Below are 115,343 nucleotides of genomic sequence, written 5' to 3'. Positions count from 1 at the left end.
GGATTTTTCTACTCGTCTGGCGGCAGACCAGTGACCTGCGTATAGGTGGTATTGCTACGCTAAACAGTTCCCGAACTGACCTCACAATTGAGGCGCGGCTCGCCTAGTAGCGTTGGCAAACATTCACCCGGGCGTGCGGCCTTCAAATGAATCGCCTTCGTTGTGTAAGGTGAAGCCTTATCCTCTTATCCGGAGCATTACATGCGCACCATCGGCCTTATCGGCGGCATGAGCTGGGAGTCCAGCGCCGAGTATTACCGCCTTATCAACCAGCGCGTGCGCGACCAGCTCGGCCCGCTGCGGTCGGCGCAAGTGTTGATGTACAGCGTGGATTTCGGCCCGGTGGAACAGGCTCAACATGCCGGGCGTTGGGACGATGCCGCGCTGATCCTGGAAGATGCCGCGCGACGCTTGCAGGCCGGGGGTGCTGATTGTGTGGTGCTGTGTACCAACACCATGCATTTAGTGGCTCCGCGCATTGAGGCGGCGGTGTCGATTCCCTTCCTGCATATTGCTGATGCCACGGCGACGGCGGCTCTGGCAGCTGGGACCTTGACGGTAGGATTGCTGGGTACCGCGTTTACCATGGAGCAGGATTTCCTCAAGTCCCGCCTTGCCGCCCAGGGGCTCAACGTGCTGGTGCCAGACGCGGATCAACGCAGGGCGGTGCACCGAATCATCTATGAAGAGTTGTGCGTGGGCGTCATCAGTGACGCTTCGCGCCAGGTGTATCAGCGGGTGATCCAGACACTCGCGGCACGCGGCGCCCAGGCGATCATCCTCGGCTGCACGGAAATTTGCTTGCTGATCCAACCGGAGCACAGCGCCCTGCCACTGCTGGACACCACCGCGCTGCATGCGCAGGCCGCGGTGGGGTTTGCCTTACAGGGCACAGGGATCTGTGCCAAGCGCTGATTTTGTGGGCAATGCATAACCCGTGTGGGAGCTGGCTTGCCTGCGAAGGCGGTGGTTCAGTCAAAGATTCAGTGGCTGACACACCGCTATCGCGGGCAAGCCCGCTCCCACAGGGGATCTGTGCCAAGCACTGATTTTGTGGGCAATGCATAACCCGTGTGGGAGCTGGCTTGCCTGCGAAAGCGGTGGTTCAGTCAAGGGGTCAGTGGCTGACACACCGCTTTCATCGAAGTTGTGTAGATCCCTTTGCTTACAGGATCAAGCCGATGTGCGCAGGCGCGCCATGCTGAAGGTGTCGACAAACACACCATCACGCAGGGCATAGTCGCGCAACCGCCCTTCCACTTCGAAGCCGAACTTGCGGTACAGGTTGTGCGCGGCTTCGTTGTCGGCGTAGACCGTCAGTTCCACACGGCGCAGGTTCATCCAGTTGTCGGCCACCTCCAGCGCGGCCGCCAACAGCCGCGAACCGACGCCCTTGCCCTGCCAGGCGGGCGCCACGCCCATACCCAATGAGCCAACGTGGCTCTGGCGTACGCGCAGGTACTGCTCAAGCCCCAGTTGGCCAATCACCTCAGCGCCCTGCACCGCCACCAGTTGCAGGCGCCGCTCGTTATCCATTACCAGGCGCTTGCGCCACATCTCAACCGACTGAAAAGGCATTTGCAGCACCTGACGGCAAACAGCCGGTTCATTGTAGAGCGCGGCGACGCCCTCCAGGTGGGCCTCGGTAAAACGCTGGATCACGATAGACGGTTCAGGCACGTGCATTGCTTTTCATCCTATGAAAGACAGGTGGCTGACCAGTGTAGAAGTTAAGTCGCCCATCTGACGAGCCGGAGTTTTCCCACCGGCCAACCAACACCATCCTGCATCTGAACGATGGCGATCCCTGCGCGCAGCGCCGATACTCAGCCCAGGCCCTGCCCCGTCAACCCGACGCTTTGGCCTTCACCCTGTGACGAGAACAACAAAAAAAGTCCCACAGAGGAACACCCATGAACCGTCTCGATCCCGCGAGCCTGTTACAGGCTTTCAGCACCCTGACCCTGGACCTGCAACGCCTGGCCCAACACCAGGACATCGAACACTTTCAACACCATGCCCTGGCGCGCCTCAACCAATTGCTGGCCTTCGACAGCGCCTGGTGGGGGCGCTCGGCGGTCATCAACGGGGTGCCGCACGAGCACAACAGCTTCCTCTACCAGTTGCCCCCCGACTATCTGGCGGACTGGCAGTCGATCCGCCATCTGGACGTGACCGTCGCACGGGTGCATGCCTCGCCCGGCGAGGCAGTGATCATCGATATGCGCGACCCCGCCAGCGGCAGCGCCTTGAACTGGTTGGGGCAACGCCACGGCTTGGGTGAATTGCTCTGTGTGATCCATATCGACGCGCAAACCCACCTCAGCCACCACCTGACGCTCTACCGCCAGCCCTCCGCGCCCACGTTCAACGCGCAGGATTGCCAGTTGCTCAATAACCTGATGCTGCATCTGGTGGCGGCGGTCTCGGCGAACCAGATCCGTACCTTGGTGGCCATGCGTGAAACCCTGACCAGCCCGCGCAATCTCGCCCTGGCGGTGTGCGACCCACGGGGAGTATTGCAATGCGCCGAGCGCGGGTTTGTCGACCTGCTGCTCAGCGAATGGCCGCAATGGTGTGGCCCCACCCTGCCGGTGCCGCTGGACGAGCGCGGGCATGACGGTAAGCACATCCATATCCAGGTGTCCCCCGTGGGCGACCAATTGCTGCTGGCCGCGCGCGTCAACCGCGCCCTGCCCCAGCTCAGCCCACGGGAAAACGATGTGGCCCAAGGCTTTGGCGAGGGCAAAACCTACAAGGAAGTGGCCCGCGACCTTGGCCTCTCACCCAATACCGTGCGCCACCATATTCGCGCCATCTACATCAAGCTCGGCGTCAAGGACAAAGCACGCATAGCGCACCTGGTGCACGCCCCGCCCGACTGACCCTGCCCGTTTCTCCCACGGTTTACCACGGTCGTTTTTTAACGGTCACGGGCTGCTGTTGCCCTTTTTCGGCCTTCTCACACGAGACGCTTCTTCATGACTTCCACATGCTTACGTAACTTGACAGTGCTGTGCGCCACCCTGCTCAGCCTCGACAGCCAGGCGGCCGACCTCAACGCCCGCGACTTTTTCGCAGCCCCACCGGGTACCAGCCTGGGTGTGTTGTACCTGCCCGCCACACGTGCCGGGGATTTCCATGGCCCCGCCGACAGCACCGGCAAGGCCGACCTGCGGGTCAACGCCGTGGCTTACCGCCAGGTGTATTTCACCGACGCCTGCGGCACGCTGTGCACGCCGCAATTCATCCTGCCCTTTGCCGACATCAACGCACGCCTGCCCGGCGCCAACCAGCGCAGCCGCGAGCGCGGCCTGGGCGACCCACAGGTGGGTGGCACGCTGTTTTTCGTCAATGACCCCGCCTCGCGTACCTACAGCGGCCTGTTGAGCCTGATCACCGTGCCGGTGGGTGAGTACCACAGCCAAAACCCGGACGTGTCCCCCGGTGCCAATCGCTGGGGCGCCACCTTTGTCTACAACTACACCCACGGCATCGGCGACAAATGGGTACTGGAAGCCAACCTGGAAGCCCAGCTCTATGGCCGCAATGACGATTACTTCGGCAGCGAACTCAAGCAAGCGCCGCTGTATCGCTTACAGGCCTTCGCCTCGTATGACTTCAGCGCCGCCACTTACGGCGCATTGCGCCTGATCCAGGCCGATGGTGGCGCACTGCGCCTGAACAACCGCAGCCTTGACGACACCCACAAGCGCTATACCCAAGTCGGCTTCGAATTCGGGCATTGGCTCGACCGGCAGAACCAACTGATGGTCAGCCTTTCGCAAAACGTTGCGGCTTCCAATGGCTACGCCGGCACCGAGGCGTTGTTACGCCTTGTGCACGTGTTCTGACCCCTTTCCTGGAGCTTGAAAATGCCCATTTCCACCCCTGCAATAACGGCACGCTTGGCGGCGATCGTACTGTTTGCCGCCATCACCCCGACCATCCTGATGACCGCTCCCGCCGTGGCCGCGCAGTTGGCCAGCCAGTGGCAACTGAGCCCTGCGCGCATTGGCGACTTGTTTTCCGTGGAGCTGGGCGCCATGAGCCTGGCGACCTTGCCCGCCTGGTGGTGGCTCAAGCGGGTTGACTGGCGCACCGCCGCCCGGGTCGCCGCGCTGTTGTTCATTGCCGCTAACCTGCTGTCGATGCTCGCCGACACCTACGCCGTGCTGCTGGTGTTGCGCGGTGCCAGCGCCCTGGCCGGCGGCTCGTTGATGATCCTCTGCCTGGCCAGTGCCGCCACCACCGCCAACCCCAGCCGGGTGTATGGCTTGTGGGTGATGGGGCAGTTGGTCGTCGGTGCCCTCGGCCTGGTGGCGCTGCCTGGCTTGTTCGAACGGTTTGGCTTGAATGCCTGCTACCTGATCCTGGCAGGGTTGATGACCCTGCTGCTGCCATTGGCGCGGGCTTTTCCCGCTGGTAGCCCAGCGTTGCCGGCCAACCGCGAGCCGGTATTGCCCGGCTCACGCTGGAAAGCCGCCCTGGGGGTTGGCGCGGTCCTGGCCTTTTACATCAGCCTCGGGGGCGTATGGACCTTTATCGGTGCCTTGGGCGCCAGTGCCGGGATTTCGGCGCAGCACAGCGGCGAAATCCTCGCCATTGCCACCGTGATGGGCATTGCCGGGGCCGCGAGCGCCTCACTGATCGGCGCTCGCCTGCCACGTGGTGCGCTGTTGTTGCTGGGCTACACGTCAATGGCAACAGCGGTGCTCCTGTTGCTCGGCCAGCCTGCATTACTGCGGTTCGCCCTGGCCGCGCTGCTGTTCAAATTCACCTGGACCTTCATCCTGCCGCTGATCCTGGCCTGCCTGGCCGACCTCGATCACAGCGGCAAGCTGATGAACGCCTCCAACCTGGTCATCGGCGGAGGCCTGGCCATCGGCCCGGCGCTCGCCGGCCGCCTGATCGAAGCCAGCGGCGGGTTCAGCCTGTTGCTGCTCGGTGCTGCCGCTATCACCTTGCTGTCCCTGGTGATGATCGTCGCCAGCCGTCCCCACTCCACCACTGAACTGGAACCGGTATGAACCTGACCACCGCATTTTTTTTCGACGAAATGAGCCTCTGGCACAGCGCCGGCGCCCATGCGCTGACCCTACCCGTGGGCGGCTGGGTGCAGCCGCCAGCCGGCAGCGGGCATGCCGAGTCACCGGAGACCAAGCGGCGTTTGAAAAGCCTGTTGGATGTCTCCGGACTCAGCCGCCACCTGCACCAGCATAGCGCGCCGCCCGCCAGTGAAGAGGACCTGCTGCGCGTCCACAGCCGTGCTTACCTGCAACGTTTCAAAGCCTTGAGCGATGCCGGCGGCGGTGAGCTTGGCCCCCAGGCACCGATAGGGCCTGGCAGCTATGAGATCGCGCAACTGTCCGCCGGCCTGACCCTGGCCGCCGTGGAAGCGGTGCTCAAGGGCCAGGCGCACAACGCCTACTCGCTGTCGCGGCCACCCGGGCATCACTGCCTGGCAGACAGCGCCATGGGCTTTTGCTTTCTCGCCAACATCGCCATTGCCATCGAGGCCGCCAAGGCCCGCAACGGGCTGGGCAAAGTCGCCGTGATCGACTGGGATGTGCACCACGGCAACGGCACGCAGTCGATCTTCGAAGAACGCGCCGATGTATTGACGATCTCCCTGCACCAGGACGGCTGCTACCCGCCCGGTTACAGCGGCGAGCAGGATCGCGGCCGGGGTGCAGGCCTGGGCGCCAACATCAATATCCCGTTGCCGCCAGGCAGTGGTCACGCCACCTACCTACAGGCCATGGAGCGTATCGTAGTGCCCGCCCTGGAGCGCTTCGAACCGGAGTTGATCATCGTTGCTTGCGGTTATGACGCCAACGCCGTCGACCCGCTAGCGCGCATGCTGTTGCACAGCGAATCGTTCCGGTTAATGACCCGCGCCCTGCGTCTGGCAGCCGATCGCTTATGTCAGGGCCGCCTGGTGCTGGTACACGAAGGCGGCTACAGCGAAGCCTATGTGCCGTTCTGCGGTTTGGCGACCCTGGAGGAATTGAGCGGCGTGCGCACGGCGGTGCAAGACCCGATGCTTGAGTTTGTGCAATTGCAGCAACCCGGTGCGGCGCTGCAGGGGTTTCAAGAGCAGTGGGTGGAGCGTTTGGCGCGCGGGGTCAGCGAGTAGCTGCCAGGCGCCATACCCGCGCTATGTCCGAGGCCCGCTCGCGCAACAGGCGCGGGGCCTCGTGGCAGGCCTGCTCAAGTGACATCGGCCCCGACGGCAAGGCGAACGCTGCGTCCACACCATGAGCGTACATCTGCTCGTAGCCGTCGCCCAAGGTGCCCGCGATCACGATCACCGGCACGCCCTGTCGCTGGGCAATGCGCGCCACGCCAAACGGGGTTTTGCCACGCAGGGTCTGGGCGTCGAAGCGGCCTTCGCCGGTGATGACCAGATCGGCGCCACGCACCGCTTCATCGAGGCCAACCAGTTCAGCCACCACCTCGACCCCCGGACGAAACTGTGCACCGAGGAACGCCTTGGCGGCAAAGCCTAGGCCACCGGCGGCGCCGCTGCCGGGTTCGTCGCGCACATCCTGGCGCAGCACCTGGGCGCAATGGTCGGCGAAGTGGCCAAGGGCAGCGTCCAGTTGTGCCACTTGCTCGGGACTCGCGCCTTTTTGCGGGCCAAAAATCGAAGACGCTCCGTGAGGGCCGCACAGGGGGTTGTTGACGTCGGCGGCGATTTCAAAACGCACCTGTGCCAGGCGCGGGTCGAGTTGTTCAAGGCTGATATGGGCCAGGCGTGCCAACGCCAACCCACCCGCCGGCAGTGGCTGGCGTTCACTATCCAATAGCTGCACGCCAAGGGCCTGCATCGCCCCCGCCCCGCCATCGTTGGTGGCACTGCCGCCAATCGCCAGGATAATGCGCTGCGCCCCGGCATCCAGCGCGGCGCGGATCAACTCACCGGTGCCGTAGGTCGTACTTGAACACGCGTCGCGCTGCCCCGGCGCGACAAGTTGCAAGCCGCTGGCCTCGGCCATCTCGATCATCGCCGTATGGCTGTCGGCCAGCCAGCCCCAACGCGCTTCGACGGCCCCGCCCAGCGGGCCTCGGACCGTTTGCCTGCGCAGTTCACCCTTACACGCGGCGAGTACCGCATCCACCGTGCCTTCACCGCCATCGGCCATCGGGCATTGAAGCACGTGCGCATCCGGCCAGACCTGGGCCCACCCCTCGGCAATCGCCTGGGCGACGCCTGCGGCACTCAGGCTGTCTTTGAACGAGTCGGGGGCGATCACGATTTTCATGGGCTTTCTCCGGTTTTTATAACGCCCATGCTGCCAGTTGGTTGGGGCAATGACGCGGGGCCGATGCACAAGTGTGGGGCGGGTTTGTTGTTCATTCCGACAATGCCCGTTGTAGGAGCGAGCTTGCTCGCGAAAAACCGGAGCGCGCCGCGGTGAATCAGCTGCCCCGCATTATCGTTAACGACCTTCGCGAGCAAGCTCGCTCCTACAGGGGGTGGGGCAGCAGTTGGACGCCCAGGTACAAGGCAAGCATCCCGTCGAGGGTCAGCGGGTCTACGCCGCTGAGTTCAGCGATGCGCTCCATGCGGTAGCGCAGGCTGTTGCGGTGAATGCCCAAGGCGTCGGCACAGGCCTGGCTTTGCCCATCGTGTTCGCACCAACTGCGCAACGTGGCGAGCAGTTGCCCGTTGCTGTCCTTGGCCAACACCTTGCGCAACGGGTTGAGCAGCTCATCCAGGGCGTCGTCGTTGCGATGACGCCACAGCATCACCGGCAGGCGGTAACGGTTGAGGGTCAACAGGCGTGATTGGGGCAGGATATCGCGGCCATAGGCAAGCAGATCCCCTACCCTTCGGTAACAGCGTCGCAGCCCCGCCAAGCCTTCCGCTTGCCCGCCGATGGCCACGCGCAGGATGTTCCAGCCCTGGCCGTCGAGCTTTTCCAGCAAGCGGGGATTATCGACCTGCGCCGCGGCGGGTCGGCACCACAGCAAGGAAAACTGCGCAGAACTGACGCACCAACTGTCCGGGTAACGGCTGGCGAGCCAGGCGCTCAAAGCCTCCGCCGTTTGGCCCGGGCCCAGTTCAAACAGGTACGGCGTGCGCGCCAGTTGTGGCTTGAGCCCCAGTTGCTGGGCTTCGTCCACCAGGCGCGGGGAGTCGCCGCTGTCGGCCAACAGCAGGGCCAGCAGATCATCGCAACGCTGGCGCCGCCATTGTTGCTCGGCTTGCTGGTGGCGTTGGCTGACCAGCATTTCAGCGGTCATGCGCACCAGTTCGGCATAGGTGCGCAGCCCATCCGGCTCGCCGGTGATACCCAGCACGCCGATCAGGCGTTGATCGTGCAGCAGCGGCAGGTTGATGCCCGGCTGTACGCCCTTGAGATGCTTGGCGGTCTGCCCGTCGATTTCCACCACGCGCCCATTGGCCAACACCAGTTGCGCACCTTCATGGCGAGTGTTGATACGCTCCGGCTCGCCGCTGCCCAGGATCAAGCCCTGGCTGTCCATGACATTGACGTTATGGGGCAGGATCGCCATGGTGCGATCGACAATCTCCTGCGCCAGGGCATGATCCAGCTCGAACATGGGGCTATTTTCCTGAAAAAGGTTGTTCACCGGCACAGCGCAAAGATGGCTTGACTGTGCGCCAGCACAAAGACAGTTGCCCGTCACGTCACCGAGACTGTCAGGGCGGTCAACGTTACCCTCGCACCGCGAAAAATCATAATAAAGAGAGAATCCCATGTCACAGAGCGCCACTGCCGCACTGGCCAGCGATGACGATAAAAACGCCATCTACAAGCGCGTTACCCTGCGCCTGATCCCCTTCATCTTTATCTGCTACCTGTTCAATTACCTCGACCGGGTAAACGTTGGCTTTGCCAAGTTGCAGATGCTCGATGCGTTGAAATTCAGTGAAACCGTGTACGGCCTGGGGGCCGGGATTTTCTTTATCGGCTACGTGCTGTGCGGCGTGCCGAGCAACCTGGCGCTGACCCGCTTCGGCCCACGGCGCTGGATCGCATTGATGATGATCGTGTGGGGCACGCTCTCCACATGCCTGCTGTTTGTGACCACGCCCACGCATTTCTACACCTTGCGCCTGCTTACGGGTGCCGCTGAAGCCGGCTTCTTTCCAGGGGTGGTGTTGTACCTTTCGCAATGGTTTCCGACCTTTCGCCGCGGTCGGATCATGGCGCTGTTCATGTCCGCCATTCCGGTGTCCGGCTTGCTCGGCAGCCCGTTTTCCGGCTGGATTCTCAATCACTTCGCCGCAGGCCAAGGTGGCTTGGCGGGCTGGCAGTGGATGTTCCTACTGCAAGGCATCCCGACTGTAATCCTCGGCGCCCTCGCCTATTTCTTGCTCAGTGACAGCTTCGCCAACGCCAAGTGGCTCAAGCCCCATGAGCGTGCAGTGCTGGAAGCCGACCAAGCCACGGACCTGGCGAACAAACCCAAAACCACCAGCGACTCCCTGGCCGAAGTGTTCAAGAACCCGGCGATCTGGGCGTTCGGCCTGATCTACTTCTGCATCCAGAGTGGCGTGTATGCGATCAACTTCTGGCTGCCGTCGATCATCAAGAACATGGGCTTCAGCGACAACTTGGTGATTGGCTGGCTCAGCGCGATTCCGTATCTGCTGGCGGCGGTGTTCATGCTGCTGGTGGGCCGCTCCGCCGACTTGCGCAAGGAGCGCCGCTGGCATTTGGTGGTACCGATGTTGATGGGCGCCCTCGGCCTGGTCATTGCAGTGAACTTCGCCACCACGCCGGCCATTGCCATTCTCGGCCTGACCATCGCCACCATGGGCGCACTGACCGGCCTGCCGATGTTCTGGCCAGTGCCCACCGCGATGCTCAGCGCGGGTGCGGCGGCGGGTGGCTTGGCGTTGATCAACTCCATGGGGCAGATGGCGGGATTTCTCAGCCCGTATATCGTGGGTTTTGTGAAGGATGCCACCGGGTCCACGGATATGGCGTTGTACCTGCTGGCGGCGGTGATAGTGGGTGGGAGTGTGTTGGCGTTGCGGATGACGCGTACGCTCAAGGCCTGACGCCTTCAAAGTGGGAGGGAGCTTCTCCCTCCCACTTTGGTCATGTATTTACAACAGCCCGCCACCGTCGATATCAACCACTGCCCCGGTCATAAAGCCATTTTCCATGGCCAGCACATACCCCGCCGCCACTTCTTGCGCCTGCCCCACCCGCCCAACCGGCAACCCTTGGCCCGCCTTGGCAAACATCGCCAAACGCTGCTCTTCGCCAAGCCCTGCGTAGGCCGGTGTGTCTATCACCCCCGGGCTGATCACATTGACTCGACGCGGCGCCAGTTCTTTCGCCAGTTGCTTGCCCAAGGCCTCGGTCGCGGCGTTAATGCCCGTCTTGATGAACTGCCCTGCCGCCAACTTTCGCCCCAGTTGGCCCGAGGTCAGGGTGATGCTGCCCTGTTCATGCATAAAGGGCAGCGCGTGTTGAATGGCGCGTAGTGCGCCCCAGAGCTTCACATTGAAGTTGTCCTGGGCTTCATCCAGGTCGGTTTCAATCAAAGCCTTGGCCCGTACTGAAGGCCCCGAGGTGTAGACCAGATGGTCAAACCGCCCCACGGTTTCGAACAGTTGCTTTAAAGAGGCGCTGTCGGTGACGTCCACCGGCTCGCTGTGCAGGCCGTTGTCGGAACTTGACGCCAAGCGGCGCCCAGCCACGACCACCTTCGCGCCGCGCGCCAAGGCTGCCTGGGCCACTGCCGCGCCGATACCGCTGCTGCCGCCGATAACGATGATGGTTTTGCCGCTCAGAGAAGAGGTCATGAGAAAACTACCCGGGTCAGAAAGTGAGCGTTCATCTTCCCAGCTTGGTAATCGATGAAAAATCCGGGTAAAACGACAAGATCTTTAAAGGATTTTTATCAATGAGCTCGATTCTGGACCTTGAAGTCTTCGTGCGCAGTGCCGACACCGGCAGCCTGACGGCCGCCGCCCGTGGCCTGGGCCTCACGCCAGCAGCGGCGAGTATTGCGCTCAAGCGCCTTGAGACCCGCCTCGGCATCCGCCTGCTCGCTCGCTCCACGCGCAGCATGCGCCTGACTGAAGAAGGCCGGCGTTACCTGGACAGCGTGCGGGTGGCGCTGGAGGCGTTGTCGGAAGGCGAGCACGCCATCAAGCAACAAGGCCAGAGCCTCAGCGGTTTATTGCAGTTGGCCGCGCCCTCGGACTTTGGCCGCAATGTGCTGCTGGGTTGGCTGGACGAGTTCAAGCTGGAGCACCCTGATATCCGCTTGCAACTGTTGCTCAACGACAGCAATGCCGACTTGTTTCGCGACACCGTCGACATTGCCTTGCGCTTCGGCGTGCCGAGGGACTCCAGCCTCGTGGCCCTGCCGGTGGTACCCGATCACCATCGCATTGCCTGCGCCAGCCCCGACTACCTGGCGCGCCACGGCACACCGCTTGAGCCCGAAGACTTGGCCCACCACAGTACGCTGCGCTATATGCGCCGGGGCCAGGCCAATAGCACCTGGTATTTCCGCCAGGGGGCATTGCTTCACGAAGTCGAGGTGAGCGGTGACTACCTCAGCGATGACGGCGAGATTGTCCGCCGCTGGGCGTTGGCGGGGCATGGCATTGCCTATAAGGCCAACCTGGATGTGGCCCGTGATATCCAGGCTGGGCGGTTGGTACCCCTGCTACCCGACTGGCAAGGCGAACCCGCTCCGTTCAACCTGATGTGCCCGCACCGCCTGCAAGTGTCGGAACGCGTGAAGGTGCTGCATCGATTTTTACAGGCCCGCTGCGTGACTTTGCTACGCACATGAAGAAATGCGCCCAGGGCTTGTTCCAGAGCGCTCGGGTCTGGTATTGCATCACTTACATTTTGCCTGCCATGAGGAGCTTTGCATGATTTACCGCACATTGGGCCACTCCGGGTTGAAGGTCAGCGCTCTGACCCTCGGCACCATGATGTTTGGCGAACAGACCAGCACCGAAGATTCGCTGCGCATCATCGACAAGGCCTGGGACCAGGGCATCAATTTCATGGACACCGCTGATGTGTACACAGGCGGGCGCTCCGAGGAAATCGTCGGTGAGGCGATTGCACGCAACCGCCACGATTGGGTGGTGGCCTCCAAGGTCGGCTTCGGCCCTGCCGATGGCGTGCCCAACCGCAGCGGTTTGAGCCGCAAGCGTATGTTCACAGCCCTGGACGCCAGCCTGGCACGCCTGGACACCGACTACCTGGACATCTACTACCTGCACCGCGAAGACCACGACACGCCGTTGGAGGTGACCGTATCAGCCATCGGTGACCTGATCCGCCAGGGCAAGGTTCGCTACTGGGGCCTGTCCAATTACCGGGGTTGGCGCATCGCAGAAGTGATCCGCGTGGCTGAACGCCTGGGCGTCGATAAACCTATCATCAGCCAACCGTTGTACAACATCGTCAATCGCCAGGCCGAGGTGGAACAGATCACCGCTGCAGCGGCTTATGGGCTGGGCGTGGTGCCTTACAGCCCGCTGGCCCGAGGGGTGCTCAGCGGCAAGTACGCACCGGACGTCACACCTGAACCCGGCAGCCGTGCCGCGCGCCAGGACAAGCGCATCCTGGAAACCGAGTGGCGGGTTGAATCACTGCGCATTGCCCAGCAGATCCAGCAATACACCCAAGGGCGTGGCGTAGGGATTGTCGAGTTCGCAATCGCCTGGGTGCTGAACAATGCGGCGGTGAGCTCAGCGATCGTCGGGCCACGGACCGAGGCGCAGTGGGACGCCTACACCGGCGCGCTGGCGGTGAAGATCAGCGCCGAAGACGAGGCGTTCATTGATTCGTTGGTTACGCCGGGGCATTCGTCGTCGCCGGGGTTCAACGATGTCGGGCATTTTGTATCCGGTCGGTTGGCGCGCCTGTAGACTGCCGACGGAATAATCGGCTTTCGTGAGGACAGCGTGTCTAAAGGTGTGGTGTTATCGGTCTTGGCCTCGGTGTTGTTTGCGGTGATGTATTACTTCACATCGCTGCTTACTCCCCTGAGTGGCCTGGAAATTTTCGGCTGGCGCATGTTGCTGACCGTGCCCTGCATGACGGTGTTCATGATTGTCAGCGGTGAGTGGCGCAGGGTGTGGGAACTGCTGCGCAGGCTGGCGGCAAAGCCACGGCTGATTGGCGGCGTGCTGGTGTCTTCTGCCCTGCTCGGCGTGCAGTTGTGGCTGTTCATGTGGGCGCCGCTCAATGGGCGCAGCCTGGACGTGTCGGTGGGGTATTTCCTGCTGCCGTTGACCATGGTGCTCACCGGGCGCCTGGTCTACGGCGAGCGTCTGTCACGGCTGCAACAGATCGCCGTGGTGTTTGCCGCGCTGGGCGTGTTGAACGAGTTGTACCAGGCCGGTGGTTTTTCCTGGGCCACACTGGTGGTGATCATCGGCTACCCGGTGTACTTCGTGGTGCGTAAGTACCTGAGCACCGACCATCTGGGTGGGCTGTGGCTGGATATGGCGTTGATGCTGCCGGTGGCCTGGTGGTTTGTACAAAGCGGCGAACAAGGCTTTGCCGTGCTGGATGGGCACCCAAAGCTCTATGCATTGATTCCCATGCTGGGCCTTATCAGCGCCTCGGCGCTGGTGAGCTATATCATTGCCAGTCGCTTGCTGGCGTTCAGCCTGTTCGGGCTGCTGAGCTACGTGGAGCCGGTGCTGTTGCTGGCGGTGGCGTTGCTATTGGGTGAAGGCATCCAGGGTGGGCAATGGCTGACCTATATCCCGATCTGGCTGGCGGTGATGGTGCTGGTGTATGAAGGGTTCAAGCACTTGGTGCGTCAGCGCCGGGCTTGATGGGCGGCTTAGCGTGAATGTCGATTGCGGGGTTTCCCTACCCCTTTGTCGATTGAGTCAGACCCTGACTTCGGTCGTCGGCACTTCAGGTGTGCCGACGACTCGTTCAATGACGTTGGCTGTATTTTCCAACCTGTCTCGCCACGTACCGTAATAGGGAATGTTGCTTTGGATTTGGCTGCCTGCGCTTTCCAGCTGGGCATCCATCTCGGCCTGATCGACTCCAAACAGCTTGCCGATACGATTGTCGCGGTTCAACTCAAGCAACGTTCCTTTAACCGGGTCTTTCACGATGGTTTCGATGGAGTGGGCCACATCGTCAGGAACACCCAGCGCTTTCAGCGCGGTGGCAAGGCCATGCCCAGGGCTTCTGAGTTGCTTCAGGAATTCGTCGTAAAGACCGTTTAAATTGTTGGCACCCACATTGTCCAGGGCGGCACTGGCTATTTTTTTGCGGAACTCATTGAAGGTCATGGGTTCAAGCGGTTTATTTTCGTTCAACCCGTTTTGAACGAAATAATGTCTGCGCGCCTTGGCGTCCTTTTTTTGGCCTGCGCCTTGCAAATTTCCATAAGCGTCGTAGCTATAGACGATGGCCTCCCCATCTGGCCGGTACCCGACATAAAACGCCTTGCCATCTGGTGCAAGTTTATAGAGCTGCGTTCGCACCAGACCGTCGACCGGAGCGGGTGGCACCGAAGCATCTTTGTTCAACCGTTCGAAAATATCACCCTTCTCATCGCCAAAACTGCCCACGACTGCATTGATGTCGCCATCAGCGAACTCGCCAAACTTCTTGTTAACCCGGTCCTCCTGCTTCGGCGCTTTATCACTGGCAAAATGCTGGGTAAATCGCTTGCGCTCGGTCGGGTCGTTGGCCACACCCTTGAGCCAGGCAGTCATCTCCTCTGCATTTTTGAACTCATGAAACGATGTCACGTCATCTTCGGGCATATACAGGACGAGATTAGGCCCCTCTTCTGTACGCGACACGCGCTTGATCACCATCATGTCGTTGGACTGAACGCCATCAACGGCAAATGTCGAAACCTGCACCTTTGGACTTCCCGGTTTGTTGGGTGACACAGCTGCCTTCGTCAGTTGATACCCTTCGGCGCTGAGTGTGCCGCCCAAGTACTCGGCTTCACCGTCATCGAGAAACTGTTTACGCGCCTGATCGACCGGGTCTGCATGACCGGTTGAAGGAACATTGCGCACAGGCCCAGCCTGCTCCGTTGATATAGATGGGCCGATCGGGTGTTGAGGGGTAGGAGCATTCACATTCATAAGAGGGCCTCTTCATAGTGGAAACGCAGGTTTTTCTGCGTCCTGCCCTCTGAGTGATCTCTCAAGAAACATCTGTTCCCAATAAACCGCAGGCTATTTGCAACACGATGGATCAGGCACAAAAAAACCCGGTAAAAACCGTAATGCTTGTAGGAGCGAGCTTGCTCGCGAAAAACGTCAACGATAACGCGGGCATCCTGAATGAACGCGGCGCCTGTGAGTTTTTCGCGAGCAAGCTCGCTCCTACAAAAACGGTAAAAACCGGGCTTTTTTGCTTTAGCCAGTCATCAATCGGCGGTCAGTACACCACGACGCACCTGGTCGCGCTCGATCGACTCGAACAACGCCTTGAAGTTGCCCTCGCCAAACCCATCGTCGCCTTTGCGCTGGATGAATTCGAAGAACACTGGGCCCATCAGGGTTTCCGAGAAGATCTGCAGCAGTAGACGCTTGTCACCGGCAACCGACGAGCCATCCAGCAGGATGCCACGCGATTGCAACTGGTCCACCGGCTCACCGTGGTTCGGCAGGCGGCCTTCAAGCATTTCGTAGTAAGTGTCGGGCGGCGCGGTCATGAAGCGCATGCCGATCTTCTTCAGCGCGTCCCAGGTCTGGACCAAGTCGTCGGTGAGGAACGCGACGTGCTGGATGCCCTCGCCGTTGAACTGCATCAGGAACTCTTCGATCTGCCCGGCGCCCTTGGACGATTCTTCGTTCAACGGGATACGGATCTTGCCGTCCGGCGCACTCATGGCCTTGGAGGTCAGGCCGGTGTACTCGCCTTTGATGTCGAAATAACGCGCTTCGCGGAAGTTGAACAGCTTCTCGTAGAAGTTGGCCCAATAGATCATGCGCCCGCGATAGACGTTGTGGGTCAGGTGGTCGATGACCTTCAGGCCAGCGCCTACCGGGTTGCGATCAACGCCTTCGAGGTACACGAAGTCGATGTCGTAGATCGAGTTGCCTTCGCCGAAACGGTCGATCAGGTACAACGGCGAACCGCCAATGCCTTTGATTGCCGGCAGGTTCAATTCCATCGGGCCGGTGTCGATGTGGATCGGCTGGGCACCCAGCTCCAGGGCACGCTTGTAGGCCTGTTGCGAGTCCTTGACGCGGAACGCCATGCCGCACACCGACGGGCCGTGCTCGGCCGCGAAGTAGGAAGCGAGGCTGTCGGGTTCGTTGTTGAGGATCAGGTTGATCTCGCCCTGGCGATACAGGTGCACGTTCTTGGAGCGGTGGGTGGCCACTTTGGTGAAGCCCATGATCTCGAAGATCGGCTCCAGGGTGCCTGGGGTGGGCGAGGCGAATTCGATGAATTCAAAGCCCATCAGGCCCATTGGGTTTGCGAGTTGGTCGGTCATGTTCGGTGCCTCATCATTCTTGTAGGTAGCAATTGATTAGTTGCGAGCAAGGATGAGGCTGGAGGGTGGCGCACAAGAGAGGCCCCGCACGCTGCGGGCGAGGAAGTCACCAAAGATGAGGGGGGAGCCAAGTAGCTTCATGGTGTCATCAGTCTCTGACGGCCGAGGCTTGCGTGAGCGCAAGTCCATATTCTTGTATGCGTAAACTGATTCTACACAGCGTAACCAGGTTTGTCCGTACTCTTATCAAATCCCCATTGCCCTGCCCCGCGCAAGGGGTTTGTTGCACAGGTAGATGCCCAGCAGGATGATTGCACCGCCCAGTAACATCAGCATCGTCAATGGTTCGTCCAGCAGCACTGCGCCGCAAATGACCGCCGTCAATGGGTTGAGGGCGATGAACACCCCGGAGCGTGTGGCACCTATGCGCCGTATGCCATCGTAATAGCCGATATCCACGATGCGAAGCGAGTCGCTCTTGATCTGCTTTTGATCTCAGGCGCCCCGTTAAACCACGCTGGCCGGAATTCGACAGGGATTTGGGGGGTAAACCGGCAGGGATGCCGGTTTAGCCGCCCCGCGCCATGGATGGCGCGTGGCGGCGGCCCCCCAAATCACTGGCGGATTACGGGCACACCGAGCCTAGGCGAGGTGCCGAGTGGTGGGGCAAGAGCGTTTTGCTTACTTTTGCGCTGTTCAAAAGTGAGCCGCCGTCAGGGCGGAACCCTAAGTGGCCGTTACCGCAGCAATGGATATGCACACAATCCGTTGACTGTGAGGCCGTCTTCGCAGGCAAGCCAGCTCCCACATTTGGACTGCGGTGCGTCAGGTAGATAAGCATCGGCTATCAGGCCGTCGCGGGAGCAAGCTCCCTCTCCACAGGTTCAGCGTCATACCAAAGTTGTGTAGATACTTATGCGCCGATGAGGCCATGACCTTGCAAGCACTCTGCGATGAACCCTTTATCCTGACTGAAGCCGGCTCGTCGGAGTTGGTGTTGCTCAGCACGTTGGAAGCGGTCAGCCGGGGCGATGGTTTGAGTGTGGTTGCGCAGGCTTCACTGCCGGAGCATGCCGATTCGCGTTATGTGGCGTTGCCATTGGCGCCGCGGGTACCGCGTCGGATCGGGCTGGCGGTGCTGGATCGGCGTCAGTCTTCCCCGGCTGCCCTGGCATTCATCGCGCTGGCACAAGGGCTGTACCCCTCGCCTACTTAGTTACCGGCCTATGCTCTGCGTCCTCTCATGCGTCGCGCCATAGTCATCCAATGTGGTGAAGCGCAGCGTCGGCGTACCTCGCCACGGTACAACCCAACCCGGCATGATCAACTCGGCCGTTGAGCGCGGAGCCAGCATCGGTGGGTTTTCATGGCGGTATGCGACGCCCTCATGGTTGAGTGCCACGCTGGACAAGGTCACATGAAAGGCACTCCGGTTGCGCACCCGCAGCACCGGGCGGTCGTCTGCCAGTTGCCATTGCAGCGCCGCCACGGCATCTTCCGCCCCGCCTGGCAACGCGTTGGGGCGCAGGAACAGTTTGATGCGGGTGCGAAACGCCAATTGCAGTTGATGGCTCGCCGCGTCAGTGGGCCGGATCCCCAGCACATTCAGCCAATACGCCACTTCCTGGGGATCGGCCGTGGCAGTCCGCGGAACCGGATGATAGATCACTCGCAATACGTGCGATTTGCCCGCCTCCATCCTCAGGATCGGTGGCGTGACGGTAAACGGCACGTCACTGCGTTCCGGCGTAGTCTGGGGGTCGCCTTCATCGATCCAGACTTGCACCAGCCTCGGGCTGTCCGCCTCGTTACGCAGGTTGAGGGTTACCCCCCGTGCCGCGGCCGGGTAAATGAGCCGGGTGCGATCAATGACGATTTCGGCCTGCGCTATCGCCATAGATGCCGCCAATGCCAGACCGGACACGCAGTTCAATAAGACTCGGATCATCACGCCGACTACCGATAGGCCAAAGTGAAGGTCGCCAACCCGTTGGCCGTGCCCGGGCGGACGGCGGCGCCGGTTTGTATGTAGCGCGCGGTCAAGGGAATCTGGAAGGTGCCGTTGCCGGTGCTACCTGCCAACCATTGATTCGGCGTGCCAATAGCGGCGGCGTCGGGGCCGTAGCTGATCAGGCGATTGCCAAACAGCAGTTGCAGCGCCACGCCCTTGGCGGTGGAACTGGCGGTCAATGTCAGTTGGTCACTGCGATTGGCCGGTTGGGTCTGGTCGGTCAAGGTCAACAGCACATCGCTGTCAGCGCCCCCGCCACCAGCGCATTGCAAGGTGATGGTGCGGGTGGCATTGCCGGCCACGCTGCCAATGCCCTTGAACGCCCTGCTCTCCACCGCCCCCAGCGGGATTGCCACGGAGGGCGTGGAGACCGTGCAGGTGGGCTTGCTCGGCGGGCCTACTTCGATGCTGCCGAAGTTGAACGCGTGGTGTGTCTCGCTGGTGTACAGGTACAAGCCCGCGAAGGTCTGCGGCGCAATGGTGCCGCCCTGGATCGGGCCGGTTACTACCAAGAACAAGCGTCCGCGCAAGCCCCACGTAGGCAAACCGGGATGGATCGGGCCACGCAACACTGTGACCCCGGTAGTCACGGTTTGCATCGGCCCGACGTCACGGTCCTGCGCCATAAACGCAAACCCGACACCTTGCACGCCGGTCAGATGAACCGGCATGACGACCCCTGAGTGGAAGAAGTTACGTCCCGTCCAGGGAATCTCCCGAGCAATCCGCGTGGACGACCAATAGCGAACAATCAGGTTGGGCGGATAGGTGCACCTCAATCCGTGCGCTACCTCGACGGGGTAGCCATCCGGGTTGCCCAGGGCTTGGCCGACCACAGGGTTGGCGGGCACCGTAATGCGCGGCACCGACAGCACCGTCGGCGGCGCGGGCGTACACGTCGCCTTGGCCTGGACATGGGGCGCGCTGGCGAGGGCGATGCAGGTCACCATGACAAGCCCTGCCAGACGTTGCGTACAGATGCTGATCATCGGCTGCTGACCTCTTCGTTGGCGGTGTTGGGGTGGCAGCGGCTGACCAGTTGGTCGGCATTTTCCTGGCGGTGCCCCGGTGGCCGCGGTGGCAGACGGTATGGGATATAGCAGCGGTCACTTGCCGCCTCGGTCCAACGCACGGTCAGCGTGCCCTGATCGGCCACGCCGCGCACAAACGCCTTGCCGGCTTGCCCAATCACCCCGACTTCCCTGCCCTGCTCGTCGAACACCTGAGCGGCAAAAGGCAGCGGCTGACCGTTGCGATGGGTCGCCTTGATCACCACCGCACGGCCACTGACGGTCTCGAACTTGACCAGCGACACTGCGCCCCCTGTCGGTACCACCGAGCGATTCGATTCCTTGAGCTCCACATCCATGGCCATGCCTTCGGGGTCGATATCCACGTCATTGGGATGGTAGGCCCGCAAGCTCGGCAACACGCCATAGCCGTGTGAGTCGATGCGTACCCCCCCACCGATCTGCGCGCCCTGGGCATCCGGTGCATACACCAGTGCCGACGCTTCACCGAGGCTTTGCGAGAGGGTCACGCCACCGCCATGGGCAATCAGCCCGCCGTCGGCGCTCATGGACACTTGTGCGTTGTTGCCACTCTGGCCGTAACCGGCGCGCAGGTTGGCCGTGCTGCTGCGATATCCGGCGTAGGCATTGAAGCTGGAACCGGCCTGGCTCCCCGTGCCCTGGCTGCCGGCCAGGCCGTAGTGCCCCTCTGACGCCTCGCCGAGCAAGCCATTGATACCCACTTGCTGTTGACTGCCCTTTGACTCGCCGGTGTCGCGCGACAACGCGCTGCTCAGGGTCGGCGCCGATGTGCCCTGGCCCAGCGGCATCGACAGGGTCAGCGCCAGACGATTATCGACGCGACCGGGTTGCAACGCGCGGCCGAAAAAGATCGCGTCACTGTGGTCACGATGGCTGGGTGGGTCGGCGTCGCTGACCCTTGAGCGCTGCGCCGAAATGTTCCAGTTGAGCCGCTTCCAGCGTGATCCATAGCTGAGGGTGAAGGATGTCTGGCGACCTTGCCGGCTCGCCCAGTAGTCAACCGAACTGCCGTACAGGCTCAAGGTGCCTTCGCCCAGTTGCTGGCTGATCGTCAGATCGAGACGGCTTTTCTGTCGGGCATAGCCCTCGATGTTCCCCTGCTGACGCGCCAGTTCCTGCACATTCAAAGCATCCGGCAGGCTCAGGTAGCCGGCCGTGGAGAAGCGGTAGGCGCCCAGCGCAAAATGGGTTCCGGAAAACGGCAGGTTCTTGTTGTAGGCCAGGCCCCAACTGTGTCCGCCAACCACCCCGTTGCCCTCGATGCGGGTGCGCGAATGCGTGGTGTCCAGGGCAAATGCGCCGATGGGCGTACTCATCGCCAACCCGGCCTTGCCCTGAAAGTAACCTTTGGAAAGCGTGCTGCCGCCATAAAGGCTCAGGCCATCGGTAAGGCCATGCTGCAAGGTGCCCTGAAATAACAGGGGGCTGTCACCGCTGACTCCGCGTTGCTGCACCTGGCCCAAGGTCGTGCTGTAGTGGGTGGCGCCCTGACGCAATAACTGTGGGGCCACCGAATACGGCACGACAAAGGTGGTGCGGCGCCCGTCCACCTCGGTGACGCTGACATTCAGGTCGCCGCCGTAGCCCGTGGGGTAAAGATCGTCGATGACAAAGGGCCCTGGGGCAACCTGGGTTTCGTAGATCGTGTAGCCGTTCTGGCGCACCGTTACCGAGGCGTTGCTGTCGGCGATGCCGCGTATCTGCGGTGCATAGCCTTGTTGCGACGGCGCCAGCATGCGGTCATCGGTCGACAGGGTGACGCCCCGCACCCGCACGCCGTCGAGGACCTGGCCGTTACTGAAGCTGTCGCCAAGGGTCAGTTGCGAACGCCAGGCCGACAAGGGCCGTTGCAGGTACGTGGCGGTGTGTTGATAAGGCAACAGACCGCCTCGGGAGGTCCAGGCCTGGCCGCCTTGGTGGCGCAGGCGCCAGTCGCCGAGGTTGACGCCGCCGTTGAGGCCCAGGTAACCCCGACCTTCCCCCGCCCCCGCAGTCACCGCTGCGGCGCTGAAGGTGTAATTGAGCAGCGCAACGTCAAGCCCCTTGTCCCAGCGGGCCGGGTCAACGTAACCGCGCGCGGCACGGCTGAGGTGAGCTTGGGGAAGACTGACGTCGAGTGTAAGGGTCTCGATGTCGAGTTGGCTGCTGGCCAGGGGGATCCATTGGGTAAATTCACGGCACTGCGTGTCGGCGCTACGTTTGTCAGGTGGCAGCACGACTCCGAGTTGGGCAAGTTCCAGCGCGCTCACGCAAGGCTGGACATCATCCTGCCCCTTCCGGGAGACAAAGCTGATTTCACGGCGCCCCACGGATTGGCCATTGAGCATCACATCCACACGGTAGACGCCAGGCGCCAGTGCATTGCCCGTATTGAAACGCGAAATATCCACGACAGCGGCAAGGCCACTGGTGAACGCCTCGATATCAAACAACAGTGGCGCGGCCTCGGCCGGCAAGCATAAGGTCGTGAACACACCCAGCGACACCATCAGCCGCGAGTTGCACAACAGCCAGGCAAACACGGGATGCCCCGTAAATGGCAGGTAAACAGACATAATCAAAACTTCAGGGGGGCTCGCTGCGGCGCGGAGAATGCGCCGTAATCATTGATGTATTTGAAATGCACCTGGGCGTCGGCGGGGATCGTCGGCAGGGTGCCGCGGACAGGCAGTTCAAGGCTGGCACCTGGCGGCACCATGCCCTCTTGTACTGGTATCAGGTGGGCGTCAGGCCGAGGGCCCAGCGCCAGTGCCACCTCGTTGAAGGTCACGTGAAAGGCCGTAGGGTTGTGTACGCGCAGTACGGCTGCGCGCTCGGTGCGCCTCAGACTCCAGCGCAGTTGCGCGGGGGCCTGGTCTGCACTGCCAGGCAAATGAGGGGGGCGAAAAAACACTTTGGTGCGGATACGAAAAGCAAACTGCAGGTGGTTTCCCTCAGGTGTTTGCTCGTCGAGTTCGGCCGCGTTGACTTTAGGGGGGATTTCCAAGGCATTGAGCCAGAACAATGATTCTCGATCTGACGGCAGCGGCTCCTGGGTGTAGACCAGTCGCACCCCCTGGCTTCTACCCGGATCCAGGCGAAACACCGGGGGCGAGAGGCTGAACGGCACGTCGCTATGGGCGGGATCTGGAGTGGCATCGCCTTGATCCAGCCACACCTGGACCAGGCGCGGTGCCCGTTTATCGTCGTTGGTCAGGCGCAGGGTGATTTCACGGCGCTGCTGGGGGTAGATATGCCGTGTGCCATCGATCACCACACCCGCGTGGGCCGTGGACGGTAAGCCGGCGAGGAGCGCAAAGGTGAGGCTCGCCAGCAATGTGCGAGAAAGCATGAGTCCATCCTTCAAGGCAGGGCCTGGCGCATTGCCAGGCACCATGGCCTTGATCAGGGGAATGTCACGGAATACAGCACTTGCGTGCTGATCGGGCCGGCGGTCGCTGCCCCCGTGGCGAAGTACTGAGCCGCAAATGGCAGCGTCACCGCGCCGCCGTCTGGCACCGTCGCGGTACTCGAACTCAGGCCCAGCCGCAGGTCCAGGGGCTGGTTGGTGACGCCATCCACAATCTGTACTTCCACGAACTTTGCCGGTTCCGGCGTTGCCGGTGCCTGATTGACCAGGTTGCCGGTCGCCGGGTTGATCGCCGGGCTGCTGCTCTCGAATAACACCGCGACCACCGTGTCCTTCGGGCAACTGCCGACTTGGATAAAAAATGGCTTTACCCCTGCCGTCTGCCCGGCTGCCTTGAGTGCGCTGGCCTGGACCTTGTGCAGCGCAATGGCAAAGTCCGGCCCGGCGCCAGGTGCAGCGCCTGCCCCGCCACTGATGCTGCAGGTGGTGCCAGTGATCTCGCCGGTCAGGGTGATAGTGCCGTCCGCCGCGAACGCCGGTAGAGCGACAACGCTGTTAGCCATCAACCAGGCAACGGCCAGTGCGATTTTTTTCATTGCTGCAAATTCCTGTGGAGTCGTTAAAAGGCTGCAAGGCGGCTTCCGACATTCGAAAGGCACGCGCCGACCGTCCCGCCAAAATTGGGCTAGCACGGCACTGAGAGAGGCTGGAGGGATACGGTCCTGAGTCTCTTACTTCTTGCAACGATGTTTATGTTGCCTAGATGAAATCCCCGCCACAACTGACCGAACGGCTAGGTCAACCCGCTCAAAACAACTGAGCAGGCCTGCGTATTGCCATCTATCATCGGCATATCTCACTCTTTTTCTCGCGACTGACCGCCCCTATGCCCCTGACCGTCAAAGGCCCACGAAGCCGAGCCGCACGCTATTTCATCAGTGCAACCAGCGGCGTGTTGCCCATCTTGCTGGGGGTTGTGATTCTGTATTGGCAAGCCGAGCGCACCCTTGAACAAAGCACGGCGCAAACCGCTCAAGAAGCGGTGCGCCAGTTCGACTTGATGCTCGACAACACCGCCATCGCTGCCCAGGCGTTGCTGCCACTGGCCGGTAAGCCGTGTGACAGCGCCACCAAGTTGGCGCTACGTGAACAAGTCACGCGTCGGCCGTTTGTGCGGGCCACCACGCTGTCCTGGCAGAAAAACATCTATTGCAGCTCGTTGTTTGGCGGTCGCTACCAATCGCCCGTCAACCCCGACGACTACGTGGATGGGCGCCTGTGGTTGATGAAAGGCAACCCCGTCACACCCGATACCGCCCTGCTGGTGTACCGCCTGGTCCAAGGCGATCAAGGTGCGTTTGCCTCGGTTGACGGTTACCACCTCACCAACGCCTTGCGCTTGATCAGCCGTTACGCGTATTTGGTATTGCACGTCGGCCCGAACTGGCTGGGTGCCGACGGCAAAGTGCATCAAGGCGCGTTGCCGACATTTGCCGTGGCGCCACAGCGCCTGGCTTCCGAGCGCTATCAATACAGTGTCGAGGCCGGGATGCCCGAGGGTGAAGTCTGGCGCTATATGCAGGCGCGGTATCCGGCCCTGTTCAGCCTGGTGGTGTTTTTCGGGATATTGGCGGGGCTGCTCGCTCACTGGCTGCAAAAACGTTCGTCAGCGCCAACCCACGAGTTACAACGCGCCTTGGGGGCCAATGAGTTCATCCCCTATTTCCAACCGGTGGTACGCGGTGACACCCGCCAATGGGCCGGGTGTGAGGTGCTGATGCGTTGGAAGCATCCCAAAGAAGGCCTGGTGCGCCCGGACCTGTTTATTCCCCTGGCCGAAGACTCCGGCCTGATCGTGCCAATGACCCGTGCCCTGCTGCGCCAGACCGCCGCGCAACTGGCGCCGCATGCCGCGCGCTTCAGCCCAGGCTTTCATATCGGCGTGAATATCACTGCGCGCCATTGCCAGGACATGGCGCTGGTGCAGGACTGCCGGGAATTCCTCGCCGCGTTCCCACCCGGCCAGGTCACCCTGGTGCTGGAGTTGACCGAGCGGGAGTTGATCGAACCCACTGAGACCACCCGCCGCCTGTTCGAGGCGCTGCATCAAATGGGGGTCATGATCGCCATTGATGATTTTGGCACCGGCCACTCCAGCTTGGGCTATTTGCGCAATTTCAATGTCGACTACTTGAAGATCGATCAAAGCTTTGTCGCCATGATCGGTGCGGATGCGCTGTCTCGGCATATTCTGGACAGCATCATAGAGTTGTCGGTCAAGCTGGATCTAGGCATTGTTGCCGAAGGCGTAGAAACAGCCCAACAGTGTGAATACCTCGTGGCTCAAGGCGTGGATTTCCTACAGGGTTACCTGTTTGGCCGACCATTACCCTGCGATGAATTCATTAAATCGTTGGGCATCGTGGAATAGCCTTGCGCGACCGATGATGAAAGATTGGTCTTTCTTTAAAAGACATGATTTACTCGGGCTGAATTAACTACTACAATTTTTTCTGCCTGTGCAGAACTCGCAGAAGGGTCTTTTTCGTTGACGTGGCTTAACGTTCTTGGCTTATAGCTTTGTCTGCAGTTGATATCAGCAACTACATTATTGGAGTACAGATTTTGTCCAGACTCGCCGAATTTCGCGCAGCAGAAAAAGCCCTTCAAGAGCAGCTTGCACAGCTGGAATCCTTGAAGAACGACGCTGGCCTGAAGAAAGAAATCGAATTCGAAGAAAAGCTCAAGACGCTGATGGGCAAATACGACAAAAGCCTGCGTGATGTGATCGCTATCCTCGATCCAGCGCCACGCAAAGGCGGCGCACCGGCCGCTGCCGCGCCTAAACAGCGCCGCGCACGGGTGGTCAAGGTTTACCACAACCCGCACACCGGCGAGCTGATCGAGACCAAAGGTGGCAACCACCGCGGCCTCAAAGCCTGGAAAGAAGAGTACGGCGCTGCCACTGTAGACTCCTGGCTTCGCGGCTGAAACATGTACTAAAAAATAGCCCCGCCTACGCGGGGCTTTTTTTGCTCTAACGGTTCGGAATCGAACTTAACTCAGCGTTCATGTTGTTCAAATTCGCTCAATTTGAGCGCGTCAAAGTTTCAGACTGTTACGCACCAAACTGACTTCCTCCTTGCTCGCCTCGTACGCTTGCGCCTGGCCGGCGTATGAAAAAACATAGGCTTTGTCGACATCCAGCGCACCGACTAATGTTTGCGACAACAGGTGTCGACCATTCTCGGTAATCACGCAGGTAGTTTCCAACGCGTCAAGCCGACTCAATGTCGTGGAGTGCATTTTGCTGCACACGCTTTGATAACCGCCGCGGGCAAAGTCTTTCTGGATCGACTTGCGCATCTCCAGCAACACGCCAGCAAGATTAACTTTATGACCGGCCTCAATTGGCGTTCCGGTCAACTCCATGACCATCAACGTCGCACCATTTTCATCATTCTTGATCGCTCGCTGCCGGGACACTGCTTGGGGTTTGGCAGGGGGCTCGCCGTCAGGCACGACTTCTTCGACCTGCCAACCGCTGGGCCAATGGACCTCCGGTTCGGCGGCCAGCACAAACGGGCTGCCCAACAACACGCACACAGCACTCAACAGCGGCCTACGAAACTCGATCATTGCGAAAAACACCCAAGGTTCCAGCGGCAAAGTGTGCGGCCCGGCGCGCGCTGACCGCAAGGGTTGAGCGCGCTTTTTCATTTGGCGCAGCCGGTGCGCCTTGCGTATCATGGCCCGCCTGCATGGAGGCAGGCCGCAAGCCAATGGACCGCTCATCTCACATTTTTTCTGGAGGGCCCATGAGCCTGCACGAATTGAACACCTTCCCGGGCGTCACTGCCCAACCCGACAACGCCACGGCGAACTTCGTGTTCAACCACACCATGTTGCGGGTCAAGGACATCACCAAGTCGCTGGACTTCTACACGCGTATCCTGGGTTTCTCCCTGGTCGAAAAACGTGACTTCCCGGAAGCCGAATTCAGCCTGTACTTCCTGGCCCTGGTGGACAAGGCCCAGATCCCGGCCGACGCCGCCGAGCGTACCCAGTGGATGAAGTCGATTCCGGGCATCCTCGAACTGACCCATAACCACGGCACCGAAAACGATGCCGACTTTGCCTACCACAACGGCAACACCGACCCGCGTGGCTTTGGCCATATCTGCATCTCGGTGCCGGACATTGTCGCGGCGTGCGAACGCTTCGAAGCCTTGGGCTGTGACTTCCAGAAGCGCCTGACGGATGGCCGCATGAAGAGCCTGGCGTTCATCAAGGACCCGGATGCTTATTGGGTCGAGATCATCCAGCCGGCGCCGATGTAATAAGCACTGCGTGACGCGGAGCGTCACCGGATGCATTCCCACGCGGAGCGTGGGAACGAGAAAAACCCCATGATCGCTCATGGGGTTTTTCATTTTCAGCTCAGCATTTATGCCGGAGCAGAGGTACGGATCAGGTGATCGAACGCGCTCAACGAAGCCTTGGCGCCCTCGCCTACTGCAATCACGATCTGCTTGTACGGCACGGTGGTTACGTCACCGGCGGCGAACACGCCAGGCAGTGAAGTCTCGCCACGGGCATCGACAATGATCTCGCCACGCGGCGACAGCTCTACGGTGCCTTTGAGCCAATCCGTGTTGGGCAGCAAGCCAATCTGCACAAAGATGCCTTCCAGCTCGATGGTCTTGAACTCACCGCTGTCACGGTCCTTGTAGGCAAGGCCGGTGACTTTCTGGCCATCGCCTTTGACTTCACTGGTCAATGCGCTGGTGATCACATCCACGTTCGGCAGGCTGTAGAGCTTGCGTTGCAACACAGCATCGGCGCGCAGCTTGCTGTCGAATTCAAGCAAAGTGACATGGCTGACGATACCGGCCAGGTCAATGGCCGCTTCCACGCCGGAGTTACCGCCGCCGATCACCGCCACACGCTTGCCCTTGAACAGCGGGCCATCGCAATGCGGGCAGAAGCACACGCCCTTGGCCTTGTATTCCTGCTCACCGGGCACGCCCATCTCTCTCCAGCGGGCGCCTGTGGCCAGGATCACGGTCTTGGACTTGAGGGTGGCACCGCTTTCGAAGCGAATTTCGTGCAGCTCACCGGCATTTTTTGCCGGTACCAGGCTGCTGGCGCGCTGCAGGTTCATGATGTCCACGTCGTACTGACGCACATGGGCTTCCAGTGCGCTGGCCAGTTTCGGCCCTTCGGTTTCCTGTACCGAGATAAAGTTCTCGATGGACATGGTGTCCAGCACCTGGCCACCAAAGCGTTCAGCCGCCACGCCAGTACGAATACCTTTACGTGCCGCGTAGATGGCAGCCGAAGACCCTGCGGGGCCACCGCCAACTACCAGGACGTCGAAGGCGTCCTTGGCGCTGATTTTCTCCGCGGCTTTCTCGATACCGCTGGTGTCGAGCTTGGCGAGGATCTCTTCGAGGCCCATACGGCCCTGGCCAAAGTTGACCCCGTTCAAGTACACGCTCGGCACCGCCATGATCTGGCGCTCATCGACTTCGGCCTGGAACAGTGCACCATCAATCGCAACATGGCGGATGTTGGGGTTCAGCACCGCCATCAGGTTCAGCGCCTGGACCACGTCCGGGCAGTTCTGGCACGACAGCGAGAAGTAAGTCTCGAAGCTGAACTCGCCTTTGAGGGCGCGGATCTGTTCAATCACCTCGACACTGGCTTTCGACGGGTGGCCACCGACTTGCAGCAGGGCCAGCACCAGCGAAGTGAATTCATGGCCCATGGGGATGCCGGCGAAACGCAGGCTGATATCGGCACCCGGGCGGTTGATGGAGAACGATGGCTTGCGCGCATCATTGCCATCGGTGTTCAGGGTAATCAGCGTGGAGAGGCTGGTTACGTCCTGCAAAAGAGCAAGCATTTCCTGGGATTTCGCACCGTCGTCGAGGGAGGCGACGATCTCGATCGGCTGGGTGACCCGTTCCAGGTATGACTTCAACTGAGCTTTAAGATTGGCATCCAACATACGGGCGATTTCCTGTTCATTCGGTTTATTGCAGACAAAAAAACGCCCGAGCGAATCTCGCCCGGGCGTTTTGAGGGCGGATGCAGCTTACTTAAGTGCGGATACCCGCCCTTGATACGCGTTCACAGACTTAGATCTTGCCGACCAGGTCCAGAGACGGCGCCAGAGTGGCCTCGCCTTCTTTCCACTTGGCTGGGCAGACTTCACCTGGGTGGGCAGCAACGTATTGAGCGGCCTTGATCTTGCGCAGCAGCTCGGAAGCGTCACGACCTACACCACCGTCGTTCAGCTCAACGATCTTGATCTGACCTTCTGGGTTGATCACGAAGGTGCCGCGGTCTGCCAGGCCAGCTTCTTCGATCAGCACGTCGAAGTTGCGGGAGATGGTCAGGGTTGGGTCGCCGATCATGGTGTACTGGATTTTGCCAATGGCTGGCGAAGTGTTGTGCCAAGCAGCGTGGGCAAAGTGGGTGTCGGTGGAAACGCTGTAGATTTCGACGCCCAGCTTCTGGAATTCGGCGTAGTTGTCAGCCAGGTCTTCCAGTTCGGTTGGGCAAACGAAGGTGAAGTCGGCTGGGTAGAAGAATACAACCGACCACTTGCCTTTCAGGTCAGCGTCGGTCACATCGACGAAGCTGCCGTTTTTGAAAGCGGTGGCTTTAAACGGTTTTACTTGGCTGTTGATGATAGGCATCGTTGACTCTCCGTCAGGGGTTAAGAAGTTGATGAGATGAATCCTACCGGCTCTTTCGGTCGATGGCTCATTGGCAAACCTGATGCTGACGATTGGCTTTCTCTATCAGGTGACGGTATTAATAGAAGAAATCTCAAATCAGCGGTTGGGTTGCCAGGGTCATGCCCAGAAACGGCGTCGCTTCAACATAGCGCATCGCGGATTTCATGTCGTTCCAGCCGACGTAACTCATCAGCGACTTCAAATCCCAACCGCTGCGATGTGCCCAAGTGGCGAAGCCCCGACGCAGGGAGTGGCTGGTGTATTGCTCGGCAGGGATGCCTGCGCGCTCAAGGGCCTGGCGCAATAACGGGATCACGCTGTTGGGGTGCAAGCCCTCCTCGCCCAGGTTGCCCCAGCGGTCAATGCCGCGAAATACCGGCCCGCGCACCAAGGCCGAGGCACTGAGCCACTCGCTATAAGCCTGCACCGGGCACAGACGCAGCAACGCCGGGGTCTGGTAAGTCTTGCCGAGGTTGTCGCGATCACTTTTGCTGCGCGGCAAGTACAGGCTGATGCCTGCGCCCGGTACGGCTTGCACATGCTCAATGCTTAATCGGCACAGCTCATCACTGCGAAACCCGCGCCAGAAGCCCAGCAGAATCAGCGCAGCATCGCGCTTGGCCCGTAGCAAGCGCGGTTGGTCGTGATGCTCGCTGGCCTGTTTGGCTTCAATGTCCAGGGCAGCGATTACTTGCTCCAAGTGCGTGAGCTGCAAAGGCTCGGCCTGCCGCTCACGCACCGGGTGCACGGCGCGGATGCCCTTGAGCACCTTGCGTACCACCGGCGCCTTCGTCGGGTCGGCAAACCCTTGGCTGGTATGCCACTGCGCCAAGGCCGAGAGCCGCAGCTTCAAGGTATTGACTGCCAACACTCCCGCATGCGCCACCAAGTAACGCGCCACGCTGTCGCTGGTGGCCGGCAGGAACCCTCCCCAACTGACTTCGAAATGCTCGATGGCCGCACGGTAGCTGCGGCGCGTGTTGTCACGGGTGGCGGCGTTGAGATATCGGTCGAGGTCGATCATAGGCGTCTTTTCGTACTGCTGACAGGTGAATGGCTGATGAAAACAGGGGTCACACGGGATAATACGCCAATATCCCATCTGTTAAATCATGAATTTCAACGAGTTTTTAACCATGTTATAGTATGTATATACATACCATGTACCACAGTACTAAATCGACGGAGACTCCATGGCTCGCGGCGGCATAAACAAAGCAGTAGTGCAGACGGCACGCCTGGCGATCCTCGCTCGTGGCGAAAACCCAAGCATCGATGCGGTGCGTATCGAAATGGGCAATACCGGCTCGAAAACCACCATTCATCGCTACTTGAAAGAGCTGGACGAAAGCGAGACGCGCCAGACCATCACCCAAGCGCCAATTGACGATGAGCTGGGCGAACTGGTCGCACGCCTGGCCCAACGCCTGAAAGAGAAGGCCCAGGAGCCGATCGACCTGGCCCTGGCGCAATTCGAGCAACACAAAGCCGCCCTGCTCGCCCAGGTAGAAACCCTGGAAGAAGCGCATACCCAGCTCAAACAGCAATTTGATATCCAGGCGGCAGCCCTGGCCGAAGAAAGCGCGGCGCTGCAAACCGCCAGCACCAGCCTGCAGACCGAGCAAACCCGTAATGCCGGGCTGAGCCAGGCGTGCAGCGACTACGAGCTAAGGCTCAACGACAAAGACGAGCAGATTCGCTCACTGGAAGAAAAACACCTGCACGCCCGTGATGCGCTTGAGCATTACCGCAATGCCATCAAGGAACAGCGCGAGCAGGAACAGCGTCGCCATGAAGGCCAGTTGCAGCAGGTTCAGGCCGAATTGCGCCAGGCACAGCAAAGCGCGCTGGTGCGCCAGGATGAAATCACCCAGTTGCATCGCGATAACGAGCGTCTACTGAGTGAGCAGCGAGTGACCGCCAAGGAATTGAATGCGCTGCAGGAGCAAACTCGCCAGGACCAGGCGCTACAGCTGAAACTCAAGGAGCAGCTGAGTCAGATCGACAGCGAGCGCACCCTGCTCCAGGAACGCCTGCGCGTGGCCGTGCAAGACAGCCAATCACGCCAGGCCGCACTGCTGGAACACCAGCAGCACAACAAGGCGCTTGAGCTGGACCTGGTCAAGGCCCAGGCAAGCATCGAAGCCCTGCGCCTGGCGGCCGTCGTTGCAACGGCGCCAGAGGCAGCAGATCCAACCTGATCAATTCGCCACAGGCGTGCGCATGGTGACGAATTCTTCCGCCGCCGTAGGATGCACGCCGATGGTTTCGTCGAAATGCTGTTTGGTCGCGCCCGCCTTGAGCGCGATCGCCAGCCCTTGCACGATTTCACCCGCATCTGGGCCGACCATGTGGCAACCCAGCACTTTGTCGGTGTCGGCGTCGACCACCAGCTTCATCAGGGTCTTTTCCTGGCAATCGGTGAGGGTCAGCTTCATCGGCCGGAAACGGCTTTCAAAGACCTGCACGTTGTGGCCGTTCTTGCGTGCATCCTCTTCCGTCAGACCGACTGTGCCAATGTTTGGCAGGCTGAACACCGCCGTCGCGATATTGGCGTAATCCACCGCGCGGTATTGCTCGGGCTTGAACAACCGCCGCGCCACGGCCATGCCTTCAGCCAGCGCCACCGGCGTCAGCTGCACACGACCAATCACATCGCCAATCGCCAGGATCGACGGCTCGGCGGTCTGGTAGAGATCATCCACCGCGACAAAACCGCGCTCGTCCAGTTTGACCCCGGTATTTTCCAGGCCCAGGTTATCCAGCATCGGACGGCGGCCGGTGGCGTAGAACACGCAATCGGCTTCCAGCACGCGACCATCCTTCAAGGTGGCTTTGAGGCTGCCGTCGGCTTGCTTGTCGATACGTTCGATGTCGGCATTGAACTGCAAGTCCAGGCCGCGCTTGGTCAGCTCTTCTTGCAGATGTTTGCGCACCGAACCATCAAAGCCGCGCAAGAACAGGTCACCGCGATACAGCAAGGAAGTGTGTGCACCCAGGCCGTGGAAGATGCCGGCGAACTCAACGGCGATATAACCGCCGCCCACCACCAGCACGCGCTTGGGTAGCTCTTTAAGGAAGAATGCCTCATTGGAACCAATGGCGTGCTCGCGCCCTGGAATCTCAGGGATCTGCGGCCAGCCACCGGTGGCGATCAGGATGTGCTTGGCAGTGAAGCGCTCACCGTTAATCTCCACCTGATGGGCATCAACCAGGCGTGCGTGCCCTTCGTGCAATGTCACGCCGCTGTTGACCAACAGGTTGCGATAGATGCCGTTGAGGCGGTTGATCTCGCGATCCTTGTTGGCGATCAAGGTCGCCCAATCAAAGTTCGCCTCGCCCAGGGACCAGCCAAAGCCGCTGGCCTGTTCAAAATCTTCGGCAAAATGCGCGCCGTACACCAACAGCTTCTTTGGCACACAGCCGACGTTCACACAGGTGCCACCCAGGTAGCGGCTCTCCGCCACAGCCACCTTGGCGCCAAAGCCAGCGGCAAAGCGCGCCGCGCGAACACCGCCGGAACCGGCGCCAATTACATACAGGTCAAAATCGTAGGCCATTTCACTCTCCTCGGCAGGACACCAGCATACCGACTTACATGGGGCTGAAAAACGAAAAAGCCACCCGAAGGTGGCTTTCGCTTAAAACGTACCGGCAAGCGTGAATCAGTAAGCCTTGCCCGTCTTGTAGAAATGCTCGTAGCAGAAGTTGGTCGCTTCGATGTAGCCCTCAGCACCGCCGCAGTCGAAACGCTGGCCCTTGAACTTGTAGGCAATCACGCAACCGTCTTTGGCTTGCTTGAGCAGAGCGTCGGTGATCTGGATCTCGCCGCCCTTGCCTGGCTCGGTCTCTTCGATCAGCTTGAAGATGTCCGGGGTAAGGATGTAACGACCGATGATCGCCAGGTTCGACGGTGCATCTTCCGGTGCTGGCTTCTCGACCATGTCACGTACACGGATCAGGCCATCGCCAATATCGTCACCGGCGATAACACCGTACTTATTGGTTTCGGTAGGGTTGACTTCCATCACCGCAACGATGGTGCAACGGTATTTCTGGTAGAGCTTGACCATCTGGGTCAGCACACCGTCGCCTTCAAGGTTGACGCACAAGTCATCCGCCAGGACCACGGCGAACGGTTCGTCACCGATCAGCGGGCGGCCGGTAAGGATGGCGTGGCCGAGGCCTTTCATTTGAGTCTGACGGGTGTAGGAGAACGAGCACTCGTCGAGCAATTTACGGATACCGACCAGGTATTTTTCCTTGTCAGTGCCTTTGATCTGGTTTTCCAGCTCATAGCTGATGTCGAAGTGGTCTTCCAGCGCGCGCTTACCACGACCCGTGACGATGGAGATCTCGTTCAAACCGGCATCCAGAGCCTCTTCCACACCGTACTGAATCAGTGGCTTGTTCACCACTGGCAGCATTTCTTTGGGCATGGCTTTGGTCGCTGGCAAGAAGCGAGTGCCGTAACCGGCTGCTGGGAACAAGCATTTCTTGATCATATGAGTCCTTACAAAGGGCTGTGCGTACGGAATTCGGCGCAGTCTAATCAGGCCGCAGTCACCTTACAATGGGTCCTGCTGGCGTTGCGATGTCATCATAGAGAAAAAATGTCGGCGTAAGTTCCGCTGATCCTGCAAAGCGCATCACCAACGGTCGATCAGAACCCGACTTGGCCCCTTGTTTAAAGGGCTGCAATGGTTTTAGCACGCTTTTGCCCCCCTGGCACTGACCTGCAACAACTTGCGCCCTGCCCCGGCAATTGGCGTTATCATGAGCGCCTTGAACCAAGACCACGAGATTGCCAACAGATGTCAGAACCCAAAGGTGTAAACGGCTACCTGATCACGAAGCGAGCAGACGGCTGGCACTTGATCAATTTTCACGGCGACAGCGTTGCCGGCGTATTCGAGACCGAAAGCATGGCGATTGCCGTAGCCGAGGTGTTTGTGGATGAGGCAGGCCATGCATCGAGCAAGCGGCCGAAAACCAAGTAAGCCTCGTTGCTCTGCGAAAGCCCCGTTAAGCGGGGCTTTTTTGTGGCTGTTGACCCGCCAGCCTCACGGCCTCTGCGCTCGTAACCCGGTTAGTTGTTTCGCGCCATTAATGTCTATTGATTTTCGCTGTATGTCATCCCATTCTTACAGCTATAACCCCAACTAAATTATTCTCATTTAGCAGCGTGTAGTTCATTTCTTACAGCCAAAATCAAAGTTTTGGCAAAGTGCCATATTCTTCCTATAAGTCGCGATACTGCCTGCCCACATCAATAAGCGAATGTGACGACTTACTTTTTCAAGCCGCCATCACACAATTGCTTCCGCCTCAACCGTGCGCCCAAATGGCAATACAACTAATTGGAAAGTTTTAACTTCTGATTGGTACTCGATTGGCGATCAGCCGAGTTTGCTGCCGGCCACTCTTGAGGTGAAACGTCAGCCCCACGCCAACGGGTGGCGGGGCTCTTCCATGACATTTTTATGTGGGCATCTGCAAATGAAAACTACGTTCAAAACTGCACTGTTAACCATCGGCCTGTTCGCGGGCTCCATGTCCGGCGCTCAGGCGGCAGATGGAACGGTTACCTTTCTGGGATCGGTCCACTCGGGTGCCTGCTCCATCAAGCCTGAATCGGTAGATCAGACCATTCACCTGGGCGCCATCGCCAAGCATCAATTGCAGGCAGGCGGTAAGTCCGAAGCTCGCCGTGTGCTGATTGAACTGGAAGGTTGCGACCTGACGAATCTGACTGATAACACCGTGACCACGACGTTCACGGCTGCGCCATCAACTGACGTACCTGGCGCAATCGGCACCGTCGGTACCGCAGGCCGCGTCGGCATCATGATGACCCACGGCGGCAGCCCTATCCAACTGGGTGTGGCAACCACGCCCCAGGCCATTTCCACCGGTGACAACACGCTGGAATTCGGCGCCTTTGTTCAAGGCGCGGCGACCGGCGACATCGTGCCGGGTGACTTCAGCGCGGTCACCAATTTCACCTTGGCTTATCAGTAAGTAGCCCCCCCGCCACTTCAGGGTGGCGGGGGGAACGGGTGGGAGAAAACGGTGAAAAAACTCATAAGTCTGGCGATGAGCTCGTCACTGGCGGTGGTCATCAGCCCTTGGGTGTTCGCGCAGGAGACTGCGCAAGGTGAAGGGGTCATCACGCTCGGTGGCAGGGTCGTTGACTCCGCGTGCGGGTTGGAACTGACCAGTGCCGATCAAACCATCGAGATGCCCGCCGAGCCCATTGGGCGGCTGTTGCGAAACGCGTTGGGCGAGCCACACCCCTTTGATTTGCGCCTGGTCAACTGCTCATTGACGCGCCCGGACCCTTTACGGCCGGGTGCAACGCTACCTGACTGGGAGCATTTGCGGGTCACGTTCGACGGCCCGCGCGACCGCGACGGTCGCTCTTTTGCTGCCTTCGGCGATTCACAGGGTGTTGCCTTTCACATCTGGGATTCGGCCGGCCAGGAGAGCGTGCCGGGCGAGCCGATGGCGCCGCATCCCTTAGCCGAAGGCGACATGACACTTCACTACACGTTGCGGCTGGTGGGCAACGGGTTGCCCTTGGCGCCGGGCGCTCACCGCGTCGCCGTGCGGTTCAAGTTGGAATACTTTTGAACATTGATGGGTTGCTTTCATGCTGAATGCGTCGAAGATCAAACATACGCTGCGCCCCACGTTGGTTGGCGGGCTGATGTCACTGGCAGGCACAGCCTTGGGTGCCGGGGATATCGAATTCAATACCGACGTTCTTGACCTGAATGATCGCACCAATATCGATTTGTCGCGGTTTTCGCGCAGCGGTTTCATTCTGCCCGGCACCTACACGATGCTTGTGCAGATCAACGGCCAGGCGCTTTCCGAGCAGTCGGTGGCTTTTTATCCCCCTGATGATGACCCGAAGGGTAGCCAGGCCTGCTTGTCCGCAGAGCTCGTGGCGCAACTGGGCCTGAAGGCGATCGAAGCAGCCAGGCTCACTGGGTGGAAAGGCGACGAGTGCCTGGACCTTCAAGGCTTGCCAGGTGCCGAGGTCAGTGCAGACCTGGCCACCTCCACATTGAGCATCAACCTGCCCCACGCCTACCTTGAGTACAGCGCCCTCAACTGGGATCCGCCTGCACGCTGGGATGAAGGCGTACCGGGACTGTTGATCGACTACAACCTGACGGCGCAGTCCAACGCCCAGAAAAACGAGCGCACCCGCAACCACCTCAGTGGCAACGGAACGCTGGGGGCCAATGCCGGGGCCTGGCGCCTGAGGGCCGACTGGCAGGGCCGTGTCGACAGCGCAAGGGACCGTTCCGCCGGGGAACAGAAGCTGGAGTGGAGCCGCTACTACGCTTACCGCGCCATTCCTGCCTTGAGGGCGCGGCTGGTGGTTGGCGAAAACTACCTGTATTCGGACTTGTTCGACAGCTTCCGCTTTACCGGTGCCGCGTTGACGTCAGACGAAAGTCAGCTGCCCCCCAACCTGCGCGGTTACGCACCTGAAGTGGTGGGGTTGGCCAAGACCAACGCCAGGGTGGTCGTCAGCCAGCAAGGGCGCGTGCTGTATGAAACCCTGGTGGCCGCCGGCCCCTTTCGTATCCAGGACCTCAATGATGCCGTCACCGGTACGCTGGATGTGCGGGTAGAGGAGCAAGACGGTTCGGTACAGACCTTCAAGCTCAACACCGCAGGCGTTCCTTACCTGACGCGCCCTGGGCAAGTTCGATACAAGCTGGCGAGCGGGCGGCCTTCGGATCTCCAATATGGCGCTGACGGCAACTTTTTTGGCACGGGGGAGTTCTCCTGGGGCGTGAGCAACGGCTGGTCGTTGTTCGGCGGCGCCATCACCGACAACAACTACCGGGCCGCCACTATCGGCGCTGGCCGCGACCTGTTGGCATTGGGCGCGTTATCCCTGGATGTCACCCAGTCCCGGGCTGAGGTGTGGAATCAAACGCTCTCGGGTAAATCCTACCGCCTGCAATATTCGAAGAACTTTGAACAATACGACAGCCAGATCACCTTCGCCGGTTATCGGTTCTCCGATAAGAACTTCTTGAGCATGAGTGAATATTTAGACGCTCGTCATTACGGCAGGAACGGGGAACTGGCGGGCCGCGGGCAATACGACGAATTCGGTCAATATGCCGGTGAATTCAAACCTATTGGTGGCAGCAAAGCGCTGTATACAGCGACCGTTAACAAACAATTTCGCGACTTGGGCGCCACGGTCTACGCCAGTTATAACAAACAAACTTACTGGTCGCGGCCGGCTACCCAGCGCTGGAACTTGTCGGTGTCCCGCTACTTCAATGTGGGCACCGTCAAAAACATGAGTTTGTCGCTCAACGTTTATCGCACGTTGGATTACAACTACAAGGATAACGGCATGGCGCTGACGGTCAGCCTGCCATTGGGACGCAGCGGCACGCTGTCGCTGGACGCCAGCCGGGCCGCAGGCAAGAACGGCTTTTCCACGCGTTACAGCGACCGCCTCGATGAGCGCAACAGCTACCAATTGACCGCCAGCGATAATTCGGCAAGTGGCTATCTGAGCCACATGGGTGATCAAGCGGACCTGACACTTGCCGCCAGCCGGCAACAAGACAGTCGCACCAGCCTCAGCCTGTCAGCCCGCGGCGGTGGCACGCTCACGTCTCACGGCGCAGCCCTGCATCGCACCAACAGCATGGGCGGCACCCGTTTGATGGTGGATACCAGCGGCGTGCCTGACGTGCCGGTGCGGGGTTACGGCTCGCCGACCCGCAGCAACGCCTTCGGTAAAGCGGTGATCGCCGACCTGAGCAGCTACCAGCGTACGGCAGCCAGCGTCGATCTGGAGAGCCTGCCGAGCAATGTCGAAGCCACTCAATCTGTCACCCAACTGACCCTCACCGAAGGCGCCATCGGTTATCGCGCCCTGGACGTGATTGCCGGTGAAAAAGCCATGGCGGTGCTGCGCCTGCCCGATGGCAGCTCGCCGCCCTTCGGTGCGACGGTCCAGAACGCCAAGCAGCAGGACACCGGCATCGTGAATGACGGCGGCAATGTCTACCTCAGCGGCATTCAAGCCGGTGAACAGATGGTCGTCAGTTGGGGCGGGAATGAGCGCTGCACCCTCACCCTTCCCGACGTCTTGCCCGCTGACGGCCTGAGCAACGCCCTGCAACTGGACTGCCGAGTCGCAGCCACCGATCAACCCTTGTCCGCGCCGGCAGAACTGACCGGCAAGCACCCCGTCACGGAGACCACATCCTCATGACCCTGTACAAACGCTTCACCGTCTCGACCCTCACCCTGCTGACGCTCGCCATGAGCCACAGCAGCCACGCTGCAATTGGCCTGGACCGTACCCGCGTGATTTTCGACGGCAGCAAGGACGCCACCAGCGTGAACATCACCAATAACAACACCCAATTGCCGTACCTGGCCCAAGGCTGGATCGAGAATGAAGAGGGCCAGAAACTCACCACACCCTTGATCGTGCTGCCCCCGGTGCAGCGCCTGGAACCGGGCAAGCAGAGCCAGGTAAAGGTCCAGGCGCTGCCGGCGGCCAAGTCGTTGCCCCAGGATCGAGAGACGGTCTACTACTTCAACCTGCGGGAAATTCCGCCACGCACCGATAAGGCCAACACCCTGCAAATCGCGCTGCAGACCCGGATCAAACTGTTCTACCGGCCTCAAGCCATTACGCCCAGCCAGCAAGACCTGTCCAACCCCTGGCAGGAAAAGCTGACCCTGACCCGGCAAGGCGAGCATTACCGGGTGAATAACCCGACGCCCTACTACGTGACCCTGGTGGATGCGCGCAGCACCAAAGAGGGCAAGACCGTGGCCGGTTTCGAGCCGGTGATGGTGCCGCCCAAAGGCACGCTGATCCTCGGCCCCACCGCCAAGGCCCTGGGCCCTACCCCTCACTTGGCCTACGTCAATGATTACGGCGGCCGTCCGCTGCTGGCCTTCACCTGCAGCGGCGAGACTTGCAAGGTCAACCTGCAAGCAGCACTGCCCAAACAGTAAGCCTGTTGCTGGAGTCAGCCATGAAGTCTCATTACATAACGGCATTGGGCGGCCTGTTACTGGCCCTTGGAGGGAGCGCGCAGGCCGAGGATATCGAGGGCATGAATGGCGTGCTGAATATTTCCGGCTCCATGCACGAAACCCCGTGCAGCCTGGAAATGACCTCGCTGCATCAGACCATTGAACTGGGCGACGTCTCCACCAGCCAGTTACGTCGGCCTGGTGATCAGGCCAACCAGGTGGCCTTCCAGTTGCGCTTTACCGAGTGCAACCGCACCGCCGGCAGTATCCGCAGTGAACGCACCGGCAACCTGACCTGGAGCGCCTTTCAACCGGTGCTGTCGGTGGCCTTTATCGCGCCTGCCGATGACGACGATTCGCGCCTGGTCAAAGTGCAAGGCATCACCGGCCTGGGGCTGCAACTGACCGACGCCCTGGGGCGGGACGTACAACTGGGCCAACGCGGCGAACCGCTGTTCTTGCCCCTGGGCGGTAACACCAAGACCTGGAACGTTCGGCCTACGCGCACCGCTGCGCCATTGACCAGCGGGGCATTCCGGGCCGTGGTGGATTTCAGGCTCAATTATGAGTAAGGGCAGAACAATGGCTAAGTCATACGGCCCCTGGGCCGTGTTAATGGGCAGCGGTTTGCTCTGGGCGCTCAGCCTGGGTGCGCAGGCCGAGACCAACCTGACCATCCGCGCGGTGATCATTGCGCCGCCGCCGTGTGTCATCAACAGCGGCAGTACGCTCGACGTGCCTTTTGGCAATGACCTGCTGACCTCGCGAGTCGACGGGGTCAATTATCGCCGTGGCGTGCCGTACACCGTCACCTGCAGCTCCCCTTTCAGCAACGCGCTGACCCTGCAACTTCGGGGCACGGGTGCCGCATTCGACAGCCGCGTGCTGGTCACCCGCAAGCAGGACCTTGGGGTAAAGCTGTTCGTCAACGGCGCCGATTGGCCGCTGAACACGGTGGTGAACTTCACCTATCCCAACGTGCCGGTGGTGCAGGCGGTACCCGTCAAACGCCCGGGCAGCAAGCTGACCGGAGGCGCATTCGATGCGGCCGCCACTCTCGTGGTCGATTATCAATGAAGAGGAATGACCAATGATCTGTTGGCCGCAGCGAGCGTTGCTCGCCTTGTGCTCCCTGGGCCTGTGCAGCGTTGCATCGGCCAACCTGACGTTTAGCGGCACGCTCAACGAACCTCCCCCGTGCACGATCGATGCGGGCAACACCATCGAGGTGGATTTTGGCGATGTCGGGATCAAGCGCGTCGACGGTGTGCAGTACCGAAAAGGCGTGGGCTACACCATCAACTGCGGCACCGACACGCTGCCATGGGCGTTGAAATTGAGTGTCAACGGCACGCCAACCACCTTTGACGGGGCGGCGGTACAGACAAGCGTACCGGCGCTGGGTATTCGGGTTTTCCAGAACAACCTGCCTTTTTCACTCAATACGCCACTGGATATCAGCCTGTCATCACCGCCCGTATTGGAAGTGGTGCCGGTCAAACAGCCCGGCGCAACCCTGGCGCCCGCAAGGTTTAGCGCGGTGGCCACGCTGTTGGCCGAATACCAGTAGGAGTCGAATCAATGGGACATTTACACCGTGCAGCGCTGGTATTGGCCTTGAGCCTGGCCGCCGACGCCCAAGCAGCGGACAACCTGAGTTTCAAGGGCAACCTGGTCCAAGAGGCCTGCACCCTGCGGCCGGGCGACGAGGCCGTCACCCTGGAACTCTGGGACGTTACCAGCAAGCACCTGTATATCAACACCCGTTCACAGGGCAAGGACTTCAGGCTGCACCTGGAGAACTGCGACACCACCATTGGCGCCACGGTCAGCATCACCTTTGGCGGCAGGGAAAACACCGCGTTGCCCGGCATGCTAGCGCTGGATGGCGGCAGTGGCGCCTCAGGCATCGGGGTGGGCATAGAGACGCCGAGCAACAAGCCACTGCCGCTGAATTCGCCCAGCGATGCGCAGGTACTGATAGATGGCAGCAATGTGATCGCGCTTAAAGCCTTTGTGCAGGGCGAGCCGCAAGCCATCAGCGACCAGACCATCGGCCAAGGCGCGTACAGGGTGACCTCGACTTTTACGTTGGACTATCCGTAGCCGTTGCTGGCCTGAAAACGGCCTGGGCAAACCTTAACTCTCTGCCGGATGGTCACTCGCAGTGACGTTCGCACAGAGGCGCAATGAGAGATCAAAATGAAACGACTCTATGGAGCAATAGTGCTTCTCGTCCTGCTGGGTGTGACTACGTCCGCGCGAGCAGCGGATTGCCGCGTGAATGGCGGCAATTGGCAATATGTTGGCGACGGCGGGATCCTGAACCTGGAGGTCCCCGTCAACGTGAGTGTCGGTTCGGACAACACTCGTATCCTTCTCGAAGGCGCGTGGCTGGAATGCCGATTTACGCCCTCACCCGCCCACCCTACGCGTATAGATTTTTGGGGGACATCGGCGCAAGCTGGCGCCCCCTGGGTGCCCGGGCCGAAATTCAACAATCAAGGCACCGGTCTACGCATAAACGGCGCGTTTTATAACACCCCGGTGCCGTTTAACATCCGGATCGCGACCATGCCCAACAACTTTGTGGCGTATCCCATCTATGTAACCCCCTATATCCTGCTGCGCAACGACCCCAGCAACCCGATCAGCGTGGTAATAGGTGACATTCTGGGCGCGCTGAATCTGCACCAGACGAATAATTACAGCTTTGGAAGCACGCGGCTCGTCCTCACGTACAAAGCCGCCAACAACTTCGGCATCTCACCGTCAACCTGCACCATCAACAATAACAACCCCATCGAGATCAACTTCGGCAATGTGCAACAGCGGGCGATCGGCACCGATCCCCTTACCACCTCGGTTCGCGCCAACCGCAGGCTCACCTATTCATGCCCCAATGGTGGGATCAACACCGACATCACCATCACCTACAAAGGCATTTCGACGTCGTTCGACGACAGGCTATTGGTGATGAGCAACCCGAACGTGGGCACCGCCCTCGTGCGTGCGGGCTCAGCGGTGAGGGTCAACGGTTCATTCCGGACCCGCATCACCAACAGCATGGGAGGCGATGATGTGACCTTTTCGCTCGTACGACGAGCGGGCGTCTTCCCTGCTGCCGGGGCGATCAGCGGAAGTGGCGTGCTGGTAATGGGCGTGCCATGACTGTTACAGACTGACTTACAGGGTGTGCAAACGCAGTACGGGTAACCTGCGACTGCACACCCGATGGCAGTTCGCTATAATCGCCGCCAACGCCCCACGACAGTGTCAGCGCCCTCTATTCCCTCTCGACGAAGATCCCTTATGAACAAAATCCTGGCACTGACCGCGGTACTGGCACTCGCCGGCTGCACCACCGCTTCCGACACCCTGCTGAAAAATGGCGAGCAAGGCCTGACCATCGACTGCTCGGGCGAGGCCAATTCATGGGCCAGTTGCTACGAGAAAGCGGACGCATCCTGCGCGGGCACCGGTTACCGCATCGTCGGCACCAATGGCACGCCGGCGCTCAAGGAAAGCGACAAGACCCTGGGCCAGGACGTGGGCAACTTCAAAGGCCGCAGCGTGGTGGTGGTCTGCAAGTAATGCTGCTACAGGTGCACTTCGGCGAACTTGATCCCCAGGCCACGCAGGAGTTCGATCAGGTCATCCAGGCGCGCGAATGACTCGACCTCATCCTGCTCGTCCACCAGGAAGTAGCTGCGCCCGCCGCTCTTCTTGAAAAATACGATCCACTCGCCCAAGTCGGCGGGGTTCTGGATGACATGGGTGGCCGAAATCTGCCCTTCGGCATGGCGGGCTTTGACGTGTTCTCGTTTCATAACGGGCTTTCCAGAAAAACAAATGCCGCTCAAACCCAGGGTTTGAGCGGCATCTTTGTAGTGAATGCCCGACAGTTTAACGGATGCAGGCCGTCCCTGCAGGGTGATGGCTTTTTTTATCGGGTTTGCGGGGTGGGCCTGCGGCTCAACCGGAAATGCACTCTTCCCCTGCCTTCTTCACGTCGCCCGGGCGGATGGGCACATTGGACATGCTTTCATAAAGCTTGATGCTGCTACCGCTGGAACGGTCTTCGATTTCAAAGATTGCCGAAGGGTCTGCCGAGAATTTCTGCGGCACGATCACCTGAATGCCGTCTTTATGGGGCTCGATCTGTGGCGGCCGACGGGTCGCCTCCAATTTGCGCACCACACACGCCGCATATTCCTGCGGCTTCTTCCCTGAGATGACCACCAATGTTGGCGGGGTCTGCTTGATATCTGCAACCGAAGCACACCCACCTATTGCCAAGGCCAGCACCAACACACTCCACTTCATACAAAAACCTCCGATAAAGACCCTACGACAGCGGGGATGGTAATTTTCTCCCACCAACGTAGGATTTATCTGTGATAACTCGGTAAATAACTGTTTTAAATTGTCGAAGTCGTCGACGACGGCCCGATAATAAACGCGCTGGGGCTGATAAACTCCATCTTAACCTACGTATCGTTCTGATTTTTCAGAAAAAGCCCTTCTGGAGACACCCCATGAAATTCATCCACCAGCGTGAGCACCTCAACGAGGGAGACATTGTCGTCATCGAATGCTCGCAGACCTGCAATATTCGCCTGATGAGTGATGCGAACTTTCGCAGCTTCAAAAACGGCGGCCGCCATACCTACCACGGCGGCGCATTTGATAAATTCCCGGCCAAGATCACCGCGCCCAGCACCGGCTTCTGGAACATCACCCTGGATGTGGTGACCCGTCGCGCCATCAGCGTGACCCGCAAGCCTGCGTTGTCCCACAAGATCCGTATCGTTCGTCGTACCAGCAGCAAGCTGAGCTGACCCGAACACCTGACAGGAAAAAAGCTGTGACCACCACAACCAAATACGTCATCAAGTACAAGCTCAACGGCGAACGCCGCTTTGAATTTGCCCAGCTGCACAGCAACAGCGTCGAAGAAGCCAAGCAAGCCTTGGCGAAAATTCATGATGCCAGCGACGAAATCACCGACATCAACGTGAGCAAGGCGCTGTAAGCCATGCCGGGCCCTACCGCCGATTTGTTTGCCGATGATGCCCTGCAACAGCCTGCCGGGCGCGAGCAAATTGGCGAAGAGTCCTACGTACTGAGGGGCTATGCCCTGCCCTGGATCGAGCGGTTATTGCCTGAACTGCGGCGTGTCCTGGCTCAATCACCGTTTCGGCAGATGGTCACCCCCGGCGGTTTTACCATGTCGGCGGAGCTAAGCAGTTGCGGCGAGTTGGGCTGGACCACCGACGCCCGTGGCTATCGCTATAGCCCACTCGACCCGCGCAACCAACAACCCTGGCCGGCCATGCCCGACACGCTGCGCCAACTGGCGGTGGCGGCGGCCACTGAAGCGGGCTTCGACGGTTTTTTGCCCGATGCCTGCCTGATCAACCGTTACGTACCGGGGGCGAAAATGTCACTGCACCAGGACAAGAACGAGCGTAACTACAGCGCGCCCGTGGTCTCGGTGTCCCTGGGGCTGCCAGCGATTTTCCTGTTCGGTGGCCATGCGCGCAGTGATAAAACCCAAAAGGTCTCGTTGTTCCATGGTGATGTGGTGGTGTGGGGCGGCGTTGATCGCCTGCGCTTTCATGGCGTGATGCCGATCAAGGACGGCGTGCATCCGATCATGGGCCCGCAGCGCATCAACCTGACCTTTCGCACCGCTGGGTAATTTGACCGCAAGCTTCGGAGTGTCGGGCGCGAGCGGCAGGCTTAATCTGCTCCTGAACCATCAAGAGTGCAGGCCATGAACAACGAACACGATCCGCGCTGGGCTGCCATTATTGCCCGTGATGCCAAGGCTGACGCGCTATTTGTCTACGGCGTGAAAACCACTGGTGTTTATTGCCGCCCCAGCAGCGCCTCGCGCTTACCGCGCCCAGAAAATGTCGAGTTCTTCGACACGCCGGCGCAGGCCGAGGCCGCTGGTTATCGCCCGAGTAAACGCGCTGCTGGCGACCAGACCCAATTGTCCGCACACCATGGACAGTTAGTGGCCGAGGCCTGCCGGCAAATCGAACAGGCCCAAACCCCGCCTAGCCTGGACGCGCTCGCCCGATGCGCCGGGTTGAGTCCGTTTCACTTCCACCGCGTATTCAAAGCCAATACCGGGTTGACCCCCAAGGGTTACGCCAGCGCCCTGCGTTCGCGCAGAGTGCGCGACGGCCTCAAGGGCCAGCATTCGGTGACAGACACCCTGTACGACGCGGGCTTTAATTCCAATAGCCGCTTTTATGAAGCCGCCGACCAAGTGCTCGGCATGAAACCGCGAGACTATAAAGGCGGCGGCGCCAATAACACCATCCGCTTTGCCGTTGGCCAATGCTCGCTGGGGGCGATTCTGGTGGCGCAAAGCCAACGTGGCGTGTGTGCGATTTTATTGGGCGATGATCCGGGCAAACTGGTGCGCGACCTGCAAGACCAGTTTCCCAAGGCTGAGTTGATCGGCGCGGATCAGGGTTTCGAACAACTGGTCGCCCACGTCGTCGGCTTTGTCGAGGCCCCTGCTCTGGGCCTGGATTTGCCCCTGGACCTGCGCGGCACGGCCTTTCAGGAACGGGTGTGGCAGGCGTTGCGGGAAATCCCTGCGGGCAGCACTGCCAGCTATGCGCAGATTGCCGAGCGTATCGGCGCGCCCACCTCCTTTCGCGCCGTGGCCCAGGCCTGTGGTGCCAACCACCTGGCGGTGGCGATTCCCTGTCATCGCGTGGTGCGCAGTAATGGCGAGCTGTCGGGCTATCGCTGGGGCGTAGAGCGCAAGCGCCAGTTACTGGAGCGCGAAACCCAGCCCCACAAAATGCCGCTGTCGTCCAGTGAATAAAACAGACTGGCCGGGTGCCGACTGCCCTGCTAAAACAGCGAAAAGCCCGACTAACGCTGGAGACGCACCCCATGAGCACCTGGCCAGACACCCGCATTCTTGACCTGTTGGGCATTGAGGTGCCGATCATCCAGGCGCCGATGGCTGGCGCCACCACCACCGCCATGGTCATCGCCGCCCAGCAAGCCGGCGCCCTGGGCTCCATGCCCGCCGCAGCCTTGAGCCTGGAGCAACTGCGCGACGCCTTGGCTCTCATTCGCCAGGCCAGCAACGCGCCGCTCAACGTCAACTTCTTCTGCCATCAACCGCCCGATGCCGATGAAGCGCGGGACCAGGCTTGGAAGGCCTTGCTGCAACCCTACTACCATGAGCTGGGCGCCGACTTCGACGCGCCAACGCCGGTGTCCAATCGCGCGCCGTTCAATGACGCAGCCTGCCAGGTGGTGGAAGAATTTCGGCCAGAAGTGGTGAGTTTTCACTTTGGCTTGCCAGAGAAGTCCTTACTGGATCGAGTAAAAGCCACCGGTGCCAAGGTGCTGTCATCGGCCACCACCGTCGAGGAAGCCGTGTGGTTGGAACAGCACGGCTGTGACGCGATTATCGCCATGGGCCTTGAAGCCGGTGGGCATCGTGGTCTGTTTCTCAGCGATGACCTCAACAGCCAGATCGGCTTGATGGCACTGTTGCCACAGATGGTCGACGCGGTCAGCGTGCCGGTGATTGCCGCCGGCGGAATCGGCGATGCGCGTGGCATCGTCGCCGCCTTTGCCCTCGGCGCTTCGGCCGTGCAGATCGGCACAGCCTACCTGTTCACGCCCGAAGCCACTGTAAGCGCTTCCCATCATCACGCGCTGCGCCATGCCCAGGCCAGCGAAACCGCGCTGACCAACCTGTTTACCGGCCGCCCTGCGCGGGGCATCGTCAACCGGGTGATGCGTGAACTCGGCGCCATCAACCCGGTGGCGCCGGCGTTTCCTAAAGCCGGTGGCGCGTTAATGCCGCTCAAGGCCAAGGATGAAGCCGGTTTCAGCAACCTGTGGGCAGGCCAGGCCCTGAGGCTGGGCAAAGATCTGTCCACCTATGACCTGACACGCCAATTAGCCGAGCACAGCTTGAGCAAACTCACCCGCATCTGATCTGAGCAGCAACTTGGCACTGTACCGGCAATGGCCAACCGCTATATATTCCCATACATAGCGGTAAGCCTGCCGTACACCTTCAAGGAGTTGCCTCATGATCACCCGCGTTTCACGCCTGGCCCCCCTGCTTGCCGCCTTTGCCTTGGGTACGGCCCATGCCGATGAAGTGCAGGTGGCCGTGGCCGCCAACTTCACAGCCCCGATCCAGGCGATTGCCGCCGACTTCGAGAAAGACACCGGCCATAAACTGGTCGCGGCTTACGGTGCCACCGGGCAGTTCTACACCCAGATCAAAAATGGCGCGCCGTTTGAAGTGTTCCTCAGCGCCGATGACACCACCCCGCAAAAACTCGAAAGCGAAGGCGCTACCGTCAAGGGCTCACGCTTTACCTACGCGGTCGGCACCCTGGCGCTGTGGTCGGCCAAAGACGGGTATGTGGATGCCAAGGGCGAGGTGCTGAAGAAAAATGAGTTCAAGCATTTATCCATCGCCAATCCCAAGGCTGCACCCTACGGCTTAGCCGCCACCCAGGTGCTGGCCAGAGAAGGCTTGACTGACAAGGTCAGGGACAAGCTCGTCGAGGGCCAGAATATCACCCAGGCTTATCAGTTTGTTTCCACCGGCAACGCCGAGCTGGGTTTTGTCGCCTTGTCGCAGATCTACAAGGACGGCAAAGTCACCAGCGGTTCGGCGTGGATTGTCCCGGCCGCCATGCATGACCCGATCAAACAGGACGCCGTGATCCTCAACAAGGGCAAGGACAGCGCCGCCGCCAAGGCCCTGGTGGACTACCTCAAAGGCCCGAAAGCGGCTGCCGTTATCAAATCCTACGGTTACGAGCTGTAAATGCCCCTGTCGAGTGCTGATTTTTCTGCAATCTGGTTGACCATCAAGCTGGCCGCACTGACCACCCTGATCCTGTTGATCATCGGCACACCGATTGCCCTGTGGTTGTCGCGCACCCGTTCCAAGTGGCGCGGCCCCATCGGCGCAGTGGTGGCGCTGCCGTTGGTGTTGCCGCCAACGGTCATCGGCTTTTACTTGTTGTTGGCCATGGGGCCCAACGGCTACGTCGGCCAGTTCACCCAGTGGCTGGGCCTGGGCACCCTCACCTTCAGTTTCGCCGGGCTGGTGATTGGCTCGGTGATCTACTCCATGCCCTTTGTGGTGCAGCCGCTGCAGAACGCGTTTTCGGCCATCGGCACGCGCCCGCTGGAAGTGGCCGCGACCTTGCGCGCCAACCCGTGGGACACGTTTTTTACGGTGATCCTGCCGCTGGCACGCCCGGGGTTTATCACCGCCTCGATCCTGGGCTTTGCCCATACCGTCGGTGAGTTCGGCGTGGTGCTGATGATCGGCGGCAATATCCCGGACAAGACCCGTGTCGTCTCGGTGCAGATCTACGACCACGTCGAAGCCATGGAATATGCCCAGGCCCATTGGCTGGCCGGGGCCATGGTGGTGTTCGCCTTTCTCGTGTTGCTGGCGCTCTATTCCAGCCGCAAAACCAAGATGGGCTGGAGCTGATCGCCATGATGGATATACGCCTGCAGCTGAAGTACTCCGCCTTCACGCTGGATGTGGACCTGCAATTGCCCGGCCGTGGCGTGAGCGCGCTGTACGGGCATTCCGGCTCTGGCAAGACCACCTGCCTGCGCTGCATCGCAGGTTTAGAACGCGCCGAACACGGTTTTGTGCAAATCAACGACGAGGTGTGGCAAGACAGCCGCAAAGGGCTGTTTGTGCCGCCGCATAAACGCGCCCTGGGCTATGTGTTCCAGGAGGCGAGTTTGTTTCCTCACCTGTCGGTGCGCGCCAATCTGGAGTTCGGCCTCAAACGTATCCCACGCCCGCAACGGCGCGTGGACATGGCTCAGGCCACCGAACTGTTGGGCATCGGGCACTTGCTTGAGCGTCACCCGCAACACTTGTCTGGCGGCGAGCGCCAGCGCATCGGCATCGCCCGCGCCTTGCTCACCAGCCCCAAGTTGTTGTTGATGGATGAACCGCTGGCGGCCCTGGACAGCCAACGCAAAAGCGAGATATTGCCTTACCTGGAACGCCTGCACGACGAGCAGGACATCCCGGTGCTCTACGTCAGCCACGCCCAGGACGAAGTGGCGCGGCTGGCCGATCATATCGTCTTGCTCAGCGACGGCAAGGCCTTGGCCAGCGGCCCTATCGGCGAAACCCTGGCGCGCCTCGACCTGCCCCTGGCGCTGGGCGACGATGCCGGCGTGGTGATCGCCGGCAGCGTCGTTGCCTACGACGCGCATTATCAGTTGCTCACCCTGCAGTTGCCCGATTGCCCGTTGCAGATGCGCGTGGCCCACGCCCCGCTGGCGGTGGGCAAACCGCTGCGGGTCAAGGTCCAGGCGCGGGATGTGAGCCTGAGCCTGCAGGCCGAAGAACACAGCAGCATCCTCAACCGCTTGCCGGTGACCGTCACTCAAACCATCGGCGCGGATAACAGTGCCCATGTACTGGTGCGTCTGGACGCTGGCGGCACGCCGTTACTGGCGCGCATCACGCGCTTCTCCCGCGACCAGTTGCAACTGCATCCGGGCCAGACGCTGTGGGCGCAAATCAAGGCAGTGGCGGTACTGGCTTAAGCATTTGGCACGACCGCAGGGCGCTGCGGTCAATCAGACATACCGGCCTGATTTGTTGCCAAGGAACCCGCCCCATGCCTGACTCTTCGTTACCCGCCGACCTGCCCCGCGACCTGCATTATGTGGATGACACCCAGCCCGGCATCCGCCGTAAAAAAGTGCGAGGCAAGTTCCAGTATCTGAACGCCAAGGGCGAGCGCATTACCGATGCCGATGAAATCAAACGCCTGAACGCCTTGGCGGTGCCACCCGCCTACACCGATGTGTGGATCTGCGCCGACCCTCGCGGCCACCTGCAAGCCACCGGCCGCGACGCCCGTGGCCGCAAGCAGTACCGTTACCACCCACGCTGGCGCGAAGTGCGCGACAGCGACAAGTATTCGCGCTTGCAGGCCTTTGGCGCCGCCTTGCCCAAATTGCGCAAACAGCTCGAAGCACAAATCGCCGAGCCGGGGTTTACCCGCGAAAAGGTGTTGGCCACGGTGGTGATGTTGCTGGACGCCACGCTGATCCGCGTCGGTAATACCCAATATGCCCGCGAAAACAAATCCTACGGCCTGACCACCCTGCGCAACCGCCATGTGGACATCAAAGGCAGCGAGATCCAGTTTCAGTTTCGTGGCAAGAGTGGCGTGGAGCACCAAGTCAGCGTCAAGGATCGACGCCTGGCCCGGGTGGTCAAGCGCTGCATGGAATTGCCGGGGCAGAACCTGTTCCAGTACCTGGATGAAGACGGTGAGCGGCATACCGTCAGCTCCCAGGACGTCAACGACTACCTGCACCATCTTACCGGCGAAGATTTTACCGCCAAGGACTACCGCACCTGGGCCGGCACGGCGATGGCGCTGGCGGTGTTGCGCGAGTTAGCGTGGCAGCCCGAATCCGACGCCAAGCGGCATGTGGTGGCGATGGTCAAGGATGTCGCCCGGCAGTTGGGCAACACGCCAGCGGTGTGTCGCAAGTGCTATATCCACCCGGCGGTGCTTGAGCATTTCAGCCTCGGCCAATTGTCGAAGCTGCCCAAGCCGCGAGTGCGCAAAGGCCTGAAAGCCGAAGAAGTCGCGCTGGCGATGTTCCTGGAAAAACTCGCCGAGGACTTGCCGCGAAAAGTTAAGGTGGGTTAGGCTCTGCCTCCCTTCTGACTGACAGGATGACCGCCGACGTGAACATCTAAGCCTTCCAAAATGTATCTGCAACGAGCCGCCTGGCGCGCTTGTTGGCCTGTTCGACATTTTTTTGGAGGTGCTGATGACTGACGTCAAACGGCTGCCCGCGCTTGTTTCCCTGCAACACCTGTCTTTCCAGTTCGCCAATGGCGAGACCTTGCTGGCCGACGTGAACCTGTCCATTGATCAAACGCCTACCGGTATCGTCGGGCGCAATGGACGGGGCAAAAGTATCCTGGCGAAGTTGATGGCCGGCGTGCTGCTGCCCTCCTCCGGCACCCTGAAAAAAACCGCCAATGTTGCCTATGTGCCCCAGGCTGTCGCCGTTCAACCAGGGCAAACCATCGCCGATATCACCGCAACTGCCGCGGCCCTGGCTGCCCTTGAGCGCATGGCCCAGGGCGATGCACGTCTCGGTGACCTGGAGCTGATCGACGACCGCTGGGACCTCGCCGAACGCCTGCGCCAGGCGCTGGATGCAGCGGGTTTGCCGACCCTCAGCGCCAGTACCCCGGCCGATCAACTCAGCGGCGGCCAACTCGCCAGGGTCGCGCTGATCGGGGCGTTGTTGGCGGCGCCGCAGTTACTGATTCTGGATGAACCCAGCAACCACCTTGACGCTGCCGGGCGCGATTGGCTGTTGCGCGTACTGGGCGCTTGGCGCGGTGGCCTGGTGGTGGTCAGCCATGATCGGCAGTTGCTCAACGCCATGGGCCGCATCATTGAACTGTCGCCCCTGGGCATTCAGGTCTACGGCGGCAACTACGATGCCTATCGCCAGCAACGCGATACTCACCAGCAGGCCGCGATTGCCGCGTGGGAGCAGGCGCGTCTGGCCCGCAGCCGCGAACGTCGGCGCCTGCAAAAAGATCACGACGACCTGCAGCGCCACGCCGCACGCGCACGTAAACAGGCCGAGACCGCCAACGTCGACCGTTTTACCAAGGCCCGCTGGAAAAGCGCAGCCAAGGAGATTGTCAGCACGGTACGCAGTGCCCATCACGATCACAAAAACCAACTCGACGCCCAAGTGCGCCAAGCTTACGAGCGCGTGGTGGATGAGACGCCCACACTGCTCGCATTACCAGGCTCAACCGTCCCGAATGGCCGCCAATTGCTGGTGCTGGAACAGGCGCAATTACCCTGGCTTGATCCCCTGGCACCCGCCAGTTACCTGACGCTCAACCTGACAGGCCCGGTTCGCGTTGCCGTGCGTGGGCCGAACGGTTGCGGCAAATCGACCTTGCTCAAACTGCTCGCCGGCCACTGGCGGGCGGTCAGTGGCGAGTGCAACGTCGCGGTGCCCAGCGCCTATATCGATCAGCACCTGGCGCTGCTGGACGACCGACGCAGCCTTGTCGAGCAACTTAACTTGCTCGATACGCCATTGGCCGAAGCCGAGCTGCGCACACGTCTGGCGTTGTTGCAGCTGGACGCGCTGCGGGTCACGCAGCCGGCAGGGCAACTCAGCGGCGGCGAGCGTTTGAAAGCCGCGATGGCGGTAGCCTTGTGGCGTGAAGCACCGGCGCAGTTGCTCCTGTTGGATGAACCCACCAATCACCTGGATCTGGAATCGGTACTGGCGTTCGAGCAGGCCTTGAAGGGCTTTACCGGCGCGCTGCTGGCCGTGTCCCACGACGAGGCATTCTTGCAGGCGATCGAGCCGACTCACCATTTGACGTGGCGCGCCACCGGCTGGCAACTGGAGCGTGTCTGAGGTCATTGCGCGGACAAGCAAAGCGCCCTACGGTAGTGGCCGGATAATCTCACCGAGGAAACCAGCCCCATGCTGCCTTCGTCCCGCAAGCCTTACACCAATGCCACGCTCGCCCTTCGACAGCGCTGGCGCGGGCGGGTGGGCTTGATGCTGGTGGCCTGCCTGTCGGTGCTGGCGGGCATGACCGATGCCATCGGTTTTATGGCCAGCGGCGATTTCGTCTCGTTCATGAGCGGTAACACCACGCGCCTGGCGGTGGCCATCAGCGCGGGCGACCTGGGGCTCACCGGGCGGCTGGTGTTGTTGGTCGCTACCTTCGTGGTCGGCAATGCCTTGGGCGTATTGGTCAGCCGTTTCAGCAAGCGCCACGCGTTGCCCTTATTGCTGTGCATCGGCGCCTTGCTCTGCGCTGCGGCGTTGTGGCCTGCCACCGACACCTTGCCTGCGTTGCTCGCGGCCATTATTGCCATGGGCATGCTCAACGCGGCCGTCGAGGAGGTGAACGGATTACCGGTGGGGCTGACCTACGTCACCGGGGCGCTGTCACGTTTTGGTCGCGGGCTGGGCCGCTGGTTAATGGGCGAGCGCCGCAATGGTTGGCGCGTGCAACTGATTCCGTGGGCCGGGATGTTTATCGGCGCGGTGATCGGCGCCCTGCTGGAACAGCAAATGGGCCTGCGTGCACTGTGGGTCAGTGGTGCGTTGGCCGGGGCCTTGGGGGTGGTGACACTGTTGATTCCGCGACGCTGGCACTTGGGTTTCATGCCCCGTTGAGGATGGAGTGGAGGAGCTCGTTCGACGTTTAAGCCTCGACATCCGTGTACCGGTAAAGAGCCATCACGTCGAACGAGCGAGTGAATCATAAGCCAATGCCCGGCGGCTGTCCCGCCAGGCGTTTCGGAATATGACTAAGGCAACCGACTTACAGACAAGTGGCCAGTGCTGCCAAGCGACGCTTGGCTGGCATATTGTCCTGTGCGGCGTAGTAGTTGACCTTGGAACCCGCACCGGTGCTGAGTACATCGACAAAGTAATCGCCACCGGTGGTGTACACCGTGAAGCCACCCGCCTCGGTCGCTTCCTTGAAGCCGCCGGCATCGACGCCGAACACGCTTTCATCCTGCCAGCCAAACTGGATGCACTGGGCAACTACCAGGGTGGCCTTGTCTGAGGCCAGGGTTTTGTACGGGCTGCCTGCGCGCGCCTCTTTCATCTTCGAACCGGCGCAACCTGCCAGTGCCGCCAGTATCAATGCGCCCATTACCACTTTGTGCATGCCATTGCTTCCTTGGAAAAACCGTGACTCTACCATTGTGCCGAGGCCAACTGACGTGCCCATGAACTTTGTTTCACTGTGAAGGGCAAACACGCCGCCTATAGTGGCCAGGCTCATTTTTTAGAAGTCTCCCTTCTGCCCGCCACCCCGCGGGCTTTTTTTTGCCCGGGTATCAGAGCCACCAACGCAGCAGATAGAACAGCGCCATGCTCAATAGCACAGTGGTCAATACGCTGCGTGTCCAGTACATCAACGCCACGGCGCAAATACCGGCCAGCAGGTAAGGATTGGTCGGGCTCAGGTTGAGCTGATGGTCCGCCAGGAAAATAATCGGCCCGCAGATCGCCGTGAGCATGCCTGGTACGGCGAAGCCCAGAAATTCACGCGCGCCGCGATTGAGCCGCACCGGCAGTCGTGGCTCGATAAACAGGTAACGGTTGAAGAACACCACCAGGCCCATGGCCACAATCATCAGGTAAATCATCGTTGCCCCACTCCCAGCCGCTTGCAGGCAAACCCCGCGCTCATCCCCAACACACCCGAGACCACCACCGCCGACTCCCAGTGCAAATAACTCAACCAGACCGAGCTCAGCAACGCGACCGCCACGCATACCACCGTGGGCACATCGCGCACCACCGGGGTGATCAACGCGATAAAGGTGGCGGCAATCGAGAACTCCAGCCCCAATTGATCAAGGCCGGGAATGCTCTTGCCCAGCACGATGCCGGCGAGGGTGAAGAGGTTCCAGATCAGGTAAAACGTCAGGCCGACGCCCAGGGCGTACCAGCGATTGAAGGTCTGGCGGTCATAGTGGTTGACCAGGGCGAAGAACTCATCGGTCAACAAAAACCCCAGGCTCATGCGCCAGCGGGTGTTCAGCGAAGACAGGGTAGGACGCATGTGCATGCCATAGAGCAGATGCTGGGAGGTCAGCAGCAAGGTGGTCAGCACAATGGAAATCAGGCTGGCACCGCTCTTGACCATGCCAATGGCTACCAATTGTGCGGCACCGGCAAACACAATGGCGGACAAGCCTTGGGCTTGCAGCGGGGTAAATTGCGCGTCGATGGCCATGGAGCCGGCCAGCAACCCCCAGGGCGCACAGGCCAGGGACAAGGGAATGACGGCGATGGCGCCGCGGGTGAAGGCGTAATGAGGTAATGCAGTGGGCATGGAAACGGCTCATCGACAGACAGTCGACAAGCATGCCAGCACCAACGAAGGCGTGTCTTGAACGATCTTGCTCAGGCGAGCTTTACCGACACCTGCTCTACCGAATCCCGCGCTTCGCGCAATTCGTAGGCATCCTGGTTCAGTCGGTGGATGGTATTGAGCAGGCGCTGGCGCAGCACTTCATCGCCGAGTTTTTCCACGGCGCGCATCAGGTCGAACGCCGCGGTTTCGTTATTTTCCGCGACGGAATCCAGGGTCTTGCGCAGGTTGCGGGTGGCTCGGGTCACGCGGGGTCTTCCTTCATCAGCAATGGGCAGGCACGTTAGGACATTTGTGTTTCATTTTAATTTCAAACAGTTGTGGTGGTTTTACAGGCGTTTGATCCATATCAACTGAAACAAGATTTGACCGGGACATACAGAAATACGTATAGACGCACTGCGTCTGAATGCAATGGGCGACAGACCACAACGGGCCAGCCTTGCTGGTGAGCCATCGGAGCTTTTATTCATGCTTGTCGCAATTGCGATTTTCCTCGTCACCATCGTGCTGGTCATCTGGCAACCCAAGGGCCTGGGCGTCGGCTGGAGTGCCACCCTGGGCGCGATCCTGGCGCTGACGTGTGGGGTGATCAGCCTGGCGGACATTCCGGTGGTGTGGCACATCATCTGGAACGCCACCGGTACCTTTGTCGCGCTGATCATCATTAGCTTGTTGCTGGACGAGGCCGGCTTTTTCGCCTGGACGGCCCTGCATGTGGCGCGCTGGGGCCGTGGCCGCGGGCGGCGGTTGTTTGCTTATATGGTGCTGCTCGGTGCGCTGGTATCGGCGCTGTTTGCCAATGACGGTGCGGCGTTGATCCTGACGCCTATCGTGATGTCGATGCTGCTGGCCTTGCGATTCTCCCCGGCGGCGACCCTGGCCTTCGTCATGGGCGCAGGGTTTATCGCCGACACCGCGAGCCTGCCGCTGGTGGTGTCGAACCTGGTGAACATCGTTTCGGCGGACTATTTCAAGATTGGCTTCAATGAATACGCCGCGGTGATGGTGCCGGTGAACCTGGTCAGTGTCGCCGCCACACTCGCGGTGCTGCTGTGGTTTTTCCGCCGGGATATTCCGCAGACCTACGACCCGGCCGACCTGGACGACCCCGCCAGTGCCATCCATGACCGTGCGACCTTTCGCGCCGGCTGGTGGGTGCTGGGTATTCTGCTGGTCGGTTGTTTTGCCCTGGAACCGCTGGGCATACCCATCAGTGCGATTTCGGCGGCCTGTGCGGTGCTGCTGGTAATTGCTGCCAAAGGTCATCAGATTTCCACGCGCAAAGTGCTTAAGGAAGCCCCGTGGCAGATCGTGATTTTTTCCCTGGGCATGTACCTGGTGGTGTATGGCCTGCGTAACGCCGGCCTGACCGATTACCTGGCGACCTGGCTCGACACCTTCGCCACCTACGGCGTGTGGGGCGCGGCCATGGGCACCGGGGTGCTGACGGCGCTGCTCTCCTCGGCCATGAATAACCTGCCGACTGTGCTGATTGGCGCGTTGTCCATCGAGTCCAGCCAGGCCGTGGGCGTGGTCAAGGACGCGATGATCTACGCCAATGTGATCGGCAGCGACCTGGGCCCGAAAATCACGCCTATCGGCAGCCTGGCCACTTTGCTGTGGCTGCACATCCTGGCGCGCAAAGGCATCACCATCACCTGGGGTTACTACTTCAAGGTCGGGATCGTGCTGACCTTGCCCGTGCTGCTGATCACCCTCGCCGCCCTCGCTTTGCGCTTGAGCCTCTAAAGGAGCGCCCCATGAGAGTCCTGTTCATGTGTACCGCCAACAGTTGCCGCAGCATCCTGTCTGAAGCGATGTTCAACCACTTGGCACCGTCGGGCTTCAAGGCGATCAGCTCTGGCAGCTTCCCCAAGGGGCAGGTGTTGCCACGCAGCCTGACCACGTTGCAGGCGGCGGGCATCAGCACTGACGGCCTTTACAGCAAAGGCAATGACGCCTTTGAAGACAGCCCGCCGGATGTGGTCATCACCGTGTGCGATAAAGCGGCCGGTGAAGCGTGCCCGGTGTATTTCGGCCCAGCGGTGAAGACGCATTGGGGCTTGGAAGACCCTTCCGAGGTACAGGGTAACGAGGCGCAGGTAGAGGTGGCATTCAAAGCCACCCTCGACATTATCGCTGCACGCTGCAAGGCGTTTTTTGCACTGCCCTTTGCGAGTTTATCGTCGGATGAATTGAAGACTGAACTCCACCGCATTGTCTCAACACCACAGCCCTTGTAGGAGCGAGCTTGCTCGCGAAAAACTCATAGACAACACGCTCATCCAGAAAACACGCGTTATCGTTGACGCTTTTCGCGAGCAAGCTCGCTCCTACAGGGGGCGCTGATTCTGTGGGCAATGCATGGCCAGTGTGGGAGCTGGCTTGCCTGCGAAAGCGGTGGTTCAGTTAAAGATTCAGTGGCTGACACACCGCCATCGCGAGCGTTCCTACAGAGGACGTGGTATCCCCCTCTTGGACTGACGTATGCTCTGGCACTTTCTCGAAAGGAGCTGAGTATGCTGTCGATCTTTGTTTATGCGCTGGTATTCGGCTTCGTATTTTGCCTCTCCCCCGGCGCCGTACTGGCAGAGACCCTGCGCCGCGGCTTGCTCCATGGCTTCACACCGGCCTTGCTGGTGCAGTTCGGCTCGCTGGTGGGCGACGCCGTCTGGGCCGTGATTGGCCTCACCGGTATCGCACTGCTGATCCAGCATGATGCAGTGCGGGTACCACTCACAATCATCTGCGCGCTGTACCTGGCCTGGTTGGGCATCCGCAGCCTGATTGATGCCTGGCAGTTGCCCGCAACCGACGACGCCCCTGCCAGCTCAGGCAAAAATGCGTTGGCGGTGGGCGCGGCGATCTCCCTGGCCAACCCTAAGAATATTGTCTACTGGGGCGCTCTGGGCAGCGCACTGTCGGGGATTGTCGGCACCACCCCCAGCCACGGGCAAACGCTGATGTTTTTTGCCGGCTTCATGCTGGCGTCGGTGCTCTCGTGTTTTCTGACTGCCGCCTTGGTAAACCTGCTGCGCAAAAACGCATCACCGACGTGGCAACGCGTGAGTTATGCGGCCTGCGGTTTAGTATTGATCTATCTGGCGCTACTCGCCGCGCAAGGTATATGAAGTTATTCAACCTACAACTTACGCGCGGCTCTTATCTGAACGAACTCTGAACACCGGATAATTTAATTAATCATACGTTGACATTCACTGATGCCCTGAGTAGATTGCCCGTGCCCGCAACTGGGGCCTTTTTTAAACCTCACAAAAGAAGCCAATGGACACAGTATCTAGTCGCTGTCCGAGCACCGCCTCTGCGGGCATCGGGCGCCAAACCCAGAATATGACAGGACTCGCGTTCCAGGTCCGGTAAGCTGCGCTAGAGCTTGATGCTCCACCGTAACTGCCTCACCGGTCGCCCGTCCGGTCCCGAGGTGTGTTATGACCTTCCAACTCCTTGTTTTGCCCGATACACGCACACTGGTGGCCGCCCTGCGCGCCAAGCTGTGCCGAGCACCCGTGGGCTTTTCGCCAACCCGCTCGACCTTTGCCATACCCTCCCCTCAAGTGCGCCCGGCCCCGCCGCTGGCGCACTGGCGTATCAGCCCTGAAAGCGGCCACCTGGTGCAGCACTGGGATCACGCCGACCCTCTAGACCCACAGAGACCCAAGGTTTCCAGCCTGGCGCAAGCGCGCTTGCTGTTCGGTCTTTACCTGAGCGCTCGCGCCGCCTGACCTGGCTGGAAACAACAACTTTCTTATTGATGACCCTGGAGTTCGTTATGAACAGGTCCAGTAGTAGCCCGCTGCACGTTAGTTAACTAACGCGCCGTTAGCGGGCCCTTCAGTAGTTATGTGAACACCTTATTTAAACCGATCGCAAAGTTTGCGGCTCGGCATGCTTTCGCTCGCCTGTCTGCAGGTAAGTACCGGGTATGTTTTGTCGAGAATTGGCGACAGGAGTACAGACAATGAGCGCCGTAAAAAACACGCCTCTGCACAAGAAAAATGGCACCACCCCCGACACCAAGCTGTCGATGCGTGCCGCCCGTGAAGCCCACAATGGCCTGGCGGCCACCCTCGCCAATGTACGGGCCACCCAGGACGGCCTGACCGAACTGGACGCCTCGGCGCGCCTGCAACGGGAAGGCTATAACGAGGTCGCCCACGACAAGCCGCCACACGCGATCATCCAGTTCCTGCAGGCCCTGAACAACCCGTTCATCTACGTGCTGTTGACCCTGGGCGGTATCAGCTTTGTGACTGACTGCTGGCTACCGATGCAGGAAGGCGAAGAAGCCGACCCGACCAAAGTCGTCATCATCATGACCATGGTGTTGCTCAGCAGCCTGCTGCGCTTCTGGCAGGAACACCGTTCGGCCAAATCCGCCGAGGCCCTCAAGGCCATGGTACGCACCACCGCCACCGTGCTGCGCCGCGAGCAGGTTGGCGCCCAGCCCACCTTGCGTGAAGTACCGATGCGTGACCTGGTGGCCGGCGATATCGTGCAATTGTCCGCCGGCGACATGATCCCCGCCGATATCCGCCTGATCGAGTCCCGCGACCTGTTTATCAGCCAGGCCGTGCTGACCGGTGAAGCCTTGCCGGTGGAGAAGTACGACACCCTAGGCGATGTCACGCAAAAATCCGCCTCCACCCTCGCCGCCGACCAGGGCAACCTGCTGGACTTGCCGAACATTTGCTTCATGGGCACCAACGTGGTCAGCGGTCGCGCCAAAGCAGTGGTGGTGGCAACGGGGCCGCGTACTTACTTCGGTTCCCTGGCCAAGGCGATTGTCGGCTCGCGAGTGCAAACCGCCTTCGACCGGGGCGTGAACAGTGTCAGTTGGCTGCTGATCCGCTTCATGCTGGTGATGGTGCCCATCGTGTTCTTCCTCAATGGCTTCTCCAAGGGCGATTGGGGCGATGCCTTCCTGTTTGCCCTGGCGGTAGCCGTCGGCCTTACCCCGGAAATGCTGCCGATGATCGTCAGCGCCAACCTGGCCAAGGGCGCTACGGCCATGGCCAAGCGCAAAGTGGTGGTCAAGCGCCTCAATGCGATCCAGAACTTCGGTTCGATGGATGTGCTGTGCACCGACAAGACCGGCACCCTCACCCAGGACAAGATCATCCTCGAGCATCACGTCAATGCCTTCGGCCAGCGCGATGACGCCGTGCTGTCCCTGGCCTGGCTTAACAGCTTTCACCAGAGCGGCATGAAAAACCTGATGGACCAGGCAGTGGTGCAGTTCTCGGAACAGAACCCCAAGTTCCAGGTGCCGTTTGCCTACAGCAAGGTCGATGAATTGCCGTTCGACTTTGTACGCCGCCGCCTGTCGATCGTGGTCAAGGATGCCGCCGGTGACCAGTTGCTGGTGTGCAAGGGCGCGGTGGAAGAGATGCTGAGCATTTCTACCCATGTCATGGAGGCCGGCGAAGCCTTGCCCCTGGATGACCGCCGTCGTGACGCCCTGCTGGCACTCGCCAATGACTACAACGAAGACGGTTTCCGCGTACTCGTAGTGGCGACCCGCAATATCCCCAAAGCACTGGCACGCCAGCAGTACACCACTAGCGATGAGCGCAACCTGGTGATCCAGGGCTTCCTGACCTTCCTGGACCCACCGAAGGAAACCGCAGGCCCGGCGATTGCGGCGCTGCAGCAGATTGGCGTGGCGATCAAGGTGTTGACCGGTGACAACGCCGTGGTCACCAGCAAGATCTGCCGCCAGGTTGGCCTGGAACCGGGCCAGCCGCTGCTGGGCGTGGAAATCGAAGCCATGGACGACGCCACCTTGCTGCGTCGCGTGGAAGAACGCACGGTGTTCGCCAAGCTCACGCCGCTGCAAAAATCCCGCGTGCTCAAGGCGCTGCAAACCAACGGTCACACCGTCGGCTTCCTCGGTGACGGTATCAACGATGCGCCGGCGCTGCGCGATGCCGATGTGGGTATTTCGGTGGACAGCGGCACCGACATCGCCAAGGAATCGGCCGACATCATCCTGCTGGAAAAAAGCCTGATGGTGCTGGAAGAAGGCGTGCTCAAGGGCCGCGAAACCTTCGGCAATATCATGAAGTACCTGAACATGACCGCCAGCTCCAACTTCGGCAACGTGTTCTCGGTGCTGGTGGCCAGTGCGTTCATTCCATTCATGCCGATGCTGGCGATCCACCTGCTGCTGCAAAACCTGATGTACGACATCTCCCAGCTGGCCCTGCCGTGGGACAAGATGGACAAGGAATACCTGGCCAAACCGCGCAAGTGGGATGCGAAAAACATTGGCCGCTTCATGATCTGGATCGGGCCGACCTCGTCGATCTTCGACATCACCACCTTTGCGCTGATGTGGTACGTGTTCGCGGCCAACAGTGTGGAAATGCAGACCCTGTTCCAGTCCGGCTGGTTTATCGAGGGGCTGCTTTCGCAAACCCTGGTGGTGCATATGCTGCGCACCCGCAAGATCCCGTTCTTCCAGAGCACGGCCGCCTGGCCGGTGTTGATGATGACCTGCATCGTGATCGCCCTGGGCATCTACGTGCCGTTCTCACCGCTGGGCACACTGGTGGGCCTGCAACCGCTGCCACTGGCGTATTTCCCATGGCTGGTGGGCACTTTGCTGGCTTACTGCTGCGTCGCCCAACTGATGAAAACGATCTACATCCGCCGCTTCAAGCAGTGGTACTGAGCCTCCCCGCCGTTCAAACGCTGGCGGCCGCCCGGTCGCCAGCGTGCAAGAAAAGGATTTACTCATGCGCGTGTTGATCTGTGCAGGTCGTCATTACGCCGACACCAAAAAGTCCCGCCACGTGCTGGACGCTTACCACCGCCTGCGCCCGGTGCAGGTACTGATCCACGGCGGCAACCAGTTCCTGGGCAGTGAGATCGAGGAATGGGCACGGGAAATCGGTATCGACGTGGTGCGTTACCCACCCAATTGGCAGCGCCATGGCAAACAGGCCGAACGCCAGCGTAACCACTTCATGCTGGCCGACAGCCGCCCCGACCTGATCATCGCCCTGCCCGGCGGTGACGATACCTCGGAGTTGGTCTGCCAGGCCAAAGCCAGCGGCATTTCGGTGCTGACCGTAGAAAGCTGAATTCAAGCGAGGTGCATCATGCACAAAAAATACACGCCGGCGCGCCGCGACGGGTTTACCAAATATCGCGCACGCCACGCTCGCCACACCCTGCTGTTACTGCCGCCAGCAAAGCGCCGTGCATTGCAGCGCAACTTGATCTTTATCGGCATAACGCTGGGCCTGGTCTTTGTCGTCGCGTTGATTTCAAAAGCGCAAGCCGCAGGCGGCGCTTATGTGGTTGATGACGGTGCGATCAACGCGCCGGGGGAATGCAACATCGACGCCTGGTACAGCGCCCAGCGGCACGCGGGCAGTACCCACAACAGCAACGTATCGCCCGCCTGCACGTTCAGCGCCATGCCTGCCGTGCAATGGGGCGCCGCGTTGTCACGGGCCACGGATGCAGGCAAAGGCGAGACGCAGATCAGCCCGCAAGCCAAGGTGCAGGTGCTGTCACGGCAAGACTTGGGCTTGGAACTGGCGGTTGCTGTCGGGGCGCATGTCGCGCTGGATCGCCATCACGGGTTTGATGGCGCAGACCTGAACATCCCACTCACATGGCAACCCTTGGCGCCCCTGCGGCTGAATCTGAACGCCGGCTGGAGCCACGCCTACAACGACGGTGATCAACAACACCGCCTGACCTGGGGCACGGGGTTCGAATATCAGTTGGCAGAGACGCTCACGCTGATTGGCGAGCGCTATGGCCAGGAAGGCGGCGAACAGGCCTGGCAGGCTGGGCCGCGTTTGCACATCGGCGAATTTGTCGACGTGGACCTGCTGGTCGGGCGCAGCCTGATTGGCGATCGCGCCCAGTGGCTGACCACTGGGGCGACGCTGAGGTTCTAGGCTTTGGCCTGCTGCTCCAGATGCACCTGCAATTGCGGGTCGATTTGCAACTGACCGGCCAGGTCGTCGAGGTAATTGCGCTCGGCGTCCTGTTGGTCATCGACCAGCATCACGCTCGCCAGGTAAATCTCCGCAGCGATTGCCGGGTCATTGGCATACTCGGCAAAATCGGAGGCATCCAGGGGCTTGGCGACTTCGGCGTCGAGCCACTGCTGCAATTGTGGGTCGTCGGTATGACGGCCGATCTCGGCAGAAATCATCTCCTTCTCTTGCTCATCGATCCTGCCATCCGCCTTGGCCGCCGCGATCATCGCCCGCAGTACGCCGTGGCTATGGGCTTCGGCTTCAGGCCCTTCAAGCTGATCAACGGTCTGGATAGCTTGCTGCGGTGCCGAGGCCTGTTGGCGTTGCCAGGCTTGGTACGCCTGGAACGCCGCCATCCCCAGGGACGCCAGCGCCGCGTAGTTCATCCCACCGCCGCTACGCGTCTGGGCAGTACCACCTGCCGGCGCGCCGCCCAACAAGCCACCCAGGCCACCTAATAAACCACCCAAACCGCCGCCCGCCGAAGACGCATTGCCGGTGCCGGCGCCCTTCAACAACCCTCCGAGCAACCCGCCCAGGCCTCCGCCCGAAGCCCCGCCGCCTTGCTGCCCTGCACGCAACAGTTGTTCCAGTAGATCGCTGGTATTCATGGTGTCGCCCTCCGGGGCGCAAATAGTGGCGTTGATCAAACATAGTCCTCCCCTGATGGAACACCATGACCGTCGGGCGGGCAAGCTTTATGATGACGCCATCACGCCGAAGAGGGAGAACCGCGGTGAATCGCATCGAGCATATTGCGTTGATGGCCACCTACAACCAATGGATGAACCGCAAGGTCTACGACGCCGCCAGCACCCTGACGCACGCACAATTGACCCAGGACCGCCAGGCGTTTTTCGGCTCGATCCTCGGCACCTTGAACCACCTGATGCTGGGCGACACCGTCTGGCTCAAACGCTTTGCCGAACACCCGGCCCACTTTGCGGCCTTGGCGCCACTCAATGGCATTGCCACGCCCGGTGACCTCAAGCAATTGGCCTTCGCCAGCCTTGCTGAATTATCGGCCCATCGCGCCTGGCTGGATCAACTGATCATCGATTGGGCCAACAGCCTGCACGAGTCCCACCTCGACCAACGCCTGCGCTATCACAACATGCGCGGCCTGGCCGCCGAGAAGCCCTTCTTCGGCCTGCTGGTGCACTTTTTCAACCACCAGACCCACCACCGCGGCCAGGTGACTACACTGCTGAGCCAGGCGGGTGTAGATGTGGGGATCACCGACTTACTGGCCCTTATTGATTGAAGGCCGACAAGGTCAATGTGGGAGCTGGCTTGCCTGCGATTGCAGCGCCGCGGTGTGACAGACATACCTGGTGCCTGCATCGCAGCATAGGTATCTACACAACTTTGCAGACCGTAGCAGCCGACGGTAACCACGATGCGAAGCGAGCCGCTCTTGATCTGCTTTTGATCTTAGGCGCCCCGTTAAACCACGCTGGCCGGAATTCGACAGGGATTTGGGGGGTAAACCGGCAGGGATGCCGGTTTAGCCGCCCCGCGCCATGGATGGCGCGTGGCGGCGGCCCCCCAAATCACTGGCGGATTACGGGCACACCGAGCCTAGGCGAGGTGCCGAGTGGTGGGGCAAGAGCGTTTTGCTTACTTTTGCGTTGTTCAAAAGTGAGCCGCCGTCAGGGCGGAACCCTAGGTGGCCGTTACCTAAATAACGGATATGTACCCGGTACAACTGTGTTGACTGCCAGGCCGCCTTCGCGAGCAAGCCCGCCCCCACAGTAGAATCGCGGGGTGTCAGGAAGATAGATGTCGGCTGTCAGGCCGCCATCGCAGGCAAGCCAGCTCCCACACTAATCACTTCACCTTGCTGCTCAAATTCTCCACACTGCGCTTCAACTCATCCAGGCTACGCTTGAGCCCGTCGATCTCGCCTTTCTGCCGCTCTATCGTGCTCTTCTGCTCATCCACCGTCCGCTTGAGACTGGACAGCTGGCTGTCACTGCTACTGGCACTCGAACCGTCCTTGCGCTTGAACTCATCAAACGCACGCTCCTGACCTTCCACCTTGCTTTTCAAGCTTTGCAATTCGCTTTGACTCTGTTTTTGCCCAGCCTGCAGCGCCTCGATAGCACCCACGGAAACACCCGACGGCTTCAACACATAGGCACCGCCCACGTCCATCGAGCCGGCCGTCAACTTGTCTGAAGACGACGCACTAAACTCACCCCACCGCACCGCACTCCCCGCCTGCGCCGAGCTGAACACGGCAGTGCCCAACAAACCCGCCACACCCGCGGCCATGATCCAAGCCTGCTTACGGACCCTGAGCATCAAACGACTCCTTGCGAAATGCCGAAATGGCATATCGCTATGACTGTCATTTATGGGGCTTGTTCCTGCGTTGCGTGCGTTCATCAAGACGTGACACAAAGGCCCTGTAGATCACTGATCTGCCACGCTTTTTCCTGCGCATCTTTATGCGGGAAAACCGGCTTTGAGGTTGCGCTGAAGCGGCTGGATCTATATATTCCCAACCCTGTTACACCGCGCTACCGCCCGAATGGCGAAACTGGTAGACGCATGGGACTTAAAATCCCCCGCTCGTAAGGGCGTCCCGGTTCGATTCCGGGTTCGGGCACCATAGATATCAAGGGCTTGCCAGGGAAACCTGGGCAGGCCCTTATCTTTTCTGTTCCGCAATTTTAGAAACTGCTCCGCATTTACCCCTCCTCAGGCGTCCTGCCGACGAACACCACTCCCCAAACCAGCAACACCTCGATAACTGTACATACATATAGTATTTGAGATTCACGCTATGAACGTAGACATGGACACCGATGATTGGCTTGGCTGCCCCACTCCGCTTGAAATGTACCAGCACCAATGCTCAATCCTCGTGGATGAGCTGGTGGAGACCGAGCGTATGCTGCGTCGAGCGCGCGCGAATATCGCCGGCCTGGTGCAGATGAATGACCTGCTGATGACGGGAGAGGCTGAGGCAGAGGAAAAGCTCGCAGCGGCCGAAGAAAGATCAGCATGCTGGAACAGCATTACTCGTTTGCCTCGGTGCAAAGCGTGAAGATTATCACTGAGCAGCGCGACCACCTGCTCAGGGAGAATCAGCGCCTGCTGATCGAGCTTAGCTTTTACACTTCGTTGCAGCGCTGAGCATGCCCTGAGCTTCTGTTAAACCCACTTGCCGCGTCCTCGCATACAAATTTTCACTAAGGCATGTTATATTGACACTATTATTTTAAAAACACTTACATAACGGAGTATAAAATTGAAAATAACCGCAACCAAAATAATATTTTTTATCTTGTCCTACTCGATCCTTTCAGGTTGCGCAAACAACAATCCATATACTGCTCACTACACTAGCGTAAATGGAGTTACAGCTGAAAATATAGATAAGTTTCGATATGGCGCCCCACCAGAAACCCCACTAATAGACAACGTTAGTCCTGAGCAAGGGCAGGAACGACTAGGTATGTGGGAGCGAAAAAGTTATATGGCTATTGGGGCATCCTCGTTCAATAGCGCACAAACGATACCTGCACACCTCGCAGTACTGCAGGGGAAACTGGTAAAAGCTGATCTCGTAGTAATCAGAAACCCTGAATATTCAGGAAGCTATGCGACATCAACAGCGGTGATGAGGCCATCAACAACAACGACTGAAGGTTCAGCAGTCTTGGTAGGCGCTGACGGTCAGAAGAATGCAGTTATCAAAGGAAACAAAACAACCTATACCACGACCACGGATTACGTACCCACAACCGAGCATCGTGCAAATTACGCTGCAATTTACTATATAAAACAAAGATCAATATTTGGCGCGCGCACGGCAGACCTTACTACCCAAGAACGGCAAGAACGCCAATCAAATTTTGGAGTCAAAACAACAATCGTTGTTGACGACTCCCCGGCTTACAATGCAGATGTATTACCGGGAGACATATTAGAAGAGCTAGATGGGGAAAGAATAAAAAACGCAAATCATTTAGGATCGTTACTTGAAGAAAAGGCAGGCAAAACTGTACAGCTCACACTCAGCCGAAACGGTAAAAAAGTTAAAAAAACCATTACACTTAACAAGATTCTGTAGGAATCAACATTAACGCTGCGAATACCTAATTCAGCAGCGTTTGTCATTTATTTAGTGTTCATTACGTGAACATACGCCTGGCACGCACGCAAGGCGATTATGGCGTTATCCCCGTCATCGGTGATGCGGATATTTCTTTGAGAATGCGCTGGGTCAAGTTGGGCTCGACGGGCTGCATGAACCACGCTGACGGCGCCGGTGGCGGCAGGCACGTTGCAGCCACTGGCTGAATCCTCGGCAAGGAGGACTGACAGCCGGACATCAGCAGTAGCAAGCTGGTCACGCAGGCGAGCTTGGTTGCGTTGAGCATCGGATAATTCCTTGGGGTGTTTTTGGTCCTGGCCGGCGATCTGCTGCTCCAGAGCTAGGCGCTTGCCTTGCTCAGCCTGGGCCTGGGCTGAAGCCTTATTGCTGATGGCGGCCAGTTCCTTCTCGAACTGCCCGGCCTGCTCAGCCAGCCTTTCGCCCAGGCGCCAGTCTTGAACCTGCCAAGCGCCTCCAAACCCGATGGCCAGCGCCATCAAGACCGCGCAAAGGATCTGCCCGGGCGTCATCACGGCACATCCTTGAAGAACACATGGTCACCCAGGCGCAGAGTCTGCGTGGCCTTCGCCGCCCAGGCGGGGGCCTTTGGCATCGTGATCGCGTAGTAGTGCGTGGCGCCGCCAGTTGGATCCGGTACCGCACCCGACATCACCTGATCAGCCGCACGCTGGGCCTGGGTGAACTGCGCGGCAGGGATCTGCTTGGCACCGCTCAGGTAGGCGCAGTTCGGGTCGTTTTGGTTCCAGCAACTGAACTGCCACGGCTTCAGGCACACACCGGCGTAGCCCTCCCCCCACCATGACTTGGCCTTGCCGTCGAACACCCGGTTGCGGATGGTCCAGGCCACGGCGATCTGTGCGGCCAGTCCTTCTCCGCGGGCTTCGCCCCAAAGGAAAAAAGGGGACAGATTTGAATGGCACTTACTTAACCTTCTTCGGATGTCCATTTCTCCTGACCTCGCCCCTTGCCGCCGAACGCGTTTGCATCAGCATCGGGTAAGGCTTGGGCCTTCGTTTTATGGCGCGAGGCTCAATCCGTCCCGGCCGGTTTCCGATACGTTTCCTGGCGATCAACCTGAGTAAATTCGGTACCCCATCGTCTTGTTCGTCGGCACCGTACTGCTGCATCGCAAGGCATAATTGGAGGCTATGTTTAAAGCTAAGCTCGCGTGGCAAACAATCCGCTAACAGCGCTGATTGGGCCATGATCATCCGAATCAAATTATGCGCTAGCAGATACACCCATAATTCTTTTACAGCCATGCCAGGCGTTTTGCAGCTCAGCGTTTCAAGCCCCAGCGTTGTCTTGATATTGCGCAGATCCAATTCAACATGCCAACGGTCTTTGTACAGTGATTTGAGCCCGAATTTAGGCACTTGCTGCGGGCAGTTCAAAGTGGTTACCAGAATTTTCCCACCGGTTTTCAGTTCACGTACTGTCAGTGTTTCAGGCGCTTCTTCGTAAGAAGCTTGGCTCATCCAAGAAGGTCGCTTCTTGGGCTTTGTCAGCTCAACCAAATGATCCTCCGACCCAAGCGATTGCCCGAGCCGAAAGTCCGTACTGCGCCGTCTGGCGCCGTATTGTTCAAACACGCCGTCAATCCCGCGACGTCGCAGTTCGCACAGCAAAAAGTATGTCGCGTAGTAGGCATCGCCCAACACAATATCGCCTCGATTCAGTGTATCGAGCATCGTTCTGAGTAACGTCTGCTCATCGCCACCTTTGCCTCGAAAGCGCCCCAGTGAGGCGTCTAAAACGGCACCACTGGACAGGCAAATGATTCCTACCAAACGACAAATGGGAAAGCCCAACCCTGCTTTCTGGCCACGAGATTGCGGATAGGCAGCTTGATTGGCCGCAGTATCTGGCAGAGTCACCGTGTTCCCATCTACGAGGCGCACCGGGCGGCCCATCCAGCGCCAGGATGGTGGCGCGTTGTTACTCATTGAAGATCCCGTGGAGCGCAACAATGTTGAAACCATCTCTACCGGTAACCGCGCCCGTGCTTTGCAATAAGCGCCGGTGTAGACACTGCTGGGGCTTAGCCCATCGCAGCAACGTTTGATCGAAAAATCATTCACGGCCTTCTGACAAGAACGGTCGGCATTCATGGCCTGAGCCAGAAACATCGACAGTGTTTCAGTCGGCGGGAATAAGCGTTGACGATGCTTGGGAATCACTGACTCGGCACGCTGTAGCAGCGCCGGATCGGCTAGCAGCTTAAAGAATGCATGGGCGTTGCTGTTTTTGGCGTGCTGCTGAATGCGTTGCTGTTGATGCCTGACGATTTGACGTCTACGATTCACGCGGGCTGTCCTTGTTCGAGTGGTGTGTGTTCGCAACTATCACCGTAGACCAAGGACGGCCTTTTTTCATTTTTCTGTAGTCATATCAGCTGGTTAGCTGTTAAGGAAGTGCCATTCGGGACAGATTTATTTTCCAGAGACTCATTCGTTACATCTAAAAGGAATCGTCAAACCTATAAATAAATCTGCCCCTTTTTTACCTTGAAGGTACTCATCATAAAATCATTTGTGATATCTACTTTGGGAATGGGTGGCTCAATTTTCCCCAGTTCTTTTGCACCTACTCAGGAATGATTTGTAACTCACTCCACAATGGTTTCAGCCCGAGACCTTCCATATAAGTCCCATAGTCGACAAAGGCCTTAACTCCAATGTCTTCGTATAAAAACCATGAGGCCTCGCACTCTTGACATACGAACAAGCAAGTGTCGTTAGCTATAATTCTAACCTTGACAACTTCTCCCTGCACACACCTTGGACACAGCATATAAAATTTCTCTAATTAACAGGATAGGCGGTAATAACCTTATTGGTCCCAGGACGAACAATAATTTTAATACTTGTTTCTCCCGTAGTACCAATCGGTCGGCCCATTGGGACAACATATGCTCCCGGATCACCTGACACGGGACTACCTTTCTTGAGCCATGCCTCATCGACAGCGCCTAAAATTTCTTTTCTGTCCATACTAAATACGCTATGCGTTGTCTTGGCCGGATTCGGCTCCGCATGCTCTAAAACATGCAAAACTCTGTTCCCTTGGACTGATCCTTGTCCATAGTCTAAACCTGCTGGAGTTGTCCAAGTCCGGGTGGCCTTGTCAAACGTTAGCTCTACTGCGCCACCTGTCGCTTTTGCACCGTTCTCCTCACTGTACATGTTTCCCGGATCAAGTCGATGCTCCGGCGTCACATACTTGCCATCATCCTGTCGCCCGTCCAGCTGCGTCCCACCGGTATGAACGGTCGGAGCAACCACACTGCCATCACCAAACCCGCCACTGCTCGGATTCACGGCAATGTCCGTGAGGATCGGATTGACCAGACTTCGATTGCTAGGGTCAAGCAGGTGGATCGGGAATGCCGTACCGACAATCACATCCCAGATCAGTATGCTGCTTTTCATGCTTTGCGCAGCATTCTCTCCAGTTTTGGCTGCTGCCTCAACCATGGAATTTGCCGCAATACGCAAGTTTTCCTGCGTGGTTGGGTTAGCTGCAACTAACGCGCCTCCTATGGCTGTGATGCCCGCCATAGCGAGAGGTATCGCCGGTAAGAAATTATTTTCTCCATGACTGCTGTTATTTAAACTCTTCAGTAACGTTAGCACCCGCAAGGCTTCTTTCGGATCATCCCCTGCTATCTGAGTGATCTTATCTGCCAGTGCTTGAGTTTCAGGCGAGTGGGCGTTGTTCGTGATATTACCAAGCGCCCGGTTGACGATAGTGGACCTTTCCTCTTGGTGACGACTGCCTAGCTGTCGCATGGCCGCCTGTCCTTTCATTTCGAGCCCAACGAAGTCAGGATTTACGCCTTGCGCAATCTCCGAACCAGCGCCAAGCAGGTCCACCATCTGGAAAATCGTCTCTTCGGTTTTGTCACCTAACTTGGCTGCGTCGGTTTTCCATTGTTCTAATGTTACCTTTGGGGATGTCACCGCTTTCAACGAAGAGTCAGTTACATACAGATCCGTACGTTTTTCCTGGTCCTTGGTAACTTCGTAGGCCTTATCAACATCGCGATTGAGCCCTGTCACTGCAGATGTAACATCGCCCACATCACGCACAACGATCTCACCCGCACCCACCGTCGCGCGGACTGATTGCTCGCGTTCCTTATCGTACTTCCAGCCAGTAACACTCCACCCCGTCTGCCCCGTCTTGCCTTTATCGACCTGGCTCGGGTCCTGGGTAGTGCTTTCACCGTTTTTATAGGTGCCACCGACGTTCAAGTAATACCCGTGCTCTTTATCTTCTCCAGAGATGTCTCTGAACCCCAGCGTGCCGGTGTCCAGTTTCAAGTTGCCATTGTCTGAAGCGATTAAAGCGCCATCGAGTTGTGTGTGCTTCTCCGTACGGATATCCACTTTGTCGCTGGCGGTGATCCGCGTCTGGTCTTCGACCCAATTGGTTTTTCCAGAGGTCTGACCGTAACCAACCGAACCGCTGACACCGGCGCCCGGACCGATGGTGACGGTGACACTCAGATCAAATTCTTTGCCTTTGACTTTGCCGGTGTCGGCGACAGAAGAAACATTCAGGTCACCGCCGACCCGGCCAATGACTTTATCTCCCCGCAAGTCAGCACCTGCAACCTGGGTATCGCGGCCGCTCTCGAAGCCCAAACGATCGGCAGCATAGAGATAGGCATCCTGTTGACGCTGCCCTTCCCGTTCCAGGTTCCCTTTGCCCATGCTGACGCTGGCATAAACGCCGACCCCCTCATTGCCAAAGGTAAACCCGACTTCGCCACCACCACTGCTTCTATTACTGTCGCTTGAACTGTCGTTCTGCGCAGCACGAATGCTTCCGAGGTGGTTGCGGCGGTCATCGCATGGGAAACCAAGCGCAAAGAGTGGGACGCCCAGCGCGCCAAACTTGGCCAGGTGTTCGGTGGTGCGGCCTCGCCGATGCGGTCAGGTAATCGAAGCTACGTCGGCGGCGTGAAGATCAGTGATAGCCGCGAACTGGACGTGTACTGGTGCCGTCCCGACCAGTACGACTACCGCGCCCTGCGCTCCAGCGCTAAGCCGGCGAAAGGAAAACCAAAGGAAGCGCGCGCCGCCCAGGTCGTCGAGCATGAGCGCCTGTCAGCACTGTGGAAGGAGCATTGCCCCGCTAGTATCGACATGGACGAAGCCTGGGAGGCGATCGGCCTGAACCCCGGCGCGCTTTGGATGTGCGGGGATGTGTTCTTCGAACTAGATGGGGTCGTGTACCTGAACCTTGGCCTGAGGCTTGAGGCTTGAGGCTTGAGGATGGAAACGAAAACATCGAGTGCGCCGCCGAGACTCTCGGCAGCGAGTTTGAAGCCGCGCGGCAGCAGGTATTATGCCAGCGCAATGCGGCTTGAATTGTTACTCCGTCCTTGATAGCACCAGTGAGTGGGCATTACTAATCTCTTGCGCGGCCTGAACCCCGTAGGCGTTGCTGGCAATTTGATAAGGGCTGCCGCTGTCGACGATATATAAGCCGGCCTTTTTAATGATATTTCCGACGTCCACACCGCCTGTTTCGGCGGCTGCAATTATAGCGACGAGCGCCTGTTCCAATGCGACTTCACGATCTGTTGGCATCTGTCTCTCCTTGAGCCGGCTCCATGCCGGTTACCCGTAATACCGCCGCCAATACAAAATTTCCATTGCCCCGGAGAATGGTACCTACCTAAACAAGCACGATACTCAGCTTGGGGTTTCGCTTAAGACTACCCATCTCATTTTGTATGGATAGTGGTCGTCGCCGTAGCTGCACTGCAAGGAAAGATCCTCTGAGGGTTGAAGAGTGAAGGGCTTTAAAGCTTCCGTTGGCTTTCCCCCGCCCCATGGATTGAAGATCTCTTTAACAACGACCTTATATGCCCGTTTGGCATCGCTATTTATCAGATGTGCGATTTGGCCAGCTGAGGCGAAACCGCAGCGTTCATTGTATTTGACCGTTACGACAGGGTCCGCCATAGCTGGTCCAGAAAAAACCAAGACGACTGACCAACCTATCCAAGTCCTTACTCGCATAGACACCTCACGTGTTTCCGCTAGCCCAATGCCAGCTCACAAGTTATAACCCACCAAAACCAAATTGCCACCACCGGTAACGGAGGGCGGCGCTTACCTGAGGTAAACGAAATGCCTGTACGCCATAGCGTCATCCACAAGATCGACAAGAAGCCCGACGGTAGCCCCGCCGTGCTGTTCCTGGGCGCATCCGAGCAGATCGAAAGCCAGGCACGCGACGACCTGATGAGCCAGCTCAACGAAAGCTACGACAAAAGGGGACAGATTAATTTCCGGAGACTCACTCGCCATATTTAAAAGGACTCGTCAAATCAAATAAATCTGTCACCTTTTTTCTATTTCCACAGTTAAGTAAATACTATTCAAATCTGTCCCGTTTTTATGCCATCTCATTTAAACGGGTCAAACAATATAGCTTTACTTGAGCCTTGCGCCTTAAATAACAAAGCCAGCATCTGTTTAACTAATCCTGAAATTAAAGGATTAATGTTCACCACAGCAACCAGCTCATCAACAAGTGAACTAATTTCCGTCCCGGAAAACAGGTCGCAATCATCAAAACTCAAGCTGGAAAGCATTGGAAATTGCTCGACATCCAGCCGAAAGAAAAAACTCGCTACATCCAAAGGAATGTCGATACGATCAAGACAACCATCTTGGCCAACGGCGGCTAAATCTGCATCCCACATTATTAAGTAATACATAATTCAGAACATCTTCCCAGGAAATGTGTTCACCAAGTTGCCTTGTGAGTCAGTAATTAACGTCATAAAGCTAGTGGACTGTCCACCTGTTTTGGCATCAACACCAATAGGTCTTCACATATCAACCGTTCGAATAAAATTAAGAGAAAAAGGGGGGCAGATCTATTCTCCAGAGACTCATTCGTTATATCCAAAAAGGACTCGCCAAACCTATAAATAAATCCGCCCCCCTTTTTTCCAAAGTTATTGGCAGTTTGCCTGTCGCTTTTGCACAAATTAACTATTAAGAAGGCGCTTTAACTCCTTTCTTGCCAAGTGCCGATTACTTTGTGAGAAAGCCTTATCTGTTGACAATCTTTTCAGATCCTCCACAAAGGAATAGGCCTCTTGGACCGAACTGTGCGCGATCCAAGAAATGGCGAGTTTTATCCAATAGTCAGAGTCGCGCTTCAGCCCTATCTCTGCCACACTCATGCCATTCGGGACAAATTTATTTTACAAAGACTTATCCGCTACTGTTCAAGACCTTCACAAAACCCAAACTTCAAAAATAAATCTGTCCCCTTTTCTCCCCTAGAATCTGCACCCCGCTTCCTGCCAACTTACATGGCGAGTTAAATTTAGTCCAACAACCTCCCCACCACTTCTGGAGAGCCAACAGAAACAAAACCGCTTTCAAAATCATCAAACTCGCCAATAAGTTTGAGAACGAGCCCTCCCAACTGGAAAACACAACCAAAAAAACTCAAATCCTCAGACAATTCGCCAGACCAACCAACTTTGAGCGCGCGGCTCACGTCGAAATTTTGAGGCGCGGCAACAAGATAAGAGCAACGCTCTTCCAAAAGCGCGTCAACAACAGTATCAATAGACGATCTTGATAGACAGGTCGCACCAAAAAATTTCAATTTCCCATCGATCTCCACCACTATTTCCTGTGAGCGGCTATCACCTAAAACTTCAACTCCGCGAGCTTTCAATCCTCCCCATAGCTTGCGATAACGAGTGATTCTTGTATCTGGTTGCCACGCCGAGTGACCTATTAGCAGCCAGATATCATATTTGGGCATCCGCTCGCCTACAACCTGAAAGATAAAACTTAGTACATAACTCAACGATTCACGGCCTGAGCCTGCAATCAAAAAACTCGCTGCGGATAGAATTCTGCCCGTCTGTTCTTGCATACAACGAAGATTCAATACTTCATTGCGAACCGAAATATCAGGAGCATTCAGGATTTTTACTTTAATAGTCATAGTGTTTTCCAGACTCGTCGTTAAAGTGAGAGCCTCGATTCTGAGAGTTTCCCGCTCCAAAGTCATGACCTCCCGCATCATCCCGGATCCTTACTATCCGAGTTCCGCCACCTGGTGCGGGAACCTCGAATTCGTAGATGCGCCCAGGTTGAGGGTTGCCCCGCTTGTCAACATTCGGTAGAACCCGGCTCGGTTGCTGGCTTGTTGGAATACCCGATTGACGTTTAGCTTCATTGAACGCGCCGCCACGTCCTGCTCCCACCGGACTCATATTCTGTGGAATTGTACCCTTTACATCCGGATCTTTCCCTCCCTTGCCCTTGCGAGCAGGCATCGCCCCAAACAAAATACTGGAAAGTAGCTCACCACCGCCAATCAGATATTTGTCGCTGTCATACGTCGGATTCAGCTCGGTCCCTTCGATGATTTGAGCGACTTTCTGTCCGACGAACGCATTCGCTTTGTCTATGTTCTTCGAGATCGCCTGCCCCGCCTCGGTCCCCTCAACAGCCTTCATCGCAATGAATTGAGCAACCCCTTTAGGGCCTTGAGCCGCGGCCAACACATAGGCTATGGCTTCCACACTCTCAGGATGTTTGTTTTTATAAGTCTGTATTTCCCCGAGTTGACGAATCAGACCTTGAAGTTCTTCAATCCCTGTCGGGTTGACTTCCGACGTATCCAGTACCACTGCCTGAGGGTCGGGTTTATAGGTGCTCGACTCAACAAGCGTCTGCGCGTCGCTAAGCACCTGAGGTTCGATCCCATTTAACGACGCCATACTTCTCAGGACGCTGTCGATGAATTCGGGATCCCCCATTTTTGCCATTGCCGATCGAGGGCTCATACCAGAGAGAATGAGGGCTTCAAGCGTGCTTTCTGCCAAGTCTTTGCCGGCCATGGCTTCTGCACGAGCATCCATCGGACGGCCCTGCATGACTTCCACTCGATTGACTAATGCATGCAATGCCCCGGCGGCCTTGTTGAAGTTGTCCAACGCCGTTTTATCGTAATTGAGTAGCCCATCAGACCATTGCTTCAGCGTTTCTCCAGGTTTGAGCACAGCATCAATGGACGAACTACTCGCATACAAATCCGTTCGTTTTTCATCATCCTTGGTGATCTCATAGGCCTTACCCATATCCCGGTTCAACCCGGCCGTAGAGTCAGCGCCCGTCTCGGTATCCCCACGTACGACGATTTCACCTGCCCCCACCGTGGCGCGGACAATCTGCTCACGCTCTTTCTCGTAGTTCCAACCCTCAACGCTCCAGCCGGTCTGGCCTTCCTTGCCTTTGCCCGCCTGGCTGTTGTCTTGTACGGTGTTGCCTTTGCTTTCACTGCTCCCGGCTTTATAGGTGCCACCTACGTTCAGGTAGTACCCATGCTCTTTGTCTTGCCCGGCGATATCGCTGAAGCCGAGGGTGCCGGTGTCCAGTTTCAGGTTGCCGTTGTCAGCGGCGATGACGGCTCCGTCGATCTGGGTATGGTTCTCTGTTCTGATATCGACTGCATTTTTGCCGGTGATGCGGGTTTGCTCTTCGACCCAATCGGTTTTGCCCGTGGTCTTGCCAAAGCCGACCGAACCGCTGACACCGGCGCCCGGGCCGATGGTGGCCGTAACGCTGATATCAAACTCTTTGCCCTTGACCTTGCCCGTATCGGCTACCGACGAAACCTTGAGGTCGCCGCCCACGCGCCCCACCACTTCATCGCCTCTGAGGTTTGCTCCGCCGATGGTGGTGTCTTTGCCGCTGGCGAAACCCAGGCGGTCGCCGGCATAGAGGTAAGCCTCTTGTTGGCGTTGGCCTTCTCGCTCCAGGTTGCCCTTGCCCATACTGACACTGACGTAGACGCCAATACCTTCAGAGCCAAACGTCAGGCCTGCTTCCCCGCCGCCACTGTGGCGGTTGTTTTCGCTATTGCTGTCGTTATGCGCCGAACGAATATTCAAGTCGTTGCCGGCATTTAGCTCGATATCTCGCTGGGCTTTAGCCTGCGTTCCAATCAAGTTCAGGTCATTGCTGGCCTTGAGGTTGATATCGCGACCGGCTTCCAGCTGTGAAGCCGTAGACGAGCCTTGAGAGCTCTCGCCCGTAGCCGTGCCGAAGCTACCGCCGGCGCCCAACTTGATCCCGCCGCTGGTGCCGCCATGAATGCCGCCCCAACTTTGGGTGTGGGTGGTTTCTTCACTAATCCCGCCCTTGGCCACGTCCAGCGTGACGTCACGTCCTTTGATATTGATGTCACGCCCAGCGTCCAGGTGGCTTCCCTTCACCAGCACATCGTTACCAGCGTTAAGGTGCAGATCGTTACCGGCGCTCAGCGTCGAAGACCGGTTGGTTTGTTCGATAACCTGCTGGCTATTGGTTTGTTTACTGTTGCCAAACTTTCCGTCCAGCGTCGGCCCACTGACAAACTGACTGACCGAATCAACCGCTTTGAGTGTGCTTGAACCCTTGCTGACATTGTCCTCGCCTTTCCCTGCTCCACTGACGGCATCCTTGGTATTGGCATAGTTATGGTTGATCGAAACACCCAGGCCGTTGCTCTCTTTCTCGCGTATCTGCTCGGTGAGCACGCTTTCACGCGCAGCATCGATATTGATATTTCTGCCCGCCGTCAGCTCGATATCATTGGCGGCGCCAACGTCAGAGCCGCGTTGGTTGATATCACGCTTGGCGTTGATCGCCACATCTTGCCCGGCGCTGATCTGGCTGCTGGAAGCGGTCTCGTGTTCGACACGATTCTTTTCCCCACTGCCTTCGGTGCCAGCGAAGATGCTGATGCCATTACCGTTACTGGAGATGCTGGATCCCGTCTGTTTTTTCTTCTCCCAGCTACGTTCGCTGCTGGTGTCTTGAGCGGCGACCACATTGACGTCGCGCCCTGCATCCAGATTTACATTGCGCCCTGCGCTGATGCCGCTGCCAACCAGGTTGATATCCTGCGCAGCCTGCAAGCTGGCATCACGTTCAGCATTTACCTGGCTGCCCACGCTGGTGCTGCTTTGCGCTTCACGGCCGGCTTTTTTCGCTGACGAGATCGCGACCGACGTTGGCCTTTCCGTATATCCAAATTTCTTCTTATGTTCCTCGCTACGGCTATAGGCGGTGTCGTTCGCAGAAATCAGGTTGATGTCACCCGTGCTATTGACCAGCCCGGAGCGCAATTCAGTGTCGTTATCAGCACTTATCTCACTGGCCCGCACCCGCACATCATTACCCGCAGCCACCACCACATCATTGCCCGCCTCCAACTCGCTGCCCACTTGGCTCGCAGTAGTCTTCAACTGGCTCTTGCCGCTTTTGGACAACCCCAGGAACCCGGACTTGGTCTTCTTGCTGTAGGAGCCATGTTCCTCGACACCCGACAACACCGCGACGTCACCCGTGGCCCCCAGCAACATGTCCCCACCAGCCTTCAACTGGCTGCCGATCACGGTGACGTCACGCCCGCCGTCGATGCTCATGCCGCCATCAGTCTTCTTGGTGGCATTGATGGTCAGGTCTTTGCCGGCTTCGACGACGGAGGCTACGTTGGTGCTGTCGTAACTTTCCCGCTGCTGGCTTTTGCTACGACCGAACGAGCCCTTGCTCTTTTTCGAGTAGAACGAAGCGTCTTCGTCCAGGGCCGAGAGGATGCTCACATCGCGCTGTGCATCGAGGGCCACGTTGCCGCCGCCGGCGATTCGGCTGGCGGTGAGTTCCAGGTCTTTACCGGCATTGAGCGATACGTCGCCGCCGGCCGTCAGCACGCTGGAAACCTGGCTGATGTGGTCCTTGGACTGGGTGACCTTCTTGGACTTGCTGGAGGAATGCTGTTCGTCGGCGGCCGACGAAATACTCAGGTCCTCAGTCGTCGTGATGCTCAAGTCACGCTTGGTGTCGATGCGGCTGGCAATGGCGCTGAAGTCACGCCCTGCCGATACCTTGAGGTCGCGGCCGGCCTCCACACTGGCGCCGTTTTGCGTCACGGTTTCGGTGCGCAGGCGGTTGCCCAGGTCCAAGCCATTGCGTTGCTCAACGGCATCGATGTGCACATCGCGGCCAGCGACCAATGTGGTGTCACGCCCGCTTTGCAGTACGCCACCGGTATTGGCGATGTCACGGCCTGCATTCATCGTCAGGTCATTGGCAGCCTCGATGCGTGACGCGCTGTCGAGATAGTCGCGTCGCTCGGCAGTGCCGTTACCCGTACGGGTCACGGCACGCTCGTTGATCACATCCCCCTTGATCGCCGTCAGCGTGACGTCGCGTCCGGCGATGATGCCGCCGGACTTGTTGACGATGTTGTTACCCGCCAGCAGGTCGAGGCGGTTGCCGGCTTCGATCAAGCCGCTGTTGATCAGGTCATTGCCCGCTTTGGCGGACAGGTTGTTGGTGGCACGCAGGGTGCCGGCGTTCTCCAGGTTTTCGCCGGCGATCAGGTTAAGGTCATTGCCTGCGATCAATGCGCCGTTGGGTGCAAGACGATTGTCGGCCTGGGCCATGTACAGCACCGGCACCAGCACCTTTTCACCGTTCACTTCGTGCTGTTCAAGCCAGACGATGTCGTGGGTCAGCGCCGCGACCTGTTGCGAGGTCAAGGTAACGCCCACTGCCAGGTTCAGTTGCTGCTTGCTCTGGATCGCATTGTCCATCAGGTACTTGAACAGCTTTTCGTCGGTGTTCTGGCCGTCGATAAAACGCTGCCCTGTGCGTGCTTGCACAGCCTGCTGGATCAACCGTTGTTCATACAACCCGTCACCCAGGCGCTTGGCACTTTCGTCCGGGTTGTAACCCAGCCCTGCGAGCAAGTAGTCGGAGCTCATGAACTGCTTGAGGTCCGTGAGCACCGGGTTGGTTTCGATCAGGTATTTATGTGGTTGCGACTTTGGCGCGGTAGGCGTGAAGCCTTGCACGCGGTTGATGGTCTGGCTGGCGACCGGAGTGGTTTGCGCCAGCGCATTGACCGGCTGGGCAATCACCTCCGCGACCTGGGTTGGGCTGCTGCCCGCACCTTGTGCGACGGGTGTGTACACCACCGGCTGCACGCCTGGCATAACCGGCATCACGCCAGGGATATTCAACGTCGGCCGAGCGGGCTCGCCCGGTGTGGCGACCTGAACGTGGGTGTCTCTTTGGGTCAGCGCCAGGTCTGGCTGGTCCGTAGGCCCTGTGACCTTCGCCACTGGCGGCGTTGAACCGCTGGACGGATCTTGGGCGTTGATACCGTCGCCCCGGGCGATTTCACCTGGGGTGATCTGGCTGGGCGTCCAGCCACTCCCGTTGGCCACATCGCCGGCCCCAGCAACGTTAAGCGTTCTGGTGGTGGCGGTGACACCACTGACCTGACGTGCAGTGGAGTCCACCTGACGCGTAGCTGCGCCCTGTTGAGTGACGCTTTTGAAATCGAAGGTGCGCGTTTCAAGCGCCGGTTGTGCATCCTGGCGTTGAGCCAGGCCGAGGGTCGCACCGCCCATGGTCCAGCTCTGTGGGCCACTGGTGGCTTGGGTGGCCTGGGTATCCTCACCCGCCCGGCTACTGAGGCGGAACAGGCCGTGAGTGCCCGTGGGCAAGGTGAACCCGCGTAGCGTCAAGGGGTTGACTTGTTGTTGGGCCAAGTCCGGTGGCAGTTGCGCATTCAAGTCGATTGCAACAACAGCACTATTGACTGGACGAGTGGCATCAAACCCACGTCCGGAACCTGTCGATATTGGCTGTCCCTCTTGAATGACACTGTTGACCAGATTCTTGCTGGCATTGATTTGAACCGCACCGCCAGCCTGAACGATGGCTTGGGCAGTGCCTGCACTGCCAGGCTTGGAGATCATTCGCTGATCGTAGAAATTGACTCCGCTCAGAGTGGCCGGTAACGCTGACCTGTTGCCCGCGTTGTAGGCCGGCGCAGGAAACAGGGCTTGGAAATTGACATTGAAGGTCGTGTAAGTTTTCCAGCCAAACGTCAGGTTGGTTTGTCGTTGAGCCGTACCCCCCATTCGCGTATAGGGCGTCACCATCGACTCGTTCCAGTTTTGATCCCAGAAATGTAGGGTTCCCGCGCGTCTCGAACCGGAGCCTTGAAGCGTATAGGACGGATCATTCGCAGCGTTGTAATCCATGACCGAACGCCAGAAACGGGAGATATTCTTGTCTTCCTTGAGGTTAGGAAGGTCGAAAGACTTGAGAACCGAATACTTTCCTAATGTGGCGCCAACGTTACTGAAGTTTTCCAGCGCAGCACTGATATTGCCGGTAGCCGAAACAACCGAGGCGGAGTTCAGCAGGCTACGCCCCTGAACATCCAGGTTCCTGCCGGACAAGATGCTTGCGGACACCGACTCCGCATCCACCTTGGACTCATACTCTTCCATCAGCACCATGTGCCCGCCCCGTGCGGACGTGCCTCTCATCCCGATAGCGCCGGATACCAATGACGAAGAAACATTGAAGAATTCTTTCTTGTTCTCTATCGCGCCCACATGGAGCGTCATATCGCCCGCACTTTCCAAGTTGGCGGAAACATTGTTCAGCGTGCCAGCCCAATTGCCCTGTTTATCCCGCGCAACAAAGAGGTTGCCCAGGCTGTAAACATCAGCATTTTTATTGGTAAAACTCTCAGCCAGCAGCGACATGTCACCACCGCTGATGATCGAGCCTCGCTCGTTGAGCAAGGTCTGCGTGTCAATCTGCATGCCCTCACTACTGCCGAGGGTGCCCGCGTTGGTCAGGGCTCCGGCGCTGACTGCCAGATTGCCCATCGAGCTGATCCGGCCCAAGTTAGTCATTTGGCCTGCGACGCTGATGGTAGTCCCTCGGCCCCCCGTAATACTTGAAGCAGCATCAAGGTTTAACGAAGCGGCGCCGACGTTCAGGGTATCTACGCTGCTGACACGCCCTCTGCCGCCGTAGGTCCCCGTTAGCCCCAAGCTGAGCGTGCCGTCACTGGCAATCAACCCATTATTGACCCAGCTCCCTCCCTTCCCTTCCAAGTGCGTCGACGCCAGCAACTGCCCGGTTTCGGTCTGGGTGAAGTTATTGACGTTAACGTTCAAACGCCCCGCCTGGATGACGCTGGTATTGGTCCAGGTATCTGCGTTCAGGGTCAGGCCACCACGGGTGACAACGGTACCGCCGGCGCCGGTTACGTTGGGCAACGAGATGTCGAACGTGCCCTCACCCACATGCAGCAATTGCCCGCCGTTGTTCTGGAAGCTGGCAGCCGCCAGGGTCAGGTCCTGGTTGGCGGTTTCCACGGCGCCGTTACGGTTGTCGAACACGCCGCCGATCTGGAACTCTGTCTTGCCGGCGCGTCCCAGGGCGCGCAACTTGCCGCCCTGGTTATCGATGGCGTTGGCGGCCACGATCAGGTTGTTGGTGCTTTCGATCAGGCCGTTGTGGTTGGTCAACTGGCCGTTGAGGCCGAGCGCGATCTGGTCGCCGGCGATCTGCCCGGCGCTGTTATCCAGGGCGCTGCCATTGATGCGCATCAGGCCCTTGGCATACAACGCGCCCTGCTGGTTATTCAGGGTTGCCGCAGTCAGCAGCGCATCGCTGGTCTGTGCTCCCACATAGCCGCCCTGGTTATCGAGGTGACCGGCACTGAGTAACAGGCGCTGGCCCTGAATCAAGCCGCCCTTGGGGCTGGCGCTCAGGTCATGACCGTTGCGCAACACACCCACCACACCGGCCTCGATGGCACCCTTGAGACTGGCGAGCACGCCGCTGCGGTTGTCGAGGTTGCCGGCCTTGATGTGCACGTCACCGGTCTGGCTGATGATATTGCCGCGCTGGTTGTCGAGATCGCCATTGACCTCGACCCGCAGGCCGTTCTGCCCCTGTATCTTGCCCTGCGCGTTGGTCAGGCCAAAGGCATTGATTTGCAGGTCCCCGTCTTGACTGTAAATCAGGCCGTCGGCGTTGTTTTGAACGATAGCGCTGGCATCAATGGCTAGCCGACCTTTGGACGCAACGGTGCCACCTTCGCTATTGTTCAGACCACCCATGGCCAATGACAGAGCGCCCTGGCTAGCGAGTTGCCCACCACGGTTATCCACTTCAATAGCTTGCTTGAGCACCAGCGAACTGGTACCCGCGATCTTGCCGTTGACGTTGCCAAGGTGACCTTGCAGGTTCAGCACCAGATGGTCGTTACCCATCAGCGAACCACCGGTGTTGAGGAAGTTGCCACCCAGGAAGTTCAGGTTGCGCAGGGCCGTGATAGTGCCGGCACTGTTGTCGAGGTTGGCCGCGCTCAGATCCAGCGTCGAACCGCTGTCGATCAACCCACCTTGGGTGTTGTTCAATGTGCCAATTACGCTCAAGGTCTGCTGCGCGCCGCTGGAGATAACACCTTTGTTGCTGTTATCCAGGCTGGCGGCGCTGACATTCAACCGCCCCTGGCTGGCCAGCGCACCTTCGCCACTGTTGAGCAAGTGACCACCAAGGCGTACATCCAGAGCGCCGTTGCGACTGGACAGCGTACCTTTGTCACGGTTGTCCAACTGGGTGCCGATCAGGTTGAGCCCTTGCCAACCCGACAGCAAGCCGCCGCGATTGACGATGTCGTCTGCATTCAGCGTCAGCAGTTGCTGACTGATAAGCGTACCGGCGCTGTTGTCCAGGTTACGCAGCGTCAGGTTCAGGGCATTTTGGCTGGACAGTTCGCCGCCCTGGTTTTGCAAGTCACGTACATGTTTGAGGGTCAACGGGCCTTTGGCGAAGATCAGACCTTTGCGGTTATCCAGATCACCGTTTGCCAGGTCCACGCTCAGGCGCTGCTCACCTATCAACCTGCCGCCACGCAAGGCCATGGAAGTGAGTGTGAGGTCCATGCCGCCCTTGGCCGACACCTCGCCACCGTCACTGGCGTCTAAACTTTGTGCAGTGAGTTCCAGGCCGCCCTGGCTGTTGATCAGGCCTTTGGCGCTGTTGTCCACGGCCAACGCATTGAGCGTCAGCGCGCTGGTACCCAGCAGGCTGCCGCCCTGGTTATTGAAGTTGCCCGCATTGACTGTCAATGCTTGCGCGGCGTTGATCAAACCTTGTTGCCCGTTGCTCAGCAGCCCGGTGCTGGTCAACTCAAGGCCGCCGCGGCTGGTGAGCGTACCGCCGCTGTTATCGACCGCGGCCGCTTGCGCACTCAGGCTTGCACCTGCAACCAAACCCTTGACGTTAGTGAGTACCTGGTCGATACGCAGGGTCAGGCCCTGGTTGCTGAGAAGGCGGCCACTGCTGTTATCCAGGTTGCGCGCAACGATATTGAACGCCTGAGCGCTGGAGACTTCACCGGCCTGATTGTTCACGCCGTTGAGGTGGTTGAGCACCAGCGGCCCATTCGCGTTGATCAGGCCTTGCTGGTTGTTAAGCTGGCCGTTGTTCAGGTCCAGCGTCAGCCCGGCGTTGCTGAACAGCTTGCCGCCTGGCTGATCAAGCCCGTCGACGCTGGCCGTCAGGGCCTGGGCGCTGCCGATGCTGCCGGCGCTGTTATTCAGTAGCCCCGCCTTCAGTTTCAGGGTGTCGCCACTGGTGAGACGGCCCCCCGTGTTATCCAGCGCGCCGGTGCTTACGCTGACCGCCCCTTTGCCGCTGAGCACGCCCTTCTGGTTCCCCAGGCTGGCGCTGCGCAGTTGCAGGGTGCTGTCAGTCACGAGCTCACCGCCCTCGTTGTCCAGCGCCCCTGTCAGACCCAGCGCCAGCGCCTGGGCACTGGACATTCGGCCCTGACGGTTGACCAGGCTGGCTGCGTTGACGCCCAGGCGCCCTTCACTGTTGACCACGCCCTGGCTGTTATTCAGCTCTCCTTTGAGTTCCAGTTGCACAAGCTGCTGGGCGAGCAGTTTGCCCGTGCTGTTGTCCAGGTCCTGAGCGCTCAGCATCAAACGCTGCGTGTTGAGCTGGCCTTGATTGCGATTAAGCAGCTGGGTGAGCGTAAGGTTCAAGGATTGCCCGGCCAGCACACGACCCGCATCGCTGTTATCCAAGGTGTGCCCTGTAACGGTCAGGTCGGCGTTGGTCGACAGTTCGCCACCACGGTTGTCGACCCGATCGACTAGCAGTTTCACCGCCTTATCGGCGCCAACCAGGCCTTTGCGGTTGTCCAGGACCGCACCACGCACATCCACGGCGGTGGTGCTGATGAGTTGACCGCCGCGGTTATCGACCTGATCGATATCAACCGTCACCAAGGCTTTGCCCGATACATCACCGCCACGGTTGTCGAGCCGCGCAGAAGACAGCCGCATGGCACCGTCGGCAATCAGCGTTCCGCGCTGGTTATCCAGCGCCTGGGTGGCAGAGACGTCCATGACGCCACGACTGTTGAGCAAACCATCAGTGTTGTCCAAGCGAGCACTGTTGGCGTTAAGGGAGGCTGCGCTGATCGCACCTTTGGCGTTGCTCAAGGCGTCTTGAATCTGCAGTGTCAGGCCCTGGTTACTGATCAGCTTACCGCCGCCGTTATCCAGGTTGCGAGCTGCCAGGCTGAAGGCTTGCTGGCTGGACATTTCGCCACGCTGGTTATTGACATCAGCCAGGTTTTTCAACATCAGCAGCGGGCTATTGATCAGGCCGCCCACGTTGCTCAATTGGCCGTGATTGAGGTCCAGATCGAGCTGGGTATTGCTGAACAGTTCACCACCCTGCTGATTCAAGCCGGTGAGGGTGGCGGTCAGGTTTTTGCTGCTGGCGATACGTCCGCTGTTGTCCACCTGGGTGGCTGCCAGGTCCAGGCGATCAGAGCTGGTGATACGGCCATTGTTGTTCAGCGCGCCGGTGGCCAGGGTCAGCGCACCACGGCTGTTGAGCAGGCCTTTGGGGCCGTTGTCCAGGCTCGCGCTGGTGAGCGTCAGGGCGGCATCGGTCTCCATGACGCCGCCCTGGTTGGTGATAGCACCGCTGGCAGCAAGGGTGAGCGCACCTGCCGAAGAGACGGCACCCGCGTCGTTGTTGAGCGTCGCGCTGGTCATCTGCAGGGTGCCTTCGCTGCTGATTTTGCCCAGCTGGTTATCCAGCCGACCATCCAGTTCAGTGCCGGGAATGGCGACCAGCGACATGCTCAGCGATTGCTGGCCCGCGAAAGTGCCTTGGCCGTTATCCAGGCGCGCGCCGTTGAAGCGGTTGTCCCGGGCGAAAATCAATCCTTGGGCCTGGTTGATCACATGCGCCACGGCCAAGTCCAATGCGGTACCGGCGATCAGTTTTCCCGCGCTGTTATCCAGGCGCTGCGCCTTGAAGTCGATGCTGCTCTGGCTGGAAATCTCACCCGCACGGTTATCAACGGCGTCGACCGTCAGTTTCAGCGCTTTTGTGGCGCCTACCAGGCCGCCCTCGCGATTGTCCAGGGAGGCCCCGCTAAGGCTCAGCTCATCCTGGGCAACCAGTTCACCGCCCTGTTGGGCCAGTACGCCGATAGTTGCCTGCAGATCTGCCTGGCTGGCGATGCGGCCAGCCGCGTTTTCTACAGTGTCGGCCGTCAGGCGCAGGGGCCCCACGGCACTGACCAGGCCCTTCTGGTTGCGCAACTGTTGCCCGGCGAAGCCCAAGGCCGCCTTGCTGCTGAGCGAACCGTGTTGGTTGTCCAACTCACCCACATGGAGTTGAAGGTCCTTCTGGGAAAGGATCACGCCTGAGCGGTTGTCGACTTTCGCACTGTGCACCGTCAACAGGTCCTGCCCGGTCAGCCGCCCTTCGCGGTTATCCAAATGACCGGCACGCAGTTCCATCGCGCCTTTGGCCAACACCTGCCCTTTGGCCTGATTGTCCAGTAACCCATCAATCGTGGCCTTGAGTTGGCCGTCACTGCCCAATTTCCCGGCCTGGCGGTTATCCAGGCTGGCAGCGTGCACGTTCAACGAGGTGCCGGCCCCGAGTGTGCCGGCCTGATTATTCAGTGCGCCCTTGACCTTCACGTCCAGGCTGACATCACCGAGCACTTGCCCGCCAGTGTTACTCAAACTGGCCGCCTTCAGCTGCGTGTGGCCTGCACTGACGATTTCGCCCTGGTCGTTAAGCAGGTCCTCACTGACCGCCAGGCGCGCATCCAGCGCGCTGCTGACCTTGCCTTCGCGGTTGTCCAGGCGCGCGGCATCGATCTCGACACCAACGGCTGAAATCAGCCCCTTGACGTTAAGCAGCGCCTGTTCGATTTTGAGGGCCAAGCCTTGGTCGCTGAGTACGTTACCGCCGCTGTTGTCCAGGGTGCCGGCACGCAAAGTGAAGGCCTTGGCGCTGGAGATTTCACCGTTACGGTTGTCGACGCTTTTGAGGTTTTTGAGCAACAACTGCCCTGGCGCATTAATAAAGCCATCGGCGTTATTCAAGTGCCCCTGGTTCATGTCCAGGGTCAGTTCGCTGTTGCTGTAAAACTCACCGGCTCCGCGCTGGTCAAGGCTGGTGAGGCTGGCGTTGAGCGCCTGGCCACTGGCGATACGCCCCTCGAAACGGTTATCTACGTCGGTGGCTGTGAGGTTGAGGCGCTCAGCGCTGGTGACACGGCCTTGATGCTGGTTAAGCAATACGCCTGTGGTCAGTTGCAGTGCACCGTCAGCCACAATGCGCCCTTGGCTGTTGTCGACACTGCCCGCATTTACCGTCGCCGTATCAGCGCTGAGCACCTCGCCGTTCTGATTGGCTAGGGCATTGGCGGAGCTCAACAGTAACGCCCCGCCGCTGCTGATACGCCCGCCGTTGTTACCCAGGCTGGCGCTGCGCAGTTGCAAGGCGGCGTCGCTGCGCATCACGCCTTGGCTGTTGTCAGCCTGCCCGGCCAGCGTCACGTTGAGGTTGCGTTTGGCGTAGAGACTGCCCTGGGCGCTGTTATCCAGGCGGGTGGCCTTCAGGCTCACATCCTGTTGCGCAGAAACCAGGCCTTTGAGCTGGTTGTTCAGCCTGTCGAGCGTCAACTGAAGCGTGCTATTGGCCAGTACACGACCGGCATTGCTGTTGTCCAGCTCACGGCCCGTCATCGTCAGTTCGGTAACACTGGAAACTTCACCCCCTCGGTTGTCCACTTTGCCAATGGCCAGGTTCATGGCCTCGCCCGAGTTGAGCAACCCGGCCTGACGGTTATCCAGCTCGTCACCCTTGACCTGCAACTGCCCAACCGAAGTGATGCGGCCACCTCGGTTATCCACGCGTCCCACCTCAAGTTGCGCCCCGGCCTTGCTGGTGAGGCGGCCGTTAGCCTGGTTGTCCAGGCTGGCAGCATTGAGGGTCAACGCTTGGTCGGCGGCAAACAGCCCGGCCTGATTCAACAAACCGGCTGAAATCTGCGCCGTCAGCGTGCCGTCACTGGTCAGCTTGCCGGCGCTGTTATCGAGGCTGGCGACATTGACCGTCAATGCTTGACCGGCGGCCAATGTGCCCTTGCCATTGTTGACGGCGCCGAGGCTGCTCAAGGTCAAACGGTTATCGCCCTGGACGCGGCCTTGACTGTTATTCAGCGCAGCCGCTTTGACTGCCACCTGCTGACCCAGCAGTTCGCCGGTACGGTTATCCAGCTTACCGTCCACGCTGAGGTCCAGATTAGAACCGGCACTCAACTTGCCTCCCTGGTTGTCCAGGCTGGCGCTGCTGACCTGCAAGGCCGCCGCGGAAATCAGGCCACGGGTGTTATCCAGTGCCTGGGCGATTCGCAGGGTCAACGCTTGCTGGCTGAGTAACTTGCCGTCCGCTGTGTTCAAGGCGGTTGCCGCCAGCTCAAAGGCGTGGGCGCTGGAAATTTCACCGCCCTGGTTATCGATGCTGCCCAGTTGCTTGAGCAGCAATTGCCCAGGCGCATTGATCAAACCACCGTTATTGTTGAGGTGGCCACCTTGCATATCCAGGCTTACATCGGCTTGGCTTGCGACATGCCCATTACGGCTGTTGTCCAGTGCAGTAACGGTCATCCCCAACTGAGTGGCACTGCGCAGTTCTCCGCCTTGGTTGCTCAGGTTGCCCGTTGCAATCTTCAGCTCACCGGCACTCGACAGCGTTGCGTCATCGTTGGTTAAACCGCCGGCATTGATGGTCAGGCGAGCATCGCTGCGCAGCGTGCCTTGGGCGTTGTTCAACTGACCGCCAACATCCACACCCAGCTGGTGTTTGGCGTACAGGCTCCCGCCCGCGCGGTTATCGATGCCTTGTGCGCTGATCTGTACCTGCTGAGCGGCAATACGACCGTTGAGCGAGTTGTTCAAGTCAGCGACGTTCACCTGCAAGTCAGTGCCGGCGCTCACCAGCCCCGCTTGATTGAGCATATTCGCGGCTATACGCGCCGTCAGCGCCGCGTCGCTGGTCAGCTTGCCCTGACGGTTGTCCAGGCTGGCGCTGTTGACGGTCACGCTTTGCCCAGCGGCCAATGTGCCGGCCTGGTTACTGATCGCGCCACCCGCTTGGAGCCGCAGCGTCCCATCACCCTGCACCAGGCCCTCATCGTTATTGAGCGTCCCAACCCCAAGCATCAGGTGCTTGCCTAGCACCTTCGCGCTGCGGTTATCCAATTCGCCATCGACGTGCAGGTTGAGGCCTTCCATCGCAGCGAGTCGACCGCCTTGGTTAATCAGTGTGCCCGCGCGTACCTCCAGGGCCTTGGCGGTTAACCCGCCTTTGGTATTGTCCAGTGCGCGGGCAATGCGCACGCTCAAGGCTTGCTCGCTGAGCAGTTTGCCGGCGCTGTTATTAAGCTGGTCCGCGACCAGCTCGAAGGCCTGGGTGCTGGAGATTTCGCCGCCCTGGTTATCGACGCTGTTCAGTTGAGTCAGCAATAACTGGCCAGGGGAGTTGATCAAGCCACCCTGGTTGTTGAGGTGGCCCCGATTGAGGTTCAGGCTCAGATTGCCTTGGCTGAAAAGTTGGCCGCCATTGCTGTTGTCCAGGCTACCTACGGTCAACTGTGCGCCTGAATCGGCACTCACACTCCCGCCTTGATTGGCCAGCGAACCACCCACCCGAGCATCAAGCTGGCCACGGCTGTGAACTCGACCGCGTTGGTCATTGATCAAACTGGCAACATCAATATCCAGGCCGCTGGCTGCAATCAGCCCTGCACCGTTGTTGAGCGCCTGTACGATTTTCAGGCCCAAGGCCTGGTCGCTGAGCAGCTTGCCAGCGCGGTTGTCCAGGCTGTTGGCAGTGAGCGTGAACCCATGAGCGCTGGAAATTTCGCCGCTGCGGTTGTCAACGCTATTGAGCTTGTTCAACGTCAGTTGGCCAGCGGCGTTGATCAAGCCACCGTCGCGGTTGTCGAGGTGGCCGTTGCCCAGGTCCAGGACTGCATCGCTATTGCTGTAAAGGCGCCCCTGCTCATGCTGGTCGAGGCTGGTGACACGGGCAGTGAGGGCCTTGGCACTGGAAATGGATCCACCTTGGCTGTTAATTACTGGGCCGGCCGTGAGTTCGAGGGCGCCACCGCTGGAGAGCACGCCATGTTGTTGGTTGTTGAGTTTGCCGGCGTTGACCTGTGCGGTGGCACCCGATTCGATGCGGCCCTGCTGCTGATTATCCAACGTGCCGGCAATATTCAGCCCAAGGTCGCCCTGGCTGGTGAGGATGCCTGACTGGCTATTGTCCAGTTGCCCGGCGTTGACCTGCGCCATCTGCCCGGCCACCAGGCGACCGCTTTGATTGTTCACCGCCGCGCTGGCAGTCAAGCGCAACGCCTGGCCCGCAGATATCAGGCCGGCGACGTTGTCCAGGCTGTCGACCTGCAAAGTGACTTCAGCAAGGCTTGAGAGCTCGCCCTTGCGATTGACCAACTGCCCGATGCGGCCGCTGAGCCCTCGGTCGCCCACCACCAGGCCTGCGTCAGCATTGAGCAACCGTGCGGCATTCAACTCAATGCGTGCTGCGCTCAACACGCGGCCTTGCTGTTGGTTGTCCAGTTCTTCGGTCGTCACCTTCAGCTGGTTTTGCGCGCTAAGGGTGCCGCTGCGGTTGTCGAGAATGCCCTCCACCTTGACGCTCAGGTCACGACTGGCGATGACGGTTTTGCCGTTGTTATTCAACTGGGCAGCAGTGACGTGGATATCGCCCTGAGCATTGCGCGTCTGATCAGCATTGACGCCCGCTTCGATCACGCCGTTGTTGGTCAACACCCCACCGCTTTGCAGCGCCACGCGATCACGCGCAGCCAGGCTTTTTTGATTGAGCAAGTCGCCTTGCGTCTTCATCTCAAGCACACTGCCCGCCGCGACCACGCCTTGGGCTTCAACGCTGCGGGCCTTTACGCCAATGGCACCGGCCGCCGTTGTCTGGCCCATGACCACATGGCCACCGGCATCAATCTGAATATCACCGCCAGCGACCATGTCCCCTGACAACTTCACGCCGACACCCGCCTCGGTCCCCACTAGCTTGACGGCGCCCACATACATGCCGCCCAGCGCCGACGAGTCAATCGCCAGATCCGGCGCCTGGCTGCCATCTGCGGCTCGCGCGGTGGCATTCAAGGTACGTGCGTCCACGTCATTACGACCGGCGACGACGGTGAGTTTTTTCGCCTGGACCTGCGCGTTGATGGTGGTGGCACGGGTGATGATTTCGAACTGATCGACGTTGCTGGCGTTCAGGCCGGCGCCTTCAATGGCAACAGTGCCCTGGTCGACCTGGTAACGAGTGATCTGGCCGTTTTCGATCACGGCTTTACCGGTGGTAAGCGTCGCTTGTGGAGTGTTGATAAAGCCGCAACCGTTACAGCTGATGCCATATGGGTTGGCAACGATTACATGGGCTGATTGCCCGGCCACTTCGGTGTAGCCGCGCAGTTGGCTGGGGCTGCCGCCGTTAACTTCGTTGAGAATGATATTGGCCGCGGTGCCATGGAGATTGGGGTTGCCGACGATAATGCCGCCCAGTTGGGTGGACTGGGTACGGTCGGTGGCGTTATTGAGGATGACCCCGTTGGCGCCGACGTTGTAGTCATGAAATTGGTTGTGTGAGAGTCCGTTGGCATTCGGCGTGGCGATGTTGACGATGGGCACGCCATTCCCCGCTTGCCCGACTGTCGTACCGGGGGCATTCACCACAATGCCGTCTGCCTGGGCCAGCAACGGGTGCCAGAACATGGCGTTGGCCAGAATCAATGCCAATCCACGTTTAGGCAGCCCCAGGAAATGGGAACGGCTTTTTACGGCAGCAGAAGGCTGGCGCGCGAGGAATGCGTACTGGCGAACGTCCATGTCATGTCTCAAAGCCCGAAGGCGGTCAAAAATTTAAAGGAAAAAATCCAGACGGAAATAGATCGGCGCTTCACGGTCCGTGATCGCTTCCGGTCGTTCCAACGAGTGTGCAAAGGTCACGCTGGCCGCGACGTTCTTGCCGCGCGCAAACAACTCCACCGAGTTGCTGCTCATGCGCCCATGCTGCTCGGCGTTGTAGCGCCCATGGCTGATCACGCCCTGGTCGTAGCCAAGGCTCGTGCCGTATTCAGTGAACACCGGCTGCATCCAGGCCCAGGTTACCGGCCGGCTCCAGCGCAGGTCGTTGCGCCAATAGCCGCCGCTGTCGCCAGCGAGCATCTGGTCTTTGTAGCCACGAATTGAGGACTGCCCACCCAGGCTCATGCGCTGGGGGCTGAACAACACGTCCTCGCTGTGCTGGCCAGTCATCAAACTGCTGAAGCTGAACGACTCGCCCCACAGTTTGAATGGATACAAATAGCTCACCGTGGCGGTGTACTTGCGATAGCGCGCATCCGGCTGCCCAGGCTTTGGATCGTGATTGGCCTGGGCATCGAATGCGCCGATGCCGTTTTGCATACCGAGGTCAACGTTGAGAAACGAACCGCCGATACGCCGACCATGGTTGATACCTACTTGCGCTTCGCTGAGGCGGTTGCTGCTCAAGGCAAGCTTGCTGTCTTCGATAAAGTTGTTGGTACGAAGATAGGCAATGCCAGTGCTCAGGGACGTTTTGCTCAAAGCGTCACGATGGATAACCCGCTCCAGGCGCAACTGATGAGTCTGACTGTCGCCCGTCTGCTTGAATTTGAAGTTGTTGGCCTCGGCCCGGGAGCGGTATTCACTGTCGATATAGCTATACGAGAGGTTCCACCAACCGAACGGCAGGCTATAACTGAGCATCGAATTGCGTGAAGTTTTCTGGTGATCGCTGACGGCATCGTGGCCGCCACGCAGCGAAAGTTGGTCGGCCAGGCCCAACGGATTGTCCCAATCCAGGCTGGCGCCCCACTGCTGTTCACCGGTGCTGCGCTGGCCGCCGTTGTGCCGCGACAGGCCGACACGCCAGGGCTTTTGCGCGGTGTTTTTGACCAGCACATCACTGCCCCCCACGGCCTTGCCCGGCGCGAGCTCCATCTGCGCCTGGTTCGAAGGCAAACGATTCAACTGATCGACCATCTGCTCGATTTCGCGCAGATTGAGCAGTTCGCCCTGCTTGCCGGGGAAGCTCATGGTCAGTTGGCGGTCAGTGATGCCGCTGCCTTCGGCAGCTTTCAGGCTCTCCAGCTTACCTTCAACCACTTGAATCTTGAGATTGCCGCTGGAAAGGTCCTGCTGCAGCAAGTAGGCGCGACTGGTGACCAGGCCTTTGGCCAGATAACGGTCGGTGATCACTTTGAGTACTGCGTTGAGCTGCGGCACACCAAGACATTGGCCGACATAGGGCTTGATCAGATCATCGCGTTCACCTTCGCTCAGCGCATCCGCACCGCCCAGCTCAATGGTTTTGATCGCAAAGCAGCGCGTATCGACGGGGGTTGTCGGGGTTGCCGGCGCGGCGGCTTTACCGGGCAGGTCTTTGAGTTCTTCAAGGCGCCGTTGCTGCTCTTCGAGCAGGCGGTCCTGGCGGTCACGGATCAGGTCGGTGATGCCGGGAGCGTTCTGCGGCGTGGCCGCTTGCGCCCATCCGGAGGTGCCCAGGCAAAAAAAAGCGGACAGCAGGCTTAACCTGGTCCGACGCGGTAAACGCCACACTTTATAGATCCCTCTATATGGCCTTATGCCATCCAATGTGGCGATGATAAGATGTCATTTTGATGGCGTCAATTAACAGTGCAAATTCGTTCAACCCTTCACGCAGAGCTGCTCAGGCTTGAAATGTAGAGTTTTTGCGGGTTTTAACCCTGCCGCCAAGCACTGATGCAGCGTGTGGTATCGCGCCGTTGTGTTAAGCAACAAGCCATAAAAAACCCCACAGCATCAAGGATCCTGTGAGGTTCTTACCTTCCGTTTCGCAGGTGTCGCATCACACCACGCTGATCATCTCTGCACTCAACTGCGCCGCATTGAACCCCACCAGGGTGACACTGCTGTCCCCCGCCAGAATCACGCTGTCACTGCCATGCTGGGTAGTGGCACCGAGCACAGCATCGGCATTGGCAAACAGCGACTTGGCGAACACCAGCAGGTCCTGCCCGTTCTGGTGAATGTTGAAGTCGCTGATCACGTCGTGGCCGAACCCGCGTTGATCGAAAACAAACAGGTCGCTGCCCACGCCACCGCTGAGTTGGTCATTGCCCAGCCCACCGATCAAGACGTCATTGCCGCTGGCGCCATACAGCGCGTCGTTGCCCGTGCCGCCCAGCAGTGTGTCGTTGTCGTCGCCGCCGTGCAGCAGGTCATTGCCGGCACCACCGTCGAGCCGGTCATTGCCGTTCTGGCCGAATATCAGGTCACGCGCGGCGGTGCCTTTGAGGGTGTCGGCCAATTGGCTGCCTTCGATGGATTTGGCATACGCCTTATCGGCGCCGAACAGGCCTTCGAAGTCGAGTTTGCCACTGGTCACCGTATAGGCCGGCGTGAGGACCTCGCCGATGCCACCGAAGAGCCCGCCGAGCACGGGCACATGGCCGAGGCTATTGGCCAGGCCAGTTTCGAACTCCACATGCTCTACGCCGTGCAATTCCTTCAGGCCATATTGGCCGCTGCTGTCGTTCAGAAACAACGTGCCATCGCTGAGTTTCACCGCTTCGTAGGAAGACACAGTGCCTTTGAGGAAGACTTTGTCGTTGCCCTCACCGCCGGCGACGATATCGGTACCGGTACTCACGCGGAAACTGTCGTCGCCCTTGAACCCATCCAGGAAGTCATCGCTGCGACCGTCCTGCAGCTTGTCCGAACTGTCGGTGCCGAGCAGGAAGGCCGGTGTGCCGTAGTGGTTGGAGGTGGCGGTCTGTTTGTCGCTGACCCAGGTAAAGCTGCGGCTGATGGCGTCGAGGTTACTGATGATGATGGTGCTGTCGCGTTCGATGTAATCGTAGAACGTCGATTGGGCGATACGCTGGATAGGGTTGATGAAAATGCCTTCCAGGTGCGCGGCCCAGCCTGACAGGTTGGCAATCGAAAACGGACCATTGGGCCAGGTTGGCAGCGCGTAGATCGTGTCGAACAGCACGATGTTGTCGGTGGTCGAGGTGTAGCTGGCGTCACTGCCTTGAAGCGCGTCGATGATGGCGCTGCCCACGTCGGTCTCTTGCCCCGTGAGGCGGTGGACCACATCGTTTTCAAAGCCGAAGTTGAAGATTCCGTCGCTGTTGCTGGATTTGGGCGACTCCATGCCAAAGTAATCCGAATCCTTGAAAAAACCGTCTGCCAAAGTGTCCTTGCCGATATACATGCTGTTGGTAACCGAGCCACCCTGGCTGTAGCCAGTTACCAATACATCCTTGCCGCTCAGGTTGTGGCCGGTGGCGTAATCCTTGATTGAATTGAGCAGGTAGTCGTAGCCGTTGATATAAGAGTTATCGATCATCGCCGGCCAACCCAGCAGATCAATTGGCGAGTTGGTGCCGGCAATGGAAAAACCCATTTTGACTAATTGGCCGCTGTCATCGTATTGACCAAACACTCTGGCTTGAGAACCAAAGACGCCGTCGCCGGTAAAACTTCCAGTGATGTCGGTGTGGCTGCTATCAACCTGCAGTTCGCTCGCGCCGATTTCACGCCAGCCCTTGGGCAGCGCGAAGGTGTTGCCCTCGCCGAGCACAAGCCCCGGAATGTTGTAGAGCGCGCCTACGGTGGCAACACCGCTGGTATAAGTGGCGAGGGTCCAGGCATCTGAAATCAGGACGCGGGCGTCTTGCCCCTTGTAATCGAATATAGCCATGTCAGTACTCCTTGAGCCCAGCGATCAACACCGAAAATCAACGGTAATACCTGATGCGCCGGGCTAAACAATATGCATTGAAGTTGTTGTTGTGCATTCTGTTCAGGCTGCTTCGTTGCTTAATATCGAGGTTGACCATTAAGGAAGCTCGTCAACACTAGCCTAGAAGTGCCGCCGTAAAGTGACCGACTATCGGATGGCAAGGGTATGTACTTAGGGATATAGACGACAAAAGCACCATAAGCGCTGTTTGTCGAACAAGAAGTGAAGTTCCGTGTTGTTCGTGACTAATGAGTCAAAGACAATTAAGCCCTTATAGCAAGTTGTGAACTGCAATAAGGGCTCAAGCAGTTCAGGTTTCTCTGGAACTCAGGAAGAATAAACCTCAGCACGTTGGCATACAGGCTGCTTGAACCTGGGCAATTGCTGACGGGCCAGTTGTGCCTGCACGCCCGCGACCGCTTCAAGCACTCTTTGCGCCCAATGCTCATCCTGCGGGTCAACCACCACCACGCGAAAGCCGTGGTCGTTGCCTTCAAGGCGCACGCCCTCGGAATCGTCCACGTGCAAATCAATATCGAAGGCCGGCGGAAATTTCGACGGGGTGTTCGACAGCCCATGCACCCTGAGGGCGTGGTTATGCCGCTCGCTATTCACTACGCCGTCGACACGGATGCCGTACAGCATCAGCCAACGCCTGATGTAGGAAGGCGCCCTGCCCGATGAGGTGTAGACCCAGATACTGCAACCCTGGCGCCGCAGCTCCCGTGTCAACGACCGGGTGCCGATACGCAGCGGTTCTCCCCACCAACGATGAGCGCAGGCCGGCAGCCAACTGCTCTCGACATCAGCGTGGTCAAGTTGGCAAGCCAGCGTGTCGTCAATATCAAAGGAGATGCGTACGCGCGGGTGCTTGGCGGCACGCGTGAGGACCGCTTGCTGGACGGCTTGCACGGCTCGGCTGGCGAGTGTTGGATACCAGCGCATTAATGGCCTCCCTGATAGATAGGCTGTGGTGTATCGCTCAAGAAAAACGCCTTGGGATCCGGGGCCTGTTCCTCCAGGAAGGCGGCGTATTTTTTCTTGATCTTGGGCAATTCATACAACGCCTTGACCCCATGTTTGGCCGAGTTGCGGATCACCGAGGAAGGATTGAAATAGCCCTCGGCATTTTCCAACGTCAGCACAAACGGTGGCAACCCGGCGCGCATCAGCAGATAGCTGACGATCAGCGAGCCACTGCGGTTGTTGCCTTCGATGAACAACTGCGGCTTGCTGAGGATGCGCACATACACGCCGGCCGCACGCTTCCATACCGATTCACTGCGATACGCGCAGTACCAGTTGAACAAGTCCTTGATACCGCCTTCAACATTGTTGAAGAAGTGCTCTTCGGTGGCGGCCAGGTGCTGCGCGTATTCCACGCGGCGCGCCGGGTCGCTACCGCAGAGCACGGTGGCGTTGATCTCCAGCATCAGGTCCAGATGATGAAGGTCAAACAGGTCAACGCCCCGTGCGACATAGTCGTCAACCAGCGCATAGCCTTCAAGCACGTTGAGCAGCACTTCGTCGGTCAAGGGGTCGCGCGGCTCGGTAAATTGCGTGCTGAGCTCGGCAAAGCGGCTCTGCACTTTACGGAGCGCGCGTTCAATCGCTGACAAATCAAGACGATGCGTTGCAGACATTGGCATTCCTGGGCTGACGGTGGCGCACGTGCGGTTTTTATCGAACATAGGGACTCAGCTGAACTTGCCGCTGATGTAATCCTCGGTCATCTGTTCACGCGGGCTGCCAAAAATCTGCGCAGTCGGGCCCATTTCCACCAGGTAGCCGGTACGCGTGCCCTGGGAAATATCCACCGAGAAAAACGCTGTGGTGTCCGCCACCCGAATGGCCTGCTGCATGTTGTGGGTGACCAGGGCGATGGTGTAATCCTTCTTCAGCTCCACCATCAGTTCCTCTACCCGGCGAGTCGCAATCGGGTCGAGTGCCGAGCATGGCTCATCGAGCAACAGCACTTCCGGCTCGGTGGCGATAGCGCGGGCAATACACAGCCGTTGCTGCTGGCCACCGGAGAGCGACAGGCCGCTGACCTTGAGCTTGTCCTTGACCTCATCCCACAGCGCCGCACCTTGCAGGGCGTGCTTGACGCGGTCACCGAGGTCGCCTTTGTAGCGGTTCAGGCGCAGGCCGAAGGCGACGTTGTCGAAGATGCTCATGGAGAACGGGTTCGGCTGCTGGAACACCATGCCGATGTAACGGCGCACCACCACCGGGTCTACACCCTTGCCATACACGTCCTGCCCCAGAAAATGCACATGGCCCTCAAAGCGAAAGCCTTTCACCAGGTCGTTCATGCGGTTGAGGCTGCGCAGTACTGTACTTTTGCCGCAGCCGGACGGGCCGATGAAACCGGTGATCTTGTTTTTCTCGATCGGCACATGGCTGTCACGCACTGCCATGAAATTACCGTAGAAAATCCGGTCCAGCTTGCAGTCCATGACCACAGGCGATTGGGTGACAAACGGAGCGGCTATTTGCGCAGTTGAGACGTTCAAGATTCAGATGCTCCCGTTCTTAATACTTAGGCTTGCCGAAGATACGGCTCACAATATTTACGACCAGCACGATCATCACCAACACCAACGAGGCCGCCCAGGCGAGCTCCAGCTGGTTGTCGAAGGGCATGCCGGAAAAGTTGTAGATCAACACGGCAAGGGAAGCCGTGGGGTTCATCACCGCCAGGTCGCCGTCGTGGTAGATCCAGTAGTTGCTGAACAGCGCGGTAAACAGCAACGGCGCGGTCTCGCCTGCGGCACGAGCCACAGCAAGCATTACGCCGGTGAGGATCGCCGGCAGGCCGGTCGGCAAGATGATCTTCCAGATCACTTGGGAGCGGGTGCAGCCCATGCCGTAGGCGGCGTCCTTCATGATCTTGGGCACCATGCGCATCGACTCTTCAGCCGTCAGCACCACAATGGGCAGCATCAATACCGCCAGGGCCACGCCGCCTGCCGGTGCCGAGTAGGTGCCGGTAGTCATCACCACCAAGGCGTAGGCAAACACGCCGGCCAGGATCGAAGGCAAGCCGGTGAGCATCTTGGCAGCAAAGCGTGCAGCGTTGGCCAATTTGCTGTCCGGCCCCAGTTCGGCCAGGAAGATCGCGGCCATGATGCCGACCGGCACTGCGATCGCCGCAGCGATACCGACCATCACAAAGGTGCCTGCCATGGCGTTGCCGAAACCGCCGCCCGTCTCGAAGCCGGTGGGCGGCAGTTCGGTGAACACCTCCAGGCTCAGGCGTGCGCCGCCACGGGTGATCAGCATGTAGAGCACCGAAATCAGCGGCACACTGGCCAGCAGCGCGCCAAACCATACCAATGTGGTCAACACCAGGCTGCGCAAGGCGCGGCCTTCGAACTTGCGCTGCAGGCTCGGTACCGCGGTGATAGGGGATGTGAGATTCGTCATCATCGATTACCCCGTTGGGCGTAGAGCATGATCATGGAACCGATGACGTTCACCAGCAGTGTGATGAACATCAAGACGAGGGCGGCGTACATCAAGACCTCCACCTCGTTGGGCCCGGCTTCGGGGAAGTTCAGCGCCAACAAGGCCGCCAACGTATTGGCCGGCGCGAACAGCGACAGGGAAATGTTGTTGGCGTTGCCCACCAACATCGCCAGCGCCATGGTTTCGCCCAGCGCACGGCCGAGGCCGAGTACCAGGGAGCCAAAAATACCGGTGGCGGCGGATGGCACCATCACCTTGAGGATCGCCTCCCAATGGGTGGTGCCCATGCCGTAGGCGGCCTGCTTGGTTTTCATCGGCACGCTGGTGAGCGCGTCCTGGGACACGGCGGCAATCGTCGGCAGAATCATGATCGCCAACACCAGCGCCGCCGGCAGCAACCCCGGCCCGCTCAAGGACGTGCCGAAAAATGGTATCCAACCCAGTTCGCTGTTCAACCAGGTGGTCAGTGGCCGAATGGCCGGGATCACCACGTAGATGCCCCACAAGCCGTACACCACGCTGGGGATCGCTGCGAGCAGTTCAACGATGGTGCGAAACACCGCCGCCAGCTTGGCCGGCAGAAAATCCTGAGTCAGGAAAATCGCCATGCTGACACCGAAAAAGCCCGCAATCAGCAGCGCGATAAAAGCGCTGTAGAGCGTGCCCCAAATGGCCGGCAGGATCCCGTACTTGCCCTGGTTAACGTCCCAGACACTGCCAAAAAGCACATCGAAGCCGTGCTTTTCCATGCCCGGCAATGCCTTGCGTCCCACCTCGAAGACCAAGGCTGCGACCAACGCCAGAATCAGTACCACCCCGATTCGCGCGAGCCCACGGAAGGTGCGATCGACCAGGAAGTCTTTGGCCGAGGGAGGTTGGCAGGCAGAATCCCGGTTAACCGGTACGACGAAAGGTTTGTTCATTGGCTAATTCCGGAACAGGGGGGAAACGCCCCCGGCGCGGCAAACAGCCCACACCGAGAGCGGCCTCACGGGTGTTACTGAATGTTGGCGGAGGCTTTGCGAACCTGCTCTACCACCGATGGCGGCAGCGGGATGTACCCCATCGAGTCGGCGATTTTCTGCCCCTCGGTCAGGCTGTACTCAACCATTTCGCGCATGGCCTTGGCCTTGGCGGGGTTGCCGTTGTCCTTGCGGAAAATCATCCAGGTGTACGAGGTGATCGGGTAAGACTTGGCACCGTCCGGGTCCGGCAACCAGGCCACCAGGCTTTCCGGCATCTTCACGGCGGCCAGGGCCTCGGCGCCGCTTTCGGCGTTTGGCACTACGTACTGGCCGGCCTTGTTCTGCAACTGGGCGAAGTCAACCTTGGCCAGTTTGGCGAAGCCGTACTCGATGTAGCCAATCGCGCCTGGAGTCTGGCGGACGGTGGCGGTCACACCATCGTTCTTGGGCGACTTGATGAATTTGTCGCTGGCCGGCCAGTTGACGGTGTTGCCCTCCCCCAGCGCCGTTTTGAATTCAGGGTTGATGGTGGCCAGGTGCTTGGTAAATACCGCTGTGGTGCCGCTGGAATCTGCGCGTACCACCACGGTGATCGGCGTGTCGGTGAGCTTCAGGTCCGGGTTGGCAGCAACGATCTGTGGGTCGTTCCACTTGGTGATCTTGCCCAGGAAGATATTGGAGTAAACATCGCGTGGCAGCTTGAGGCCCTTGGGATTGCCCGGCAGGTTATAGGCCAGCACGATTTCACCGGCGGTCATTGGCAGCAGTTGCACGCCTTCGGCGACCTTGGCGATGTCTTCGTCTTTCATGGCCGAGTCACTGGCGGCGAAGTCGACGGTTTTATTCAGGAAGTCCTGCACACCTGCGCCGCTGCCCTTGGATTGGTAATCCACGGTGACGCCAGCGGTCTTCTTGCTGAAATCCTTGAACCAGGTGAGGTAGATCGGTGCAGGGAAGCTGGCGCCAGAGCCGGTGAGGCGTACGTTCTCGGCGGCGAAGGTCACGGAGGAGGCACACAGGGATACCGTAATGGCGAGTGCTGCGGACTTCATCAAGCTTTTCATTAAAAGGAACTCGTTGTGGTGACGGGCTCCCGAACTGTGAAGCAGGGTTGTTACATTTTTATGAAAATTGAATGGCGAGGTGGCGTTTTGTCCCACTTTGCCGCCACAGGGCTGAATTTTTGGGACGTGGGTTAGTTACAAAATACGACTAGAGTGCTGTCATCCTTCTAGCGGTACCGATCCAGTGGTGAGGGAACTTGCTCCCGCGACGACCGGATAGCCGACGCTGTTCTAACTGACGCACCGCGATCCAAATGTGGGAGCTGGCTTGCCTGCGAAGACTGCCTGACAGCCGATCGGGATGTTGGATTTGACCGCGTACATATCCGTTATTCAGGTAACGGCCACTTAGGGTTCCGCCCTGACGGCGGCTCACTTTTGAAAAGCGCAAAAGTAAGCAAAACGCTCTTGCCCCACCACTCGGCACCTCGCTTAGGCTCGGTGTGCCCGTAATCCGCCAGTGATTTGGGGGGCCGCCGCCACGCGCCATCCATGGCGCGGGGCGGCTAAACCGGCATCCCTGCCGGTTTACCCCCCAAATCACTGGCGAATTCCGGCCAGCGTGGTTTAACGGGGCGCCTAAGATCAAAAGCGGATCAAGATCAAGAGCGGCTCGCTTCGCATCGTGGTTACCGGTTATCGCAGGCAAGCCAGCTCCCACAGTTGGATCCTGGGGCGCCAGGGAAATAGGCGCTCTACCGTCCCCCCCAGAGCTAGCGGCAGCCTTACTTGCCTTCAGTCAACGCGTTGTAGCTGGTGAACAGGTTGCGGTAGTCCGGAATGTGGTTGGAGAACAACGTCCCCAAGCCCTCGATGTCGTTGCGCCAGTCGCGATGCAGCTCGCAGGCCAGGCCAAACCAGGTCATCAGTTGCGCGCCGTTGGCCGACATGCGAGCCCAGGCCGATTGCTGGGTCAGTTCGTTGAAAGTGCCGGAGGCATCGGTGACCACAAACACTTCAAAGCCTTCGGCCAGGGCCGACAGCGCCGGGAACGCCACGCACACTTCGGTCACGACGCCGGCAATGATCAATTGCTTCTTGCCGGTGGCCTTGATGGCCTTGACGAAATCTTCGTTGTCCCAGGCGTTGATCTGGCCTGGGCGCGCAATGTACGGCGCATCCGGGAACAGCGCCTTGAGCTCGGGCACCAGCGGGCCGTTGGGGCCGGTTTCGAAACTGGTGGTGAGGATGGTCGGCAACTTGAAGTACTTGGCCAGGTCAGCCAGGGCCAGCACGTTATTCTTGAATTTGTCCGGGTCGATGTCACGGACCAATGACAGCAAGCCGGCCTGATGGTCGACCAACAGCACCGCGGCGTTATCTTTGTCCAAACGAACGTAAGGTGTAGACATCTTCATACTCCTGATAAATAGAGGCAGCGCCCAACATGGGCTTACCGCAAAAGGCCCCAGCGTATTTAGGTGCGCTGTGAGTCTAGTACTTCGTGGTTGTTTGCCACTTCCTGGGCCTTGATGTAGCTCTCGATCAGAAGCTGGTAGTGCGGCATGGCCTGGGTGTAGACGTTGGCCCACTCCTGGGCATCCGGGCGGTTCCAGGAACCTTGCAGCTCCGACAGCGTGCCCATGATGTCGATCGGCACGACACCGGCCTGGGCCAGGCGTGCGACGGTCAGGTCGGTGGCCAGCCTGGAGTGGTTGCCCGAGGCATCGACCACCGCGAACACCTTGTAGCCTTCATGCACCGCCGCAATGGACGGGAACGCCAGGCATACGCTGGTCAGGGTGCCGGCGATTACCAGGGTCTTCTTGCCGGTGGCTTTGACGGCAGCATGGAACTCGGGGTTGTCCCACGCGTTGATTTCGCCACGGCGAGCCACATACTGCGCGTGCGGCGCGGCTTCGTGGATTTCCGGAATCAACGGGCCGTTGGGGCCCTGCGGCACCGAAGCGGTGGTGATGACCGGTATTTTCAGCAGGGTTGCGGCCTTGGCCAGCGCGATGGCGTTGGCACGCAATTGAGGAACATCAATGTCCTTGACGATCTGGAACAGACCACTCTGGTGGTCGATCAGCAACATGGCGGTGTCAGCGGGGTCAATCGTTGGCTTTTGACCATTGAAGTTTGCAGCGTTACCTGATGCAGTCATTTGCATTTCCTCTTGCTTGGCGATACCTCCCTGGCGTGTGCGCCGGAGCTGCGCCCGGCTGTGCCTGTACTTCCTGTAAAGACACGCTTGGGCAGCGACCTGGACGTGTGTCAGCTGGCCCACCCAAAAAAACAGTGGGACCACCTTAGTCATCGCGTTCGGGGTTAGGTAGTAGCTGAAACGGGCCGCTCCATCCCAGAAATGGAACAATGCCACTGCACCGTGGCAAGGGCACTTGGACGTGCCGGTCGTTACAATGCGATCATCGGCTCATTTCCAGGCAGGTGCCTTCATGGACATCAAACAACTTAAATTCCTGCTCGCGCTGGAGCAGACCCGCCATTTCGGCCAGGCCGCCGCCCGCTGCAACATCACCCAGCCCACCCTGTCGATGCGCCTGCGCAACCTGGAGGAAGAACTGGGCCTGGAACTGGTGACCCGTGGCCAACGCTTCGAAGGCTTCACCCAGGCCGGCGAACGCGTGCTGGCCTGGGCCAGGACTTTACTCGCCGCCCACGACGGCCTGTTCGCCGAAGCAGCTGCGTGTCGCGGCCAGTTGGTCGGTAACCTGCGCTTGGGCCTGGTGCCCCTGAGCGGCTTCAACCCGATCAGCTTCATCCAGGGCTTGTCCCGCAGCTTTCCGGAACTCAAGTTCAGCCTCACCTCCATGAGCTCGGACAAAATCATCGAAGCCCTGGGCACCAACCAGTTGGACCTGGGCGTGTGTTACCTGGACCACGTCAGCCCCAACTACCTGGAGTTTTTCGAACTGGGCGAGACCCGTGTCGGCCTGCTGTACGATACCCGCCACTTCCACTTCGAAGGCACGCAGATGAGCTGGGAAGAAGCCGCCGAGCTGCCCCTGGGGATGATCAGCAATGGCATGCACTATCGAAAATCCATTGACTTGAGTTTCCGCAGCCGCGGTCTCGATCCCCAGCCGATTCTGGAAAGCGACTCCACCTATCAACTGTTCCAGGCCATTCACGAAGGCTTCTGCTGCGCGATCATGCCGTTGGACAGCGGCCTGGAAAGCCCCATCGAGAACCTGGCGTTTATTCACCTGCCGGATGCCAGCGTCCTAGCGCCCTTGGGCATGGTGATGCGCAAGACCGAACCGCGCTCGGCCATCGCCGAGAAATGCTTTGCCGAGGCCAAGCAGTTGTTTGCACCCAACACCCAGGCTTAGCGGACCTGGGTTTGCAGCGCGCACAAAAAAGGCGCTCCGCAGAGCGCCTTTTTACCGCCGATTGTTTTACTGCAAGCTGACCTGACGCAGCTCGGGCTTGGCCTCGCCACCAATCATGATGCGTTTTGGCTTGGCCTCTTCAGGCACTTCACGCAGCAGGTCGATGTTGAGCAACCCGTTGGTCAGGGATGCGCCACGTACTTCGATATGGTCCGCCAAGCGGAACGACAACCGGAACGCACGTTGGGCAATGCCCTGGTGCAGGTAAGCGACCTTATCGTCGGTTTCGCGTTTTCCGCCGGAAACCGTCAATACACCCCTCTCGACCTGGATATCCAGATCCTCCTCGGTCAGGCCAGCGACGGCGATGACAATGCGGTACGCGTCGTCACCGTGCTTTTCCACGTTGTGAGGTGGATAGGAATTCGGAGCCTCGCTGCGCAGCGCCGACTCGAACAGGTCATTGAAGCGATCAAAGCCCACCGATTGACGGAACAGTGGGGCCAACGACAGGGTAGTAGCCATTTTAAAATCTCCTGAGTTTCTCCAAGTGATTTAGTACGCGACCCGGATTCGGCATCGCGTGATCAAAAATTTATGGACGCACAAAAGGAATTCAAGAGGGCTGGAAAAAATTTTTTGTGCAAGGAGCTATCACCGAACCCCTGGTGCGGCGGCCTGTGCTCTAATCACACTGCCAGGCGTGCTTTACCCCGTGAGCGCCTGAGACAGCCCTTGAGGTACAAAAAAATGAAAATGACATTCCCGGCCCTGGCATTGGGCATCCTGATCTCCCAAGGCGCTCTGGCCGCTGGAGATGGTACGGCGGCGCTAGGAGGCGGTGTCGGCGGTGTGTTGGGCAATGTGGTGGGCCAGCAGCTCGGTGGCTCGACTGGCGCAGCCATTGGCGCAGGCGTAGGTGGCGCCGCCGGGAGTGCGGTGGGTGCGCAAAAGGGTAACAAGACCGAAGCGGCGATTGGCGGCGGTTTGGGCTCGGCGGGCGGTTCGCTGATTGGCAATCGCCTGGGCGGCACCACCGGTTCGACCATTGGTGCCGGCGTGGGCGGCGCAGCCGGTGGCGCGCTGGGTAACAACCTGGCCGATGACGAGAGCGGTCATCGTTCCGGTGGTGGCAAGCACAAAGGCAACAAACATAAGCACAAGAACAAGCACCACTGATCCTCTGACACGGCTCGCCTTGTAGGAGCGAGCTTGCTCGCGAAAAACTCACAGACGCCGCTTTTATTCAGGAAGCTCGCGTTATCGTTGACGTTTTTCGCGAGCAAGCTCGCTCCTACAGTAGGCGATGACGTTTACGGTTTGCCAGGGCCAATATCCCTTTACATCGGCGTGCTGCTCACCACCCGCAACGCCAGCCCTTCATAAGCGTCCAGCGTGATCGTGAACGCGCCCTCCTCGGTCAAATCGCCTTCCACCCGCTCATTGATGATATCCACCACCGGCCCCGGTGCGATGTTGGGCAGGTGCAAGGTTTCGGTGATCGGCGTGGCACCAAAGTTCAGCGCCGTGATTTGCGTGCCCTTACCCGCCGGCAGTTCGTGAACCATGATCAGCAAGCCGGGATGCTCGACATCTGGCACCAGGATCTGGCGGCTGGCGGCGATGTCGTAGGCGCGGCGCACGGCGAGGATTTTTTGCAGTTGGGAGGCAAAGGACTCTGGGTCCTGCAGTTGGCTGTTCAGGCTGCCATACAGGCTTTTTGAGCGCGGCATTTGCCCCGCCGACAGCTCGGCGTCGGGGTTCAGGTCTACCAGGTCGTAGGCGCCACGGTGGATCCACCGGGTGTCGCCATCCGCCATCAGGTGCGCCACCTCTTCGGCCGCCAACGGCAACGCGCCCACCAGGTCCCAGCCGGACAAGGCAAACACACCAGGTTGCATGGCGTTGTACATCACCAGCAGCAAGTGGATCTGGCGAATCTGCTGGATATCCGTCGGGGTGATCGCCTCCAGGTCACGAATCCCCAGGGCTGCGGTGATGATGCTGGCGGTGGTGCAGGACACGCCGTTGGTGACGAACTTGAGGTTATACGGCGCATGTTCGCCGGTCAGGCGTTCGTACATCTGCTCGCGGATATGCTCGCGCAGGATGTTGCCGGGGAAGGTCTGGCCCTGGAACAGGAAGCTGTCATGGGCATGCAGCGTCCAGAAATGCACCAGCTCCAGGGTCAATTCATCGTGGTTCTGTAGCGCGTGAATCAGCGAGCCGGGGTCGATGCCGAGGCTGTGCATCTGGCGCAGCATCAGGCGCAGGAATTCGGTGTCGCCCATCAGCAAGGCATGCTGGTAGGCCGGCCGGGTGATGAAGTCATAGGACAGGTCGGCGCCGCCGTGGGACATGGACGCGATGTCATCCACGGTAAGGTTGAGCTCCTGAAAACTGAAACCGCCCGCCTTGCGAATGGCGCCGCCGAGCAACTGGTTGCCGGTGATCGACAGCGGATGGCTTTCGGACCAGGCCGTGCCGTCGAGCTTGCGCTCCACACCGAGAAAGCCGTTGGCGTCCAGGCGCAGGATTTTCGCGCCCATCACATCAATGGCGTGCAACGCATCACCAATGATCATCTGCTGCGCAGCAAACGAAGGGTCAAGCCAGTTCAGCGACGGCTGGCCTTCCTTGAAGTAATGCAGGTACACCCAGCGTCGCGGCTTGCCATCCACGCCGAGCACCACCGGGGTGGCGCTCCAGTCGGTTTCCTTGACGCCGGGCTCGAAGAAAATCACCCGCTGCAATTGGCCGACGATGTAGTGCTTGTCGCGCAGTGCGTCTACCTGGGAGGGGCTGAGGTTTTGTGCATCACGCCCGTCGGCCACGTCAGGCAGCAACGGCCAGTCTTCCTCGCGGATTTCGACCATGTGGTACAGGCCCGGATAGTCCTCATAGGCCATTTCCGCCAGGCGAAAGTCCGCGCCCTTGCCGGTGTGGGACGGGATCACATCGTCGATGAACACCGCATTGTGCGCGGCAGCCATGCGCGTCAAGGCCTGCAACTGCGCCTCGGTGCCCAGTTGCGGGTCGATGTCGAAGCTGATGCGGTCGAAATTGCCGTCGATGGTTGGGGTGTGTTCGGTGCCAGACAAACCACCGGACTTCTTCAACGGGCCGTTGTGAATGCCCTGGATGCCGATCTTCGACAGGGTATGCCACAGGGTTTCGTCCCCCAACGCTTCCAGCACGGTGCCGCCCTCGCGGGTGACAATCGACGCGGGGTAGGCAGTGAACCACACGGACGACAAGGCTGAAGCGTCACGCGGCCGGGTCTGTGCATAGGGCTGCTGCCACAGGCGCCCTTGCCCCGAATACAGCTTGGCCCGCTGCCGCGCCGCGTAGAGCATGGAATGTTGCACCAGCCAGTTCACATGATCATTGTTCGCCGCGGTCATAAGCTCGGTACCTGTCGTGGTGAAAAGGGTCGGTGTAAGCATATGAGGGGCGTGGGCGCCATTCGTTGCATCGCAATAGAACGCTTACCCTGTAGGAGCGAGCTTGCTCGCGAAAAACTCACAGGCGCCGCGTTCATTCAGGACGCCCGCGTTATCGTTGAGGTTTTTCGCGAGCAAGCTCGCTCCTACAGAAGACATTCACCTGCGCTGCCGCCTTGAGTGGCTTGCCGGTACTGCCTTGGAGTGAAGCCTGTAGAGGATTTGAACTGCCGGGTAAACGCACTGTGATCGGTGTACCCGCACTGCAGCGCCACCTCGGTAATCGGCAGCTCGGTATGCAACAACCGCCGGGCATGTTCGAGCCGGACTTTCTGGATCATTTGCCGGGGCGTGAGGTGAAACACGCGCTTGCAGTAGCGCTCCAGTTGCGCCACAGAAATCCCGGCGATTCGGGTCAGTTCACCCAGGGTGACACGGCGGTTGAAGTGGCTGCGGATGTGTTCGTCCACCGCCGCCAGGCGCTGATAGGCCGGGTGGGTTTCACTGGCCGATTGCAGGTCCACCGAGATTCCGGCCAGGCCGATGATCGCGCCGAGCCGGTTGTACAGCGGCCACTTGTGGGTCAGGCACCAGCCGGGTTCGCGGGTGCCGTAGAGGTGCAATTCGAGTTGGTCTTCCAGTACCAGACCCTGCTTCAACACACGCCGATCTTGCTCGGTATAGCCAGGGCCCAATTGTGCGGGAAACACTTCGGCGCTGGTCTTGCCCAGCAGCGGTTGCAGCTGCTTGAGGCCGCAGCGTTGCACCAGGGTGCGGTTGGCGAGCACGTAGCGGGCGTCGATGTCCTTGATGAAAATCGCGGCATTGGGCAGTACATCGAGCATCGGCAGCAACTGCTCTACCCCGCTCAATAGCTGCTCGATGCTGTGGGGTCGGCTGCCCTGAAAAAGGCTCGCGAACGCGCTCTGCAACATGACTTTATCTGCCCTTTTATTCGTCGACAGCCAGCAGATTGCGCCATAGGCCGAGCGCTGTCGAGCGCGGCAAATTGTGCTGAATTCGTCATCCATCGCCGCATAAAACATCAATCGTCAGCCAGGCCTGTGGGTTCAGGATAGCGCCACTGCATGCCTATCCAATAACTCACAAGAAGGCGCCGCTATGTCAGGCCAAGGCAAGTTCAAGAAACAGCTGTCACTGATGGACCTCACCTTTATCGGGTTGGGGGCCATCTTCGGTTCGGGTTGGTTGTTCGCTGCCAGCCACGTGTCTGCCATCGCAGGCCCGGCGGGGATTTTTTCCTGGTTGCTGGGTGGTTTCGCTGTGCTGTTGCTGGGCATTGTCTACTGCGAACTCGGCGCCGCCCTGCCCCGCGCCGGCGGCGTGGTGCGCTACCCGGTGTACTCCCATGGCCCGTTGCTGGGCTACCTGATGGGCTTTATCACGCTGATCGCGTTTTCCAGCCTGGTGGCGATTGAAGTGGTCGCCTCGCGCCAGTATGCGGCAGCCTGGTTTCCCCAGCTGACCAAGGCCGGCTCCAGTGACCCGACCACCCTGGGCTGGCTGGTGCAATTTGCCTTGCTGTGCCTGTTCTTTGTGCTCAATTACCGCAGCGTGAAGACCTTTGCCATCGCCAATAACCTGGTGAGCGTGTTCAAGTTCATCGTGCCGTTGCTGGTGATCGGCGTGCTGTTCACCTTCTTCAAGCCGGAGAATTTCCAGGTGCATGGCTTTGCGCCGTTCGGCTTGTCGGGCATCGAGATGGCCGTGTCGGCAGGCGGGGTGATCTTTGCCTACCTGGGGCTCACGCCGATCATTTCGGTGGCCAGCGAAGTGAAAAACCCACAGCGCACCATCCCCATCGCCCTGATCCTCTCGGTGCTGCTGTCGACGGCCATCTATGTGCTGCTGCAAACCGCGTTCCTCGGCGGCGTGCCTACCGAAATGCTCGCCAATGGCTGGGCCGGCATCAGCAAGGAACTGGCCCTGCCCTATCGCGATATCGCCCTGGCGCTGGGCGTAGGCTGGCTGGCCTACCTGGTGGTGGCCGATGCGGTGATCTCCCCCAGCGGCTGCGGCAACATCTACATGAACGCCACCCCGCGCGTGGTGTATGGCTGGGCGCAGACCGGCACCTTCTTCAAGGTCTTCACGCGCATCGATGAAAAGTCCGGCATCCCGCGCCCGGCACTGTGGCTGACCTTTGCCCTGTCGGTGTTCTGGACCTTGCCGTTCCCGTCCTGGGAAGCGCTGATCAACGTGGTGTCCGCCGCCCTGATCCTCAGTTACGCGGTGGCCCCGGTGACCGTCGCCGCCCTGCGCCGCAATGCCCCCGACATGGCGCGCCCGTTTCGGGTCAAGGGCATGGCAGTGCTGGGCCCGCTGTCGTTCATCATTGCTGCACTGATCGTGTACTGGTCGGGCTGGAACACCGTGTCCTGGCTGCTGGGCCTGCAAATCCTGATGTTTGTGGTGTACCTGCTGTGTGCACGCTGGGTGCCGACCGCGCACCTGAACCTCAAGCAACAGGTGCGTTCCTCGGCGTGGCTGATCGGCTTCTACGCCGTGACCATCCTGCTCTCCAAACTCGGCAGCTTTGGCGGTATCGGCGTGATCAGCCACCCGTTTGACACCCTGGTGGTGGCGGCCTGCGCCCTGGGCATCTACTACTGGGGCGCCGCCACCGGCGTGCCCGCCCACTTGGTGCGCCTGGAGCAGGAAGAGGACGAGAGCGAAGCCGTCAGCGACGCGCACTACAGCGCCCCACTGTCCCCGACTACCCACTGATGGAGCGCCTTATGAAACGGCTGCACGTGATTGACTCACACACCGGCGGTGAACCTACACGCCTGGTCATGAGCGGTTTCCCCGCGCTGGTTGGCGACACGATCGCCGACCAACTGGACCACCTGCGCACCCACCACGATCAATGGCGCCGCGCATGCCTGCTGGAGCCCCGAGGCAATGATGTACTGGTGGGCGCGCTGTACTGCGCGCCGGTCACACCGGGAGCGACCTGCGGGGTGATCTTCTTCAACAACGCTGGCTACCTGGGCATGTGCGGCCACGGCACCATCGGCCTGGTTGCCTCACTGCACCACCTGGGGCTGATCCAACCGGGCGTGCACAGCCTCGATACGCCGGTCGGCGCGGTCGCGGCCACCTTGCACGACGACGGCAGCGTGACCCTGCGCAATGTGCCCGCTTACCGCTATCGCAAACAGGTGCCGGTTGAGGTGCCTGGGCATGGCGTGGTGCTGGGCGACATTGCCTGGGGCGGTAACTGGTTTTTCCTGGTGTCGGACCATGGCCATGAGTTGCAGATGGATAACGTGGAGGCCCTGACCGACTACACCTGGGCGATGCTCAAGGCTCTCGAGGCCCAAGGCATTCGTGGTGCAGACGGTGCGCTGATCGACCATATCGAACTGTTCGCCGACGACGCCCACGCCGACAGCCGCAACTTTGTGATGTGCCCTGGCAAAGCCTATGACCGCTCCCCCTGCGGCACCGGCACCAGCGCCAAGCTCGCCTGCCTGGCCGCCGACGCAAAACTGGCCGCAGGAGAACCCTGGGTACAAGCCAGCATCACCGGCAGCCAGTTCCTCGGCCGCTATGAGTGGGACGGTGAACACGTACGCCCCTTCATCACCGGCCGCGCCTACATGACCGCCGACAGCACCCTGCTGATCGACGAACAAGACCCGTTTGCCTGGGGCATCTGAGCCCTTGAACAATTCAACTGAAACCGGAGTTAGCACCATGAGCGACAACATCTTCACCGGCTGCATGCCCGCCCTGATGACCCCTTGCACCGCCGAGCGCCAACCGGACTTCGACGCCCTGGTGGCCAAGGGTCGCGAGCTGATCGACATCGGCATGAGTGCCGTGGTGTATTGCGGCTCCATGGGCGACTGGCCGCTGCTCACCGAGGCCCAGCGCCAGGAAGGCGTGGCGCGCCTGGTGGCGGCGGGTGTGCCAACCATCGTCGGCACCGGTGCAGTGAACAGCCGTGAAGCCGTATCCCACGCAGCCCATGCCGCTAAAGTTGGCGCCCATGGTTTGATGGTGATTCCCCGCGTGCTGTCCCGAGGTGCTTCGGTCACTGCGCAAAAGGCCCACTTTGCAGCGATCCTCAACGCGGCCCCCAACCTGCCGGCGGTGATCTATAACAGCCCCTACTACGGTTTCGCCACCCGCGCCGACCTGTTCTTCGAACTGCGCCGCGAACACCCGAACCTGATCGGCTTCAAGGAGTTTGGCGGTGCCGCCGACCTGCGCTACGCCGCGGAAAACATCACCTCCCAGGACGACGATGTGACCCTGATGGTCGGCGTCGATACCCAAGTGGTCCACGGCTTTGTCAACTGCAACGCCACCGGCGCCATTACCGGCATCGGCAATGCACTGCCCCGCGAAGTGCTGCAACTGGTGGCCCTGAGCAAAAAGGCCGCCAAGGGCGATGCCAAGGCGCGTCGCCAGGCCCGTGAGCTGGAAGCTGCGCTGGCGGTATTGTCGTCGTTCGACGAAGGCTGCGACCTGGTGCTGTATTACAAGCATTTGATGGTGCTCAACGGCGACCAGGGTTACGCCCTGCACTTCAACGAAACCGACGGGCTCAGCGCTGCCCAGCGACGCTATGCCGAGCAGCAGTACGCACTGTTCCGCCAGTGGTATGCCAACTGGTCGGCAGAACAGAACGCCGCTTGATTCTTTGTAGGAGCGAGCTTGCTCGCGAAGATCGTTAACGATAACGCGCTCACCCTGAATGAACGCGTTGTAGGCACGTTTTTCGCGAGCAAGCTCGCTCCTACAACACCTCTTTTGTTTTTCAGGATGCCCCCATGACTCTGACAGGCAAGCTGCTGATCGGTCAGCAATCCATCTCCGGCCATCGCGATGCGATCCGGGCGATCAACCCCGCCACCAACACCCCGCTGGAACCCGCCTACGCTGGCGGGGATGAGCAGCACGTCGAACAGGCCTGCGCACTGGCGTGGGCCGCGTTCGACGCTTACCGCGAAACCACCTTGGCAAATCGTGCCACGTTGCTTGAAACCATCGCCACCCACATCGAAGCCTTGGGTGATGAGCTGGTCGAACGCGCCTGCGCCGAAACCGGCTTGCCTCGCGCACGCATTGAAGGTGAACGCGGCCGTACCTGCGGCCAACTGCGCGCTTTTGCCCGCACCGTGCGCCTGGGCGAATGGCTCGACGTGCGCGTCGATACCGCACAGCCCCAGCGCCAACCCCTGCCCCGCGCCGACCTGCGCCAGCGCCATATCGCCCTCGGCCCCGTCGCAGTGTTCGGTGCCAGCAACTTCCCTCTGGCCTTCTCCGTGGCGGGCGGCGATACCGCATCGGCACTCGCCGCCGGTTGCCCGGTGATCGTCAAGGCGCATAACGCGCACCCCGGCACCAGCGAGCTGGTGGGCTGCGCCATCGCCCAGGCGGTGAAACATTGTGGCTTGCCGGAGGGTGTGTTTTCACTGCTCTACGGCGCGGGTAACGAGGTGGGTATCGCACTGGTGAGCGACCCGCGCATCAAGGCCGTGGGCTTTACCGGTTCGCGCAGTGGCGGCATTGCCCTGTGCCAAGCCGCGCAGGCACGCCCGGAGCCGATCCCGGTGTTTGCGGAAATGAGTTCGATCAACCCGGTGTACCTGTTTTCTGCTGCGCTTGAAGCCCGCAGTGAAGCCTTAGCCGAAGGGTTTGTGGCTTCGCTGACCCAAGGCGCCGGCCAGTTCTGCACCAACCCTGGCCTGGTGATCGCCCTGCAAGGCGTCGCTCTGGACCGCTTTATTCAGTCTGCCAGTGACAGGCTCTCGCGTTGCTCGGCCCAGACCATGCTCACACCGGGCATCTTCAACGCCTACGAAACCGGTGTGAAGACCCTGGCCCAACACGCCAACATCGCCGCCAAGGGCTTGCCAGCGACCGGGCCGAACCAGGGCCAGGCCCATCTGTTCGTGACCCACGCCGAGACGTTCCTGAACAATCAACACCTGCAAGCCGAAGTCTTTGGCGCCGCCTCGCTGGTGGTGCAGTGCCGCGATGTCGAGCAAATGCGCCAGCTGTCCGAACACCTGGAAGGCCAACTCACCGCCACCCTGCAAATGAATGACACCGACCTGCCACACGCACGGGCACTGCTGCAGGTACTGGAGCGCAAGGCTGGGCGCCTGCTGGTCAACGGCTGGCCGACTGGCGTAGAAGTGTGCGACGCCATGGTGCATGGCGGGCCCTTTCCGGCGACTTCGGATGCGCGCAGCACCTCGGTGG

98 protein-coding genes, 1 tRNA gene and 4 pseudogenes (1 of these 103 running past the window's edge) are annotated in these 115,343 nt (G+C 59.5%); 55 read left to right on the top strand and 48 right to left on the bottom strand.

Annotation, left to right across the window (positions count from 1 at the left end):
• Window positions 1-201 precede the first annotated feature (201 nt).
• Complete coding sequence (locus tag PSH76_RS13320; RefSeq protein ID WP_098951451.1) at window positions 202-915, top strand: aspartate/glutamate racemase family protein; 714 nt, start codon at window positions 202-204, stop codon at window positions 913-915.
• A 258-nt stretch (window positions 916-1,173) separates the two neighbouring features.
• Here the strand turns inward: PSH76_RS13320 and PSH76_RS13315 are convergent, their stop codons facing one another.
• Window positions 1,174-1,686 (bottom strand): GNAT family N-acetyltransferase, encoded by a 513-nt coding sequence (locus tag PSH76_RS13315; protein WP_305494261.1) that lies wholly within the window; start codon window positions 1,684-1,686, stop codon window positions 1,174-1,176.
• A gap of 227 nt (window positions 1,687-1,913) precedes the next feature.
• Between PSH76_RS13315 and PSH76_RS13310 the strand changes: the two genes are divergently transcribed.
• From PSH76_RS13310 to PSH76_RS13295, 4 genes are all read left to right on the top strand, one after another.
• Window positions 1,914-2,885, top strand: a complete 972-nt coding sequence (locus PSH76_RS13310; RefSeq protein WP_098951448.1) for a helix-turn-helix transcriptional regulator — start codon at window positions 1,914-1,916, stop codon at window positions 2,883-2,885.
• Between the two features lie 96 nt (window positions 2,886-2,981).
• The gene (locus tag PSH76_RS13305; protein ID WP_032897252.1) at window positions 2,982-3,854 is read left to right on the top strand and encodes a transporter; all 873 of its coding nucleotides are present in this window, start codon (window positions 2,982-2,984) and stop codon (window positions 3,852-3,854) included.
• A 21-nt stretch (window positions 3,855-3,875) separates the two neighbouring features.
• A complete protein-coding gene (locus PSH76_RS13300; RefSeq protein WP_305494260.1) occupies window positions 3,876-5,030 on the top strand; it encodes an MFS transporter in 1,155 nt (384 codons plus the stop codon).
• The gene (locus PSH76_RS13295) at window positions 5,027-6,139 is read left to right on the top strand and encodes a class II histone deacetylase (RefSeq protein WP_305494259.1); all 1,113 of its coding nucleotides are present in this window, start codon (window positions 5,027-5,029) and stop codon (window positions 6,137-6,139) included. Before PSH76_RS13300 ends, PSH76_RS13295 begins: the two co-directional genes overlap by 4 nt.
• Here the strand turns inward: PSH76_RS13295 and PSH76_RS13290 are convergent.
• The 3 genes and pseudogenes from PSH76_RS13290 to PSH76_RS13280 all read right to left on the bottom strand — a co-directional run bounded on the left by PSH76_RS13290 (window position 6,129) and on the right by PSH76_RS13280 (window position 8,574).
• Window positions 6,129-7,268 (bottom strand): glycerate kinase, encoded by a 1,140-nt coding sequence (locus tag PSH76_RS13290; RefSeq protein WP_032897249.1) that lies wholly within the window; start codon window positions 7,266-7,268, stop codon window positions 6,129-6,131. The two genes, PSH76_RS13295 and PSH76_RS13290, sit on opposite strands and share 11 nt — an antisense overlap.
• An 86-nt stretch (window positions 7,269-7,354) precedes the next feature.
• Window positions 7,355-7,465, bottom strand: a pseudogene (locus PSH76_RS13285) (outer membrane lipoprotein carrier protein LolA); the annotation flags it as partial.
• An 8-nt stretch (window positions 7,466-7,473) separates the two neighbouring features.
• Window positions 7,474-8,574, bottom strand: a complete 1,101-nt coding sequence (locus PSH76_RS13280; RefSeq protein ID WP_305494258.1) for a sugar diacid recognition domain-containing protein — start codon at window positions 8,572-8,574, stop codon at window positions 7,474-7,476.
• Window positions 8,575-8,731: 157 nt separating this feature from the next.
• Between PSH76_RS13280 and PSH76_RS13275 the strand changes: the two genes are divergently transcribed.
• Window positions 8,732-10,042 (top strand): MFS transporter, encoded by a 1,311-nt coding sequence (locus PSH76_RS13275; protein ID WP_305494257.1) that lies wholly within the window; start codon window positions 8,732-8,734, stop codon window positions 10,040-10,042.
• Between the two features lie 48 nt (window positions 10,043-10,090).
• Here the strand turns inward: PSH76_RS13275 and PSH76_RS13270 are convergent, their stop codons facing one another.
• Window positions 10,091-10,795 (bottom strand): SDR family oxidoreductase, encoded by a 705-nt coding sequence (locus PSH76_RS13270; RefSeq protein ID WP_305494256.1) that lies wholly within the window; start codon window positions 10,793-10,795, stop codon window positions 10,091-10,093.
• A gap of 101 nt (window positions 10,796-10,896) precedes the next feature.
• Between PSH76_RS13270 and PSH76_RS13265 the strand changes: the two genes are divergently transcribed.
• From PSH76_RS13265 to rarD, 3 genes are all read left to right on the top strand, one after another.
• On the top strand, window positions 10,897-11,799 hold the full coding sequence (locus PSH76_RS13265; RefSeq protein WP_305494255.1) for a LysR family transcriptional regulator: 903 nt from the start codon (window positions 10,897-10,899) through the stop codon (window positions 11,797-11,799).
• An 82-nt stretch (window positions 11,800-11,881) separates the two neighbouring features.
• Window positions 11,882-12,892 carry an aldo/keto reductase gene (locus PSH76_RS13260; protein ID WP_305494254.1) on the top strand — a complete coding sequence of 337 codons (1,011 nt, stop codon included), beginning with the start codon at window positions 11,882-11,884 and terminating at the stop codon, window positions 12,890-12,892.
• 36 nt (window positions 12,893-12,928) lie between these two features.
• Window positions 12,929-13,810, top strand: a complete 882-nt coding sequence (gene rarD, locus PSH76_RS13255) for an EamA family transporter RarD (protein ID WP_057711325.1) — start codon at window positions 12,929-12,931, stop codon at window positions 13,808-13,810.
• Window positions 13,811-13,867: 57 nt separating this feature from the next.
• Here rarD and PSH76_RS13250 read toward each other — a convergent pair whose 3' ends face one another.
• The 3 genes and pseudogenes from PSH76_RS13250 to PSH76_RS13235 all read right to left on the bottom strand — a co-directional run.
• On the bottom strand, window positions 13,868-15,097 hold the full coding sequence (locus PSH76_RS13250; protein WP_305494253.1) for a dermonecrotic toxin domain-containing protein: 1,230 nt from the start codon (window positions 15,095-15,097) through the stop codon (window positions 13,868-13,870).
• A gap of 287 nt (window positions 15,098-15,384) precedes the next feature.
• Window positions 15,385-16,461: a 4-hydroxyphenylpyruvate dioxygenase gene (gene hppD, locus PSH76_RS13240; RefSeq protein WP_032897233.1), complete on the bottom strand. Its 1,077-nt coding sequence runs from the start codon at window positions 16,459-16,461 to the stop codon at window positions 15,385-15,387.
• Between the two features lie 246 nt (window positions 16,462-16,707).
• Window positions 16,708-16,914, bottom strand: a pseudogene (locus PSH76_RS13235) (EamA family transporter); the annotation flags it as partial.
• 460 nt (window positions 16,915-17,374) lie between these two features.
• Here PSH76_RS13235 and PSH76_RS13230 point away from each other — a divergent pair.
• Window positions 17,375-17,677: pseudogene (locus tag PSH76_RS13230) on the top strand (LysR family transcriptional regulator substrate-binding protein); the annotation flags it as partial.
• Here the strand turns inward: PSH76_RS13230 and PSH76_RS13225 are convergent.
• From PSH76_RS13225 to PSH76_RS13205, 5 genes are read right to left on the bottom strand one after another with little or no spacing between them, the layout of a single operon-like run.
• Entirely contained in the window at window positions 17,678-18,358 is a 681-nt protein-coding gene (locus PSH76_RS13225; RefSeq protein ID WP_305494252.1) for a molecular chaperone, read from the bottom strand.
• 59 nt (window positions 18,359-18,417) lie between these two features.
• Window positions 18,418-19,461: a fimbrial protein gene (locus tag PSH76_RS13220; protein ID WP_305494251.1), complete on the bottom strand. Its 1,044-nt coding sequence runs from the start codon at window positions 19,459-19,461 to the stop codon at window positions 18,418-18,420.
• Window positions 19,458-22,079, bottom strand: coding sequence for a fimbria/pilus outer membrane usher protein (locus PSH76_RS13215; RefSeq protein ID WP_305494250.1), 2,622 nt, complete (start codon window positions 22,077-22,079; stop codon window positions 19,458-19,460). The genes PSH76_RS13220 and PSH76_RS13215 overlap by 4 nt, the downstream gene beginning before the upstream one ends.
• 2 nt (window positions 22,080-22,081) lie before the next feature.
• Window positions 22,082-22,855: a molecular chaperone gene (locus PSH76_RS13210; RefSeq protein ID WP_305494249.1), complete on the bottom strand. Its 774-nt coding sequence runs from the start codon at window positions 22,853-22,855 to the stop codon at window positions 22,082-22,084.
• Between the two features lie 53 nt (window positions 22,856-22,908).
• Window positions 22,909-23,469, bottom strand: coding sequence for a fimbrial protein (locus tag PSH76_RS13205; RefSeq protein WP_032897223.1), 561 nt, complete (start codon window positions 23,467-23,469; stop codon window positions 22,909-22,911).
• 290 nt (window positions 23,470-23,759) lie between these two features.
• Here PSH76_RS13205 and PSH76_RS13200 point away from each other — a divergent pair, with 290 nt between their 5' ends.
• Window positions 23,760-25,304 (top strand): EAL domain-containing protein, encoded by a 1,545-nt coding sequence (locus PSH76_RS13200; RefSeq protein ID WP_032897221.1) that lies wholly within the window; start codon window positions 23,760-23,762, stop codon window positions 25,302-25,304.
• Between the two features lie 194 nt (window positions 25,305-25,498).
• Window positions 25,499-25,864 carry a histone-like nucleoid-structuring protein, MvaT/MvaU family gene (locus PSH76_RS13195; RefSeq protein WP_003191298.1) on the top strand — a complete coding sequence of 122 codons (366 nt, stop codon included), beginning with the start codon at window positions 25,499-25,501 and terminating at the stop codon, window positions 25,862-25,864.
• 111 nt (window positions 25,865-25,975) lie between these two features.
• Here PSH76_RS13195 and PSH76_RS13190 read toward each other — a convergent pair whose 3' ends face one another.
• Window positions 25,976-26,512 carry a DUF4946 domain-containing protein gene (locus tag PSH76_RS13190; RefSeq protein WP_032897918.1) on the bottom strand — a complete coding sequence of 179 codons (537 nt, stop codon included), beginning with the start codon at window positions 26,510-26,512 and terminating at the stop codon, window positions 25,976-25,978.
• A gap of 179 nt (window positions 26,513-26,691) precedes the next feature.
• Between PSH76_RS13190 and gloA the strand changes: the two genes are divergently transcribed.
• Window positions 26,692-27,213 (top strand): lactoylglutathione lyase, encoded by a 522-nt coding sequence (gene gloA, locus PSH76_RS13185; protein WP_003191301.1) that lies wholly within the window; start codon window positions 26,692-26,694, stop codon window positions 27,211-27,213.
• A gap of 107 nt (window positions 27,214-27,320) precedes the next feature.
• On the opposite strand, the gene ahpF is transcribed toward gloA, so the two are convergent.
• From ahpF to PSH76_RS13170, 3 genes are all read right to left on the bottom strand, one after another.
• The gene (gene ahpF, locus PSH76_RS13180) at window positions 27,321-28,886 is read right to left on the bottom strand and encodes an alkyl hydroperoxide reductase subunit F (RefSeq protein ID WP_305494248.1); all 1,566 of its coding nucleotides are present in this window, start codon (window positions 28,884-28,886) and stop codon (window positions 27,321-27,323) included.
• 130 nt (window positions 28,887-29,016) lie between these two features.
• Complete coding sequence (gene ahpC / locus PSH76_RS13175; protein ID WP_003191303.1) at window positions 29,017-29,580, bottom strand: alkyl hydroperoxide reductase subunit C; 564 nt, start codon at window positions 29,578-29,580, stop codon at window positions 29,017-29,019.
• A 133-nt stretch (window positions 29,581-29,713) separates the two neighbouring features.
• Window positions 29,714-30,646 (bottom strand): site-specific integrase, encoded by a 933-nt coding sequence (locus PSH76_RS13170; protein ID WP_305494247.1) that lies wholly within the window; start codon window positions 30,644-30,646, stop codon window positions 29,714-29,716.
• 169 nt (window positions 30,647-30,815) lie between these two features.
• Here PSH76_RS13170 and PSH76_RS13165 point away from each other — a divergent pair, with 169 nt between their 5' ends.
• On the top strand, window positions 30,816-31,823 hold the full coding sequence (locus tag PSH76_RS13165; RefSeq protein ID WP_305494246.1) for a DNA-binding protein: 1,008 nt from the start codon (window positions 30,816-30,818) through the stop codon (window positions 31,821-31,823).
• Here PSH76_RS13165 and gorA read toward each other — a convergent pair whose 3' ends face one another.
• Entirely contained in the window at window positions 31,824-33,182 is a 1,359-nt protein-coding gene (gene gorA, locus PSH76_RS13160; protein ID WP_305494245.1) for a glutathione-disulfide reductase, read from the bottom strand.
• Window positions 33,183-33,287: 105 nt separating this feature from the next.
• Complete coding sequence (gene galU, locus PSH76_RS13155) at window positions 33,288-34,127, bottom strand: UTP--glucose-1-phosphate uridylyltransferase GalU (protein ID WP_003173830.1); 840 nt, start codon at window positions 34,125-34,127, stop codon at window positions 33,288-33,290.
• A gap of 309 nt (window positions 34,128-34,436) precedes the next feature.
• Here galU and PSH76_RS13150 point away from each other — a divergent pair, with 309 nt between their 5' ends.
• The 11 genes from PSH76_RS13150 to PSH76_RS13100 all read left to right on the top strand — a co-directional run bounded on the left by PSH76_RS13150 (window position 34,437) and on the right by PSH76_RS13100 (window position 43,260).
• Entirely contained in the window at window positions 34,437-34,622 is a 186-nt protein-coding gene (locus PSH76_RS13150; RefSeq protein WP_003191311.1) for a hypothetical protein, read from the top strand.
• Between the two features lie 499 nt (window positions 34,623-35,121).
• Window positions 35,122-35,643: a fimbrial protein gene (locus tag PSH76_RS13145; RefSeq protein ID WP_032897213.1), complete on the top strand. Its 522-nt coding sequence runs from the start codon at window positions 35,122-35,124 to the stop codon at window positions 35,641-35,643.
• Between the two features lie 51 nt (window positions 35,644-35,694).
• Window positions 35,695-36,255, top strand: coding sequence for a fimbrial protein (locus PSH76_RS13140; protein ID WP_069557737.1), 561 nt, complete (start codon window positions 35,695-35,697; stop codon window positions 36,253-36,255).
• Between the two features lie 19 nt (window positions 36,256-36,274).
• Window positions 36,275-38,887, top strand: coding sequence for an outer membrane usher protein (locus PSH76_RS13135; protein WP_278917603.1), 2,613 nt, complete (start codon window positions 36,275-36,277; stop codon window positions 38,885-38,887).
• Entirely contained in the window at window positions 38,884-39,645 is a 762-nt protein-coding gene (locus tag PSH76_RS13130) for a fimbria/pilus periplasmic chaperone (RefSeq protein ID WP_032897210.1), read from the top strand. The genes PSH76_RS13135 and PSH76_RS13130 overlap by 4 nt, the downstream gene beginning before the upstream one ends.
• Before the next feature lie 20 nt (window positions 39,646-39,665).
• The gene (locus tag PSH76_RS13125; RefSeq protein ID WP_032897208.1) at window positions 39,666-40,238 is read left to right on the top strand and encodes a fimbrial protein; all 573 of its coding nucleotides are present in this window, start codon (window positions 39,666-39,668) and stop codon (window positions 40,236-40,238) included.
• A gap of 10 nt (window positions 40,239-40,248) precedes the next feature.
• Complete coding sequence (locus PSH76_RS13120) at window positions 40,249-40,743, top strand: fimbrial protein (RefSeq protein ID WP_138762780.1); 495 nt, start codon at window positions 40,249-40,251, stop codon at window positions 40,741-40,743.
• 13 nt (window positions 40,744-40,756) lie between these two features.
• Complete coding sequence (locus PSH76_RS13115) at window positions 40,757-41,236, top strand: fimbrial protein (RefSeq protein ID WP_138762781.1); 480 nt, start codon at window positions 40,757-40,759, stop codon at window positions 41,234-41,236.
• 11 nt (window positions 41,237-41,247) lie between these two features.
• Window positions 41,248-41,772: a fimbrial protein gene (locus PSH76_RS13110; RefSeq protein WP_032897202.1), complete on the top strand. Its 525-nt coding sequence runs from the start codon at window positions 41,248-41,250 to the stop codon at window positions 41,770-41,772.
• A 96-nt stretch (window positions 41,773-41,868) separates the two neighbouring features.
• Window positions 41,869-42,837, top strand: a complete 969-nt coding sequence (locus PSH76_RS13105) for a fimbrial protein (RefSeq protein ID WP_305494244.1) — start codon at window positions 41,869-41,871, stop codon at window positions 42,835-42,837.
• A gap of 141 nt (window positions 42,838-42,978) precedes the next feature.
• Entirely contained in the window at window positions 42,979-43,260 is a 282-nt protein-coding gene (locus PSH76_RS13100) for a hypothetical protein (protein ID WP_032897198.1), read from the top strand.
• Between the two features lie 5 nt (window positions 43,261-43,265).
• On the opposite strand, the gene PSH76_RS13095 is transcribed toward PSH76_RS13100, so the two are convergent.
• Window positions 43,266-43,496: a hypothetical protein gene (locus PSH76_RS13095; RefSeq protein ID WP_032897196.1), complete on the bottom strand. Its 231-nt coding sequence runs from the start codon at window positions 43,494-43,496 to the stop codon at window positions 43,266-43,268.
• Window positions 43,497-43,641: 145 nt separating this feature from the next.
• A complete protein-coding gene (locus tag PSH76_RS13090) occupies window positions 43,642-43,992 on the bottom strand; it encodes a hypothetical protein (protein WP_003191317.1) in 351 nt (116 codons plus the stop codon).
• Window positions 43,993-44,204: 212 nt separating this feature from the next.
• On the opposite strand from PSH76_RS13090, the gene PSH76_RS13085 reads away from it, so the two are divergent.
• The 11 genes from PSH76_RS13085 to PSH76_RS13035 all read left to right on the top strand — a co-directional run bounded on the left by PSH76_RS13085 (window position 44,205) and on the right by PSH76_RS13035 (window position 53,928).
• A complete protein-coding gene (locus PSH76_RS13085; RefSeq protein ID WP_003191319.1) occupies window positions 44,205-44,507 on the top strand; it encodes a DUF1883 domain-containing protein in 303 nt (100 codons plus the stop codon).
• A 26-nt stretch (window positions 44,508-44,533) separates the two neighbouring features.
• Entirely contained in the window at window positions 44,534-44,701 is a 168-nt protein-coding gene (locus PSH76_RS13080; protein WP_098951408.1) for a hypothetical protein, read from the top strand.
• A 3-nt stretch (window positions 44,702-44,704) separates the two neighbouring features.
• Complete coding sequence (gene alkB, locus PSH76_RS13075) at window positions 44,705-45,370, top strand: DNA oxidative demethylase AlkB (protein ID WP_305494243.1); 666 nt, start codon at window positions 44,705-44,707, stop codon at window positions 45,368-45,370.
• A gap of 75 nt (window positions 45,371-45,445) precedes the next feature.
• Complete coding sequence (ada, locus tag PSH76_RS13070) at window positions 45,446-46,519, top strand: bifunctional DNA-binding transcriptional regulator/O6-methylguanine-DNA methyltransferase Ada (protein WP_305494242.1); 1,074 nt, start codon at window positions 45,446-45,448, stop codon at window positions 46,517-46,519.
• Between the two features lie 71 nt (window positions 46,520-46,590).
• Window positions 46,591-47,655: a nitronate monooxygenase family protein gene (locus PSH76_RS13065; RefSeq protein ID WP_032897191.1), complete on the top strand. Its 1,065-nt coding sequence runs from the start codon at window positions 46,591-46,593 to the stop codon at window positions 47,653-47,655.
• A 97-nt stretch (window positions 47,656-47,752) separates the two neighbouring features.
• Window positions 47,753-48,505, top strand: a complete 753-nt coding sequence (gene modA, locus PSH76_RS13060; RefSeq protein WP_047710915.1) for a molybdate ABC transporter substrate-binding protein — start codon at window positions 47,753-47,755, stop codon at window positions 48,503-48,505.
• Complete coding sequence (gene modB, locus PSH76_RS13055) at window positions 48,506-49,186, top strand: molybdate ABC transporter permease subunit (protein WP_098951403.1); 681 nt, start codon at window positions 48,506-48,508, stop codon at window positions 49,184-49,186.
• A 5-nt stretch (window positions 49,187-49,191) separates the two neighbouring features.
• The gene (gene modC / locus PSH76_RS13050; RefSeq protein WP_305494241.1) at window positions 49,192-50,271 is read left to right on the top strand and encodes a molybdenum ABC transporter ATP-binding protein; all 1,080 of its coding nucleotides are present in this window, start codon (window positions 49,192-49,194) and stop codon (window positions 50,269-50,271) included.
• A gap of 74 nt (window positions 50,272-50,345) precedes the next feature.
• On the top strand, window positions 50,346-51,395 hold the full coding sequence (locus PSH76_RS13045; protein WP_032897185.1) for a DNA topoisomerase IB: 1,050 nt from the start codon (window positions 50,346-50,348) through the stop codon (window positions 51,393-51,395).
• 124 nt (window positions 51,396-51,519) lie between these two features.
• Window positions 51,520-53,154 carry an ABC-F family ATP-binding cassette domain-containing protein gene (locus PSH76_RS13040; protein ID WP_305494240.1) on the top strand — a complete coding sequence of 545 codons (1,635 nt, stop codon included), beginning with the start codon at window positions 51,520-51,522 and terminating at the stop codon, window positions 53,152-53,154.
• Window positions 53,155-53,223: 69 nt separating this feature from the next.
• Window positions 53,224-53,928 (top strand): YoaK family protein, encoded by a 705-nt coding sequence (locus tag PSH76_RS13035; protein WP_305494239.1) that lies wholly within the window; start codon window positions 53,224-53,226, stop codon window positions 53,926-53,928.
• A gap of 148 nt (window positions 53,929-54,076) precedes the next feature.
• On the opposite strand, the gene PSH76_RS13030 is transcribed toward PSH76_RS13035, so the two are convergent.
• From PSH76_RS13030 to PSH76_RS13015, 4 genes are all read right to left on the bottom strand, one after another.
• Window positions 54,077-54,430, bottom strand: a complete 354-nt coding sequence (locus PSH76_RS13030; RefSeq protein ID WP_305494238.1) for a hypothetical protein — start codon at window positions 54,428-54,430, stop codon at window positions 54,077-54,079.
• A gap of 172 nt (window positions 54,431-54,602) precedes the next feature.
• On the bottom strand, window positions 54,603-54,914 hold the full coding sequence (locus tag PSH76_RS13025; protein ID WP_003191337.1) for an AzlD domain-containing protein: 312 nt from the start codon (window positions 54,912-54,914) through the stop codon (window positions 54,603-54,605).
• Entirely contained in the window at window positions 54,911-55,606 is a 696-nt protein-coding gene (locus PSH76_RS13020) for an AzlC family ABC transporter permease (RefSeq protein ID WP_014718528.1), read from the bottom strand. Before PSH76_RS13020 ends, PSH76_RS13025 begins: the two co-directional genes overlap by 4 nt.
• A 71-nt stretch (window positions 55,607-55,677) precedes the next feature.
• Window positions 55,678-55,893 (bottom strand): hypothetical protein, encoded by a 216-nt coding sequence (locus PSH76_RS13015; RefSeq protein ID WP_003191339.1) that lies wholly within the window; start codon window positions 55,891-55,893, stop codon window positions 55,678-55,680.
• A 223-nt stretch (window positions 55,894-56,116) separates the two neighbouring features.
• Here PSH76_RS13015 and PSH76_RS13010 point away from each other — a divergent pair, with 223 nt between their 5' ends.
• The 7 genes from PSH76_RS13010 (at window position 56,117) to PSH76_RS12980 (ending at window position 63,585) form a co-directional block, all read left to right on the top strand.
• The gene (locus PSH76_RS13010; protein WP_305494237.1) at window positions 56,117-57,397 is read left to right on the top strand and encodes an arsenic transporter; all 1,281 of its coding nucleotides are present in this window, start codon (window positions 56,117-56,119) and stop codon (window positions 57,395-57,397) included.
• An 11-nt stretch (window positions 57,398-57,408) separates the two neighbouring features.
• The gene (locus PSH76_RS13005) at window positions 57,409-57,891 is read left to right on the top strand and encodes an arsenate reductase ArsC (RefSeq protein ID WP_305494236.1); all 483 of its coding nucleotides are present in this window, start codon (window positions 57,409-57,411) and stop codon (window positions 57,889-57,891) included.
• A 276-nt stretch (window positions 57,892-58,167) separates the two neighbouring features.
• Window positions 58,168-58,779, top strand: coding sequence for a LysE family transporter (locus tag PSH76_RS13000; RefSeq protein WP_032897173.1), 612 nt, complete (start codon window positions 58,168-58,170; stop codon window positions 58,777-58,779).
• A gap of 318 nt (window positions 58,780-59,097) precedes the next feature.
• Window positions 59,098-59,391: a hypothetical protein gene (locus PSH76_RS12995; protein ID WP_098951392.1), complete on the top strand. Its 294-nt coding sequence runs from the start codon at window positions 59,098-59,100 to the stop codon at window positions 59,389-59,391.
• Window positions 59,392-59,627: 236 nt separating this feature from the next.
• Window positions 59,628-62,342: a magnesium-translocating P-type ATPase gene (mgtA, locus tag PSH76_RS12990; protein WP_305494235.1), complete on the top strand. Its 2,715-nt coding sequence runs from the start codon at window positions 59,628-59,630 to the stop codon at window positions 62,340-62,342.
• Between the two features lie 64 nt (window positions 62,343-62,406).
• Window positions 62,407-62,754 carry a DUF2493 domain-containing protein gene (locus PSH76_RS12985; RefSeq protein WP_003191350.1) on the top strand — a complete coding sequence of 116 codons (348 nt, stop codon included), beginning with the start codon at window positions 62,407-62,409 and terminating at the stop codon, window positions 62,752-62,754.
• 18 nt (window positions 62,755-62,772) lie between these two features.
• A complete protein-coding gene (locus tag PSH76_RS12980) occupies window positions 62,773-63,585 on the top strand; it encodes a hypothetical protein (RefSeq protein ID WP_305494234.1) in 813 nt (270 codons plus the stop codon).
• Here PSH76_RS12980 and PSH76_RS12975 read toward each other — a convergent pair.
• Entirely contained in the window at window positions 63,582-64,280 is a 699-nt protein-coding gene (locus tag PSH76_RS12975; protein WP_305494233.1) for a tellurite resistance TerB family protein, read from the bottom strand. The two genes, PSH76_RS12980 and PSH76_RS12975, sit on opposite strands and share 4 nt — an antisense overlap.
• 125 nt (window positions 64,281-64,405) lie before the next feature.
• Here PSH76_RS12975 and PSH76_RS12970 point away from each other — a divergent pair, with 125 nt between their 5' ends.
• Window positions 64,406-64,933 (top strand): DinB family protein, encoded by a 528-nt coding sequence (locus PSH76_RS12970; RefSeq protein WP_305494232.1) that lies wholly within the window; start codon window positions 64,406-64,408, stop codon window positions 64,931-64,933.
• A gap of 566 nt (window positions 64,934-65,499) precedes the next feature.
• Here the strand turns inward: PSH76_RS12970 and PSH76_RS12965 are convergent.
• Complete coding sequence (locus PSH76_RS12965; protein ID WP_305494462.1) at window positions 65,500-65,976, bottom strand: hypothetical protein; 477 nt, start codon at window positions 65,974-65,976, stop codon at window positions 65,500-65,502.
• Window positions 65,977-66,199: 223 nt separating this feature from the next.
• On the opposite strand from PSH76_RS12965, the gene PSH76_RS12960 reads away from it, so the two are divergent.
• The 3 genes from PSH76_RS12960 (at window position 66,200) to PSH76_RS12950 (ending at window position 67,753) form a co-directional block, all read left to right on the top strand.
• Window positions 66,200-66,286, top strand: a tRNA-Leu gene (locus tag PSH76_RS12960).
• A 186-nt stretch (window positions 66,287-66,472) separates the two neighbouring features.
• Window positions 66,473-66,724, top strand: coding sequence for a hypothetical protein (locus PSH76_RS12955; RefSeq protein ID WP_320747915.1), 252 nt, complete (start codon window positions 66,473-66,475; stop codon window positions 66,722-66,724).
• 204 nt (window positions 66,725-66,928) lie between these two features.
• A complete protein-coding gene (locus PSH76_RS12950) occupies window positions 66,929-67,753 on the top strand; it encodes a PDZ domain-containing protein (RefSeq protein ID WP_305494231.1) in 825 nt (274 codons plus the stop codon).
• A 47-nt stretch (window positions 67,754-67,800) separates the two neighbouring features.
• Here PSH76_RS12950 and PSH76_RS12945 read toward each other — a convergent pair whose 3' ends face one another.
• The 4 genes and pseudogenes from PSH76_RS12945 to PSH76_RS12930 form a co-directional block, all read right to left on the bottom strand.
• Window positions 67,801-68,307, bottom strand: coding sequence for a lysis system i-spanin subunit Rz (locus tag PSH76_RS12945; protein WP_305494230.1), 507 nt, complete (start codon window positions 68,305-68,307; stop codon window positions 67,801-67,803).
• Window positions 68,307-68,744, bottom strand: a complete 438-nt coding sequence (locus PSH76_RS12940; protein WP_305494229.1) for a cell wall hydrolase — start codon at window positions 68,742-68,744, stop codon at window positions 68,307-68,309. Before PSH76_RS12940 ends, PSH76_RS12945 begins: the two co-directional genes overlap by 1 nt.
• Complete coding sequence (locus PSH76_RS12935) at window positions 68,719-70,104, bottom strand: IS4 family transposase (RefSeq protein WP_305494228.1); 1,386 nt, start codon at window positions 70,102-70,104, stop codon at window positions 68,719-68,721. Before PSH76_RS12935 ends, PSH76_RS12940 begins: the two co-directional genes overlap by 26 nt.
• Before the next feature lie 498 nt (window positions 70,105-70,602).
• Window positions 70,603-72,630 (bottom strand): annotated as a pseudogene (locus PSH76_RS12930) (hemagglutinin repeat-containing protein); the annotation flags it as partial.
• A 6-nt stretch (window positions 72,631-72,636) separates the two neighbouring features.
• Here PSH76_RS12930 and PSH76_RS12925 point away from each other — a divergent pair.
• Window positions 72,637-73,071: a hypothetical protein gene (locus PSH76_RS12925; protein ID WP_305494227.1), complete on the top strand. Its 435-nt coding sequence runs from the start codon at window positions 72,637-72,639 to the stop codon at window positions 73,069-73,071.
• Window positions 73,072-73,179: 108 nt separating this feature from the next.
• Here PSH76_RS12925 and PSH76_RS12920 read toward each other — a convergent pair whose 3' ends face one another.
• Window positions 73,180-73,398, bottom strand: coding sequence for a hypothetical protein (locus tag PSH76_RS12920; protein ID WP_198707832.1), 219 nt, complete (start codon window positions 73,396-73,398; stop codon window positions 73,180-73,182).
• Between the two features lie 546 nt (window positions 73,399-73,944).
• Here PSH76_RS12920 and PSH76_RS12915 point away from each other — a divergent pair.
• On the top strand, window positions 73,945-74,130 hold the full coding sequence (locus PSH76_RS12915) for a hypothetical protein (RefSeq protein WP_305494226.1): 186 nt from the start codon (window positions 73,945-73,947) through the stop codon (window positions 74,128-74,130).
• Between the two features lie 92 nt (window positions 74,131-74,222).
• On the opposite strand, the gene PSH76_RS12910 is transcribed toward PSH76_RS12915, so the two are convergent.
• From PSH76_RS12910 to PSH76_RS12850, 13 genes are all read right to left on the bottom strand, one after another.
• On the bottom strand, window positions 74,223-74,522 hold the full coding sequence (locus PSH76_RS12910; protein ID WP_305494225.1) for a hypothetical protein: 300 nt from the start codon (window positions 74,520-74,522) through the stop codon (window positions 74,223-74,225).
• A 635-nt stretch (window positions 74,523-75,157) separates the two neighbouring features.
• A complete protein-coding gene (locus tag PSH76_RS12905; RefSeq protein ID WP_305494224.1) occupies window positions 75,158-75,793 on the bottom strand; it encodes a hypothetical protein in 636 nt (211 codons plus the stop codon).
• Window positions 75,783-92,933 carry a hemagglutinin repeat-containing protein gene (locus tag PSH76_RS12900; RefSeq protein ID WP_305494223.1) on the bottom strand — a complete coding sequence of 5,717 codons (17,151 nt, stop codon included), beginning with the start codon at window positions 92,931-92,933 and terminating at the stop codon, window positions 75,783-75,785. Before PSH76_RS12900 ends, PSH76_RS12905 begins: the two co-directional genes overlap by 11 nt.
• Before the next feature lie 33 nt (window positions 92,934-92,966).
• The gene (locus PSH76_RS12895; protein ID WP_370874652.1) at window positions 92,967-94,688 is read right to left on the bottom strand and encodes a ShlB/FhaC/HecB family hemolysin secretion/activation protein; all 1,722 of its coding nucleotides are present in this window, start codon (window positions 94,686-94,688) and stop codon (window positions 92,967-92,969) included.
• A 271-nt stretch (window positions 94,689-94,959) separates the two neighbouring features.
• The gene (locus PSH76_RS12890) at window positions 94,960-96,819 is read right to left on the bottom strand and encodes a calcium-binding protein (RefSeq protein WP_305494222.1); all 1,860 of its coding nucleotides are present in this window, start codon (window positions 96,817-96,819) and stop codon (window positions 94,960-94,962) included.
• A gap of 369 nt (window positions 96,820-97,188) precedes the next feature.
• Window positions 97,189-97,806, bottom strand: coding sequence for a hypothetical protein (locus tag PSH76_RS12885; RefSeq protein WP_138762797.1), 618 nt, complete (start codon window positions 97,804-97,806; stop codon window positions 97,189-97,191).
• On the bottom strand, window positions 97,806-98,504 hold the full coding sequence (locus tag PSH76_RS12880) for a hypothetical protein (RefSeq protein WP_032897161.1): 699 nt from the start codon (window positions 98,502-98,504) through the stop codon (window positions 97,806-97,808). The genes PSH76_RS12885 and PSH76_RS12880 overlap by 1 nt, the downstream gene beginning before the upstream one ends.
• 54 nt (window positions 98,505-98,558) lie before the next feature.
• On the bottom strand, window positions 98,559-99,320 hold the full coding sequence (pstB, locus tag PSH76_RS12875; protein ID WP_019817112.1) for a phosphate ABC transporter ATP-binding protein PstB: 762 nt from the start codon (window positions 99,318-99,320) through the stop codon (window positions 98,559-98,561).
• A 76-nt stretch (window positions 99,321-99,396) separates the two neighbouring features.
• A complete protein-coding gene (gene pstA, locus PSH76_RS12870) occupies window positions 99,397-100,290 on the bottom strand; it encodes a phosphate ABC transporter permease PstA (protein ID WP_014718563.1) in 894 nt (297 codons plus the stop codon).
• Window positions 100,290-101,255: a phosphate ABC transporter permease subunit PstC gene (pstC, locus tag PSH76_RS12865; RefSeq protein WP_003191517.1), complete on the bottom strand. Its 966-nt coding sequence runs from the start codon at window positions 101,253-101,255 to the stop codon at window positions 100,290-100,292. Before pstC ends, pstA begins: the two co-directional genes overlap by 1 nt.
• 74 nt (window positions 101,256-101,329) lie before the next feature.
• Window positions 101,330-102,361: a phosphate ABC transporter substrate-binding protein PstS gene (pstS, locus tag PSH76_RS12860; RefSeq protein ID WP_044274067.1), complete on the bottom strand. Its 1,032-nt coding sequence runs from the start codon at window positions 102,359-102,361 to the stop codon at window positions 101,330-101,332.
• Window positions 102,362-103,086: 725 nt separating this feature from the next.
• On the bottom strand, window positions 103,087-103,713 hold the full coding sequence (gene ycaC, locus PSH76_RS12855; RefSeq protein WP_003191542.1) for an isochorismate family cysteine hydrolase YcaC: 627 nt from the start codon (window positions 103,711-103,713) through the stop codon (window positions 103,087-103,089).
• 65 nt (window positions 103,714-103,778) lie between these two features.
• Entirely contained in the window at window positions 103,779-104,468 is a 690-nt protein-coding gene (locus tag PSH76_RS12850; RefSeq protein WP_032897157.1) for an isochorismatase family protein, read from the bottom strand.
• Between the two features lie 292 nt (window positions 104,469-104,760).
• Here PSH76_RS12850 and PSH76_RS12845 point away from each other — a divergent pair, with 292 nt between their 5' ends.
• Entirely contained in the window at window positions 104,761-105,657 is an 897-nt protein-coding gene (locus PSH76_RS12845; protein WP_305494221.1) for a LysR family transcriptional regulator, read from the top strand.
• 66 nt (window positions 105,658-105,723) lie between these two features.
• Here the strand turns inward: PSH76_RS12845 and PSH76_RS12840 are convergent, their stop codons facing one another.
• Window positions 105,724-106,182 (bottom strand): Hsp20 family protein, encoded by a 459-nt coding sequence (locus PSH76_RS12840; RefSeq protein WP_003191546.1) that lies wholly within the window; start codon window positions 106,180-106,182, stop codon window positions 105,724-105,726.
• A 225-nt stretch (window positions 106,183-106,407) separates the two neighbouring features.
• On the opposite strand from PSH76_RS12840, the gene PSH76_RS12835 reads away from it, so the two are divergent.
• On the top strand, window positions 106,408-106,836 hold the full coding sequence (locus PSH76_RS12835) for a glycine zipper domain-containing protein (RefSeq protein WP_034127523.1): 429 nt from the start codon (window positions 106,408-106,410) through the stop codon (window positions 106,834-106,836).
• 161 nt (window positions 106,837-106,997) lie between these two features.
• Here PSH76_RS12835 and treS read toward each other — a convergent pair whose 3' ends face one another.
• Window positions 106,998-109,061 carry a maltose alpha-D-glucosyltransferase gene (gene treS / locus PSH76_RS12830; RefSeq protein WP_305494220.1) on the bottom strand — a complete coding sequence of 688 codons (2,064 nt, stop codon included), beginning with the start codon at window positions 109,059-109,061 and terminating at the stop codon, window positions 106,998-107,000.
• A 185-nt stretch (window positions 109,062-109,246) separates the two neighbouring features.
• Window positions 109,247-110,035 carry an AraC family transcriptional regulator gene (locus PSH76_RS12825; RefSeq protein ID WP_278917829.1) on the bottom strand — a complete coding sequence of 263 codons (789 nt, stop codon included), beginning with the start codon at window positions 110,033-110,035 and terminating at the stop codon, window positions 109,247-109,249.
• A 187-nt stretch (window positions 110,036-110,222) separates the two neighbouring features.
• Between PSH76_RS12825 and PSH76_RS12820 the strand changes: the two genes are divergently transcribed.
• From PSH76_RS12820 to PSH76_RS12805, 4 genes are all read left to right on the top strand, one after another.
• Window positions 110,223-111,848, top strand: a complete 1,626-nt coding sequence (locus tag PSH76_RS12820; protein ID WP_305494219.1) for an APC family permease — start codon at window positions 110,223-110,225, stop codon at window positions 111,846-111,848.
• An 11-nt stretch (window positions 111,849-111,859) separates the two neighbouring features.
• The gene (locus PSH76_RS12815; protein ID WP_305494218.1) at window positions 111,860-112,786 is read left to right on the top strand and encodes a 4-hydroxyproline epimerase; all 927 of its coding nucleotides are present in this window, start codon (window positions 111,860-111,862) and stop codon (window positions 112,784-112,786) included.
• 37 nt (window positions 112,787-112,823) lie between these two features.
• Entirely contained in the window at window positions 112,824-113,771 is a 948-nt protein-coding gene (locus tag PSH76_RS12810) for a dihydrodipicolinate synthase family protein (protein WP_032897145.1), read from the top strand.
• A 134-nt stretch (window positions 113,772-113,905) separates the two neighbouring features.
• On the top strand, window positions 113,906-115,343 hold the 5' portion of the coding sequence (locus tag PSH76_RS12805) for an aldehyde dehydrogenase (NADP(+)) (protein WP_305494217.1). The gene runs 134 nt beyond the window's last position; 1,438 of the gene's 1,572 nt are visible here — the first part of the coding sequence; the start codon lies at window positions 113,906-113,908; its stop codon lies beyond the right edge, outside the window.

Source organism: Pseudomonas sp. FP215, from assembly GCF_030687795.1.
In the GTDB taxonomy this organism is placed as follows: domain Bacteria; phylum Pseudomonadota; class Gammaproteobacteria; order Pseudomonadales; family Pseudomonadaceae; genus Aquipseudomonas; species Aquipseudomonas salmasensis.
The sequence above is the reverse complement of the archived record's forward strand: the minus strand, read 5'-3'. Positions and strand labels throughout refer to the sequence as shown.

Coding starts and splice junctions, on each gene's coding strand:
- PSH76_RS13320 (WP_098951451.1), top strand. CDS start 202: ATGCGCACCATCGGCCTTATCGGCGGCATGAGCTGGGAGTCCAGCGCC.
- PSH76_RS13315 (WP_305494261.1), bottom strand. CDS start 1,686: ATGCACGTGCCTGAACCGTCTATCGTGATCCAGCGTTTTACCGAGGCC.
- PSH76_RS13310 (WP_098951448.1), top strand. CDS start 1,914: ATGAACCGTCTCGATCCCGCGAGCCTGTTACAGGCTTTCAGCACCCTG.
- PSH76_RS13305 (WP_032897252.1), top strand. CDS start 2,982: ATGACTTCCACATGCTTACGTAACTTGACAGTGCTGTGCGCCACCCTG.
- PSH76_RS13300 (WP_305494260.1), top strand. CDS start 3,876: ATGCCCATTTCCACCCCTGCAATAACGGCACGCTTGGCGGCGATCGTA.
- PSH76_RS13295 (WP_305494259.1), top strand. CDS start 5,027: ATGAACCTGACCACCGCATTTTTTTTCGACGAAATGAGCCTCTGGCAC.
- PSH76_RS13290 (WP_032897249.1), bottom strand. CDS start 7,268: ATGAAAATCGTGATCGCCCCCGACTCGTTCAAAGACAGCCTGAGTGCC.
- PSH76_RS13280 (WP_305494258.1), bottom strand. CDS start 8,574: ATGTTCGAGCTGGATCATGCCCTGGCGCAGGAGATTGTCGATCGCACC.
- PSH76_RS13275 (WP_305494257.1), top strand. CDS start 8,732: ATGTCACAGAGCGCCACTGCCGCACTGGCCAGCGATGACGATAAAAAC.
- PSH76_RS13270 (WP_305494256.1), bottom strand. CDS start 10,795: ATGACCTCTTCTCTGAGCGGCAAAACCATCATCGTTATCGGCGGCAGC.
- PSH76_RS13265 (WP_305494255.1), top strand. CDS start 10,897: ATGAGCTCGATTCTGGACCTTGAAGTCTTCGTGCGCAGTGCCGACACC.
- PSH76_RS13260 (WP_305494254.1), top strand. CDS start 11,882: ATGATTTACCGCACATTGGGCCACTCCGGGTTGAAGGTCAGCGCTCTG.
- PSH76_RS13250 (WP_305494253.1), bottom strand. CDS start 15,097: ATGAATGTGAATGCTCCTACCCCTCAACACCCGATCGGCCCATCTATA.
- hppD (WP_032897233.1), bottom strand. CDS start 16,461: ATGACCGACCAACTCGCAAACCCAATGGGCCTGATGGGCTTTGAATTC.
- PSH76_RS13225 (WP_305494252.1), bottom strand. CDS start 18,358: ATGGCGATAGCGCAGGCCGAAATCGTCATTGATCGCACCCGGCTCATT.
- PSH76_RS13220 (WP_305494251.1), bottom strand. CDS start 19,461: ATGATCAGCATCTGTACGCAACGTCTGGCAGGGCTTGTCATGGTGACC.
- PSH76_RS13215 (WP_305494250.1), bottom strand. CDS start 22,079: ATGTCTGTTTACCTGCCATTTACGGGGCATCCCGTGTTTGCCTGGCTG.
- PSH76_RS13210 (WP_305494249.1), bottom strand. CDS start 22,855: ATGCTTTCTCGCACATTGCTGGCGAGCCTCACCTTTGCGCTCCTCGCC.
- PSH76_RS13205 (WP_032897223.1), bottom strand. CDS start 23,469: ATGAAAAAAATCGCACTGGCCGTTGCCTGGTTGATGGCTAACAGCGTT.
- PSH76_RS13200 (WP_032897221.1), top strand. CDS start 23,760: ATGCCCCTGACCGTCAAAGGCCCACGAAGCCGAGCCGCACGCTATTTC.
- PSH76_RS13190 (WP_032897918.1), bottom strand. CDS start 26,512: ATGATCGAGTTTCGTAGGCCGCTGTTGAGTGCTGTGTGCGTGTTGTTG.
- gloA (WP_003191301.1), top strand. CDS start 26,692: ATGAGCCTGCACGAATTGAACACCTTCCCGGGCGTCACTGCCCAACCC.
- ahpF (WP_305494248.1), bottom strand. CDS start 28,886: ATGTTGGATGCCAATCTTAAAGCTCAGTTGAAGTCATACCTGGAACGG.
- ahpC (WP_003191303.1), bottom strand. CDS start 29,580: ATGCCTATCATCAACAGCCAAGTAAAACCGTTTAAAGCCACCGCTTTC.
- PSH76_RS13170 (WP_305494247.1), bottom strand. CDS start 30,646: ATGATCGACCTCGACCGATATCTCAACGCCGCCACCCGTGACAACACG.
- PSH76_RS13165 (WP_305494246.1), top strand. CDS start 30,816: ATGGCTCGCGGCGGCATAAACAAAGCAGTAGTGCAGACGGCACGCCTG.
- gorA (WP_305494245.1), bottom strand. CDS start 33,182: ATGGCCTACGATTTTGACCTGTATGTAATTGGCGCCGGTTCCGGCGGT.
- galU (WP_003173830.1), bottom strand. CDS start 34,127: ATGATCAAGAAATGCTTGTTCCCAGCAGCCGGTTACGGCACTCGCTTC.
- PSH76_RS13150 (WP_003191311.1), top strand. CDS start 34,437: ATGTCAGAACCCAAAGGTGTAAACGGCTACCTGATCACGAAGCGAGCA.
- PSH76_RS13145 (WP_032897213.1), top strand. CDS start 35,122: ATGAAAACTACGTTCAAAACTGCACTGTTAACCATCGGCCTGTTCGCG.
- PSH76_RS13135 (WP_278917603.1), top strand. CDS start 36,275: ATGCTGAATGCGTCGAAGATCAAACATACGCTGCGCCCCACGTTGGTT.
- PSH76_RS13130 (WP_032897210.1), top strand. CDS start 38,884: ATGACCCTGTACAAACGCTTCACCGTCTCGACCCTCACCCTGCTGACG.
- PSH76_RS13125 (WP_032897208.1), top strand. CDS start 39,666: ATGAAGTCTCATTACATAACGGCATTGGGCGGCCTGTTACTGGCCCTT.
- PSH76_RS13120 (WP_138762780.1), top strand. CDS start 40,249: ATGGCTAAGTCATACGGCCCCTGGGCCGTGTTAATGGGCAGCGGTTTG.
- PSH76_RS13115 (WP_138762781.1), top strand. CDS start 40,757: ATGATCTGTTGGCCGCAGCGAGCGTTGCTCGCCTTGTGCTCCCTGGGC.
- PSH76_RS13110 (WP_032897202.1), top strand. CDS start 41,248: ATGGGACATTTACACCGTGCAGCGCTGGTATTGGCCTTGAGCCTGGCC.
- PSH76_RS13105 (WP_305494244.1), top strand. CDS start 41,869: ATGAAACGACTCTATGGAGCAATAGTGCTTCTCGTCCTGCTGGGTGTG.
- PSH76_RS13100 (WP_032897198.1), top strand. CDS start 42,979: ATGAACAAAATCCTGGCACTGACCGCGGTACTGGCACTCGCCGGCTGC.
- PSH76_RS13095 (WP_032897196.1), bottom strand. CDS start 43,496: ATGAAACGAGAACACGTCAAAGCCCGCCATGCCGAAGGGCAGATTTCG.
- PSH76_RS13090 (WP_003191317.1), bottom strand. CDS start 43,992: ATGAAGTGGAGTGTGTTGGTGCTGGCCTTGGCAATAGGTGGGTGTGCT.
- PSH76_RS13085 (WP_003191319.1), top strand. CDS start 44,205: ATGAAATTCATCCACCAGCGTGAGCACCTCAACGAGGGAGACATTGTC.
- alkB (WP_305494243.1), top strand. CDS start 44,705: ATGCCGGGCCCTACCGCCGATTTGTTTGCCGATGATGCCCTGCAACAG.
- ada (WP_305494242.1), top strand. CDS start 45,446: ATGAACAACGAACACGATCCGCGCTGGGCTGCCATTATTGCCCGTGAT.
- PSH76_RS13065 (WP_032897191.1), top strand. CDS start 46,591: ATGAGCACCTGGCCAGACACCCGCATTCTTGACCTGTTGGGCATTGAG.
- modA (WP_047710915.1), top strand. CDS start 47,753: ATGATCACCCGCGTTTCACGCCTGGCCCCCCTGCTTGCCGCCTTTGCC.
- modB (WP_098951403.1), top strand. CDS start 48,506: ATGCCCCTGTCGAGTGCTGATTTTTCTGCAATCTGGTTGACCATCAAG.
- modC (WP_305494241.1), top strand. CDS start 49,192: ATGATGGATATACGCCTGCAGCTGAAGTACTCCGCCTTCACGCTGGAT.
- PSH76_RS13045 (WP_032897185.1), top strand. CDS start 50,346: ATGCCTGACTCTTCGTTACCCGCCGACCTGCCCCGCGACCTGCATTAT.
- PSH76_RS13040 (WP_305494240.1), top strand. CDS start 51,520: ATGACTGACGTCAAACGGCTGCCCGCGCTTGTTTCCCTGCAACACCTG.
- PSH76_RS13035 (WP_305494239.1), top strand. CDS start 53,224: ATGCTGCCTTCGTCCCGCAAGCCTTACACCAATGCCACGCTCGCCCTT.
- PSH76_RS13030 (WP_305494238.1), bottom strand. CDS start 54,430: ATGCACAAAGTGGTAATGGGCGCATTGATACTGGCGGCACTGGCAGGT.
- PSH76_RS13025 (WP_003191337.1), bottom strand. CDS start 54,914: ATGATTTACCTGATGATTGTGGCCATGGGCCTGGTGGTGTTCTTCAAC.
- PSH76_RS13020 (WP_014718528.1), bottom strand. CDS start 55,606: ATGCCCACTGCATTACCTCATTACGCCTTCACCCGCGGCGCCATCGCC.
- PSH76_RS13010 (WP_305494237.1), top strand. CDS start 56,117: ATGCTTGTCGCAATTGCGATTTTCCTCGTCACCATCGTGCTGGTCATC.
- PSH76_RS13005 (WP_305494236.1), top strand. CDS start 57,409: ATGAGAGTCCTGTTCATGTGTACCGCCAACAGTTGCCGCAGCATCCTG.
- PSH76_RS13000 (WP_032897173.1), top strand. CDS start 58,168: ATGCTGTCGATCTTTGTTTATGCGCTGGTATTCGGCTTCGTATTTTGC.
- PSH76_RS12995 (WP_098951392.1), top strand. CDS start 59,098: ATGACCTTCCAACTCCTTGTTTTGCCCGATACACGCACACTGGTGGCC.
- mgtA (WP_305494235.1), top strand. CDS start 59,628: ATGAGCGCCGTAAAAAACACGCCTCTGCACAAGAAAAATGGCACCACC.
- PSH76_RS12985 (WP_003191350.1), top strand. CDS start 62,407: ATGCGCGTGTTGATCTGTGCAGGTCGTCATTACGCCGACACCAAAAAG.
- PSH76_RS12980 (WP_305494234.1), top strand. CDS start 62,773: ATGCACAAAAAATACACGCCGGCGCGCCGCGACGGGTTTACCAAATAT.
- PSH76_RS12975 (WP_305494233.1), bottom strand. CDS start 64,280: ATGAATACCAGCGATCTACTGGAACAACTGTTGCGTGCAGGGCAGCAA.
- PSH76_RS12965 (WP_305494462.1), bottom strand. CDS start 65,976: ATGCTCAGGGTCCGTAAGCAGGCTTGGATCATGGCCGCGGGTGTGGCG.
- PSH76_RS12955 (WP_320747915.1), top strand. CDS start 66,473: ATGGACACCGATGATTGGCTTGGCTGCCCCACTCCGCTTGAAATGTAC.
- PSH76_RS12945 (WP_305494230.1), bottom strand. CDS start 68,307: ATGACGCCCGGGCAGATCCTTTGCGCGGTCTTGATGGCGCTGGCCATC.
- PSH76_RS12940 (WP_305494229.1), bottom strand. CDS start 68,744: ATGGACATCCGAAGAAGGTTAAGTAAGTGCCATTCAAATCTGTCCCCT.
- PSH76_RS12920 (WP_198707832.1), bottom strand. CDS start 73,398: ATGCCAACAGATCGTGAAGTCGCATTGGAACAGGCGCTCGTCGCTATA.
- PSH76_RS12915 (WP_305494226.1), top strand. CDS start 73,945: ATGCCTGTACGCCATAGCGTCATCCACAAGATCGACAAGAAGCCCGAC.
- PSH76_RS12910 (WP_305494225.1), bottom strand. CDS start 74,522: ATGTGGGATGCAGATTTAGCCGCCGTTGGCCAAGATGGTTGTCTTGAT.
- PSH76_RS12905 (WP_305494224.1), bottom strand. CDS start 75,793: ATGACTATTAAAGTAAAAATCCTGAATGCTCCTGATATTTCGGTTCGC.
- PSH76_RS12900 (WP_305494223.1), bottom strand. CDS start 92,933: ATGGACGTTCGCCAGTACGCATTCCTCGCGCGCCAGCCTTCTGCTGCC.
- PSH76_RS12890 (WP_305494222.1), bottom strand. CDS start 96,819: ATGGCTATATTCGATTACAAGGGGCAAGACGCCCGCGTCCTGATTTCA.
- PSH76_RS12885 (WP_138762797.1), bottom strand. CDS start 97,806: ATGCGCTGGTATCCAACACTCGCCAGCCGAGCCGTGCAAGCCGTCCAG.
- PSH76_RS12880 (WP_032897161.1), bottom strand. CDS start 98,504: ATGTCTGCAACGCATCGTCTTGATTTGTCAGCGATTGAACGCGCGCTC.
- pstB (WP_019817112.1), bottom strand. CDS start 99,320: ATGGACTGCAAGCTGGACCGGATTTTCTACGGTAATTTCATGGCAGTG.
- pstA (WP_014718563.1), bottom strand. CDS start 100,290: ATGACGAATCTCACATCCCCTATCACCGCGGTACCGAGCCTGCAGCGC.
- pstC (WP_003191517.1), bottom strand. CDS start 101,255: ATGAACAAACCTTTCGTCGTACCGGTTAACCGGGATTCTGCCTGCCAA.
- pstS (WP_044274067.1), bottom strand. CDS start 102,361: ATGAAAAGCTTGATGAAGTCCGCAGCACTCGCCATTACGGTATCCCTG.
- ycaC (WP_003191542.1), bottom strand. CDS start 103,713: ATGTCTACACCTTACGTTCGTTTGGACAAAGATAACGCCGCGGTGCTG.
- PSH76_RS12850 (WP_032897157.1), bottom strand. CDS start 104,468: ATGACTGCATCAGGTAACGCTGCAAACTTCAATGGTCAAAAGCCAACG.
- PSH76_RS12845 (WP_305494221.1), top strand. CDS start 104,761: ATGGACATCAAACAACTTAAATTCCTGCTCGCGCTGGAGCAGACCCGC.
- PSH76_RS12840 (WP_003191546.1), bottom strand. CDS start 106,182: ATGGCTACTACCCTGTCGTTGGCCCCACTGTTCCGTCAATCGGTGGGC.
- PSH76_RS12835 (WP_034127523.1), top strand. CDS start 106,408: ATGAAAATGACATTCCCGGCCCTGGCATTGGGCATCCTGATCTCCCAA.
- treS (WP_305494220.1), bottom strand. CDS start 109,061: ATGACCGCGGCGAACAATGATCATGTGAACTGGCTGGTGCAACATTCC.
- PSH76_RS12825 (WP_278917829.1), bottom strand. CDS start 110,035: ATGTTGCAGAGCGCGTTCGCGAGCCTTTTTCAGGGCAGCCGACCCCAC.
- PSH76_RS12820 (WP_305494219.1), top strand. CDS start 110,223: ATGTCAGGCCAAGGCAAGTTCAAGAAACAGCTGTCACTGATGGACCTC.
- PSH76_RS12815 (WP_305494218.1), top strand. CDS start 111,860: ATGAAACGGCTGCACGTGATTGACTCACACACCGGCGGTGAACCTACA.
- PSH76_RS12810 (WP_032897145.1), top strand. CDS start 112,824: ATGAGCGACAACATCTTCACCGGCTGCATGCCCGCCCTGATGACCCCT.